This window comes from Streptoverticillium olivoreticuli subsp. olivoreticuli, from assembly GCF_003391135.1.
Classification (GTDB): Bacteria; Actinomycetota; Actinomycetes; order Streptomycetales; family Streptomycetaceae; genus Streptomyces; species Streptomyces blastmyceticus.
This window is the reverse complement of the sequence record NZ_CP031455.1, coordinates 7,877,706-7,993,048: the sequence shown is the minus strand read 5'-3', so window position 1 is coordinate 7,993,048 and position 115,343 is coordinate 7,877,706. Positions and strand designations below refer to the sequence as shown.

General features: G+C 70.3%; 100 protein-coding genes, 2 pseudogenes and 1 riboswitch (2 of these 103 cut by a window edge). Of the genes and pseudogenes, 59 read left to right on the top strand and 43 right to left on the bottom strand.

Features of this window, described 5'->3' with window-relative positions; translation table 11 throughout:
- Positions 1–104, bottom strand: the 5' portion of a protein-coding gene (cobN, locus tag DXZ73_RS34695) for a cobaltochelatase subunit CobN (protein WP_116214898.1). 3,502 nt of this gene lie to the left of the window's left edge; the window shows 104 of its 3,606 coding nt (coding positions 1–104); its start codon is at positions 102–104; the stop codon falls past the left edge of the window.
- A gap of 112 nt (positions 105–216) precedes the next feature.
- Positions 217–290: riboswitch (cobalamin riboswitch) on the bottom strand.
- Between the two features lie 129 nt (positions 291–419).
- Here cobN and cobG point away from each other — a divergent pair.
- The 5 genes from cobG (at position 420) to DXZ73_RS39785 (ending at position 7,107) form a co-directional block, all read left to right on the top strand.
- Positions 420–1,751: a precorrin-3B synthase gene (gene cobG, locus DXZ73_RS34690; RefSeq protein ID WP_240351624.1), complete on the top strand. Its 1,332-nt coding sequence runs from the start codon at positions 420–422 to the stop codon at positions 1,749–1,751.
- Between the two features lie 86 nt (positions 1,752–1,837).
- Positions 1,838–2,464: a precorrin-8X methylmutase gene (locus DXZ73_RS34685; protein ID WP_205519400.1), complete on the top strand. Its 627-nt coding sequence runs from the start codon at positions 1,838–1,840 to the stop codon at positions 2,462–2,464.
- Positions 2,461–3,966 (top strand): precorrin-2 C(20)-methyltransferase, encoded by a 1,506-nt coding sequence (locus DXZ73_RS34680; RefSeq protein ID WP_116214895.1) that lies wholly within the window; start codon positions 2,461–2,463, stop codon positions 3,964–3,966. The genes DXZ73_RS34685 and DXZ73_RS34680 overlap by 4 nt, the downstream gene beginning before the upstream one ends.
- Positions 3,967–4,127: 161 nt before the next feature.
- Entirely contained in the window at positions 4,128–5,852 is a 1,725-nt protein-coding gene (locus tag DXZ73_RS34675; protein WP_162890532.1) for a recombinase family protein, read from the top strand.
- Between the two features lie 1,027 nt (positions 5,853–6,879).
- Complete coding sequence (locus tag DXZ73_RS39785) at positions 6,880–7,107, top strand: HNH endonuclease (RefSeq protein ID WP_240351385.1); 228 nt, start codon at positions 6,880–6,882, stop codon at positions 7,105–7,107.
- A 99-nt stretch (positions 7,108–7,206) separates the two neighbouring features.
- On the opposite strand, the gene DXZ73_RS34665 is transcribed toward DXZ73_RS39785, so the two are convergent.
- Complete coding sequence (locus DXZ73_RS34665; RefSeq protein ID WP_116211893.1) at positions 7,207–7,599, bottom strand: hypothetical protein; 393 nt, start codon at positions 7,597–7,599, stop codon at positions 7,207–7,209.
- A 625-nt stretch (positions 7,600–8,224) separates the two neighbouring features.
- Between DXZ73_RS34665 and DXZ73_RS40705 the strand changes: the two genes are divergently transcribed.
- From DXZ73_RS40705 to DXZ73_RS34495, 31 genes are all read left to right on the top strand, one after another.
- Positions 8,225–8,671 carry an HNH endonuclease signature motif containing protein gene (locus DXZ73_RS40705; protein ID WP_116214893.1) on the top strand — a complete coding sequence of 149 codons (447 nt, stop codon included), beginning with the start codon at positions 8,225–8,227 and terminating at the stop codon, positions 8,669–8,671.
- A 16-nt stretch (positions 8,672–8,687) separates the two neighbouring features.
- Complete coding sequence (locus DXZ73_RS34650; RefSeq protein ID WP_116214892.1) at positions 8,688–9,167, top strand: P27 family phage terminase small subunit; 480 nt, start codon at positions 8,688–8,690, stop codon at positions 9,165–9,167.
- Positions 9,160–10,845 (top strand): terminase large subunit, encoded by a 1,686-nt coding sequence (locus DXZ73_RS34645; protein WP_240351623.1) that lies wholly within the window; start codon positions 9,160–9,162, stop codon positions 10,843–10,845. Before DXZ73_RS34650 ends, DXZ73_RS34645 begins: the two co-directional genes overlap by 8 nt.
- A gap of 17 nt (positions 10,846–10,862) precedes the next feature.
- Positions 10,863–12,293: a phage portal protein gene (locus tag DXZ73_RS34640; protein ID WP_116214891.1), complete on the top strand. Its 1,431-nt coding sequence runs from the start codon at positions 10,863–10,865 to the stop codon at positions 12,291–12,293.
- Positions 12,294–13,274, top strand: coding sequence for a hypothetical protein (locus tag DXZ73_RS34635; protein ID WP_116214890.1), 981 nt, complete (start codon positions 12,294–12,296; stop codon positions 13,272–13,274).
- 9 nt (positions 13,275–13,283) lie between these two features.
- Positions 13,284–13,793, top strand: coding sequence for a hypothetical protein (locus DXZ73_RS34630; RefSeq protein WP_116214889.1), 510 nt, complete (start codon positions 13,284–13,286; stop codon positions 13,791–13,793).
- An 86-nt stretch (positions 13,794–13,879) separates the two neighbouring features.
- Positions 13,880–14,836 (top strand): major capsid protein, encoded by a 957-nt coding sequence (locus DXZ73_RS34625; protein WP_116214888.1) that lies wholly within the window; start codon positions 13,880–13,882, stop codon positions 14,834–14,836.
- Positions 14,837–15,023: 187 nt separating this feature from the next.
- Entirely contained in the window at positions 15,024–15,563 is a 540-nt protein-coding gene (locus DXZ73_RS34620) for a hypothetical protein (RefSeq protein WP_162890449.1), read from the top strand.
- Positions 15,560–15,904: a hypothetical protein gene (locus DXZ73_RS34615; RefSeq protein WP_116214886.1), complete on the top strand. Its 345-nt coding sequence runs from the start codon at positions 15,560–15,562 to the stop codon at positions 15,902–15,904. Before DXZ73_RS34620 ends, DXZ73_RS34615 begins: the two co-directional genes overlap by 4 nt.
- 44 nt (positions 15,905–15,948) lie before the next feature.
- The gene (locus DXZ73_RS34610) at positions 15,949–16,161 is read left to right on the top strand and encodes a hypothetical protein (RefSeq protein ID WP_162890448.1); all 213 of its coding nucleotides are present in this window, start codon (positions 15,949–15,951) and stop codon (positions 16,159–16,161) included.
- A gap of 1,019 nt (positions 16,162–17,180) precedes the next feature.
- The gene (locus DXZ73_RS38530) at positions 17,181–17,744 is read left to right on the top strand and encodes a hypothetical protein (protein ID WP_162890447.1); all 564 of its coding nucleotides are present in this window, start codon (positions 17,181–17,183) and stop codon (positions 17,742–17,744) included.
- A 43-nt stretch (positions 17,745–17,787) separates the two neighbouring features.
- Positions 17,788–18,099, top strand: a complete 312-nt coding sequence (locus DXZ73_RS34595; RefSeq protein WP_162890446.1) for a hypothetical protein — start codon at positions 17,788–17,790, stop codon at positions 18,097–18,099.
- 415 nt (positions 18,100–18,514) lie between these two features.
- A complete protein-coding gene (locus DXZ73_RS34590) occupies positions 18,515–20,878 on the top strand; it encodes a phage tail tape measure protein (protein ID WP_240351622.1) in 2,364 nt (787 codons plus the stop codon).
- A 178-nt stretch (positions 20,879–21,056) separates the two neighbouring features.
- On the top strand, positions 21,057–22,121 hold the full coding sequence (locus DXZ73_RS34585; protein ID WP_162890445.1) for a hypothetical protein: 1,065 nt from the start codon (positions 21,057–21,059) through the stop codon (positions 22,119–22,121).
- Complete coding sequence (locus DXZ73_RS34580; protein ID WP_162890444.1) at positions 22,108–24,348, top strand: hypothetical protein; 2,241 nt, start codon at positions 22,108–22,110, stop codon at positions 24,346–24,348. The genes DXZ73_RS34585 and DXZ73_RS34580 overlap by 14 nt, the downstream gene beginning before the upstream one ends.
- Before the next feature lie 55 nt (positions 24,349–24,403).
- Positions 24,404–24,625, top strand: coding sequence for a hypothetical protein (locus tag DXZ73_RS34575; protein WP_240351621.1), 222 nt, complete (start codon positions 24,404–24,406; stop codon positions 24,623–24,625).
- An 86-nt stretch (positions 24,626–24,711) separates the two neighbouring features.
- A complete protein-coding gene (locus DXZ73_RS34570) occupies positions 24,712–25,638 on the top strand; it encodes an N-acetylmuramoyl-L-alanine amidase (protein WP_116214878.1) in 927 nt (308 codons plus the stop codon).
- An 8-nt stretch (positions 25,639–25,646) separates the two neighbouring features.
- Positions 25,647–25,844, top strand: coding sequence for a hypothetical protein (locus tag DXZ73_RS34565; protein WP_116214877.1), 198 nt, complete (start codon positions 25,647–25,649; stop codon positions 25,842–25,844).
- Positions 25,841–26,422, top strand: coding sequence for a hypothetical protein (locus DXZ73_RS40315; RefSeq protein WP_338059151.1), 582 nt, complete (start codon positions 25,841–25,843; stop codon positions 26,420–26,422). The genes DXZ73_RS34565 and DXZ73_RS40315 overlap by 4 nt, the downstream gene beginning before the upstream one ends.
- A gap of 221 nt (positions 26,423–26,643) precedes the next feature.
- Entirely contained in the window at positions 26,644–27,399 is a 756-nt protein-coding gene (locus DXZ73_RS34555; protein WP_240351620.1) for a hypothetical protein, read from the top strand.
- Positions 27,400–27,479: 80 nt separating this feature from the next.
- Positions 27,480–28,175, top strand: a complete 696-nt coding sequence (locus DXZ73_RS34550; protein ID WP_116214874.1) for a hypothetical protein — start codon at positions 27,480–27,482, stop codon at positions 28,173–28,175.
- 4 nt (positions 28,176–28,179) lie between these two features.
- Positions 28,180–28,743, top strand: coding sequence for a DNA cytosine methyltransferase (locus DXZ73_RS34545; RefSeq protein WP_338059164.1), 564 nt, complete (start codon positions 28,180–28,182; stop codon positions 28,741–28,743).
- Positions 28,744–28,804: 61 nt separating this feature from the next.
- The gene (locus DXZ73_RS34540; RefSeq protein ID WP_116214872.1) at positions 28,805–29,287 is read left to right on the top strand and encodes a DNA (cytosine-5-)-methyltransferase; all 483 of its coding nucleotides are present in this window, start codon (positions 28,805–28,807) and stop codon (positions 29,285–29,287) included.
- 88 nt (positions 29,288–29,375) lie between these two features.
- The gene (locus DXZ73_RS34535; RefSeq protein ID WP_205519291.1) at positions 29,376–29,564 is read left to right on the top strand and encodes a hypothetical protein; all 189 of its coding nucleotides are present in this window, start codon (positions 29,376–29,378) and stop codon (positions 29,562–29,564) included.
- A 338-nt stretch (positions 29,565–29,902) separates the two neighbouring features.
- Complete coding sequence (locus DXZ73_RS34525; RefSeq protein ID WP_116214869.1) at positions 29,903–30,433, top strand: hypothetical protein; 531 nt, start codon at positions 29,903–29,905, stop codon at positions 30,431–30,433.
- A gap of 157 nt (positions 30,434–30,590) precedes the next feature.
- Entirely contained in the window at positions 30,591–32,855 is a 2,265-nt protein-coding gene (locus DXZ73_RS34520) for a phage/plasmid primase, P4 family (RefSeq protein ID WP_205519290.1), read from the top strand.
- A gap of 70 nt (positions 32,856–32,925) precedes the next feature.
- Positions 32,926–34,773: a DNA polymerase gene (locus tag DXZ73_RS34515; RefSeq protein WP_116214867.1), complete on the top strand. Its 1,848-nt coding sequence runs from the start codon at positions 32,926–32,928 to the stop codon at positions 34,771–34,773.
- Positions 34,774–35,247: 474 nt separating this feature from the next.
- A complete protein-coding gene (locus tag DXZ73_RS34510; RefSeq protein ID WP_116214866.1) occupies positions 35,248–36,060 on the top strand; it encodes a sigma factor in 813 nt (270 codons plus the stop codon).
- On the top strand, positions 36,054–36,587 hold the full coding sequence (locus tag DXZ73_RS40700) for an HNH endonuclease (RefSeq protein ID WP_116214865.1): 534 nt from the start codon (positions 36,054–36,056) through the stop codon (positions 36,585–36,587). The genes DXZ73_RS34510 and DXZ73_RS40700 overlap by 7 nt, the downstream gene beginning before the upstream one ends.
- Positions 36,569–36,754, top strand: a complete 186-nt coding sequence (locus DXZ73_RS34500; protein ID WP_116214864.1) for a hypothetical protein — start codon at positions 36,569–36,571, stop codon at positions 36,752–36,754. Before DXZ73_RS40700 ends, DXZ73_RS34500 begins: the two co-directional genes overlap by 19 nt.
- Before the next feature lie 158 nt (positions 36,755–36,912).
- Entirely contained in the window at positions 36,913–37,323 is a 411-nt protein-coding gene (locus DXZ73_RS34495; RefSeq protein WP_162890443.1) for a hypothetical protein, read from the top strand.
- A 195-nt stretch (positions 37,324–37,518) separates the two neighbouring features.
- On the opposite strand, the gene DXZ73_RS34490 is transcribed toward DXZ73_RS34495, so the two are convergent.
- Both DXZ73_RS34490 and DXZ73_RS34485 read right to left on the bottom strand, forming a co-directional pair.
- Entirely contained in the window at positions 37,519–37,728 is a 210-nt protein-coding gene (locus tag DXZ73_RS34490) for a DUF397 domain-containing protein (RefSeq protein ID WP_116214862.1), read from the bottom strand.
- On the bottom strand, positions 37,725–38,555 hold the full coding sequence (locus DXZ73_RS34485) for a helix-turn-helix domain-containing protein (protein WP_116214861.1): 831 nt from the start codon (positions 38,553–38,555) through the stop codon (positions 37,725–37,727). Before DXZ73_RS34485 ends, DXZ73_RS34490 begins: the two co-directional genes overlap by 4 nt.
- 104 nt (positions 38,556–38,659) lie before the next feature.
- On the opposite strand from DXZ73_RS34485, the gene DXZ73_RS34480 reads away from it, so the two are divergent.
- The 3 genes from DXZ73_RS34480 to DXZ73_RS34470 all read left to right on the top strand — a co-directional run bounded on the left by DXZ73_RS34480 (position 38,660) and on the right by DXZ73_RS34470 (position 39,615).
- Positions 38,660–38,890 (top strand): hypothetical protein, encoded by a 231-nt coding sequence (locus DXZ73_RS34480; protein WP_162890442.1) that lies wholly within the window; start codon positions 38,660–38,662, stop codon positions 38,888–38,890.
- Positions 38,883–39,137, top strand: a complete 255-nt coding sequence (locus tag DXZ73_RS34475; RefSeq protein ID WP_240351619.1) for a hypothetical protein — start codon at positions 38,883–38,885, stop codon at positions 39,135–39,137. Before DXZ73_RS34480 ends, DXZ73_RS34475 begins: the two co-directional genes overlap by 8 nt.
- 172 nt (positions 39,138–39,309) lie before the next feature.
- On the top strand, positions 39,310–39,615 hold the full coding sequence (locus DXZ73_RS34470) for a hypothetical protein (protein WP_116214859.1): 306 nt from the start codon (positions 39,310–39,312) through the stop codon (positions 39,613–39,615).
- A gap of 1,011 nt (positions 39,616–40,626) precedes the next feature.
- Here the strand turns inward: DXZ73_RS34470 and DXZ73_RS34465 are convergent.
- The gene (locus DXZ73_RS34465) at positions 40,627–40,902 is read right to left on the bottom strand and encodes a winged helix-turn-helix domain-containing protein (RefSeq protein WP_116214858.1); all 276 of its coding nucleotides are present in this window, start codon (positions 40,900–40,902) and stop codon (positions 40,627–40,629) included.
- Positions 40,903–41,086: 184 nt separating this feature from the next.
- Here DXZ73_RS34465 and DXZ73_RS34460 point away from each other — a divergent pair, with 184 nt between their 5' ends.
- Together DXZ73_RS34460 and DXZ73_RS34450 are read left to right on the top strand one after the other, a co-directional pair.
- Positions 41,087–41,440 carry a hypothetical protein gene (locus tag DXZ73_RS34460; RefSeq protein ID WP_116214857.1) on the top strand — a complete coding sequence of 118 codons (354 nt, stop codon included), beginning with the start codon at positions 41,087–41,089 and terminating at the stop codon, positions 41,438–41,440.
- A gap of 344 nt (positions 41,441–41,784) precedes the next feature.
- Positions 41,785–42,219, top strand: a complete 435-nt coding sequence (locus tag DXZ73_RS34450) for a DUF732 domain-containing protein (protein WP_116214855.1) — start codon at positions 41,785–41,787, stop codon at positions 42,217–42,219.
- A gap of 9 nt (positions 42,220–42,228) precedes the next feature.
- On the opposite strand, the gene DXZ73_RS40695 is transcribed toward DXZ73_RS34450, so the two are convergent.
- Positions 42,229–42,993: a pentapeptide repeat-containing protein gene (locus DXZ73_RS40695; RefSeq protein WP_425315935.1), complete on the bottom strand. Its 765-nt coding sequence runs from the start codon at positions 42,991–42,993 to the stop codon at positions 42,229–42,231.
- 717 nt (positions 42,994–43,710) lie between these two features.
- Positions 43,711–44,481 carry a cobalt-precorrin-6A reductase gene (locus tag DXZ73_RS34440; protein WP_116214853.1) on the bottom strand — a complete coding sequence of 257 codons (771 nt, stop codon included), beginning with the start codon at positions 44,479–44,481 and terminating at the stop codon, positions 43,711–43,713.
- 80 nt (positions 44,482–44,561) lie between these two features.
- Between DXZ73_RS34440 and DXZ73_RS34435 the strand changes: the two genes are divergently transcribed.
- Positions 44,562–45,707, top strand: a complete 1,146-nt coding sequence (locus tag DXZ73_RS34435) for a cobalt-precorrin-5B (C(1))-methyltransferase (RefSeq protein WP_116214852.1) — start codon at positions 44,562–44,564, stop codon at positions 45,705–45,707.
- 19 nt (positions 45,708–45,726) lie between these two features.
- On the opposite strand, the gene DXZ73_RS34430 is transcribed toward DXZ73_RS34435, so the two are convergent.
- The 3 genes from DXZ73_RS34430 to cbiE all read right to left on the bottom strand — a co-directional run bounded on the left by DXZ73_RS34430 (position 45,727) and on the right by cbiE (position 48,613).
- Complete coding sequence (locus DXZ73_RS34430) at positions 45,727–46,425, bottom strand: ester cyclase (protein WP_116214851.1); 699 nt, start codon at positions 46,423–46,425, stop codon at positions 45,727–45,729.
- A 102-nt stretch (positions 46,426–46,527) separates the two neighbouring features.
- Entirely contained in the window at positions 46,528–47,268 is a 741-nt protein-coding gene (cobM, locus tag DXZ73_RS34425; protein ID WP_116214850.1) for a precorrin-4 C(11)-methyltransferase, read from the bottom strand.
- Between the two features lie 52 nt (positions 47,269–47,320).
- Positions 47,321–48,613 (bottom strand): precorrin-6y C5,15-methyltransferase (decarboxylating) subunit CbiE, encoded by a 1,293-nt coding sequence (gene cbiE, locus DXZ73_RS34420; protein ID WP_116214849.1) that lies wholly within the window; start codon positions 48,611–48,613, stop codon positions 47,321–47,323.
- 104 nt (positions 48,614–48,717) lie between these two features.
- Between cbiE and tsaD the strand changes: the two genes are divergently transcribed.
- Positions 48,718–49,782: a tRNA (adenosine(37)-N6)-threonylcarbamoyltransferase complex transferase subunit TsaD gene (gene tsaD, locus DXZ73_RS34415; protein ID WP_116216072.1), complete on the top strand. Its 1,065-nt coding sequence runs from the start codon at positions 48,718–48,720 to the stop codon at positions 49,780–49,782.
- 114 nt (positions 49,783–49,896) lie between these two features.
- Here the strand turns inward: tsaD and DXZ73_RS34410 are convergent, their stop codons facing one another.
- On the bottom strand, positions 49,897–51,369 hold the full coding sequence (locus DXZ73_RS34410; RefSeq protein WP_116214848.1) for an SDR family oxidoreductase: 1,473 nt from the start codon (positions 51,367–51,369) through the stop codon (positions 49,897–49,899).
- 413 nt (positions 51,370–51,782) lie between these two features.
- On the opposite strand from DXZ73_RS34410, the gene DXZ73_RS34405 reads away from it, so the two are divergent.
- Positions 51,783–52,082 (top strand): chaplin, encoded by a 300-nt coding sequence (locus tag DXZ73_RS34405; RefSeq protein WP_116214847.1) that lies wholly within the window; start codon positions 51,783–51,785, stop codon positions 52,080–52,082.
- Positions 52,083–52,145: 63 nt separating this feature from the next.
- Here DXZ73_RS34405 and DXZ73_RS34400 read toward each other — a convergent pair whose 3' ends face one another.
- A complete protein-coding gene (locus tag DXZ73_RS34400; RefSeq protein ID WP_116214846.1) occupies positions 52,146–52,337 on the bottom strand; it encodes a hypothetical protein in 192 nt (63 codons plus the stop codon).
- Complete coding sequence (locus DXZ73_RS34395; protein ID WP_116216071.1) at positions 52,334–53,152, bottom strand: sigma-70 family RNA polymerase sigma factor; 819 nt, start codon at positions 53,150–53,152, stop codon at positions 52,334–52,336. The genes DXZ73_RS34400 and DXZ73_RS34395 overlap by 4 nt, the downstream gene beginning before the upstream one ends.
- Positions 53,153–53,348: 196 nt before the next feature.
- On the opposite strand from DXZ73_RS34395, the gene DXZ73_RS34390 reads away from it, so the two are divergent.
- The gene (locus tag DXZ73_RS34390) at positions 53,349–55,766 is read left to right on the top strand and encodes a phosphoketolase family protein (protein WP_116214845.1); all 2,418 of its coding nucleotides are present in this window, start codon (positions 53,349–53,351) and stop codon (positions 55,764–55,766) included.
- Between the two features lie 9 nt (positions 55,767–55,775).
- Here the strand turns inward: DXZ73_RS34390 and DXZ73_RS34385 are convergent, their stop codons facing one another.
- From DXZ73_RS34385 to DXZ73_RS34375, 3 genes are read right to left on the bottom strand one after another with little or no spacing between them, the layout of a single operon-like run.
- Complete coding sequence (locus DXZ73_RS34385; RefSeq protein WP_116214844.1) at positions 55,776–56,387, bottom strand: hypothetical protein; 612 nt, start codon at positions 56,385–56,387, stop codon at positions 55,776–55,778.
- On the bottom strand, positions 56,384–56,749 hold the full coding sequence (locus tag DXZ73_RS34380; RefSeq protein WP_116214843.1) for a hypothetical protein: 366 nt from the start codon (positions 56,747–56,749) through the stop codon (positions 56,384–56,386). Before DXZ73_RS34380 ends, DXZ73_RS34385 begins: the two co-directional genes overlap by 4 nt.
- Complete coding sequence (locus DXZ73_RS34375) at positions 56,746–61,689, bottom strand: HD domain-containing protein (protein ID WP_116214842.1); 4,944 nt, start codon at positions 61,687–61,689, stop codon at positions 56,746–56,748. Before DXZ73_RS34375 ends, DXZ73_RS34380 begins: the two co-directional genes overlap by 4 nt.
- 204 nt (positions 61,690–61,893) lie before the next feature.
- Between DXZ73_RS34375 and DXZ73_RS34370 the strand changes: the two genes are divergently transcribed.
- The 6 genes and pseudogenes from DXZ73_RS34370 (at position 61,894) to DXZ73_RS34340 (ending at position 69,303) form a co-directional block, all read left to right on the top strand.
- Positions 61,894–62,931 (top strand): LacI family DNA-binding transcriptional regulator, encoded by a 1,038-nt coding sequence (locus tag DXZ73_RS34370; RefSeq protein WP_116214841.1) that lies wholly within the window; start codon positions 61,894–61,896, stop codon positions 62,929–62,931.
- On the top strand, positions 62,915–64,486 hold the full coding sequence (locus tag DXZ73_RS34365; protein ID WP_116214840.1) for a sugar ABC transporter ATP-binding protein: 1,572 nt from the start codon (positions 62,915–62,917) through the stop codon (positions 64,484–64,486). The genes DXZ73_RS34370 and DXZ73_RS34365 overlap by 17 nt, the downstream gene beginning before the upstream one ends.
- Positions 64,476–66,370, top strand: a pseudogene (locus tag DXZ73_RS39775) (substrate-binding domain-containing protein). The gene DXZ73_RS34365 and the pseudogene DXZ73_RS39775 overlap by 11 nt, the downstream one beginning before the upstream one ends.
- Before the next feature lie 27 nt (positions 66,371–66,397).
- Positions 66,398–67,300 (top strand): ribokinase, encoded by a 903-nt coding sequence (locus DXZ73_RS34350; protein ID WP_116216070.1) that lies wholly within the window; start codon positions 66,398–66,400, stop codon positions 67,298–67,300.
- A gap of 197 nt (positions 67,301–67,497) precedes the next feature.
- A complete protein-coding gene (locus tag DXZ73_RS34345; protein WP_162890441.1) occupies positions 67,498–68,001 on the top strand; it encodes a hypothetical protein in 504 nt (167 codons plus the stop codon).
- Between the two features lie 106 nt (positions 68,002–68,107).
- Positions 68,108–69,303, top strand: a pseudogene (locus tag DXZ73_RS34340) (cytochrome P450 family protein).
- On the opposite strand, the gene DXZ73_RS34335 reads toward DXZ73_RS34340, so the two are convergent.
- From DXZ73_RS34335 to fhuB, 6 genes are all read right to left on the bottom strand, one after another.
- Complete coding sequence (locus DXZ73_RS34335) at positions 69,290–71,374, bottom strand: SpoIIE family protein phosphatase (protein ID WP_116214836.1); 2,085 nt, start codon at positions 71,372–71,374, stop codon at positions 69,290–69,292. The pseudogene DXZ73_RS34340 and the gene DXZ73_RS34335 sit on opposite strands and share 14 nt — an antisense overlap.
- 220 nt (positions 71,375–71,594) lie before the next feature.
- Positions 71,595–72,173 (bottom strand): ATP-binding protein, encoded by a 579-nt coding sequence (locus DXZ73_RS34330; protein ID WP_162890440.1) that lies wholly within the window; start codon positions 72,171–72,173, stop codon positions 71,595–71,597.
- Positions 72,174–72,454: 281 nt separating this feature from the next.
- Positions 72,455–73,102 (bottom strand): DUF4360 domain-containing protein, encoded by a 648-nt coding sequence (locus DXZ73_RS34325; protein ID WP_116214834.1) that lies wholly within the window; start codon positions 73,100–73,102, stop codon positions 72,455–72,457.
- Between the two features lie 548 nt (positions 73,103–73,650).
- Positions 73,651–75,648, bottom strand: coding sequence for an ABC transporter ATP-binding protein (locus DXZ73_RS34320; RefSeq protein WP_116214833.1), 1,998 nt, complete (start codon positions 75,646–75,648; stop codon positions 73,651–73,653).
- Between the two features lie 497 nt (positions 75,649–76,145).
- Entirely contained in the window at positions 76,146–77,078 is a 933-nt protein-coding gene (locus DXZ73_RS34315) for a serine hydrolase (protein WP_116214832.1), read from the bottom strand.
- Positions 77,079–77,321: 243 nt separating this feature from the next.
- Positions 77,322–79,514 (bottom strand): Fe(3+)-hydroxamate ABC transporter permease FhuB, encoded by a 2,193-nt coding sequence (gene fhuB / locus DXZ73_RS34310; RefSeq protein ID WP_116214831.1) that lies wholly within the window; start codon positions 79,512–79,514, stop codon positions 77,322–77,324.
- Positions 79,515–79,660: 146 nt separating this feature from the next.
- On the opposite strand from fhuB, the gene fes reads away from it, so the two are divergent.
- Positions 79,661–80,896 (top strand): enterochelin esterase, encoded by a 1,236-nt coding sequence (gene fes, locus DXZ73_RS34305; protein WP_116216069.1) that lies wholly within the window; start codon positions 79,661–79,663, stop codon positions 80,894–80,896.
- Between the two features lie 28 nt (positions 80,897–80,924).
- Here the strand turns inward: fes and DXZ73_RS34300 are convergent, their stop codons facing one another.
- From DXZ73_RS34300 to DXZ73_RS34290, 3 genes are read right to left on the bottom strand one after another with little or no spacing between them, the layout of a single operon-like run.
- Complete coding sequence (locus DXZ73_RS34300) at positions 80,925–82,295, bottom strand: DHA2 family efflux MFS transporter permease subunit (protein WP_116216068.1); 1,371 nt, start codon at positions 82,293–82,295, stop codon at positions 80,925–80,927.
- A gap of 47 nt (positions 82,296–82,342) precedes the next feature.
- Positions 82,343–82,543, bottom strand: a complete 201-nt coding sequence (locus DXZ73_RS34295; protein WP_116214830.1) for an MbtH family protein — start codon at positions 82,541–82,543, stop codon at positions 82,343–82,345.
- A gap of 4 nt (positions 82,544–82,547) precedes the next feature.
- Positions 82,548–89,723, bottom strand: coding sequence for an amino acid adenylation domain-containing protein (locus DXZ73_RS34290; protein WP_116214829.1), 7,176 nt, complete (start codon positions 89,721–89,723; stop codon positions 82,548–82,550).
- A 140-nt stretch (positions 89,724–89,863) separates the two neighbouring features.
- Here DXZ73_RS34290 and DXZ73_RS34285 point away from each other — a divergent pair, with 140 nt between their 5' ends.
- Entirely contained in the window at positions 89,864–90,988 is a 1,125-nt protein-coding gene (locus tag DXZ73_RS34285; RefSeq protein WP_116214828.1) for a M20 family metallopeptidase, read from the top strand.
- A 61-nt stretch (positions 90,989–91,049) separates the two neighbouring features.
- Here DXZ73_RS34285 and DXZ73_RS34280 read toward each other — a convergent pair whose 3' ends face one another.
- Complete coding sequence (locus DXZ73_RS34280; RefSeq protein ID WP_116214827.1) at positions 91,050–92,057, bottom strand: ABC transporter substrate-binding protein; 1,008 nt, start codon at positions 92,055–92,057, stop codon at positions 91,050–91,052.
- A 156-nt stretch (positions 92,058–92,213) separates the two neighbouring features.
- Between DXZ73_RS34280 and DXZ73_RS34275 the strand changes: the two genes are divergently transcribed.
- On the top strand, positions 92,214–93,014 hold the full coding sequence (locus DXZ73_RS34275; RefSeq protein ID WP_116214826.1) for an ABC transporter ATP-binding protein: 801 nt from the start codon (positions 92,214–92,216) through the stop codon (positions 93,012–93,014).
- Positions 93,015–93,032: 18 nt separating this feature from the next.
- Here the strand turns inward: DXZ73_RS34275 and DXZ73_RS34270 are convergent, their stop codons facing one another.
- The 16 genes from DXZ73_RS34270 to DXZ73_RS34195 form a co-directional block, all read right to left on the bottom strand.
- Positions 93,033–93,596 carry an RNA polymerase sigma factor gene (locus DXZ73_RS34270; protein WP_240351616.1) on the bottom strand — a complete coding sequence of 188 codons (564 nt, stop codon included), beginning with the start codon at positions 93,594–93,596 and terminating at the stop codon, positions 93,033–93,035.
- Between the two features lie 138 nt (positions 93,597–93,734).
- Positions 93,735–94,955, bottom strand: coding sequence for a glycosyltransferase family 39 protein (locus DXZ73_RS40180; RefSeq protein WP_205519288.1), 1,221 nt, complete (start codon positions 94,953–94,955; stop codon positions 93,735–93,737).
- Between the two features lie 192 nt (positions 94,956–95,147).
- Positions 95,148–95,534 (bottom strand): GntR family transcriptional regulator, encoded by a 387-nt coding sequence (locus tag DXZ73_RS34260; protein ID WP_116214825.1) that lies wholly within the window; start codon positions 95,532–95,534, stop codon positions 95,148–95,150.
- 55 nt (positions 95,535–95,589) lie between these two features.
- Positions 95,590–96,576: an ABC transporter permease gene (locus DXZ73_RS34255; RefSeq protein ID WP_116214824.1), complete on the bottom strand. Its 987-nt coding sequence runs from the start codon at positions 96,574–96,576 to the stop codon at positions 95,590–95,592.
- Positions 96,573–97,526, bottom strand: a complete 954-nt coding sequence (locus DXZ73_RS34250) for an ATP-binding cassette domain-containing protein (RefSeq protein WP_425315888.1) — start codon at positions 97,524–97,526, stop codon at positions 96,573–96,575. Before DXZ73_RS34250 ends, DXZ73_RS34255 begins: the two co-directional genes overlap by 4 nt.
- Positions 97,527–97,682: 156 nt before the next feature.
- Positions 97,683–98,924 (bottom strand): serine hydrolase domain-containing protein, encoded by a 1,242-nt coding sequence (locus DXZ73_RS34245; RefSeq protein ID WP_116214822.1) that lies wholly within the window; start codon positions 98,922–98,924, stop codon positions 97,683–97,685.
- 291 nt (positions 98,925–99,215) lie between these two features.
- Complete coding sequence (locus tag DXZ73_RS34240) at positions 99,216–100,622, bottom strand: MFS transporter (protein ID WP_116214821.1); 1,407 nt, start codon at positions 100,620–100,622, stop codon at positions 99,216–99,218.
- 85 nt (positions 100,623–100,707) lie between these two features.
- On the bottom strand, positions 100,708–101,931 hold the full coding sequence (locus DXZ73_RS34235; protein ID WP_116214820.1) for a cytochrome P450: 1,224 nt from the start codon (positions 101,929–101,931) through the stop codon (positions 100,708–100,710).
- A gap of 47 nt (positions 101,932–101,978) precedes the next feature.
- Positions 101,979–102,167, bottom strand: a complete 189-nt coding sequence (locus DXZ73_RS34230) for a rubredoxin (protein ID WP_425315887.1) — start codon at positions 102,165–102,167, stop codon at positions 101,979–101,981.
- Positions 102,164–103,027, bottom strand: a complete 864-nt coding sequence (locus DXZ73_RS34225) for an alpha/beta fold hydrolase (RefSeq protein WP_116214819.1) — start codon at positions 103,025–103,027, stop codon at positions 102,164–102,166. Before DXZ73_RS34225 ends, DXZ73_RS34230 begins: the two co-directional genes overlap by 4 nt.
- Positions 103,024–104,124, bottom strand: coding sequence for a fatty acid desaturase (locus DXZ73_RS34220; protein WP_116214818.1), 1,101 nt, complete (start codon positions 104,122–104,124; stop codon positions 103,024–103,026). The genes DXZ73_RS34225 and DXZ73_RS34220 overlap by 4 nt, the downstream gene beginning before the upstream one ends.
- Before the next feature lie 14 nt (positions 104,125–104,138).
- Positions 104,139–104,438: an acyl carrier protein gene (locus DXZ73_RS34215; RefSeq protein ID WP_116214817.1), complete on the bottom strand. Its 300-nt coding sequence runs from the start codon at positions 104,436–104,438 to the stop codon at positions 104,139–104,141.
- A gap of 58 nt (positions 104,439–104,496) precedes the next feature.
- On the bottom strand, positions 104,497–105,444 hold the full coding sequence (locus tag DXZ73_RS34210; protein ID WP_205519287.1) for an acyl-CoA desaturase: 948 nt from the start codon (positions 105,442–105,444) through the stop codon (positions 104,497–104,499).
- Between the two features lie 89 nt (positions 105,445–105,533).
- A complete protein-coding gene (locus DXZ73_RS34205; protein WP_116214816.1) occupies positions 105,534–106,481 on the bottom strand; it encodes an acyl-CoA desaturase in 948 nt (315 codons plus the stop codon).
- A 14-nt stretch (positions 106,482–106,495) separates the two neighbouring features.
- A complete protein-coding gene (locus DXZ73_RS34200) occupies positions 106,496–108,301 on the bottom strand; it encodes a fatty acyl-AMP ligase (RefSeq protein ID WP_162890439.1) in 1,806 nt (601 codons plus the stop codon).
- Between the two features lie 133 nt (positions 108,302–108,434).
- Entirely contained in the window at positions 108,435–109,232 is a 798-nt protein-coding gene (locus DXZ73_RS34195; RefSeq protein ID WP_240351615.1) for a thioesterase family protein, read from the bottom strand.
- Between the two features lie 560 nt (positions 109,233–109,792).
- On the opposite strand from DXZ73_RS34195, the gene DXZ73_RS34190 reads away from it, so the two are divergent.
- The 5 genes from DXZ73_RS34190 (at position 109,793) to DXZ73_RS34170 (ending at position 114,452) form a co-directional block, all read left to right on the top strand.
- The gene (locus tag DXZ73_RS34190) at positions 109,793–110,791 is read left to right on the top strand and encodes a beta-ketoacyl-ACP synthase III (protein ID WP_425315934.1); all 999 of its coding nucleotides are present in this window, start codon (positions 109,793–109,795) and stop codon (positions 110,789–110,791) included.
- 214 nt (positions 110,792–111,005) lie between these two features.
- On the top strand, positions 111,006–111,797 hold the full coding sequence (locus tag DXZ73_RS34185; protein WP_116214814.1) for a 2OG-Fe dioxygenase family protein: 792 nt from the start codon (positions 111,006–111,008) through the stop codon (positions 111,795–111,797).
- Between the two features lie 78 nt (positions 111,798–111,875).
- Positions 111,876–112,766 carry a MetQ/NlpA family ABC transporter substrate-binding protein gene (locus tag DXZ73_RS34180; RefSeq protein WP_240351614.1) on the top strand — a complete coding sequence of 297 codons (891 nt, stop codon included), beginning with the start codon at positions 111,876–111,878 and terminating at the stop codon, positions 112,764–112,766.
- 4 nt (positions 112,767–112,770) lie between these two features.
- Positions 112,771–113,793: a methionine ABC transporter ATP-binding protein gene (locus DXZ73_RS34175; protein ID WP_116214812.1), complete on the top strand. Its 1,023-nt coding sequence runs from the start codon at positions 112,771–112,773 to the stop codon at positions 113,791–113,793.
- Entirely contained in the window at positions 113,790–114,452 is a 663-nt protein-coding gene (locus DXZ73_RS34170) for a methionine ABC transporter permease (RefSeq protein WP_116214811.1), read from the top strand. Before DXZ73_RS34175 ends, DXZ73_RS34170 begins: the two co-directional genes overlap by 4 nt.
- 77 nt (positions 114,453–114,529) lie before the next feature.
- Here DXZ73_RS34170 and DXZ73_RS34165 read toward each other — a convergent pair whose 3' ends face one another.
- Positions 114,530–115,343 carry the 3' portion of a terpene synthase family protein gene (locus DXZ73_RS34165; RefSeq protein ID WP_116214810.1) on the bottom strand. The gene runs 209 nt beyond the window's last position, so 814 of the gene's 1,023 nt are visible here — the last part of the coding sequence; its start codon lies off the right edge, out of view; the stop codon is at positions 114,530–114,532.

Below are 115,343 nucleotides of genomic sequence, written 5' to 3'. Positions count from 1 at the left end.
TCGAGGGCGAGCCGGGCGGGGTTGGCGAGCCGGTACGGGACCGGGCCTTCGGCCGCGCGGGCGCTGAGCAGGTCGGTGTCGGACGTCGACAGGAGAAGGATCACGCGGCGCTCCCCAGGGCATCGAGGGTCGCCCGGGGCGTGCGGGACCGGAATATGCGCATGCGGCGGCAAGCCTTCCTCGGGGTCCGCGCCCCGGGCGGTTGGAGGACGGCGGGAGTTCCTGACTCGCCCGGCATCGCTGCCGGGCTCACAGTGGCGGGACCGTGCCGGAGTCTCACCGGCTTCCTCCCCTGGCGCCGTCGCTGGCGTTCGGTGCGGGCCGGACCACCTGGGCCGACCCTTCCGTGAGCATAGTAAGCGCTGGCGGGCGCCGTAGGGGCCGGTGCGCGGGGCGCGGTCGTCGGTATGCTCGCCGCCATGTCCGTCACCCCCACATCCGCCTCGGACCGGGATAACTCCGGCGGCGCCGCCGTACCCCCGGGGACGCCCGTCCGCGCGGGCGGTGACTCCTGTCCCGGCGCGCTGCGCCTGCATTCCGCCGACGACGGCGCGCTGGCCCGCGTCCGGCTGCCCGCCGGACTTCTGACGGCCCATCAGGCGCAGGTGCTCGCGCGGCTGTCCGAGGAACTGGGCGACGGGAACCTCGACATCACCTCGCGCGGCAACGTGCAGTTGCGCGGCCTGCCCGACGGCTGCGGCGGCGAGCTCGGCGGGCGGCTGCGCGAGGCCGGAATGCTGCCGTCCGACCGGCATGAACGGGTGCGCAACACCGTGGCGTCACCGCTGTGCGGCCTGGACGGCGCCGGGTACGGCGATGTGCAGGCCTGGGCGCGCGAACTGGACCGGCTGCTGTGCGCGAACCCGGACGTGACGGACCTTTCGGGGCGGTTCCTCTTCGGTCTGGACGACGGCCGGGGCGATATCGCGGCCCTCGCCCCCGATGTGACATTGATCGCAACCGGGGTCGACCAGGCGCTGCTCGGCTACGGAACCTCCGCTTCCGGCCTGCGGATCGCCGCCGGGCACGGGCCGCGGGCGGCGGTCCTCGCGGCGGAGCAGTTCCTGGAGGCGGCGCACGGGAGCGGCACCGCCGCCTGGCGCGTCAAGGATCTCCCCGGGGAACACCGGCCGCGCGTCGGCCCGTTGGCCCACCGGCTCGCCATCGCGGGCATCGTCTCCGCACCCGCCACGCTCGCGCCGCCGCACGGCGCCCCGGTGGAACCGGGCCCGGTCACCGGCCCCTACGGGCGCACCGCCCTCTCGGTCGCGGCCCCCCTCGGCCGGCTGACCGCCGCTCAGTGGCGGCTCGTCGCCCGGACCGCGGCCGAGTACGGGGCCGGTGAGCTGCGTGTGACACCCTGGCGCGGCATCGTCGTGCCCGGCCTGCCGACGGTTACGGCCCCGGCCCGGCTGGCCGCCCTCGCGGACGCCGGACTCGTCACCTCCGCCGCCTCCCCCTGGCACCGGGCGGGCGCGTGCGCGGGTCGCCCCGGCTGCGCGAAGTCCCGCGCGGACGTACGGGCGGACGCGGCGGCCTGCCTCGCGCACCAACGGACCGGCGGCCTGCCGGTGTACTGGTCCGGGTGCGAACGAAGGTGCGGCCACCCCGGAGGGTCCTGGGTGGATGTCCTGGCGACCGGTGACGGGTATGAAGTCGCCGTACGGAACGGCACCTCGGACGGCACGGCGCGGACGGTGACGGCGGCCGAGTCGGCGGCGGCGGTGACGGCCGCGCGGAGGACGACATGAGCCGTACGGACGGACGACACGGCGGCACCGGACGGCCCGTGCCGCACACCACGGATCCACAGAGCCAAACCAGCAAGCGAGGCAGAGTGTTCGAGTACGAAAAGGACGGCGCGTCCATCTACCGCCAGTCCTTTGCCACCATCCGCGCCGAGGCCGACCTCGGCGCGCTGCCGCCGGACGTCAGCCAGGTCGCGGTGCGCATGATCCACGCCTGCGGGATGGTCGATCTCGTACGGGACATCGCCTACAGCCCGCGGGTCGTGGCCCGCGCCCGGGAGGCGCTGCGCGCCGGCGCTCCGATCCTGTGCGACGCGAACATGGTCGCGAGCGGCGTCACCCGCAAGCGGCTGCCCGCCGACAACGAGGTGCTCTGCACCCTCGCCGACCCGGCCGTGCCGGAGCTGGCCCGTGCCATGGGCACCACGCGCAGCGCCGCCGCGCTGGAGCTGTGGCGGGAGAGGCTCGACGGGGCCGTGGTCGCGGTGGGCAACGCGCCGACGGCGCTGTTCCGGCTGCTGGAGATGGTGCGGGACGGCGCTCCGCGCCCGGCCGCCGTCATCGGCATCCCGGTGGGCTTCATCGGCGCCGCCGAGTCCAAGGACGCGCTGGCGGAGAGCCCGTTGGGGCTGGACTACCTGGTGGTGCGGGGCAGGCGGGGCGGCAGCGCCATGGCCGCGGCCGCGATCAACGCGATAGCGAGCGAGGAAGAGTGAACGAGCAGCAGACCACGGGCCGGCTGTACGGGGTCGGGCTCGGCCCCGGCGACCCGTCCCTGATGACCGTGCGCGCCGTCGAGGTCATCGCGGCGGCCGATGTCGTCGCCTACCACAGCGCCCGGCACGGCCGTTCCATCGCGCGTTCCATCGCCGAACGCCATCTGCGCCCCGACCACATCGAGGAGCGGCTGGTCTACCCCGTCACCGTGGAGACCACCGACCACCCCGGGGGTTACCGGGGCGCGATGGAGGAGTTCTACGAGGAGGCCGCGGCCCGGCTCGCGGCGCACCTGGACGCCGGGCGCAGCGTCGCGGTGCTCGCCGAGGGCGACCCGCTCTTCTACAGCTCGTACATGCACATGCACAAGCGGCTGGCCGACCGCTATCCCACCGAGGTGATCCCCGGGGTCACCTCGGTCAGCGCGGCCGCCGCCGCGCTGGGCACCCCGCTGGTGGAGGGCGAGGAGGTGCTGACGATCCTGCCGGGCACGCTGCCCGAGGAGGAGCTGACGGCCCGTCTGGCGTCGACCGACTCGGCCGTGGTGATGAAGCTCGGCCGGACGTTCCCCGCGGTGCGGGGCGCGTTGGAGCGCTCGGGCCGGCTCGCGGACGCGCGCTATGTGGAGCGCGCCACGATGGCCGGGCAGCGCACGGAGCCGCTGGCGGACGTGGACCCGGAGTCGGTGCCGTACTTCTCGGTGGCGGTGCTGCCGAGCCGCGTCGACGCGGCCCCGGCGGCCGGTGGCCGGGGCGAGGTCGTGGTGGTCGGGCTCGGCCCGGCGGGCCCGCTGTGGCTGACGCCGGAGGCGCGCGGCGAGCTGGCGGCCGCGCAGGACCTGGTCGGTTACAGCACCTACATCGACCGGGTGCCCGTGCGGCCCGGTCAGCGCCGCCACCCCTCCGACAACAAGGTGGAGTCCGAGCGCGCCGAGTTCGCCCTCGACCTCGCCCGGCAGGGGCGCCGGGTCGCGGTCGTCTCCTCCGGCGACCCGGGCGTCTTCGCGATGGCGACGGCCGTGCTGGAGGTCGCCTCGGAGGACCCCTACCGCGAGGTGCCGGTGCGGGTGCTGCCCGGCATGACCGCCGCCCACGCCGCGGCCTCCCGGGCGGGCGCGCCGCTCGGCCACGACTACGCGGTGATCTCGCTGTCCGACCGGCTGAAGCCGTGGGAGGTCATCGCGGAGCGGCTGCGCTCGGCGGCGGAGGCGGACCTGGTCCTGGCCCTCTACAACCCCGGCTCCCGCAGCCGCCAGTGGCAGGTCGGCAAGGCACGCGAACTGCTGCTGGAGCACCGGACACCGGACACGCCGGTGGTACTGGGCCGCGATGTGGGCGGGCCGTCGGAGAGCGTGCGCGTCGTGCGGCTGGGCGACCTGGATCCGGCGGAGGTGGACATGCGCACGATCCTGCTCGTGGGGTCGACACAGACGCGAGCGGTCCGCCGCGGCGCGGACGGCACGGAGATCGTCTGGACCCCGAGGCGCTATCCGGAGCGCTGACCACCCACCGGGGCTCCGCCCCGGACCCCGCGCCTGCGGCGGGCTTGTTCCCCACCCCGCCCCTTCCCGATGCTCCAGAGTGATAGTTCTGGAGTGGTCGGCTCATGGTGGCATCCTCGCAGGTCAAGCGGTCCCGGCAAGCTCTGATCCCCACGGAGGGCATGGAACAGAGCTATGCACCCGTGGGGACCACCACGGGGACCGTGTTCGCCGAGACCCTGCGTGGGGTCCGGTGCATCCGATTGTCTGTGCGGACGGATGAGACGACCAGCCCCGAGCGGCAGCGCGAGGCCGACGACATAGCCGCGGCAGCCCTCGGCATCGATTTCGGCGAGGGCGAGGCGCTGCGGGAAGCGGTCGACCTGGACGTGTCCGCGTCCAAGACCGGCCCGTTCGACCGTCCGCAGCTCGGTGGGTGGCTCGCACGCCCGCAGGACTTCGACGTCCTGGTCTGGTGGCGCTTCGACCGCGCCATCCGGTCCATGGCCGACATGCACGAGCTCGCGAAGTGGGCCCGCGAGCACCGCAAGATGTTGGTCTTTGCCGAGGGCATCGGCGGGGGTCGGCTGGAGTTCGATTTCCGCAACCCCATGAACCCCATGAGCGAGCTCATGATGATGATGCTCGCCTTTGCCGCACAGGTCGAAGGCCAGAGCATCAAGGATCGCGTCACCGGGGCGCAGGCAGCCATGCGCAAGATGGCGCTTCGGTGGCGTGGCGGGGGTCAGCCCGCGTATGGCTACCTGCCCGCCCCCATGCCCGCAAAGTACGGCGGGGCCGGCTGGACGCTGGTACCGGACCCCAAGGCCGTGGAGGTCATCGAGCGGATCATTGCCGAACTGGTGGCCGGTCTGACCACACACGCCATTGCGCAGAAACTCAATGCCGATGGTGTCCTGTCCCCGTCCGCGCACTGGAAGGGGTACCAGGCCCGGAAGAAGAACAAGCTCGACACCGAGACCGCCGAGCCGAAGAAGCGCCCGGCACAGTGGCGCGCCCAGACCATCACCCGCATGCTCACCAACCCCGCGCTCCTGGGCTGGAAGATGCACGCCGGGAACCCGGTGCGCGACGACCAGGGCAGCCCTGTCATGGCTACCGAAACACCGATCCTCACCCGCGAGGAGTTCGATCAGGTGAGCGCGCTGCTCGCGCCGAAGCCCACCGCGGAGAAGGCACCGCGCCGCCCGGACTCCAGCGCGCTGCTGCTACGCGTTATCCACTGCGACGGGTGCGGCAGCCGCATGTACCTGAACAAGTCGTCGGGGAACTACGGATGCAGCTCGTACAAGTACGGGACGCACTGCCCCGCTCCGGCGACCGTCCGCGCCGCGTGGGTGGACGACTACGTGACCGCCGAGTTCCTGCGCGCTGCCGGACCCGTCCAGATCACCCGCGTCACCGAGATACCCGGATACGACCCGCAGCCCGAGATCGACGCCACCACGGCGGAGTACGAGGAGCACCAGACGCAGAAGGGACGCCAGAAGTCCAAAGCCGCACAGGCAGCCTGGCAGCGCCACGGGGACGCCCTGGACGCCCGCCTTGCCGAACTGGAGACCCGCGAGAAGCGCGAACCCCGGCGCGAGGCCGTACCCACCGGGCGCACGTACGCCGACGACTGGAACGCAGCCGACACCGAGGGCAAACGCACCATGCTCGTGGACACAGGGGCCCGCCTGGAGGTCAAGCGCGGGACCAAGGGCGGGTGGCGGACGCTCGACCTGCGCCGCGTCGAGTTCACCATCACCGGAGACCTCGACCCCTGCATTGAAGAGGTCGACACCAACGCCGGAGCCGTTGCGAAGGAAGACGTCCCCGAGCACGCCCCCGCACAGGGCGCCAGCGTGCGACTCCACCAAGATGCGCTAGCCCCCGCCGCATAACGCCCGCTGCGGACCCGAGAGCCCTCGGGTGACCGGCTCATTACTCGGGACTCTCCCGTGCCCGCAGACAGGCGTACGGGCCTTCCCGAAGGCCCCGCCGGCTCCGGGCTCGGGCCGAGGCTGCCCTACAGCGGGCCGAGCGGTGTTGGAGTGACGGTTATACCGGTTTTTTAGAACACATAGAAAAAATAAGAAAGAAGGGAGACTGCTACCTCAAACGGCACCGCATCACCGATCGGCCCGTTGGGCAAGGCTTGCTCCCCGCTACACCCGGGAGAGAGCCCCGCCCCTCGCCTGACGCGTGGGCGGGCAAGGGTTGCTCCCCACTAAGCCCGGGAGAACGACCGGCCAGTCCCGCCCTGCGGCGGACCACGGCAAGGGTTGCTCCCCACTACTTCCGAGAGTCGGGATTACCGCGCACCCACCCCGAGGGGGAACCTTGGCGGTCTGAGTGCCCGACTCTCGGAACCAGCGTTGCCCGTGCACCACGCACCCCGCGTTACTCGGGGTGGCCTGCGGGGGTCGTGAGGCAACGCATGCGGGGGCCGTACCGCCCATCAGTAACCCACTCCCTTCGGGGAGTGCGCCGAACGGGGTTGGAAGCCCGTACGGCCCCCACACAGCCCGGACCGGCCCCGCCGGCTCGGGCCCCAACAGACTCACGCGTGTGGTGTGCAGCATGCATACCGGCCCGAGTAGCCGACCCCGGCGGGGGCCCGGCGAAACGGCGGGAGGAGACGGCGCGATTCCGTCCACGCGTGCCCCCTGACCGGCCTACGCAGCCGCGAAGGGGGATCGAGCCCACTGACCCAGCGGAAGAGGTGCGCCGTAACCAACCGGCAGAGTGCCCCGGTTCGAGTCCGGGGGTGGGCACGCAACGACAACGAGCACCAGGCGGTGACAGATGACGAGCTGTATCGAGTGCAGCGAGGCGGCAACTCGCCGTGGACGCTGCGAAGTTCATGATCGGCAGTACCAGAGTCGGCCCACGGTTCGGGCTCGGCGTTCGCGAGGGCGACGGCGGGCCGTGCGGTATGACGCTGCTGCGCGGCTCCGCCGTACGCTCGACAGGCGGGGGCTCGGCTGTTGTGACTGGTGCCTGGACGACTTCCCCGCGGACGGGGTGGACGTGGACCATGTGCGCCCGCTGTCCCTCGGTGGCGAGGACATAGACAGCAACGTTCAGGTCTTGTGCCACGGCTGCCATGGGCTCAAGACCCGTACGGAGTTCGGGGACGCTGATCCGCAGTTCTGAGCTAGGCCGGTTGGTCTTCGGTGTGCCAGTCAATGGTCTGGTTGCACACCAGTTCGCGTGCTGCCCTGGCAATAAGGTGAGGTAGCCGATACATAGCGGTTAGGTGATCTTCCAAGTGATGTCCTCGCGGAATTCGTGGGTGACCGGGTCGAGCGCATTGCCGATGCCCGACTTGCCCCTCCCAGGGAGCTTGCCCGGGGCCCCAATGAAGCCCAGCAAGCTGACGACCAGGCCGCCAGATGCGCCGTCGATAAGGGCAGCGATTTCCTGCCCCGGCCTGCCGTCCCAGGTGAAGGTCCCCCCTTTAGACAGGATGAAGACGGGTGCCCCGCGCCACGTACCATCTAGCTGGGTAGCGCCAGGCGGAACGGTGCCGATGGTCATGTTTACGAACTGAGATGTGCTGGGGTTGTCTTTGACCGCGAGTTTCACATCGACGTTGAAGTCGAAGGCGTCCGTCGCCGTCTCGTTGGCCTTATCTCCGTTACTCATGCCGTCCTCCCTGTTCTCGCAGCCGCCTCCAAGATGCTGCTTGGCCTTTCCCTGAGGCTGCCCCACGCGTTTCCCGGGTACGCGCCATGTCACCCATACGTGACTGACAAATCGATCCCCCGCCCTGTTGTTCGGAGGTGCCCCCGTGCCCCGTAGACCCCGCCCCCCTTGCTCTGTCCCCGGGTGCCCTGAGCTGACCACCGGTGGCCGCTGTGAGGCTCACCGGCGCGAGGCCGAGCGACAGCGTGGGACGACTTCGGAACGGGGCTATGCCACGCGCTGGCAGCGCATCCGTAAGGCGTACCTGTACCGGAACCCGTGGTGCCTGCTGTGCGGGCGCACGGCGACGGTGGCTGACCATTTCCCTTTGTCCCGGCGTGAGTTGGTCGCCCAGGGCGTGGCCGATCCGGACGCGCCGCATCGACTCAGGCCGTTGTGCACTCAGTGTCACAACCGGGAGACCGCGAAGCGTCAGCCGGGCGGTTGGGCTGCCGCGAAGGTCAAGCCCGTTCGGTCGTGATGTCCGATTCGGACCAGGGGGGTACCCCCTGCCCCTCCCCACGCTGATCGGCAGGGAGGTTAAAAACTCGCGTGGTTCATTAGGCCGTTTTGGTGGGGGGTGACCATGCGTAATGCCGCATTGCTCGATCCCCGAGACCTACGACGCATGGAGATTCAGTCCCGTTCGGGCGTCGATGGTGCCCCATGCATTCTCTGGACTGGTGCGCTGGACGGGGGCGGCTACGCCATGACCAAGCGGAACGGTCGTTCTTCAAAGGTGCATCGACTCATGTATGAGTCCATAAGGGGCGAGATACCAAGCGGCCTTGTGCTCGATCACCTCTGCCGAGTTAGGCACTGCGTAAACCCCGCACATCTTGAAGCGGTTAGCAATGCCGAGAACGTCAGGCGAGGATCGAATACCAAACTGACCATGGCCGACGCGATGGCTATACGGGATGAGTTCGCGCAACCCAACTCGCGGACAAAGACCGCGATAGCGGCTGCCTACGGCGTTAGCCGGACTGCTGTGCGCCTGCTGTTGGCGGGCGAAACCTGGGTTGCCGAGTGAACAGAAGGGGGGTCGCATGGCTGTACCTGGGCAGAAACCCAAGCCTCATATGCAGGCAGTACGCGAGGGCACATTCCGCGCTGATCGCAACAGCGAGGGCGCGCGGTTTGCTCCGCTGTCCCCGGTCGAGCCGGACTGGTCCGAGCTGTTGCCGGGCGACTTCGCCGAGGACGTACGTGCTAAGGCAGCGGACGTTTGGGCCCGGACCATTCCGGCTCTGGTCATGTCAGCCGGCCTGACCGATCCACAGCGGGAAACCGCCATTGAGTATTGCGTGACAGTCGCTCGACTATGGCAGGCGGAACGGGAGTTGTCCCGTACTGGCCTGGTGGTCGAGACGGAGCGCGGGAACGTTAAGTCCCCGTGGGTGACAATCGCGGGTCAGTACCGGTCTCACTTCCGGTCGCTGGTCGGCGAACTCGGGCTCTCGCCCGCGTCGGCCACGCGGATTACCCCGCCGGAAAGCGGGGGCAACGATGACGGGATCTTTGACTGACGAACTGCCGGTCCCGTATGACGCGCTGCTAGAACTCGGCATGAGCCCCGAGGAGATATCTGCGGTGCTCACCTCGCGACCCCTGGTGGTCGCTGCGCAAGCCCGAGACACTCCGGGCGCCTACTTCGACGTTCCGTCCGCACGGCGGGCGCTCGACGCCGTTCAGTCGTTCAAGCACACGAAGGGGCGGTGGGGCTCAACCCCTCTGACGCTTTCGCCGTGGCAGGTTGTTTGGGTGATCGCGCCGATCTTCGGTTGGCTCGCCTACGACGACGAGCTAGGCCGAGCCGTGCGTGTCATCCGCTCGGCGTGGATCGAAGTTCCGCGTAAGAACGGCAAGTCAACGCTTTCGTCGGGCATTGGCCTGGTGCTGCTGCTCGCCGACCGCGAGATCGGCGCCGAGGTGTACGCGGCCGCTGGTTCGCTCCCACAGGCCGAGCGCGTCTTTGACGACGCCAAGCGCATGGCGCTGACCAGTCGGGCCGTACGGGGCCGCGTAGAGGTTCTGCGGGGTGTTATCCGCGTGCCTCGCACGGGCGGTGTGTTCCGTGCGCTGTCGAAAATCGCGGAGACCGCCCACGGGCTGAACGTGAGCGGGGCAATTGTTGATGAGGTGCACGTGCACAAGCGCCGTGACTTGGTCGACGCGATCGAGACCGGTACGGGTGCCCGGGACCAACCGTTGGTTGTTTTCATCACGACTGCCGATGAGGGCACCGAGGGCAGTATTTACGACGAGAAGCACACGTACACGCGCCGCTGCGCCGACGGGATCGTTGACGACCCTGGGCATTACGGCGTGATCTGGGCTGCCGAGGAGGGCGACGACCCTTACGCCGAGGAGACGTGGCGCAAGGCGAACCCGGGGCTCGGCGCGTCGCCCTCGCTGGCGTACATGCGTCGTGAGGCGAACAAGGCCCGGTCGACGCCGAGTTACTTCCCAACGTTCTGTCGGCTGTCGCTCAACAGGCGTATGCGCTCGTCCTCGCGATGGTTGCCGTTGCCGCTGTGGGACGACAACGCGGGGGCTGTGGATGAGCAGCGTTTCCGGTACCGGCGAGCGTGGGGCGGGGTCGACCTGTCAGCCGTATCCGACCTTTCTGCGTGGGTGCTCGCTGTTGAGTCCCGCAAACCGGGGGTCGAGCTGGAACTGATCTCTCGCTTTTGGCTCCCCGAGGAGCGCGTAGACGAGCTTGAGGCACAGCTACAAGTCCCGTTGCGGCAGTGGGTAGATGAGGGATTGTTGACGCTGACCGAGGGCGACGCGATCGACTACGGCGCGATCGAACGGCAGATCATCGCGGACTGTCGCCGGCTGGACGTGCAGCGCATCAGCTATGACCGCATGTTCGCGGGTCAGCTCGTCCAGCGCGTGGAAGCCAAGACACGCGGCGTGGACCTGGTGCCGATCGCGCAGACGTATCTAGGCATGAGCCCCGGCAGTAAGGAACTTGAGCGTCTGTTGCGCGAGGGTCGAATACACCACGGCGGTAACCCGATCCTGCGATGGCACGCAAGCGTCGTTGAGGTCTACCGGGATGGTAACGACAACATGCGGCCCGTGAAGCCCGACCGGGGGAAATCCTCGGCCCGAATCGACGGTATCGCCGCAACGGTCATGGCGCTGGACGGGTACGTCCGTCGACCGCTGAAACGAGCCCGCGCCGCGAGCGCATAGAGACCGAGGGGGGATGTATGGCTGAGACGCCTCTACAGATGACAGAGCGGCTGTACCGCAAGCTACAGCGGCGCAAGCGTGAGGCTAAGCGTTGGTCGGCGTACTACGAGGGGGAACACCCGCTTCTGTTCGCGAGTCCTGAGTTCGCGAGCCAGACAGGCGGGCTGTTCGATGACTTCTCCGACAACTGGTGTGCGACCGTTCCCGATGCGACGGTCGAGCGGTTGCGACCGTTGGGGTTCCGGCTGGAGGACGGGACGCTTGACCAGGCAGCCAGCCGGGCATGGCGGCGCTCCGAATGTGACGTTGAGGTTGGTCTAGCGCTGCTGGAATCGCTCATTACGGGACGCTCGTACGCGCTGGTGTGGAAGCCGGACGGCGTGAACACCGAGATCACGTTTGAGCACGCGTCCACTGCTGTAGTCGAGTACGTCCCGGGTCGTCGACGGCTCCGCGCTGCGGGGCTGAAGGTGTGGCGCGATTGGGATACGGAGTTTGCGACCTTGTTCACGCCGACCACGGTCTACCGGTGGCAGCGTCCGGCCCGTGGGGGCGGGCAATGGACGGACCGCACGGCGGGGCTCTCCCGTGGCGAGCCGTCGCACCTGCCGAACCCTCTCGGTGCGGTGCCGCTGGTCGAGTTGCCGAACCGGTCTCGGCTGAGTGCTGCGCCCCGGTCCGAGCTGCGGACGGTCGTGCCTCTACAGAACGCCGTGAACACCTTGTGGGCGCACCTGATGACCGCGAGCGATCAGCGTGCGTTGCCTGCCCGCGTCGTGCTCGGCATGGATCGCCCGGTCCGCGAGATCGTGGACGAGACAGGCGAAGTGGTCGGCGAGGAGGATCTACCGCTAGACCGCTTCCGCTCGGACCGTCTGCTGTGGCTGGAGCGCGAGGGCGCGTCCATTGCGGAGTTCTCCGCGGCTGACCCCGCGGGATATCTCGACGTGATCAATCAGGCGGTCGAGCACATCGCCGCACAGACCCGCACCCCCGGAACCTACCTAAACGGCAAGTTGGTCAATGTGTCGGCTGAGACGCTGGTGGCGTCCGAGGCGGGTCTAGTGGCCAAGGTGGTTGAGCGGCAACGTCACTTCGGGGCGGCGCTGCGCGAGGTTATGCGGCTGGAGGCTCTGGCAGCCGGCGAGGCGAGCCGGGCGGAATCGCTCGCGCTCGGCTCGGTGGTCTGGCGTGACCCGCAGTTCCGCAGCGATGCGCAGTATTCGGACGCGCTCGTCAAGCTGAAGGCTGTCGGCGTTCCCGACGAGGCTCTGTGGGAGCGCATCCCGGGTGTCACGCCGGATGAGATCGAGCGGTGGAAGAAGATGCGCACGGATGCGGCGGGGGCGATCCTCGGCGGGAACGTCGCCGAGCTGTTCGGCCCCAAGCCCGACCCCGACCAGGGCGAGCCTGACGCGACTGCCGATGAGCCGCCGGAAGCGGCGTAGATGGGCCGTACGGAGACACTGGCGGCCGACCGGTACACACAGGTGCAGTCGATTTCGCGGGGCGTTGTCGAGGCTGTGCAGGGGCTTTGGCGGGACGTGCCGGCTGACCGGATCCTGTCCGGCATGCAGGGAGAGGCTGGAAGCCAGATTCTCCGCGCTGTGATGGCGGGGCAGCTCTCGGCGGCCGAGGGCGCGCAGGTATTCGTTTCGGCGTCCATGCTCGCGCAGGGTGCGGCAGCCGGCCCGCTTGGCATGGTGGACGCGTCCGCGTTCGTCGGGCTCGCCTCGGATGCCCGTCCGCTTGCCTCGCTGCTGCAATTGCCCGCGATCACCACGGCGCAGAGTCTCGCGGTCGGCGAGAGCGCGGAGGTGGCGGCGCTGCGGGGGCTGACACAGATGTCCACCATGGTCAGCACACAGATTGCCGACACCGCGCGTGCGGCTACATCGGTCGCCATGGCCGCGGAACCGTCGTGCGTCTCGTACGTGCGGGTGGTGCGGCTGCCCGCGTGCGCCCGGTGCCTCATCCTCGCCGGTCGGCAGTACAGCCGTTCCAAAGGCTTCCAGCGGCACCCGCGCTGTGACTGCGGCATGCAGCCCATGAGCGATACGCAGTGGAAGGCGACCAAGACCCCGGAGGACATGGTTCGCGAGATGACGCCCGAGCAACAGCGGAAAGCACTCGGCGCGGCAGGGGTCAAGGCGTTCGAAGCGGGCGCCGATCTCGGGCAGCTCGTCAACGCCCGCCGTGGGGTGGCTACGGCTGCCACGGGTCGAGGGGCGATGACGGTCACGACCGAGGGCACGACCAGACGTGGTATCGGCGGCAAAGCGCTGGACTCGGGGTTCCAGAAGAACCCGGGGCAGCGATTCGAGCGGGCGAAGGAAAGCCGTCTAATGCCCGAGACCATTTTCAAACTCGCGGGAGATGACCGCGAGCATCAGATAGCCATGCTCAAAAAGCACGGCTACATCACGTAGGGGGAACTGATGGCAGACGACCCGCAGAACAGTCCGGGCACCGTCGAGGAGGAGCACCAGGACGAGCCCGGTACGGGTACCGGCGACGAGCACCAGGACGAGCCGAAGCGCGCCGACCAGGCCGAGCCGGAGCGCGAGCCCCGCGCTGCCGAGACGCCCGCCGAGCCTGCTGTAGTCGACGGCGCAGACCTTGACGCGCTCCGGACCGAGATCCGGCAGGAGTTCACGGCGCAGCTCGTCCGTGCAGAGGTACGAGCGGCTGCCGCTGGGCGGCTCCGGGACCCCGCCGACGCGCTTGCCCTGCTGGACGTGACCGCTCTGGCCGGCGACGGGGGCGACGTCGACACCGCAGCGGTTGCGGCGGCCGTGGACCAGCTCGTCAAGGACAAGCCCTATCTGGCGGCCGAGACCGCAGGGTCCGCCCCGTGGGGCGACGTGGGCGCGGGTCCACGTGAATCCGCCGAGCCCGAGCCCGCTACCCCGCTTGACCGTCTGCGGCGCGCGTTCGGCACCAGCTAGCAGAATCGTTCCACCACCCTTTTCCGGGGACGCACTCGACTGAGTGTCGTCCCTTTTCCATGCCCAAAATCAAGGGGACACACTAAATGGCGCTTACTCTGCCCGAGGCTGCGAAGCTCAGCACGACCGACCTACAGCGCGGGGTCATTGAGACGTTCGTTCAGGAGTCGAGCATTCTGGATCGTATCCCGCTGCTCAGCATTTCAGGCAACGCATACGCCTACAACGAGGAAGCAACCCTTCCGGGTGTCGAGTTTCGTGGCATCAATGAGGCATACAGCGAGTCCACGGGCACAGTGAATCAGAAGTCCGAATCCCTGGTAATTCTCGGTGGCGACGCGGACGTGGACCGTTTCATCGTCCAGACGCGCGGAAATCTCAATGATCAGCGCGCAGTCCAGACGCGTATGAAGGTCAAAGCCGCGAGTTTCAAGTTTGCGGACACCTTCTTTAATGGCGACGTTTCCGCGAACCCGAAGAGTTTCGACGGGCTCCGTAAGCGACTCACCGGGGCACAGGTAATTTCGGCCGGTGAAAACGGTGCTCCGATTGTCGGTGAGAGCGACAAGGATCGGCACGACTTCTTTGACCTTCTGGACGCTCTCATTGGCCGCGTACCGGGCCTGAACAGCACCAACGGCGCACTGTACGCCAATGCCGCGGTCATCGCCAAGATTAAGTCCGCTGCACGTCGTCTCGGCGGACACGAAATGGTGCAGGAAACTCTTACCGGCAAGATTGTGGGCACCTATAACGGAATCCCGCTGCTGGACCCGAATGCCACAGGTGGCGGTGCTGAGATTCTTCCGCAGACAGAGACGCACGGCAAGGCAACCGACACGAGTTCCATTTATGCCGTCCGTTTTGGCGAGGCTGAGGGAGACCAGGCCGTCACGGGCCTCACGAATGGAGGTGTCATGGTTGATGACCTCGGGCAGCTTGAGGTTAAGCCTGCTTACCGGACGCGCGTGGAATTCTATTGCGGGCTCGCCGTGTTCGGCGGTAAGGCTGCCGCGCGCCTTAATGGTGTCCTCGCCAAGTAGGCGAAAGGGGTAAGGAATTGCCACCGCGTAAGCGGGCAGCGTCCGCCCCGACGGTGCCGCACACGGATTCCTGTACTGCCCCGTCCCGTATCGAGAGCTTCCCGGTTCTCGACCCGGACGGGGCGGTCCGGAATGTGGTGCGGTGCCTTGAGTGCGGCGCACAGGAAATCGAATAGAGGGGGTGGCCGTGGCGCTTCCGGCATTGGCCACTGTGGACGAGCTTGCCGCGTGGATGCAGCGCGAGCCCGCCGAGCTTCCCCCGTCCGCCACGCTGGTGCTCGACACCGCGTCGGCGATCGTCCGCAGCGAAGCTCGACAACGCTTCACCAGGGGGACGACCACGGCGAGCCTGTTCGTCCGCTCGGGCGTGGTCCGGCTGCCGCAACTCCCCGTGCTCTCCGTCGAGTTGGTACGTGCCGGGGGGCGTGCGCTGCGGGCCGACGAGTGGAGGTTGCAGCGTGACCGGCTCCGGGTGCCGCTCGGCGTGATGGACCCGGTGACCGTGACCTACACCCACGGGTACGCGACGGTTCCGCCGGACGTGCGGGCAATCGTGCTCACGCTCGCCGGCCGGGTGCTGACCAACCCGAGTGATCTTCGGCAAGAGTCGGTCGGCTCGGTCAACGTCACCTACGCCGCGGAGACCATCGGGGCGTCTCTCGCACCGGTCGAGCGGGACCAACTGGCCCGGTACCGGCCGCGCGCTGCGGTGGTGGGGCTCGGGTGACGTTCCAGTACACACAGACGGTCGTGATCCTGCGGGCCCCGTACGTCACCGACCGATACGGCAACACCACGTCGGACCGTGATTGGTCGAGCGCGACCAGGACGACGGCCCGCCGGGTGTCCGTCCAGCCGGACGGGTCCACCGAGGACAGCGGAGACCGCCCTGCGGTGACGACAGGGCTCCGCCTGATCACCCGCCGCGGAGTCGACATCGACCTGATGCCCGGGGACCGGGTGGACGTCGCCGGGCGGGTGCTGGAGGTCGACGGCGAGCCCGCGCGGTACGTCGTCGGGGGCCGACACCACCACACCGAGGCCCGGTTAAAGGAGGTGAACGGGTAGTGCAGGTACGGAAGTTCAAACCCAACAAGGCGGGCATTAATTCCATGATGAAGACCCCGGAGACGGGGCGGGAGGTCGAGCGCATCGCGGGCCGTATCGCTGCGTCTGCGGCGGGGGCCGAGGGGAAGTTCCGGACCGACTCGGCGTTGGGCCGTAGGCGGTGGCGAGCCGCCGTGATCGGCAACCTCAACTTCCCGAAATCCGGTGGGCTCGCAGGGTCCCGGCGTGACCTGCTGCGCGGCATGGACGGTGGCTAATGGCCCGTCCCGTGGTCGTCATGCCGGACGCGGTGGCGGTGGTGGCGGGCTATCTCCGGGGCGCACTCAAGAGCGCTGGCAGGTCCGTCCCTGTGGTCTCCCGCGTCCCCAACCCGCGCCCTCCGGCGTTTGTCCGGGTGCAGCGCATCGGGGGCACACAGCAGACCCCCGTATCGGACCGCCCACGGCTCGACATTCATTGCTGGGCAGAGAGCGAAGCCGCAGCGCACGACCTCGCCGCGCTCACCCGTGCACTGCTCGGCGCACTTCCCGGTGTCCGGGACGGGGTGACCGTCTACCAGGTGAAGGAAGTCGGGGGCCCGATGTGGCTGCCTGATCCGGACACGAGTTCCCCGCGATACGCGTTTGCCGTGGAAGCGCACATTCGCGGGGTATTTAACTAGGGCTATTTTGACCTACTTCCATCATTCTCAATTGCAGCCTGTGCTACTTTACTGAAATCTTCGACACTAACCGCAAGTTCCACACCTTGTTGTTCTGCCTCTTCGAGTCTGCGGATATATCGGCCATAGTCGCTATTCGGATCTTCGTTTTCCTGGTCGATTCCCGGCCGGAGCCCGGCTGTGGCACATGAGGAAATTGAGCTCCACGTTTTGTGTGCCTGGTGGCGGACAGTGAAGCCCGCTCGAAGAACAGAGGCAGGGCCAAGTAAGCCGACCTCAAGCCAAGCATTCTCAACCTGATCCATCAATTCGCGAGCACGGGGCATCAGGCTAGTGTCAATAAGTTTGTGCGAGAGGTCTGCTAGGTCTGTGGCGTTCCGAATTAGAGCTTTGTATGCGTCGTGGCGTGGTTGACGTTGCTCTTTCTGGTAAGCCGCCCTGGCTGCAATCCGTGCCCCTTCCCGCTGGGACCACCCCGCCGCCAGTGCCGCACCGATCGTCGCAGCGGCTCCAGCAAGTGCACCGCACACAGCGGCCAATCCTGCATCCATGGCCACAGATCTTAGAGCTCCGGAGATGGACCGGAGTCACGAACTACCAATCTCAGGAGGAAAGTTGCCTCTGAACGCCAACGCCGTACGTGTCGCCCTCTCCGGTGCTGCGTACGTTGCTCCGAAGGGTGCTACGGCCCCGACCGATGCAACCACCGCTTGGCCGACTGCTGCTACCGATATCGGCTGGATCTCTGATGACGGAATCACCGAGAGCAATTCGGCTGACACCAGCGAAATCAAGGGCTGGCAGGGTGGGCAGACCGTCCGCAAGGTCATCAGCTCGTCGGAAATGACCTTTCAGTTCACGGCCATTGAGACCAGCAAGACCGTTCTTGAGCTGTACCACAAGGGCTCAAAGGTGGTCACGTCCAATGGCAAGAGCGTGCTTGCGATCAAGGCCCCTGGGCCGGACCGCCGGATGTTCGGTTTCGATGTGATCGACGGCAACAGTCATATCCGCATCGTGGTTCCGGACGGTGAGGTCACCGAGACCGGCGATATCACGTACAAGGGCGACGAAGCCGTTTCCTTCGAGCTGACGGTGACCGCCTATCCGAGTGCTGACGGCACGGTTGCGATCAAGTATTCCGATGACCCCGCGTGGTCCGACAAGCCTGCCGTATAAGCCATCGCTGAAACGTTCCGCCTACAACGTAAGAGGTACCACGTTGAGCACCACCTTTGATCTTGATTCCTGGGTGAAGGAAGCCCGTAGGGAACCGTTTTCTTTCACTCTGGCCGGTACGGACTTCAGGATGCCTGCCGCTGGCGAGCTGGATAAGTCCATTCTGTCCGCGGTGAACCTCGCGAACCCGAGTCCAACGGACATTGAGACCTTGCTGAGGGCGGGTCTCGGTGGTCAGTGGGCGAAGTTCGACGCCATACCGGCGCCCCTCGCCGCGCTCGGTGAGCTTTTCCGGCAGTGGCAGAAGCACGAGGGGGTTTCCCTGGGGGAATCCTCGGCCTCTGCCGACTCCTGAATGAGCACGGCGAGGCCATAGAAGCAGATCTACAGCGCTATTACGGTACGGACCTGCGCGACGTGTTCCGCCCCGGGTCGGGGCTGACGTGGCGTCGTCTGCGGGCGCTGATAACGGGCCTTCCGGCGGACTCGGCGCTAGCGCGGTCAATGGCCGGGGCGGATCACGCGTGGACGCTGGAAACGCAGCTGCTCGCGGCAGTGCACGACCGGCTCGCTGAGGCCAATTGGCAGCGGGGCAACCAGGGTTCGAAAACGCCGACCAGGCGCCCGCAGCCCATTCCCCGCCCCGGTGTCCGCTCGGGCCGGATCGGCGGGACGAAACGCGACGTGCGCGAAGTGGCGCGGTATCTCGCGCAGTTCCAGCCGGAGAACGGGGGTGATCCGGTATAGCTGTTGAAGTCGGTGTGGGCTATGTGTCCATCGTTCCTGAGGTTCAGGGGTTCGCCAATCAGCTACAGCAGCACGTAACAGGCCCCTCGCAGCGCGCGGGAGAGCAGGGCGGGCAGGAAGCCGGCGAGAGCTTCACCGGGAAAATGGGCGGGGTCCTCAAGGGCGGGCTTGTCGCCGTTGGTCTCGCTGCTGCGGCGGTGCTGACCAAGGGGTTCATGGATGCGCTCGACCAGGGCGCTATCAACGGCACGATCCAGGCGCAGTTGGGCTCTACGCCCGAGGATGCCAAGCGCTACGGCAAGGCTGCGGGTCAGCTTTACGCGGGTGGTGTCACCGACAGCGTGGAGGAGGCCGCGCAGTCCATATCGGGGGTCATGCGCTCGGGCATCCTCCCGCCGGACGCCACGAACGAGCAGATCCAGAGCATTTCCAGCAAGGTCACAGACCTTTCGAAAACCTTCGAATTGGACCTGGGTCAGACCAGTAACGCTGTCGGCCAGATACTCAAAAACGGGCTCGCGAAAGACGGTACGGAAGCGCTCGACATTCTGACCGTCGGAATGCAGAAGATGGGTCCGCGGGCCGATGACATGGCGGATACCTTCAATGAGTATTCGACCAAGTTCCGCGATCTTGGATTGTCTGCCGCAGACGCCATGGGGCTTATGTCTCAGGGTATGCAGGCGGGTGCGCGAGATACAGATACTGTCGCCGATGCTCTGAAGGAATTTCAGATCAGGGCGACAGACGGAAGCAAGTCCAGTACCGAGGCGTACGAGGCTATCGGCCTCAGTGCCGAGGACATGACCAAAAAGATAGCGGCGGGTGGCGCTGGTGCCCGCGAGGGGCTGCAACAGGTCCTGGATGGAATCAAGGGGATTAAGGACCCTGCCGAACGGTCGCAGGCGGCTGTAGGGCTTTTTGGAACTAAGGCCGAGGATCTTGGTAAAGCGCTGTTCGCGCTCGACCCCAAGACGGCCGTGAAGGCACTCGGAGACACAGGTGGCGCAGCCGAGAAGATGGGCGATGCGCTGCACAACAATGCGGGTGCTCGGATCGAGCAGTTCAAGCGCAGTCTTGAAGTCGGGTTGACCAACTTCATGGGGGACAAGATAATCCCCGCGCTGACCTCTTTCGGCAGTTTCCTGGGGACCACATTTGGCCCCGCTCTGAGTACCGGCAAGGATCTGGTATCGGGTTTTTTCTCGGCCTTCACCAGCTCAGCCGGCGGATCCTCTATCGCGTCCTTCGGGCAGTCCCTCGCTACGGCGGGTGGAGTCCTGCGGGATGCGTTCATGCCCGGGTTGCAGGGGCTCGTCTCGCTCGCGCAAACGAAACTGCTTCCAGCACTGCAAGGGCTCGGAAACGTCCTGTTCAATCAGCTCGTACCGGCGTTCATGACGCTCTATACGAATGTGGTCGGTGCGGTTGTTCCCATCCTGTCGTCTCTCGGCCGCATCCTGTTGGAGGTCATTTGGCCTGCCGTGATGCGGGTGTACTCGTCCATTGTCGAGAACTTGCAGCCGATCTTTGCCGCCCTGTCGGATTTCATATCGCAGCGGGTGGCGCCTGCCGTTCAGATGATGGGCGAAAAGCTACAGGGCGTGGTCGAGAAAGCCCGTCCGCTGATCGAGGTTGTCACGGGGGTTGTGTCGTGGCTCGCTCGTCTTGCGGCGGACATTCTCGGTGTGGTGATTCCTGTGATTATTCGGCTTGCGGGGCCGACGTTCTCGGCCCTGTTCTCGGCGATAGGCACCGTGATCGGTTTGATCGGGAATTTGATCGGGTGGCTGTCCTCGGTCGCAACGAGTCTGCGTGATGCTGCGCGGTCGGTCGCAGATTTCACGTCCAGTGCCGTTCGGAAATTTGGTGAATTCATCGACTGGGTGCGAGGTCTCCCGGGTTGGATCAGGAATTCGCTCGGCGATTTTGGCCGTCTGCTGGTCGACAAGGGGGCCGATCTGGCACGCGGAATCTGGGAGGGCATCCGGGGGATGGGAAGGTGGCTTAGGGACAGGCTCTTTGGCTGGGCCCGTTCTGCCATTCCCGGGCCGATTGCCAAGGCGCTCGGAATTCATTCGCCCTCGCGTCTCATGCGCGACCAGATCGGCCGGTGGATTCCAGCGGGTGTGGTGGACGGTATCGACGCCGAGCAGTCCACGTTGGATGCCCGAATTCAGTCCATGGTCACGGTGCCCCGGATCGATCCCGTACGCCTCGCCGGACCCGTGCGGGCCCCCTCGGTCAGTACGGCCCGGGACAACGTTCTAGACGCTGCCATACGGGCGCTGGAGAGCGAGCGGGCCCGGGAAATCGTGGTGCGCGTCGGAGAGACCGAGATAGCCCGTGCCGTGGCGGCCGGGCAACGACAACTCGCCAGGAGGTGACGACGAAATGGGCATGTGGATTGGCCGACCCGGGGCGCTCCGGGAGTTCACGGACGCAGCGACCACGTTCGACCGGTCGCCGACGCTCGGTGTTACCGAGTTCCGGAGTCTGGGCGGGGGTGTCACCACGTGGGCGCCCCAGGTGCAGCCGAGGCGGCTCAAACTCGCGTGGCGCGCGATGCTTCCGGACGACCTCGCGCACGTGGACCGTCTCGCCCGCCGGGTGGACGGTCCCGGGCCCGTGGTGGTCATCGATCCGGCAGCCGGCAACCTGCTGACTGCCAACCATGCCGCGGGGCTCGCCCCGGCGCCCGGTCAGGCGTCCTGGTGGTCCACGCCGAACGTGACCACCACCAGCACGCCATACGCGCCGGTCCTGGCCTCGCTCCAAGCCCCGGACGACTTGACCACCCTCGTGTGGTACGCCCCGACTCCGACGCAGGCGTACCCCGTGGTCCCGGGTCGACAGGTGACGTGGTGGGCTCCCTCGCTCGCGGGGGTGGCACAGGAACTGCGGATGTGGTGCTACGGCGCAGACGGCGCCTACGTGACGTGGTTCTTCAGCGCGTACACCGACCGCCCGTTGGTCGTCACCGTGCCGGACAACGTGGCCTATGTGCGGGTCGGGGTCAAGCTCCACCGTAGCTTCACCGCCCTGCCCGTCGGGCCGTCCCTTCTCGCGCTGACGACCCCGGAGCATGCCGCGCTCCGCGTCGGGAATCGACAGGCATTTTCCGCGGCACAGCAGGCGGGAAAGGTCCCGCTCACTCAATACGCCGTGACGGGGACGGGTGGGGCGCTCTCGGATGTGGGCGGGCTCGCCCACGTCACGATGCCGAATGGCGGGTTGATCTACTGGGTTCCGACTGCCGGAGCACACGGGTTCCCGATCACGCCTGGCCAACTGGCCGTGTTTGCAGCGCAGTTCAGCAAATCGACATCACTGGGCGTCGACTTCCGGAACAGCACCGGTGAAGTGGTCGCCAGTGTCGGGCGGCAAGCCGCCGCCGCTCCGCCGGGCGCTGCGTATGCCCGCCCGTGGGTGAGTGTGTCCTCGACCACCGCGGCAACGCCGATCGGCTCGGCCTCGCTGATGGTGTGGGACCAGGCCCCGCCCCTGCCCGCCGGCGAGGGGGCACCGCTGCTCAGCATCACCGGATACGGACAGTCCATCCAGCCCGGACAACTCGCCGCGCGTGACGTGACCCTGGAACTGGTGGAGGTGATCAGTGCGACAGGCTGACGCTGCCCTGAACGCAGCACTCAAGAGCGGCGAGCGCGCCGCCGCGCACAGTGTCCGGCTCGGCGGTCGTGAGCTGGGCGCACAGGTGGCGTCCTGGTCGCTCGACCGCTCGTATGCAACCGATCTGCCCGACGCTATGCGGGCATTTTCCGGCAGCTCATCCGCACAGCTTGAAGTGGACGTGACCGGTGCTGGAGGCGCGAGTGCTCCAGCGCTCTACGGGCCGTGGGCGCCTCGCTCGACAGGGGACGTGACCCGCCCCGGGCAGTCGGCCACCCACCGGTGGGGGCTGAACGGGTCGACGCTTGGCACCTTCCGCGGAGCGGTGCGCAGCCGCAGCGCCGCGAGCGGCACGGATGTGGTGCGCCTGTCCGCGCTGGACGGGGCCGAGCGGCTGCGCATGCCTGCGCGGGTGCCGAGACCCGACGGAACTCTGAGGTTCACCGGGTGGTCGACCCCGTGGGTTGCAAGCCCCGTGTGGGTGGTCGACCACTTGCTACGGGCCGCAGGAATCCACACGTGCCCTCCCCCGCGTCCGGGCTGCGTGCTCTACGCCTCGCTGCATGGCGGAGTAGCTGCCGACATTGGCTATCTCGAATCGGTGTGGGGCAGTTGGCGCGAGTGGTACAAGGAAGGCGCACCGTTCGAGTGCGCGGCCGAGGGAGGGTTCACCGACCCTTACCGGGCAACGTACGTCCCGGAGGGACTGCCGTCCTTCGACTATGGCGGAACCTGGTACGAGTTCTATGCGGTCAACCAGAAACCATACAGCCTGGACTCGGCCGTAGAGATTCACACCACGTGGTCTATCTCTCAGGGTTGGAATCAGAATCTGACGCTCAGCGTTAATTTCACCCAGGGCACCATGTCGGCTTACTGCGGACGCAACGACGACCCGACGAAAAATGCTTACATCAACTGGAAGTGGCCGCTGCTGAAGACCGAGGGCAAGCGGCTGCATGTCGGCTGGTGGGTGCGGTACCGCGCGCCCAACCAAATCGCTATCACGCCCGTCGTCACGGTCGACAACGGCGCTCCGGCATTCCTCCCTGACGGATGGTTCGATGCCACCGTGATGCGCTTCGCATCAGCTCTCGACCGAGTGAGATTCAGCCTCACGAACCTCCGCGCCGAGTGCTTCCAAATGTCCTCACTCACCGCACAGCCCACCACCCTTGCCGAAGTGACACAGGAAGGGACGTGGAAGCGCAGCGCCTCGCTCAGCCGGCCCCGCTTTCCGCTGCGCATGCTGCCTGCCATACGCGGCACGGCATGGGATGTGATCACCGAGATAGCCCGCGCCACCCTCGCCACCGCAGAGTTCACAGCGGACGGGCATTTCCTCTGGAAGGATCACACGCGCTGGAGTGACCCGCCGACTTCCGCCGATGTGGAAGTCACCTCATCGCGTGAACTCGCAGGACTCACCATCACGGAAGAAATTGACGCATGCCGTAATTACTGCACGGTCCGGGTATCTGACTGGGACGCTGTCCGTGCGGGAAAGGCGGAGATCCTCAGGGACAGCGTATCGCCCATGCCCATTGGGCCGGGGGAAACCCTGGTCCGGTCCATCCCCATTCAGGAGACCAAGACCGACCCGCGCACGCCGAAGTGCCTACAGACAGGCGGCAGCACGGACGTACCAGACACGGTGGTCATCCGTGACGGTGCGGACCCTGACTCGGCGCTCTTGCAATGGAGCATCGACGTGACCATGCGCAGAGACCTGGGGGGTATCACCCTCTCACTGCGCAACAGGGACGACAACCGCACCATCTACTACCACGGCGCGCAGCTCACCACCCTTGCCCCGGACGGCGAGCCCGGACACTGGATGTGGTCGGCGTGGAATGAGTACAGCCAGCGCGCATACGGCACACAGGCATACGAGCACGACGTAAAAGGGTGGGTGCAAGACCTCGCCTCGGCAAAGGCGTTGGCGGAGACACTGCGCGACGCTGGAGCGTGGCCCGTCCCGCTGATGCAATCGGTGGAGATCCTGCCCGACCCCCGGATTGAACTCGGGGATGTGGTTCGCGTACGGGACAGCACGGGGGCTCGACTGGACACCCTGGCATGGGTGATCGGGATCAAAACGTCCGGGACTGGTGGACAGGTGACGCAGACACTCACCCTCCGCGGGACCGCCAATCAAGGCGAACCGCAAGACGCGGGACTGACACCCGACCCGCCCACGGACCCGAACACGCCCCCGCCACCGTAGGAACAGCAAAAGGGGGAATGTGAGTGAGGACAGACGCGACCAAGAGCCGCTAGGCGTGGTCAGCATCGGAGCCCGCGAAATCTACGACGAAGTGGTCGGGCTCCGCGAGGACATGCGCTCGGTAGCCGAGAAAGGCGAGGAACTACATACTCACGTGGCCGACCACGAAACCCGCATACGGGATTTGGAGCGCTGGAAATATGCCCTGCCGATCGCTGCGGTATCCGGTGTGGTGGCTGCTGGTGCAGCCGTCGCAAAGGCGACCGGCAAGGCGTAGCTGGCGAGCAGCGCAGTAGAACTCAGATACCCCGCCCCGGAGCGACCGGGCGGGGTTTCTTCATGCCCACAGAAAGGTGACTCACCATGGCTTGGTACCCCAACGCCAGCAAAATGGAGCTACAGCCCGAATCGGATGACCAACCCGCCATCCGACCAACACAGCTTATTTTTCACAGCATTGCCGCGGCGTGGACCCCGCGGCGGACCTATGAGTTCTGGCGGGACTCCACGAATCTAGAGAGCCATTTCGGCGTTGGCTATGACGGTTCGACTGCCCAGTACATCGGCACCGAGACGCGAGCGGACGCAAATTACCTCGCCAACCGACGCGGAGACGGCAGCGGGGCCGTCAGCGTCGAGACCGCGAGCAACGACGACGCAAGCGACCCGTGGACTCCGGCGCAGGTGCGCACGCTTATCGAGATCGGCGTGTGGATGCACCAGCATCACGGGATCCCGCTACGTATCTGCCGCTCGCACGATGACCCCGGATTTGGTTTCCACCGGCTGTACAGCCCGTGGGCCGATGGGGGCACCGACTGTCCCGGAGATGCGCGCGTTGCGCAGTTCTACGGCGAGGTTTTCCCCGGGATCGTCGCCGCGGCGAACGGCCAGACACCGACCACGACTGACCCTAAGGGAGACGACATGCCTTACACCCGCGCCGAGTACAGCGGCGACACTCTGACGCTGGAGCGCAACACCTGGACGCCCGTAGAGATCAACGGCGCAGACCTTTACCCGGGTGCTCAGTCCTACTCCGGCACGGTCTATCTGACGCTCACTACTCCCTCTGGAATCGTGATCCAGGGCCGTTTCTATCACCAGGCCGAGGACGGCCGTCGGTGGGACGGTCCGATCATCGAGCGCATCGCGACCAGTGGCAGTAGCTTCGTGGACTTTACGCACGCGGGGTTCGTCTCCTCCGGCGAGAGCGTGCGCTTCGAGATGACCAGTAGCGAGGACGCCACCGTCACGGCCCGCCGCGTCGCCGGCCTGTACTGGAAGTGAGTGGGCGCATGGACTTCATACGCACCCACCCCGCCCGTATCTACGCCGTGCTCGTCACGGTCGTCGCCCTGGTCGTGCACTACGTGCCCGATCTGCCGGACGCGCTGATCCTGGCCGTGGCGGCCGCCGTGCTCGGTGTCGGCGAGGGCGTCCAGCGCACCGAGAACCACAAGACCCGCGCAGCCGACTACGAGCTGATCGCATGACCTGCCGGCACGTGGCACTGATCGGGCGGGCCCGGGCCGGTAAGGACACGATCGGCGCCCGCCTGGTCGCGCGGCATAACTTCGCACGCGTGGCGTTCGCTGACCCTCTCCGGTACGCAGCGCTCGGCCTTGACCCCATTGTCAGTGCCGAGTCGACAGCCCTCGGGGCCCTCCCGATACGGCTGTCTGACACGGTGCGCCAGCACGGATGGGAGCGCGCCAAAGAGCGCCCCGAAGTGCGGCGAACCCTGCAACGGCTCGGGGAAGCTATGCGGCTGCACGATCCTGCGATCTGGCTCCGGCTCGCCCTGACCAAGGTGGACACCGCCGACCGATGGGCGGTGCCCGTCGTCATCACCGACGTGCGGCACACCAACGAAGCCGAGGCACTGCGCGAGCGTGGGTTCCTCCTCGTCCGCGTAGTGCGCCCCGGTGATCACGGACCGGTGAGCCGGGACGAGCGGCAGCACGTCAGTGAGACCGCACTGGACGGCTTCCCCGCGGACGCAGTGCTGACCAACGGCGGGTCTCTCGCCGAGCTGCACCAGGCAGCGGACGGGCTCGCGGTCCCGCGCTGACATCAGCGTGACGGGGTGGCAGAAGTGACCCCCAACCCTCTTCTTTCTTATTTTTTCTTGTGTTTCTAAAAAATAGGACTGAACCGTCACTCTGCCACCCCTCTTACCCCAACCCATCAAATCCCGAGGGGGACTTACGCATGCCCGGACCCATTCGGACTATCAAGCGCGGTGGCTCGCGCTTCTACATCAGCCCTGAGACCGCCGAGAAGGTGCCTGGTGTGACCAGCATCGTCGGCATGCTTCCAAAGCCATACCTGACGTTCTGGGCGGCCCGCATGACCGCAGAAACGGCAGTCTCCAACCTGCCCGCGGTGGCATCGATCGCCGAGCGCGACGAGACCGGGGCCGTTGACTACCTCCGCAACGCACACACCCGGTACACCAAGCTACGGGCCCGAGTTGGCTCCGATGCTCACGACCTTTTCGAACGCATGATTCGCCTGGAAGAGATCGGCCGTGTTCATCCGGACCTAGAGCCCTACCGGCTCGGATTCGCGGAGTTCCTTACCGCTGTGCGCCCGCAGTTGATCCGCGCCGAAGATGTGGCCTGGTCCGACGAGCACGGATATGCGGGCTCGTTTGATGCCATTGTGCGGGTACGGCTCGGTGAGGATGGCAAGCCCGATCACGAACACGGCGAGTGGCACACGCTCATGGTCGATTGGAAGACGTCCAAGGGCGCCTACCCGGACGTGGCGCTACAGCTCGCTGCGTACGCGCATGCTGACCGGGTGATTTCCCCGGATGGTGTGTCCGAGCCCATGCCGAAGGTGGACGGTGCAGCGGTACTCCACATCACCCCGGAGGGCTGGGTGTTCAAGCCCGTTCGCATTGATGAGGAGATTTTCAACGTCTTCCTGACACTGCGTCATGTCTTCCAGTGGGACCGCGAGATCAGCAAGACCGTTTTCGGTGTACCGATCGCCGAGAGCGTCCGCCGGCTCATCACCGGGACGCAGCGCCGCGCAGCCTGACAACAGCACACGCAGACCCGAGCGGGCCGACCAACGTGGCTCGCTTTTTTCATGCCCAAAACCAGGGAGGACTAGCCACCATGGCTATTCGTATCTTTGAGACCGACCCGTCCGCCAAGCCGAAGGCGGCGTTCGCAGATGACACCGTTGGGCGCTTCCACGGCGGTAAGCAGGAGAACGGGGTTCCCGTTGCTCTCAACGATTGGCGTGTGACCACGGGGGATCCGGAGGTTGCCGCGGCTGTTGCTCAGCTCATGGGCGGCACTCCGGTTGAGACCGACTCGACTTCCGAGAACTACATCGAGGTTTTGACGACCAAGGATAAGGTCAAGATTGTTCTCTCCGGCCCTGACGCGATTGCGTCGGACCTCAAGCTGTGGAACGGTTCGAGCCTGATTCATCACTGCGACGGTGTTGAATTCCTGTCGCCGGATGAGGACAAGGGTAAGCCGTGCCACTGCCCGGCCCTGATGGAGGACCGTAAGGCGGCTGCCAAGTCAAAGCGGGGTCCGGCTCCGTCCATTGCAGTAACGTTCCGCCTTGCCGAGGATTACGACCTTGGCCTTTTCCGTCTTCAGACGGGCTCGTGGAAGCTGGCCGAGGTTCTGCACGAGGTAGAGAACGCGCTGGACAAGGTGGGTGGCGAGGCGCTGGCCGAACTTTCGCTTGAGCTCGTGGAGTTCACCACCAAGGCGGGGCGCGACGTCTCTTACCGCAAGCCGGTAATCCGCGTCCTCAAGTCCTGGAACGACGCGGTAGCCGACCCGCAGTTCTAGCCGGCTGGGGGCTCCGGAGACTGCTGCGGGGCCCCTCTTTTCGCGGGGGAAACACATACCAATTCTTGAGCTGTGCGCCGGTTACGGCGGCATCGGGCGGGCTGTTGAAGCTCTGACCGGGGACAGGATCAAGATCGTTGCGGAAATTGATCCGTACGCGTCTTTGATCCTGGCGACTCGCTATCCGCACGCACGCAACATCGGAGACATTACCCAATTTGATTGGGCCACCATCACGGGAGAGGTGGACATCATCACGGCGGGGTTCCCCTGCCAAGACATCAGTAACGCGGGGAAGAGGGCGGGGATTCATGGCGAACGGTCGGGTATCTGGGAAAGCGTTCTCGAAAGCGTTCGCGTTCTTCGACCACGGTTCGTTTTCTTGGAGAACGTATCCGCCATCCGAAACAGGGGCCTCGCGCACGTACTCGCGGGGCTGGCCGAGAGCGGGTATGACGCACGATGGACTTGCTTTCGAGCGTCCGCAGTTGGAGCCGCCCACCACCGAGATAGGTGGTTCCTCGTCGCCACCCCTGCTACCGACTCCGCTGGCATCCGACGCGTCTAAGGGACCGGATTTCGCGCGGGAGGCGAGACAGGGAAGCGGTGGACAGGATCTCGTTACCGCCGTGGCGCGGCTCTTCGACAAGGAACGCGCACACAAGCTGTTCAAGACCCCAACCGCAAATCTGGGATCGAATGGTGCCCCGCAGCATCCTGACAAGCGCAAGGCCGGTGGGCACGGACCGAATCTCGATGATGAGGTTTCATTTCTGCTGCCGGTCGACCCGGACACCGCCGAGGAAACCCCTGGTGCCTTCCACTCTCCGCCGGAATGGTGGGCCGAGTTCGCCCCTGCTGTGCACCGCTGGGAAACACTCATGGGCTCGCCGGCCCCGGTGCCGGTCGAGTTCGGACCCCGCGGTGGTCGACGGCTCGCGTCCGTTTTCGCCGAGTGGTTGATGGGGCTACCGCGAGGCTGGATCACACATATCCCGGGGCTCAACCGAGCACGTCAGCTGAAGGCTGCCGGAAACGGCGTCGTGTCACAACAGGCATTCACTGCCTATCTGCATCTTTTGAACTACAAGGAGGAACCCGGAAATGGGTAAGCGGGGGGTTGTTGCCGACTACGGCGGCGAGGAACTGTATCGGGGTGATCTAGTCGCGTACGCGGCAAGGCAAGGAAACCGAGTTCGAATGGCTGACGCCATCGTGGACAAGGTGACAACTCGACTGGTGGACGGGCGCCTTAGGCCCATGCTGCGGGTCCGTCCGACCGGAACCGAGTCCGGCTTCGCCAAGCGCCGCTCGCTCCGACGGGAGTGGATTACCGCGGAACATGTGCGGCTGATCATCCCCGACGCGACGGGTGAACGAGACCAGTAGGACGCAAGACAGGAAGGGCCGGAGAGCACCCGCGAGGTGCTGTCCGGCCCTTTCGCATAGGGGGACGGATGGAACTCAGAATTTCGGCGGTAAACGCCCCGCCACTCGGGGATGTTCGGGCGCTCGAAGCGGGTGACGTGCTGTGGCTCATGCCCGGATACCAGCGCCGTACCGATTGGGTGCGGTACCTCGCTGCGGCTGCCCATGCCATGGCACGGGGCGCACAGATACGGCACGGGGAGGGCGAGTGACTGCCGCTCTCATCATCGCTGCCGTGTTCGCCGCTCTGCTGCTCGCGGTCACGGCGACTGTTGCTGTGCTCGCCTGGTGGTGGGGCCGTGGCTAACCCCAACAAGCAGAAGGGGACCGCTTGGGAGTCGGCAATTCGCGACTACTTGAACCGGTTCCTCGGTCTGGTGGACGAGCATGGCCGCCTCCACGCCCCGATGAACGGCGAGAACGTCCGCAGAGCCGCGCAGGAAGGCGCCCGCGATGTGGGCGATATCCACGCCGCGCCGTTCGTTCTGGAAGCTAAAAACACCGCAAGTCCCGCCGTGCCGACGTGGATTCGACAGGCAGAGACCGAGGCGCGTCACGCCGGGTTTCCGTACGGGGTAGCCGTGCGCAAGGTTCGCGGCGCTGCGGTCACTACAGGCCGTGTGCACTTCGGTGTTCGGACGTGGACGCGGGTGCGGCTCGCCCTCGGGCACACCGCCCGGGACATGTACGAGCTGTACGGGTTCAGCATCAGCACACGCGGGCTCGACTCGGGCCGCTGGTACCTGACGACAACGCTCCGCGATTTTGCGCAGCTGCTCGCTGACTACCGCAGCACCCGGGCGGAGGTGAGCGCTCGTGATGCTCGCTGATCTGCTCTCCCGGTTCGAGTCCGTCACGGACCAGGCAGACGGGGGTTACGTCGCCGCGTGCCCCGCTCACCAGGACTCTCGCCCGAGTCTCCGTATATGGAGGGGCGAGGACCTGAAAGTCAGGCTCACGTGCCGCGCCGGCTGTGACACGGCGGACGTGATCTCAGCGGCTCGGCTCACCTGGTCCGACCTGTTCAACGTGTCGGGCCCGGGTGCCACGGTTCCGGCTGAGCGTCCCGAGCTGGTGCCCGTCGCGCAGACGGCAGCGCTCGCCGCGTACGCCGACCGCACGGGGCTCGCTCTCGGCGACTACTCGGCCGAGTGGTCCGCCCGTGCCCGGGACTACCTCGCCGATCGGTTCGGGCTCGACATGGACACCGCCGCGGAACTCGGGCTCGGTGTCGACGACGGGCACCAGGGCGACGGGTTCCCCTATCTCTCCCGCCTGTACCGCGAGCATCCCCGGGTGACCGTGCCCCTGTACGGGTTCGATGGCGTTGCCCGAGGGCTACAGGGTCGGGACATCGGCGGGCAGTGCCCCGCACGCTGGCTGTCCCTGATCAACCCGCGGGGGCTGCGCTGGTCGCCGTACGGCTGGTTCCAGGGCGGCGGCGGATACGGCACGGTCCTGATCACTGAGGGGCCCGGGGACGCGCTCACGGCCGTGGGAGTCGGGTACGACGCCGTTGCCATCCGGGGCGCGAGCCTCGCCGGCTCGCCCGAACTGGTCGCCGAACTCGCCGAGGGGCTACGCGGACAGCTCGTCATCATCTGCGGAGACAACGACCGTGCGGGCAACGGCTTTTCGGCCCGGCTCGCTGATGGGCTGACCGCGCACGGGGTCACGGCCCTGGTGCTCGACATTCCGCACCCGGGCGACGACCTGACCGACTGGCGCGAGCGCGACCCGCGGGCGTTCCCCGCCGAGCTGCACCGTGCAGTCAAGGGGGCCCGACCGGTCCGGCAGTCCGCCGAGCGGGAAGCGGCGGCCCGTACCGCCGAGCTGACCAACCGAACCGGCGCCGACACCGTGTCCCGCGACCAGGGCGCCGAGGCTGCCGAGATCCTGTCCAAGCTCGTCAGCACGTACGGCGAGAGCGACGCCATGAACGCTCACGCGCTGGTCGCGTGGTCGGGGGGCCGCATCCGGTACGCGGCGGGACTCGGGTTCTACACGTGGAATGGCTCGGTCTGGGTCCGCAGTGACATGCGGGTGCGGCAGGAAATCCACCGTATGGGCGCCGCGTTGGTGCTCGCCGGTCAGAACCAGCTAGCGCGCGGGTTCACGATGACCAGCCGGATTGACGCGCTACTGACCGAGCTTTGTTCCGTGCCCAACGTGTCCATTGCGGTGGCCGATTTTGATAACCGGCCCGATCTGCTGAACTTCAAGAATGGCACGGTTGATCTCCGCACGGGCCGACTCCGCCCGCACGACCAGGCGGACCTACTGACGTACGCGCTCGATATCGACTACAACCCGCACGCGACATGTCCGCGGTGGGAATCATTCCTCGCCGAGATCTTCCCGGGCATGCCGGAGATGCCCGCATACATTCAACGGCTGGTCGGCTACGGCATCACCGGACACACCACGGAACAGTCATTCGGTGTGCTGTGGGGCAAGGGCGCCAACGGAAAAAGCGTACTGGTGGACACCATGACTTCGGTGTTCCGCGCCATCACACGCACGACTCCGTTCGCCACGTTTGAGGAGCGCAAGAGCGGCGGTATCCCGAATGACATTGCAGCATTGCGTGGGGCTCGCCTGGTCATGGCGTCCGAGGGCGAGTCCGGCAAGCCCATGTCCGAATCCATCCTCAAGGGGGTGACCGGTAAGGACATGATCTCGGCACGGTTCTTGCGTCAAGAGTTCTTCGAGTTCAAGCCGTCCTTTTTGCTGCTATTGGCAACCAACCATAAGCCGAAGTTCAGAAGCCAGGATGATGGGCTTTGGCGGCGCGTCAAGTTGCTGCCTTTCAAGCGTTGGTTTGCGCCAGAGGAGAGGGACCCGGACCTAGACCGGAAGCTACTCGCCGAGGCTGAGGGGATCGCAGCATGGGCTGTGCGCGGGGCCATGGCGTGGTATCGGGGTGGACTGCAAGACCCACAGGTCATCATGGGTGCAAGTCAGGAGTACCGCGAGACCTCGGACCCGCTCGCGGGCTTCCTACCGGGCGTGCTGGAGTCCGCCGACGAGGCCGTTGTGATCAATGGAAACGACGCGTTCAACGCATATCTCGAATGGTGCGAGGCCGAGAATCTGCCCGCTAAGGAACAGTGGACCAGGCGGTCTTTTTACGACGCCATGGAGGAACGCGGGGCCGTGCGCAAGAAGACCAACAAAGGCATTGCACTGGGCGGGCTCCGCCTAGCCGACGAAAGCCCCGATGCGGTCGGTCCGGGAATCTTCGGCAACTAACACCAACACACGCAGGGCTGCTCACCTACACCAGGTGGGCAGCCCCCTTTTTTGCTTTGAGGGGGAAGTTATGAAGGTTTTCCGGTATGAGATAGCCAGCGAGCCGGTCACGGTACACGTGCCCGAGACCACCAACGATCTAGACGAGTTCTGGGAATGGTTCTACCAGGCACGCGGGCGCGGGCCAATCGCCGTGGACACCGAGACCACGGGCCTGGACGTTTTCAGTTCGACTTTCCGGCTCCGCACAGTGCAGTTTGGCGACGCTCACGACGCGTGGGTTTTGCCATACGAGCGAGGCGGGTACTTCGCCTCTTCCGCCCGTGACGCGCTGGCGCGGGCACGCCACATCCTCATCCACAACGCGCCCTATGACTGGCTGGTGTTGGACCGGCACGCGGGCATTCCCCTGGAAGACCTCGCACCGTGGACGACAGACACGCGCGTGTTGGCGGCGCTCATTGACCCGAGGCAGCCCCAAGAGGGCGGCATAGGTACGGGCTTGAAGCCCCTTTCCGCGTATTGGGTAGACCCCGCCTCGCCCGACACTCAGGCGGGGCTTACCGCGGTATTCAGGTCCCTCGGGCTGACCAAAGAAACCGGGTGGGCAGGCATCCCGCTGGAAGACCCAACTTTCCTTCTCTACGCGGGGCTTGACGTACTGCTGACTGCTCGGCTCGAACCGAAGCTACGGCGCGAACTCGCGCGGCTCGGTGTGCGCCCCGAGCTGGTCACGTACGAGCATGAGATAGCGAGGCTGTGCGCCCACATGCAGCGCACGGGCCTGGTGCTCGATCTCGACTACACGCACCAGCTCGACCGCCGGCTACGCGACGACGCACAGCAGTACGCCGACCAGGCCGCGCGGTACGGGGTGACCAACGTCAACTCGACGGCGCAGTTGGCCGAGGCGTTCGTGGGCATGGGCGAGACGCTGACCGAGCGGACCGACTCGGGGGCCGTCAAGGTGGACAAGGCAGTCCTGTCCCGCCTCGCGGACCTGTCCCTACAGGGCGAACCGCTCGACACCCGCACGCCAAATCCCTTGGCTGTGGCGGTACTTCGGAGCAAGCGGGCCGGGAAGTGGGGGAAGGCGTACGCGCGGACGTTCCTGGACACTGTGGACGCCGCGGGTCGCGTGCACCCGTTCATATCCCCGCTCGCCGCTCGCACGGGTCGGATGTCCATCACGCGTCCGGCGCTCCAAACCCTTCCGTCCTCGGACGCCATGATCCGGCGCTGTCTGCTCGCCGATGACGGGCACGTCGTGATCTCAACTGACTTCAGCGCCGTAGAAATGCGCGTCCTCGCTGCCCTCGCCGACGTGAGGCGTATGAAAGAGGCGATATCCGGGGGCGAGGATCTGCACGACTTCACGGCCCGACTCGTATTCGGTCGGAACTTCACCAAAGCCCATCGAAAGCTAGCTAAGGCAATCGGGTTCGGGAAGGTGTACGGCGGCGGTGCGCAAACGATCTCGCGTCAGTCTGGCGCCCCTATCGAGGATGTACAGCGCGCCCTAAGGGCGTACGACAAGCTGTATCCGGAGATTCGTCGAGCCGCTTCACGCTGGCAGCGCGAGGCATTTCAAACAGGCATGGTCTCGATTTCTGCGACCGGTCGCCGGCTGCCATTGGACCGGGACCGCACATACGCCGTAACGAACTACATGTGTCAAAGCGCTGCCCGTGACGTGCTCGGACAGTCCATGTTGAATACCGAATCCGCTGGACTGCTCGAATACTGCCGCTTGCCTATTCATGACGAGCTGTTGGCTTCAGTCCCAAAGAAGGAGGCCGAGGAGATAGCCCGCGAGTTCGAAAAGTGCATGACGTGGCCCCTCTACGGGGTGCCCATCGAGGCCGAGGCAGAGATAGGCGGCCGGTCGTGGGGCAGCCTGTACGGCGCCGATTACTGATCACCGCCTTCGCCGAGCGCCGTGGTATTTGCTCGCGGACATTTAACACCCGCCCTCGGTTGTGCTGCCAATGGTCACGAAGTGATCAAGAGGGCGAGCCCTTGATCCTCCTCAAGTAGGAGAGCAGACGGCGCAAACCATTCTCGCGAGTGAAGACCCTTCACAACTTTCACTCGGCGTGACATGAAGATCTCAACTAGGGGTGTGATTTAGAGCTTTTAAAGCAATGTGTCCCGCTTTCAACTGTATTAACAGCTTTGCCGCTTTCATTTCCGACCCCTAAGTTCGGAAAGCAAGCAGTGATTAGGCAATGCGCAAGCCCCGTCCTGCGACACCGGGACGGGGCTTTTTCATGCCCTTTTTAAAGCGCATTGAGTAAGGGTCACGGCCCCTTTCTGGCCTTCGCACGCCCCGTTCCGGGCAAGCCCTGCTCCCCACGAGGAGCAAAGCCACCCGAACACGGAGCGATGCTCAATGACGCACCTGACTGCGGACATGATTGCGGCAGCCAAGCGGAACGAAATCGATGCAGTAAGTGCCGTAATAGCGGAGACGGAAACCCTTATCCTGCAACGAGCCTCTAACTACGCCACAAATTTCGGTCTAACTGACCATGATTTGGCGGAAGATCTTGCTCAGGCTGGCCGCATCACTGTATGGGAGTACCTCGGGAAATTTGACGGCGAAAGCGGTGCCCAGTTCATGGCGTTCATTGACAGGGAGTTGCGCTCTGTGATGCGTAATCTTCGACGGCAGATCAGCCGACCCGGTGTCACTGAGCAGGCGGTGAAGGATTTCGACCTAGCCCTGACCTTGGCGGCCGGCGACCCCTATGACGCGGCTCGGATCGCGAGCACCGATGCGATGGGTTCGCGCAAGATGAGCCCTGGGCACGCGCATGCCGCGCTGCTGTCCTGGCTCGGCACGGATTCGCTCGACCGCCCGCTGAATGAAGACCTGTACGGCGACACAATCACCCTCGGGGACGTGGTCGCTGCCGAGAGTGGTGTCCCTGCCGATCTGCTCGATCACACCGACTACGAGAGCACCAGGCGCAAGACCATCCGCAAGCAAGTCCACCACAGCTTGGGCCTGTTGAGCGAACGGCAGCGTCACGTACTCAAAGCCGATCACGGCATATCCCCGGTGCGTGACTACGGGCAGCACGGTTCGGACGCGGAGTTGGCTGCGGACATGAACACCACCCCAAAGGCAGTGCACGAAGCTCGCTGCAAAGCGCAGAAACGTTTCGCCGAGCTGTACCGGGCGGGAGCTCGGGCATGGTGAAGACCTGCGCAAAGTGTCGAGTGACTAAAGCAGTTGGGGAGTTCTACGCGGCACCCGACAACCGTGACGGGCTGACGGGCGCTTGCAAGGTCTGTAAGCGTGCCGCGGCAAAGGCGCACGCAGATGCCAACCGAGAGGTAGTCCGCGAGCGGGCGCGGGACTGCCGAGAACGCAACCGAGACAAGGTTCGAGCCTCCAGAAAACGTTGGCGTGACGCCCATCGGGACCAAGAGCAGGCCCGAGCCAGACAGTGGAAGCGTGAGAACCCGGACGCGCACGCTCGGCACAAGTCCAAGGATCGGGCTCGCCGGTACGGCGCCGACCACGAGCCGTACAGCCGCGCGGCGATATTCGAGCGTTGGGGCTCGCGCTGCTGCTACTGCGACAGCGAGGCTACGACCCTTGACCACGTGGCCCCGCTTGGGTTCGGCGGGCACGACGTAGAGCGCAACGTGGCGCCCGCATGCCAACCCTGCAACTCCAGCAAAGGGCGGAAGACGCTCGCGGAATGGGCGCTCACGTGGTGACCATCCCGACTCGTGACGGCGGAACCGTGACCGTCACCCGCTGCGGCGCCCTGGTGGACATTCACGTCCGGGACGTCGAGGGGCGCACAGTCGCTACGGTCACCCGCCGAGCCGGCGAGGTCCCACTACTGCTGTCCGGTCCGCCGGACCGCCGCGACGTCCGATAGCCCAAATCCCCCGCTTCGGCGGGGGATTTTTGCGTACAGCGGCAGGGTTCGCCCGTCAAGAGCCGCCGAACCTAGGCCGCACTGGGCAAGATCACCCACGCTACCCATATCCGTAAATTCCCCTTCCCAAGATCGAACACCTGATCTAGCGTGGTCGCATGGCTACACACTGCAAGGAGTCCCGAGTTCAGACAACGGTGCATGTACAGACCCAAGCGGGCTGGACGGAGTGCCCCACCCTGCCCACCGTGCTGGGCGAGGACCAGATCGGATCGTGTGAGGATCTGGCCCTGATTCTGGAATCACAAGGCGGAGTCGTGGCACGCCTGCTGCGAACCGCCAAGTACTCGGGCTTCCGCCTGTTGGCCAGGCACACCCCCACGCGCGTGCTCGCCGGCTCGGTCGAGTGGGTCCGCAGCCCCGAATCCGGAATCTGGGTGCAGTGGGACGAGCCATGGACCGCATGCCAGTACGGGCAGCACAAGCCCACCAAACTGGACGCCATACGCCGAGTCCGCGGCAGAGGGCTGCGCCCTGCGGGCATCTGCGACACGCCCCGCCACTTGTAAAGAGTGACGGGGTCGAGGGGCGGCGCGCGCGTGGGGCGTGTACCTCGCTGACCTCACGCCCGAGCCAGGACCGCCCGACCAGCGGGCCCGAGCCGTGTTCGTGTCCTTCGGCCTTGCTGCCTAATACCAAGACCCGCCGCTCCGAAGAGGATGGAGCGGCGGGGCCTGTAACGCGCTTCGGGTAGTCAGGAGTGGTCAGACGCTGCCGAACTGTCCAGCCTTGACGCCTGCCACGAAGGATGAGAATGCATCGGCGGGGAAGTCCATGACCGGGCCGTTCGGGTCCTTGGAGTCACGGACGGGGACCACGCCGCGCGTGGTGACAAAGTCGGCGGCAATCTCGACGCAGGCGCCGCCGTTACCACTGTAGGAGGACTTGAACCAACGGGGGGAATCGGTCTTCACGAGATGCCCTTTCGTACCTGCTCGATCACGGCCACAGATGCAGCCTGAGAAAGCGCTTCGGCCTGCAACTGATGGTAGGCGGTCAGTACGGGCAGTACGAACGTACTTTCACGTTCGAGATGGCCCCGGTGGGCCGATTCGGCGTAGGACATCAGCGAGCGGTCCGGCAGCGTCAGGATGTAGAGCGGCAAGTTGAACGGCCTGCGCGCCCCCATGGAGAACGGCGCAACTTGCAACACGGTGTTCGGCAGCTCGGCGAACTCAAGCAGGCGCGCGAACTGAGCATCCATGACAGCAGGGTCCCCCATCGGTCGGCGGATGCACCCTTCGTCAAGTACCGCGAAGATCAGGGGCGACGGCGACCGTACAAGGGTGGCTTGCCGTTTCGCCACCAGCTGCACTCGCTCGTCAGCTTGTTCGGGAGTGATCGCCTCCCGCCGTACCGCATCCGCTTCTAGCGTCGCTGCATACTCCGGTGTCTGGAGCAGACCAGGGATGACGCCCACCTCATACAGCCTGACCTCTGTGGCTCGTGCTTCGTGCGTCACGTACTCCGGGAATCCTTCAATGAGCGCCGTGTGACGCACGGCACTGCTCTGACGTTCGAGTCTGTCCCCCGTGCCGAACACCCTGTCGGCACTCTTCGCAAAGCGGGTAGTTGGCGGACGTCGACCAGTTTCGACGGCGGAAATGTGCGTTCCGGAGCACCCCATGCGCTCGCCTAGATCGTCTTGCGTCCAGCCGCGCTCGTCCCGCAGCGCACGTAACCGCTGCCCGAAGCGCGCACCAGGCGACTCTTCGGGGTCCAGTTCCTTACGGTTCACCATCCAGGCTCCCAACTCTCCGAGCAATCCTCGCAAGTTGAAGACACTCTGACTGTAGGTCACGCTGAACCTCCCCGGCAGTGGAAGCACTACGGAGGGGAGCGGCCATGTCCAGCAAGAACGTTCGCACCAAGCGGAGGGCGGAACCGTTGCCCTCATTGCCTCACTCGCCCGGCGTCGGCGGCATCGTCGTCGGCATGCTCGTCGATCAGTGCAAGCGCTGTACGAGCCTGAACAACATGCGCCGGTCGGCGTGGGTGGCCTGTGACTGGGACCTGGACGCGTGGGCCCGCGAAGAGTCCCGCCGGCACTGGGAGGAGGCGCACCGCAATGGATGATCAGCACCGGACGGCCTTCGCCGTCAACCAGCACGGAACCGCCCAATGGGCCCCCGGACTAGGGGAGCTGGTCACCGACCCCGCGCGCGATCAAGTCGGCAAGGTGATCGGTTGGGACGGCCGGAAGGTGACTCTTCGCCCGCTGGACGGCGGAGACCCCTGGCACACCACCACGTACCGCCGAGCCACCGACAACGAGCGCCTTCGCGCCCGCGTCACCCTGCTCAACCGGGCGCGTAGATGGTGATCCATTGCCGAGTCTGTGACCGGTTCCGAGACGCCGTCAACGGGGCTACAGGAAGGCTTCAGTGGGCCAAGGTGCAGCGCGACAAAGCCGCGATCCGCAGGGCTGAGAAAGAGTTGGCCGAGTTCAGCGCGGGATGGGGCACCCACAACGCGCGTGCCCACGGGGAGGTGTGATGCCCGAGCCTCACTGGCCGATAGTTGAGCAGCATCCCGCCGACGCGGAGCGCACTCGCCCGCCCTTCGTGGTCGCATCGGCCGAACCCCCTGCGCCCCCGGCAGGTGACGTGACGGCGGACGCGCTGACCCCCGCCTACAGCCCGACCGTCTACGACACCCAGGAATTCCGCGATCAACTCGCCCAGGTCGTCATTGCCCGGTTGCGCGAGTGGCAGGAAGGCATGGACGAGTTGCGCACGCTGGTCGACGCCGCGCAGCGGCTCGAAGCGTTCTGCCTGCCGCACCAGCACGGCACCCCCTAGACCGCCTGCCCCTCTGCGGCGCCCGCATCCCCCGAGGCGCCATGCCGATGACAGAGGGGCGGGCACCAACGCCCGGTCGACCGTCGGTTGAGGTCCAGCGGTCGACCGGGTACCCACCCCCTTCCGGCTGTACGGGGGACAGCCGGAAGGCTTCAACAGACTCCGCCCCGCTGGGTCATGGATGATGCGCCTCTTACACATCACCTATCCCGGCAGGGGCGGGAACCACGCCCGCCCGGTCGCCCCCTTAGGACGGTCGGCGGCCGGGCGGGTGTACGTAACTCCTGCACACGTGGATGCCGAGTGCGGGACCATGTGACACCAGCCACAGGCATATAAGCGGACGGCAGGAGAAGTCATGCACAAGCCCGAGATCACCAACAAGACCAATGCACGGGCCAGGGCGCACCTGGGGGCACAAGGCAGGCTCAGGTGCAAGCGGTGCAACTCCGCGCGGGTCTCAGTCCATGACCAGGGCTCTCTAGGGGTGCTCATCATGTGCGAGGAACCTGGTTGCCTGTCCGCGCATTCGGTCTTTCAGTGACCAAGCGTTAGGAGTGTCATGAACTGCACCAATTGCGGGTCCAGCAATGTCACCGTCTACCCGCAGGAAGATGGGTCGGCGTACTGCGAATGCGGAGACTGCAACTGCTCCTTCACGATCAACCCGTGACGGAGTCCCCTCCGATGTAACCCCGATCTGGTGGCACCCCCGACCGGACAAGCCTTGAGCGTGGGCAGACGTGCCCGGACCAAGCAGACGCGCTTGAGCTCTCGCCCCGGTCCGCCCCTTCACTGGGGTGCCGCTTCGCAGGTGAGGGTGCCACCTCTGGGCCCCGCCCGTGCGCTTCCCTCCGAGGCGTGCGGGCGGGGCTCTGCGCTGATTGGGCCCCGGTCTTTCCCATTGCCGACTCCACCGGCACCAGACCGGGGCCCGCCGATGATCGTATGCCGCTTCGGCAGACGCCACCGCGCGCCCGTCACGGCTCCGGTAACACTCGCGGCCGGAGGCTACGACGCGCCCTCGCCGGCGGGCTCGCTGCCCTGGACGTATGTACCTCGCTGCGGGACGACGAACAGCACGTCATCGGCCACCAGGACAGCGATCGCACGGCGGACGGTCGGCCGCGAAAGTTCGTACTCCTCGCCCAACCGGGACTCGGCAGGGATCGGACGACGGGGCTTCCAGTCCCCGCGGGCGATGCGCGCCCGCAGGATGCCCGCGAGCTGTTCAAACGGGGGCTCGGGCGCATCGCGAATGATCTTCGCGTCGGGGCTGTAGTCCATGCCGACGACGCTAGCGCGAGGACAACGACAGCACACTTACGGCCACGTTCGTTGACGTTCCTTTACGAGCCTTTACGTGTCTTGACGTAAAGGGCTATCGTCGAACACGAAAACGCCCCGGAAGACCGCTTAGGACCGGTCCGCCGGGGCTCGCCGAGACAGCTTCGAAGGAGCTGAACGACTTATGCGCGATGTTATCGCCCTCGCCCTGGTGGCGGTGCTGGCACCCGTTGCGGTGCTGCTGTTCCGCCTGCTCAAGCCCGCCCACGGACGCCACGCAGCGGACCCCGCCCATGTGCCCGTGCCGACCCCCGAGCCCGCCCCCGTCAGCCCGTGGTTGTCCCCGTGGCGGAGCCCGAGCAAGGAAGAAGCGGCCGAGCTGTTCCGGCGCCAAGCCGAGGACACCCTAGAACTCCGCGTGATCCAAGAACGGCGACGAGCTCTCTTCCTCGCCACGCTCGGCGAGGACTACCCGTACAGCTACCCCGGAGCCCCGTTCCCGGCGTCCTCGTTCACCACCGCGGGGGTGTCCGCATGACTCTGGACGAGCGGTTCCCTGTCGTGCCGACTGCCCACGTGGAACCTTGCACCGAGTGCAAGACGGTCACCCGCGCCCCCGTCGCCATCCGATGGATACAGGGCACCAGCAGCTCTGGAAGAACCCTGTACGCCTGCCCCGTGTGCGCCCCGAAGCTGGGCGCCGGACCGACCCCGGACGACGTGATCCGGTAGAGCCCTCAAGACGGAACCAGCCCCGTTCGGCCATCGTGCCGGGCGGGGCTTTCCGCTGCCCCGTGGCGGATATCGATCTATCCCACGTCTACGGTGCCGATGCGTGATAAGCACGAGTGATCTTGCAGTTGCCGGTAAGGAGGGGCCACAGTGCAGAAGAAGACCCGTACATGGATCACGGTCGGTGCGGGCGTGCTCGTACTCGGGGGAATCCTGTCGCTGTTCGAGGACGACAAGGACAATGCCGAGGCCGAAGCCAAACCGTCCGCCACAGCGCCCGCCAAGCCCGCAAAGCAGCCGACCACAGCCGCGCCGAGACCGAGTTCCGGCGTCCCCTCGCCCGACACTGCGCAGACGGCCAAACTCATAGCCGCACTGCGGGACGTCGACCCAGGCTTGGTCGTCAAGGAGAGCCGCGCCGTGAGCCGTGCCCGGGACGTGTGCGCAGACCTCAAGCAGCACAAGGACCCGGACACAGTGCGCAGCAACGCAAAGCAGCGCTACCAGGGCGGAACGGTGCCGAGCTTGAGCGACGACCAAGCGGCCCGCATCGTCAGTGCCGTTGAAGAGTCGTTCTGCGGCTGATCCAGGCTGCTACCCGGCCCTGTCCGGCCACGTGCCGGGCGGGGCTTTCTGCTGAGCAGCAAGACCAAGCTGGGGCCTGTCGAGCTCTTCGGATTCCTTGATCCTTGCGATGACACGCGGATCGGCTGCTATGGCAGGGGGCAGTTGGGTGGTCGTTGTTAGATCTGCACGCATTACTTGCGTAACCGTCAGCCCCTGCGCTGATCGCAAGTTGGCCGAGTGAAGCACGGCGCCGGTGAGGTTCACCCTGTCGAGATGAGCGCCGGTGAGATCCGCCCGAAGGAGCAGAGCGCCAGCGAGGTTCGCTTCGTCGAGTCGGGCGCCGGTGAGGTTCGCCCGAAGGAGCAGAGCGCCAGTGAGGTTCGCCCCGCCGAGCCAGGCGCCAGCGAGGTTCGCTTCGTCGAGTCGGGCGCCGGTGAGGTCAGCCCTGACGAGTTGGGCGCCGATGAGATTCGCTCCAGCAAGTTGGGCACCAGTGAGGTGAAAATCGACGAGGTCGATGAATTCGTTTGCATCAACGTGGCAGCGAAAGGAAGGGCGAGTGAGCAGGGTGAGAGCCCGTTGCACATCGGCGTCAAGCTCTCGGGGAAGCGCCGGTTTGATTTCCACTCGGGAAGCGGGGCGATGGCGTGCCGCGCGGCGTGCTTCGGTGACACGCTGACGAGTGATGGGCTCCGACTCGGGTCTACGAGGGGCGCAGTCACGGATGAAGTCGTTGAGGACCCGGGCAGCGTGGGAGGCATGCCCCGGGGCATCCTCAACGATCTGTTCCATGGCCAGGACTCCGCCGATGCGTACGTACCGCTGGCCGGAACCGAGTCGTTCGAGAGCTTTGACGAACCGGTCTGTCTCCTGTCCTCGACGGTTCAAGCGGTAGTTGAGGGCCGCGTAGATCAAGAGTAAGCCTGCGCCCAAACCTCCTATGGCTTGAATGAAAGTCGACATAGCCTGCATGACGGCCGACCGGGACTGTGCCTCAGTCGAAGCCTTGACATCCGGTTTAAGGCCGGACCACCCGGGCCGCGCCATCGGTACGAGTACCCGCCATACCGGTCCACCCCACCAGACAGCCGAGGCAGCCAGCAGCAAGCCACCGCCGACTATCAACGTCACCACCAGCGCGCGACGGCGCCGTGTACGGATGCTCATGGTTCATGACAGCGCACATCTCGCCGCGACCGATCCTATTTGAGTGAAACATGAGCATTCGGACCATCGGGCTACTCCACGGCTGGTGAGGGCTTCCGCATGCCCTGACCAGGCACTAGGCTCCAGAACACCTACTTACGAGCATCGGGGCTTCCCGTAACTGGGGCTCCGCCCCAGACCCCGAAGCACGCTCCGCGCGCTGTCCTCAAACGCCGGACGGGCTGAATTCGCGGCTAGGTCCACACAATTCAGCCCGTCCGGCGTTTGAGGACGCGGCCGCAGGCCGCTCCCGCCGCAGGCGGCAACGGACCCACGGCCGGGGGTCCGGGGCACCCGCCCCGGTTACGGGAAGGGGCGGGGCTGGGGAAGAATCTCCCTCAGCCACGACGCGGCCGCACCCGGATCAGCGACCTCACGCACATCGCGAGGCACACAAGGCCGCCGCACCACCACCACCGGAACCCCCGCCTCCCGCGCGGCGACAAGCTTCGCCGAAGTCGCCGCCCCGCCGGAGTCCTTCGTCACGACGACGTCAATGCGGTGCCGACGCAGCAGCAAGCGCTCGCCGTCGAGCGTGAAGGGGCCACGGTCCAGCAGCGTCTCCATCCGCGCGGGCACCGGCGGCTCGGGGGCGTCCACGGAGCGTACGAGGAACCACATATCCTCAAGATGCGCGAAGGCGGCCAGCCCCATCCGGCCCGTGGTCAGGAACACCCGTTCCCCCAGCGCGGGCAGCGCCCGCGCCGCCTCGTCCAGCGACGCCACGGAAGTCCAGCGGTCCCCCGGGCCCGCGACCCACCCCGGGCGGCGCAGGGCGAGCAGCGGGACACGGGCGGAGGCGGCCGCCTCCGCCGCGTTGAAACTGATCGTGCCGGCGAAAGGATGGGTGGCGTCGATGAGCGCGTCCACCTGCTGCTCGCGCAGCCAGCGGGCCAGGCCGCCGGGCCCTCCGAACCCCCCGATGCGCACCTCCCCCGCGGGCAGCCGGGGCTCGGCGACGCGCCCCGCGAGGGAGCTGGTGACGCGCAGGGCCGGGTCCGCCGCCAGCTCGGCGGCCAGGCGGCGCGCCTCGGTCGTGCCGCCCAGGATCAGGACGTGGCGCTCGGCGCTCACCGCGGGCCCTTCCGTTCGCTGTGCCCGTGCTGCTGCCGGGCGTTCATGGGTCGGGGCCCACTCTACGGCCGGAGGCCACCGTGACTGAGACCGAGGCCGCGCAGCCCAAGGGCGGGCGTACCGCGCAACTCGCCCACACCGGGCTGCGGCACGGCTGGACGACGGGTGCCTGCGCGACGGCCGCGACGACCGCCGCCTACACCGCGCTGCTCACCGGCGACTTCCCCGACCCGGTGACGATCACGCTGCCCAAGGGGCAGACGCCCGCCTTCGCGCTCGCCGCCGAGGAACTGGGCGGGGGCCGGGCCATGGCCGCGGTCGTCAAGGACGCCGGGGACGACCCGGACGTGACGCACGGCGCGCTGATCCGCTCGACCGTACGCGTACTGCCGCCCGGTTCCGGGGTGGTCTTCCGCGCCGGTCCCGGCGTGGGGACCGTGACCCGCCCCGGGCTGCCGCTGCCCGTCGGCGAACCCGCCGTGAACCCCGTGCCCCGGCAGCTGATGCGCGACCACGTCGCCGAGGTCGCGGCGCGGCACGGCGGCACGGGCGACGTCGAGGTGGAGATCTCCGTGGACCACGGCGAGGAGATCGCCCGCTCCACCTGGAACCCCAGGCTCGGCATCCTGGGCGGGCTGTCCATCCTGGGCACCACGGGCATCGTCGTGCCGTATTCCTGTTCCGCCTGGATCGACAGCATCCGGCGCGGTGTGGACGTGGCGCGCGCGGCGGGCCGTACGCACGTGGCGGGCTGTACGGGTTCCACGTCGGAGAAGGTCGCGGTGGCCGTGCACGGCCTGCCGGAGGACGCCCTGCTGGACATGGGCGACTTCGCGGGCGCGGTGCTGAAGTACATCCGCCGGCACCCGGTGGACCGGCTGACGGTGGCGGGCGGTTTCGCGAAGCTGTCCAAGCTGGCGGCGGGGCATCTGGATCTGCATTCGGCGCGCTCGCAGGTCGACAAGGGGTTCCTGGCGGAGCTGGCCCGGCGGGGCGGGGCCGATGCCGGCCTCGCGGCGGCGGTCGCCGCCGCGAACACGGGCCTGGACGCGCTCCAGCGGTGCGCCGCGCGCGGCGTTCCGCTGGGTGATCTGGTCGCGGTCGCCGCGCGCGACGAGGCTCTCGCGGTGCTGCGGGGTGCGCCGGTCGCGGTCGACGTCATCTGCATCGACCGCGCGGGAACGATAGTGGGGCGGGCGGAACCTCTCGGCCCCGGGGCCGGTTGACGAACGCCCCTCCCCGGAACTACATCCGCACCGCGCCCAACTGCCGGGCCAGGCGCAGCAGGTCGTACGTCCACCAGCCTTCCTGGATCCGGCCGGCGCGGAAGCGGAAGACCGTGACGCCCGTCATCTCCACGTCCCGGTCGGTCGGTGCGACGCCCATGAACTCCCCCGTGTGCGTGCCCCGCCACGTCCATCGCGTCACCACCTCGTCGCCTTCGGCGAGTTGGCCGTGGAGAGCGAAGTGGAAGTCGAACGCGTCGCGCCAGCGGGTGACGTCGTCCTTGACGACGCCGGACCCGATGGCGGTGTCCGTCTCCTTGCCGATGTCGTGGTCGTGGTAGTCGGCGGCGAACAGCTCGTCGACGAGGCCGAGGTCGCCCCCGACGGCGATGTCCTCGAAGAAGCGGCGGGCCGTCGTCTTGTTGAGCTGTTCGTCGCGGACCACGTCGAGGTCGGTGAAGGCGGGCTCACCCTCGCAGAGGGCCACCATCTCCTCGAAGATGCGGTTGGTCTCCGGGAGATCCGAGTTCCTCATCGCCTCCTCGTACGAGGGGAACTCTATGATCTCCACATAGTGATCGCTGTCGGAGCGGTCCCGGCCGACGACGGCGTGGGTGGCGGTGCGCTTGCCCTCGGTCGCCTCGACCCACTCGTCCATGAGCCGATTCATGTCGTCGTAACTGCGGGTCTTGCAGTCGACTATCTGCATAAATGCCATGACGGCCTCACCTCCCGGGTGATATCTCCAGGTTAGACCTGGTGCGTCCGCCCGAGCCGTGCGCCGATGCCACGCGGGGTTCCACGCGGGGGTGGCCACGCCTCAGCGCTCACGCGCCGTGGAGTACAGGTGGCTGTCCGGGAACTGCTCCGCCGCCAGCGTGCGGCCGACGATGATGACCGCCGTCCGCACCACGCCCGCCTCCTTCACCTGTCCGGCGATGTCGGCGAGCGTGCCGCGCAGGACGAGTTCGTCGGGGCGGCTGGCCATGGCGACGACGGCGGCGGGGCAGTCGGCGCCGTAGTGCGGGAGGAGTTCGGAGACGACGCGGTCGGTGTAGCGGGTCGCGAGGTGCAGGACGAGCAGGGCGCCGCTGCGGCCGAGCGTGGCCAGGTCCTCACCCGGGGGCATGGGGGTGGCCTGCTGGGCGATGCGGGTGAGGATCACGGTCTGGCCCACGGTGGGGACGGTCAGCTCGCGGCCGAGCGCGGCGGCGGCCGCCGCGAAGGAGGGCACGCCGGGCACGATCTCGTACGGGATGCCCACGGCGTCCAGGCGCCGCATCTGCTCGGCGACCGCGCTGAAGACGGCGGGGTCGCCGGAGTGCAGCCGGGCCACGTCGTGACCGGCCTCGTGGGCGCGGACGAACTCGTCCGTGATCTGGTCCAGGTCCAGCCGCGCCGTGTCGACGAGGCGGGCGTCGGGCGGGCACTCGGCGAGGAGTTCACGCGGCACGAGGCTGCCCGCGTAGAGGCAGACGCCGCAGCGGGCGAGCGTCCGCGCACCGCGCACCGTGATCAGGTCGGCGGCGCCGGGGCCGGCACCGATGAAGTACACGGTCATGGCTGGAGGTCTCCTAGCGGGATGGTGGGCTGTTCTTCCGTACCTGGGCAGGTCAGGGGCGCGCCGGTGCTGCGCCGTCGGCTCCGGCCGCCGGCTTGACCACCGCCCACTGCGTCACGGGCATCGCCTGCCGCCAGCCCGTGAAGCCGCCGACGGGGACGGCGCGGGCGACGGCGAGGCGCGTCAGCTCGCCGCCGTGGCGCCGGTACCAGTCGGTGAGCTGCGCCTCGGACTCCAGGGTGACGGTGTTGGCGACGAGCCGCCCGCCCTCGGGGAGGGCGTCCCAGCAGACGGCGAGCAGGCCGGGCGCGGTGAGCCCGCCGCCGATGAACACCGCGTCGGGCACGGGCAGTCCGGCGAGCGCCGCGGGGGCCGCGCCGGTGACGACGCGCAGCGCGGGCACGCCCAGCGCCTCGGCGTTGCGGGCGATGCGCCCGGCCCGTACGGCGTCGCGTTCGACGGTGACGGCCCGGCACGAGCGGTGGGCGCGCATCCACTCGATGCCGATGGAGCCGGAACCGCCGCCCACGTCCCACAGCAGCTCGCCGGGGGCCGGGGCGAGGGCGGCCAGCGTCACGGCCCGTACATGGCGCTTCGTCAACTGCCCGTCGTGCTCGAAGGCTTCGTCCGGCAGGCCGGGCGTGAGCGGCAGGCGGGGCGCGCCGGGCGCGCGCAGGCACTCGACGGCGATCACGTTGAGGGCGTCACCGGGCGGCCGCTCCCAGCCGGCGGCCGTTCCCTCGACGTGGCGCTCGCGCTCGCCGCCGAGCTGTTCGAGCACGGTCATCCTGCTCGGCCCGAAGCCGCGCGCGTCCAGCAGTCCGGCGACCTCGGCGGGGGTGTTCGCGCCGGAGCTGAGGAGCAGCAGCCGTCGCCCGTGGTGCAGGGCGGCGGAGAGGGCCGCGAGGGGGCGGCCGACGAGGCTGAGCACCTCGGTGTCGTCCAGCGGCCAGCCGAGCCGGGCGCAGGCGTACGACACGGAGGAGGGGTGCGGCAGCACCCGCAGGCGGGCGGCGTCGCCGAGGACGTCCACGAGCGTGCGGCCGATGCCGAAGAACATGGGGTCGCCGCTGGCCAGCACGCAGACCCGCCGCCCGGCGTGCTCCGCCAGCAGTCCCGGCACGGCGGGGCGCAGCGGCGAGGGCCAGGGGACGCGCTCCCCCGCGCACTGCGCGGGCAGCAGTTCCAGCTGGCGGGGGCCACCGATCAGCACGTCGGCGCCGCACAGCGCCTCCCGGGAGGCCGGGGGGAGACCGGGCCAGCCGTCGGCGCCGATGCCTACGACGGTCACGGGGGCGTGGCTCACGGGGGCGCACCTTAGGGATCTGCGGTGGTCAGGGGGCATCGGAACTCTACTGACCTGGGGCGACGGCGGAACAGCCGGGATCCGCACCCCGCCTTGCTGCATAGGATGTGCATTTACTTATCAATGGCAGGAGGCGTGGCGTGGTGCGTTCACCGGTGGTGCTGGGGATCGAGTCGTCCTGCGACGAGACCGGTGCCGGTCTGGTCCGGGACGGAGAGCTGCTGGGGCACGCGGTCGCCTCCAGCATGGACGAGCACGCGCGCTTCGGCGGCGTCGTCCCGGAGATCGCGGCCCGCGCGCACGTGCACGCGGCGGCGCCCGTGGTGCGGGCGGCGCTCGCCGACGCGGGGCTGTCGATGGGCGACATCGGCGCGGTCGCGGTGACGACGGGCCCCGGGCTGTCCGGGGCGCTCCAGGTGGGCGTCGCGGCCGCGAAGGGCTTCGCGTACGCGCTGGGCGTGCCCCTGTACGGGGTGCACCACCTCGCCGGGCACGTGGCCGTGGACACCCTGGAGCACGGGCCGCTGCCCGACCCCTGCATGGTGCTGATCGTCTCCGGCGGCCATACGTCCCTGCTGCTCGTGCGGGATCTGGCGCGGGATCCGATCGTCCACCTCGGCGACACGCTCGACGACGCCGCGGGCGAGTGCTTCGACAAGGTCGCCCGGGTCTTCGGCCTCCCCTACCCCGGCGGGCCCGCCGTGGACCGGGCGGCACGCGAGGGCGACCCGCGGGCCGTGCCGTTCCCGCGGCCGCTGACGGGGCCGCGCGACGACCGCTACGCGTTCTCCTTCTCCGGCCTGAAGACGGCCGCCGCCCGCTGGGCGGAGCAGCACCGGGCGGCGGGGCGGCCCCTGCCCGTCGCGGACGGCGCGGCCTCCCTCCAGGAGGCGGTGGCGGACGTCCTGACGCGCAAGGCGGTCGCCGCGTGCGTCGAGCACGGGGTGGGCACGCTGGTCGTGGTCGGCGGCGTCGCGGCGAACTCACGCGTACGGACGCTGGCCCAGTCTCGCTGCGCGGCCGCGGGCATCGAGCTGCGCGTACCTCCCATGCGGCTGTGCACGGACAACGGCGCGATGGTCGCCGCGGTCGGCGACCTGCTGGTCCGCGCGGGCGCGGAGCCGGCGCCGCTGGATGTCTCGATCGACCCCTCGGCGCCGCTCGAATACGCGGCGCTGCATCCCCGGGCGCGCGTGCGGGCCGCGTAGCGGCCGCGTCCGGCGCGGCTTCGCCGCATATGCGAAATGCCGGGCGGGCTGGATTCTCCAGCGCGCCCGGCATTTCGCATATGCGGTTCGGATAGGGGAAGGCCCTCGGCCCGGCTACCAGTTCGCCCGGGAGTAGTCCTTGAGGAAGCAGCCGTAGAGATCCTCGCCCGCCTCGCCCCGGACGATCGGGTCGTAGACGCGCGCCGCACCGTCGACCAGGTCGAGCGGGGCGTGGAAGCCCTCTTCCGCGAGCCGCACCTTGTCGGGGTGCGGGCGCTCGTCGGTGATCCAGCCGGTGTCGACGGCGGTCATGAGGATGCCGTCGGCCTCCAGCATCTCCTGCGCGCTGGTGCGGGTGAGCATGTTGAGCGCGGCCTTGGCCATGTTGGTGTGCGGGTGGCCCGCGCCCTTGTAGCCGCGGCTGAAGACGCCCTCCATGGCGGAGACGTTCACCACGTACTTCCGGCGGGCCGTGGAGGCGGCCATCGCCGGACGCAGTCGGCTGACCAGCACGAACGGCGCGGTGACATTGCACAGCTGCACTTCGAGCAGCTCGACCGGGTCGACCTCCTCGACCGTCTGGATCCAGGTGTTCGTGGCGTCCAGGTCGGGCACGAGCCCGCCCGCGTCGATCGCGGTGCCGGCCTCGACCCGCGCGAGCGAGGCGGAGCCGGTGGTCAGCGCGAGCTCGGTGAGGGCCTGCGGGGTGAGCTCGTCGTGCTTGGCTCCCGCCGGGGCGGGCAGCGCGGCCTGGGCACCGCTGCCGAAGGCACCGAAGACCACCGAGGCGGGCAGCTCACCGGCGGGCAGCGGGGCGGCCTCGGCGGTGACGAGCTCGCGGTAGGCGGCCGGGGAGCGGCGGACGGTCTGGGCCGCGTTGTTGATCAGGATGTCGAGCGGGCCCTCGGCGCTGACCGAGTCGGCCAGGGCGACGACCTGGGCGGGGTCGCGCAGGTCGATGCCGACGACCTTCAGCCGGTGCAGCCAGTCCGCGCTGTCCGGCATGGCCTTGAAGCGGCGGATCGCGTCGTTGGGGAACCGCGTGGTGATGGTGGTGTGCGCACCGTCCCGCAGCAGCCGCAGGGCGATGTACATACCGATCTTCGCCCGGCCGCCGGTGAGCAGCGCGCGCTTGCCGGTGAGGTCCGTGCGGGCGTCCCGGCGGGCCCGGTTCTCGGCGGCGCAGTCCTGGCAGAGCTGGTGGTAGAACGCGTCGACCTCGACGTACCGCGTCTTGCAGATGTAGCAGGAGCGGGGGCGCTCCAGGATGCCGACGATCTGGGCGGTGGTCGTGGCCGCGAGGGGGATGCCGCGCGTCTCGTCGTCGATCCGGTCCGCGGCGCCGGTGGCGGTGGCCTCGGTGACGGCCTTGTCGTTGGCGGTCTTGGCGGCCCGGCGCTCCTGGCGGCGGCGCTGCTTGACCGTGCGGTAGATCCCGGCGGTGGCGCGGCGGATCTCGATCGCGTGCGGGTGGTCGACCGGCAGCCGGTCGAGCTCTTCGAGCACGCTCAGGCAGACCGCCATGCGCTCCGGATCGATGCCCGACTGGTGGACCGCACCGTCGCGGCTTTCTTCTGTGACCGTCATCGGCGCTGTCGTTTCCCAGTTCGTCTGATCTATTGGAGCTTCGAAGAACTGTACGTAGCCGGAGGCTGTCAGGACAAACCCGAGCGCGGAACATCACACGATCCGGTCGCGCTCACGCGGGTCACCGACTCCTCACTGTCGGTCACGACCGGCACGGCACTGCGAGCGGGCGACAGCGCGGACTCGAGGATCGCCGCTCACCGAGTACGGACACACCGCACGCCACCGGCGGCCGGAAGGTGTCCGCCCGGCAGGGGAGTTGAACACCCCTGGGGTGAACTCCCCCCAAATGCAGCCCATATGACTTATTGGGCTTTCCGGGTTAATTATGGTGTTCGGCGCCGATATTGGGCGAATCCCTCTGGATTCTCCGGCAACAATTGCCGCTCAACACCCATGAGAAAGGTTTAGCCATGTCGCGTATCGCCAAGGCCGCCGCCCTGACCCTCGCCGCCGGCGCCGCCGTTTCCGGCGCCGCGGGAATCGCTTCCGCAAATGCTGGAGCAGAGGGCGCGGCCGTAGGCTCCCCCGGCATCATCTCGGGCAATGCCATCCAGGTGCCGATTCAGATCCCGCTCAACCTCTGCGGCAACACGATCGACATCGTCGGTCTGCTGAACCCCACCTTCGGCAACACCTGCGCCAACGTCGACGAGGAAGAGCACTTCCACAGCCACGGTCACGGTGGCCACGGCGAGCACGGCCGGTGGTGACCCACCTGCCCGGAGCGCGCTTCTAGCCGCATCCGCGCAACCCGCGCCGGAGAGGGGTCACAGTCAGCCGCCGGAGTCCTCGCCTGCGCGTTCGTGGCGCCCATCATGGTCATCATGGTGGGCGCCACCGCCATGTGCGGACTCCTCACCACCGCCGTCGGCGGACTTCCCCCGGGGGCGCTGGGCGCCGGGCAGGTCGGGGATCTCGACGATCGGCGGCAGATCGGGGGTGAGGTGGGTGTGGCCGGACGTCATGGTGATACGCCTCCTGCCGTGCGGCCCGACGGGCCGGCCTTGTCGAGCAGTTCCCGGCGGAGCCGGGCGCAGGTGCGGCTGAGGATGCGGGAGATCTGCATCTGGGAGACGCCCAGCCGGGCACCTATCTGCTTCTGGGTGAGATTGCCGAAGAAGCGCCAGTACAGGACGTACTTCTCCCGCTCCGGCAGCGCGCTCAGCAGCGGCCTGAGGGCCTGCCGGTCGACCACCAGGTCCAGCGCGCGGTCCGCCCAGCCGAGGGTCTCGGCGAGCGGGAGGTCGTCGGCGCCGAGGACCGGGTGGTCCAGCGACAGTGTGTTGTGCACGCCCTCGGCGGCGAGCCCGCGGCGCACCTCCTCCTCGGTCAGACCGGTCTCCGCTGCCAGCTCCGCCGGGGTCGACCGGGCCCGGGCGTCCCGGTGGCCGAGGACCGTCTGCGCGGTGCGGACGGCCGTGCGCAGCTCCTGGTCCCGGCGCGGGATGTGCACGGACCAGGCGTGGTCGCGGATGTGGCGCTTGAGCTCGCCGTTGATGGTGGGGACGGCGAAGGTCTCGAAGGCGTGGCCGAGCCCGGGGTCGTACCGGTCGACGGCGTTGACCAGACCGAGGGCCGCCACCTGACGCAGGTCCGCGGGGCTCTCGCCGCTGCTGCGGAAGCGCAGGCTGATGCGCTCGGCCATGGGCAGCCAGGCGGCGATCACGTCCTGCCGGAGCCGGTCGCGCTCCGGGCCGGGGGGAAGGGTCGCCAGGAGCGCGAAGGCGTCGGCCGTGTCGGGGGCGTCGCGGGTGCGCCGCCGGTGTGTCGTCTCGACCATGATCACGCTTCTCCCCTCGCTCACGCGTCCAAGGAGTGCCTGCACCAGCATCTCCCGCACCACCGGACGGCGCGACTCGGAGCACACGACGGTGCACGGAGGGTGACATCGGGCGGGGTGCCGTTTCCCGGTGGAGGCGAGGGGTACCCCGTCGGGGTCCCGGACGCCGACCCGCCGCGCTCACCAGGAGCAGCACATGCCACAGGCCCCCGCAGACCCCCAGCGCCCCGCCCACGGCACCGACCCGGACCGGGGCGGGCTCACCGACGCCGAGGTGGCGGCCCTGGACGCCCACTGGCGCGCGGCCAACTACCTCTCCGCCGGGCAGATCTACCTGCTGAGCAACCCCCTGCTGACCGTCCCGCTGGAGCCCGAGCACATCAAGCCGCGGCTGCTGGGGCACTGGGGCACCACCCCCGGGCTCAATCTGATCCACACCCACCTCAACCGGGTGATCACGGCACGGGATCTGGACGCGATCTGCGTCTGGGGTCCCGGGCACGGCGGGCCGGCCGTGCTCGCCAACTCCTGGCTGGAGGGCAGCTATTGCGAGGTGTATCCGGACGTGAGCCGGGACGCGGAGGGCATGGGGCGCCTGTTCCGGCAGTTCTCCTTCCCCGGCGGAGTGCCCAGCCACGTCGCCCCGGAGACGCCGGGCTCGGTCCACGAGGGCGGCGAGCTCGGTTACTCCCTCGCCCACGCGTACGGCGCCGCCCTCGACAATCCGGGGCTGCTCGTCGCCTGCGTCATCGGTGACGGCGAGGCGGAGACGGGGCCGCTCGCGGCCTCCTGGCACGCGAACAAGTTCCTCGACCCCGTGCACGACGGGGCCGTGCTGCCGATCCTGCACCTCAACGGCTACAAGATCGCCAACCCTTCGGTCCTCGCCCGCCTCCCCGAGGAGGAGCTGGACCGGCTGCTGCGCGGATACGGCCACGAGCCGCTGTACGTGAGCGGCGACGACCCCGGCCGCGTGCACCGGGCGCTGGCCGCCGCCCTCGACCGCGCCCTGGACCACATCGCCACCGCGCAGCGCGTGGCCCGCGCGGAGGGCGTCCTCGACCGCCCGCACTGGCCGCTGATCGTGCTCCGCACGCCCAAGGGCTGGACCGGTCCCGCCGAGGTCGACGGGCTGCCCGTCGAGGGCACCTGGCGCGCCCACCAGGTCCCCCTGTCCGGGGTCCGGGACAACCCCGAACACCTGCGCCGACTGGAGGGCTGGCTGCGCTCGTACCGGCCCGAGGAGCTCTTCGACGCGCAGGGGCGGCCGCTGCCGCGGGTCCTGGAGTACGTGCCGCGCGGCGCCCGGCGGCTCGGCGCCAACCCGCACACCAACGGCGGCCTGCTCACCCGCTCGCTGCCCCTCCCGCCACTGGAGCACTACGCCGTGCCCGTGGAGCGGCCCGGCGCGGCCCTGCACGAGCCCACCCGGGTCCTCGGCCGTCTCCTCGCGCAGATCATGGCCGGCACCGCGGAGCGCCGGAACTTCCGGCTGGTCGGCCCCGACGAGACCGCCTCCAACCGGCTGGACGCCGTCTACGAGGCGACCGGCAAGGCGTGGCAGGAGCGGACCCTGCCCACCGACGAACACCTCGCCCACGACGGCCGGGTGATGGAGGTCCTCTCCGAACACCTCTGCCAGGGCTGGCTGGAGGGCTACACCCTCACCGGCCGGCATGGGCTCTTCTCCTGCTACGAGGCCTTCGCGCACATCGTGGACTCCATGGTCAACCAGCACATCAAGTGGCTCAGGACCTCCCGCGCCCTGACCTGGCGCCGCCCCGTTCCCTCCCTCAACTACCTGCTCACCTCGCACGTCTGGCGCCAGGACCACAACGGCTTCTCCCACCAGGACCCCGGCTTCGTCGACCACGTACTCAACAAGTCGCCCGAGGTCGTCCGGGTCTATCTCCCGCCGGACGCCAACACGCTGCTGTGCGTGGCCGACCACGTGCTGCGCAGCCGCGACCAGGTCAATGTGATCGTCGCGGGCAAGCAGCCGTGCTTCGACTGGCTGGGTCTTGAGGAGGCCCGCGCCCACTGCGCGCGGGGCGCCGGGGTGTGGACCTGGGCGGGCACGGAGACCGGCGAACGGCCGCCGGACGTGGTGCTCGGCTGCGCGGGCGACGTCCCCGCCCAGGAGGTGCTCGCCGCCGCGGACCTGCTCCGCCGCCACCTCCCCGAGCTGGCCGTACGGGTCGTCAACGTCGTCGACATGACGCGCCTGCTGCCGAAGGAGGAGCATCCGCACGGGATGTCCGACGCGGAGTACGACGCGCTGTTCACCGCCGACAGACCGGTCGTCTTCGCCTACCACGGCTACCCGTGGCTGATCCACCGCCTGACCTACCGCCGCACCGGCCACGCCCAACTGCACGTGCGCGGCTACAAAGAGAGGGGCACGACGACCACGCCCTTCGACATGGTCGTCAGCAACGACCTGGACCGCTACCGCCTGGTCATGGACGTCATCGACCGGGTGCCGGGGCTGGGTGCCCGCGCGGTCCCGGTCCGGCAGGCGATGGCGGACGCCCGTACCCGCCACCGCGCGTGGATCCGCGAGCACGGCACGGACCTGCCGGAGGTGACGGACTGGACGTGGTCGGGCGAGTGAGCCCCCTGCTCACCGTCCCGGGCAGCTCCCGACCGGTTCCACCGAGGTCACCGACGCCGCCGGGACCACCCGGAGCAGGCGCTCACCGCCCTCGCCCGTCCAGACCGCAGTGCCCCGCGCGCCCGCGTCCGCGAGCTCGCCGCACACCGTGGCCTGCGGGGTGGTGACGCGGACGAGGTGCTCCGGAGCGGCGCCCGTCGTCGACCAGGCCACGGCGACCGCGGCGGCGACCAGTACGAGACCCGTCACACAGCAGACCGCCGCGGTCACGATGCGCCTGCTCACGCGGACGACCTCGCGCTCGGTCCACGCGCGGAGCGCCTGACCGCCGAGCGTGATCTCGTCGCCGGGGCGCCCGTGGGAGGCGCGTACGGCGAGGAGGGAACCCGCGGCCAGGAGGAGGAACGCGGCGGCCAGCAGACCGGTCGCCGCCACGCGGGCGGCGACCGGGAGGCCGGCGAGGTCGTCGCGGCCCTTGAGGACGACGAGGACGGCGAACAGGGCGGTGAGACCGGTCAGTCCGGTGCGCCAGCCCTCCGCCTGGCGGCGCAGTTCGGGAAGCTGCCGGAACTCCAGCTCGCGCGCCAGCTCCGCCCACCGCCGGTCCGTCGACGCGCTCACGGTCCGCCGCCGGACGCGGTGTCGCGCACGCGCCAGCTCGCGCCGCAGCCGACGAAGACGGCGTCGGCGGGCTGCCGGGGGTGGGGGTAGCCGCACTCGCAGAAGAGGACTTCGGTCGCGAGCGGGTCGGTGTCGGCCGCCGGGGCCCGGTGAAGGAGGCGGGAGAGGGCCCCCTTCGTGCCGGTGCCCGGCACGCCGCGCCGGAACTCCGTGACCGTCCGCCCCCGGCAGCAGGGGCAGTGGCCTTCGACGACGACGGCGCGGCCGTCGGGGGCGGTGCGGCGGCTGAAGTCCGCGGGGACCTCGCCGAGGTCGCGTTCGGCGTAGACGGTGGCGAAGTCGTGGGCAGGGGCGGCGGTCATGCGTCCTCCGGGGCGGGGAGTGCGGTGAGGTCGAGCGTGAACATCCTTGCGTAGAGCCGGAGTCGGGCCGTGACCCAGGCTTCCGTCTCCTCGGTCTCGCGGGCCACGAGGGTCACATGACGCGGGGGCACGCGGCCGGCGAGGGCGGGGAGCCGCCCGTCCAGGTGGACCGAGAGGATGGCCAGGTCCTGCCAGAGGGGGACGAGGTCCGGGGCGTGGGGGATGTCCGGCGCGGGGCCGAGGGGCGCGTAGGGGGCGATGCGCGCCCATGTGCGGCCGATGTTCTCGCCGAGGCGGCCGGCGATGCTGACGAGGTCGAGGGGCTCGAGGGGGCCGGACGGCGGGGAGACCCGGTACGTACTGCCCAGAGCGAGCAGATCCCGGCTGTCCGGAACGCCGGTGCGCAGGGAATCCAGCGCTTCCGGGGCGAGTTCGGGGATGAGGGCGCCGAGGGCGCGCAGCGGTGCGAGACGGCCGTACGCGGAGGCGGCGTCGGTGGTGGTGTGGTGGGCGTATGTGGCGAGCCTGATGGGCGAGAGCGCTTCCCAGTGGGGCGTTTCGTCCTCATTGGTGTTCCAGTTGTCGAGGAGAATCCCCTCGTGCTGGGACGGGCGATGACCGGAGAGGGCTTCCGGGAGGTCCGGCACGCTCAGTCCGAACGGTCCGGCCTCCTGCCGGGCCAGCCGCCACAGCTCCCCCAGCGGCTCCTGGAGCTGCACGCCCGCGGCGAAGAGCACGCTGGAGGTGAGGTGCGGCGCGGGGGAAGTGTCGCCGTTCCACGGGCTCTTGCCGGACAGCACCACTTGGGTGAGAGGTGGCAGGTCCTTCCACCGGTGAATCAGTTCGACGGTGTCCGGGACCGTCAGCCCGATCGCCCTCATTTCGCGGACGGCCCCATCGAATTCCTCGCGGCTCGCCCCGCGGGGCCGGCCTGCGTAGAGCATCTCCATGTCCATGCTGTCGTCCAGGGTGAATCGCCACTCGTCCGCGATGATCTCCATGATGCGAGCGCATTCCCGGGACACCGGTGCACCACCGACAGACACACCCCGGGACCTCTGCCGATAGGTCACGCCGAGGTGGTCGGTCGCGGTGATCAGTTCATCGTGAGCGGCGCAGAAGGTAACTCCACGTTTCGCGGACAACGTGAATGCCGCGTCCCAGCCCACGGCGAGCGTACCGTCGCTGCGGAGCCTCCCGTGCTGCATCAGCACAGCGACGAGATCTTCCTCCAGGCTCATCCATCTGTCGACCTCGTCGGCGGACGGCACAGGCCAGCCGAGCCAGGCGAACGCGGCCAAGTGCTCCAGCACCGCACCCGGTGGGACGTCCAGCCGGGTGGCGACCTCGCGCACGTCCCACGGCCCGGCGATCCGGGTCCTGCCCCCGATACCCCCGGGTCGCTCGGTGTACAGCAGGCGCTCGTCCGTGCCACCACACACGTGGTGCTCGTGGTGCTCGGGTGCGCGGGGAACCGGACCCGTCAGGATCGGCGCATAGCGCAGGCATGTGCGGGTGAGCTGCCCGAGCGTCAAGCCGTGCTGCCAGGACAGCTTCACCAGTCCCACGAGCTTTCCGTCGCGGCCGGCGGAGTCCGTGCCCGGCCGGCCACGCAGGATGCCCTTCAGCGCGGCGCTGATCTCTTTGTCCATCGGCTCCGGCACCCATTCCATGGCTTCCTCGACGACTTGAGGGGGCGCCAGCCTCGGATGCAGGATCCGCATGCGGCGCAGAGCCCGCACGACGTCGATCACCGGCGTCGACGCGTCGGCCGCCGCGGCGATCACTTCGACCCACCCTGGGGTGACGAATCGTTGGTTGATCCGTACGACGTCCGCGTCCCCCGGCGCGGGCAACGGGTGCCCGACGAGCGACAAGGGGCTGAGCGATGTCCCACCGTGGGATCCCGACCCGCGCCACACCGCCCGCCGCCACGGTTCGGCGAGATCGCTTCCGGTGGACGAGGTGTACGTGCCCTCCGGCCCGATCGCCGCCGCGTCCTGTGCGAACCACCCGACCTGGTCGAGGGAAACGCTCCTCCGGCCCTTCCGGTCGAGGTCCACGTGCACGCCCTTGCCCCGCAGCTCCTCCCACAGCACGCGGGCCACCGGCAGACTGGAACGCTCCAGCTCCCACAGCCATTTCATGGTCAGCCCCGCCCATTGCGGCAGTGCCGCGGCCCCCAGTCGCCAGTTCTCCCGCTCCCACTCCTCGTCGTGGTCGAGCAGTTGGTTGCGGTTGACGCTCAGGGTGCCCGCGTGAGTGCCGGTGAGGTTGAGGACGTAGCCGAACGGCTTCTTGTCCGTCGCGACGCCGTCGCAGAGGACGGCCCCTTCCCCGTCGACCCACCACAGCACATCCGGCACGGCCACACAGGACAGGCTCCGTCCGTGCAGTTCGTTCGGCTCCCACGTGTCCCGCGCACCGCTGTCGTCCCGCACCTCCATATGGAACTCGCTCACCGCGACCAGCTTGCGCATCTTCGCCACGCACGACAGCTCCGCCTGTTCGTCGTCGTCGCGCAGATACAGCCGGACGCGCGTGCCGCCCTCCGCTCGGCCGTCCTCCGCGTCGTCGTGCCGCTGGACGCGGAACAGGCTGCCGCTGCTGGGGATGTCGACGCGCAGGGCGTCCCCCGCCACCGCGCCCGAGGGGCTGACGTGGCGGGTGACGATCGTCATCTCGTCCGCCAGCATGAAGTAGCTGAGGACGCCGATGCCGAAGCGGCTGTTCGGGTGGAGCCGCAGGGAGGCGTCGCGGCGCAGCCAGCCGGCCTGCTCGCGGCGGAAGGCGCGGGACTGCTCGAACCGGCTGCCCGCCCGGGTGAAGGTGTTCTTGAGCTGCTCCAGGTTCATGCCGATGCCGTTGTCCCGGCATTCGACGTACCGTCCGCGCTCGTCCACGCCCTGGACGATGGTGATGCGGCCGGACCAGTCGGCGGGGCGGCGGTCCCGGTGGCGCAGGTAGCTCCAGCGCATGGCGCGGTAGCGGCAGGCGTCCAGGGAGTTCTGGTAGAGCTCGCGGAGGGCTAGGGCGGGGTCGCCATAGAGTTGACGCCCCATCAGGAGATCGCGGACCTCGGTCTGGGCCAGGTGGAAGCGGAGCAGGGGCACTTCGTACGCCTTGCGGCCCTGGCAGCTGCGCGGGCGCAGGCCGCGGGCCGTCACCCGGGCGGGCACGCCGGCCAGCAGGTCCGCCTCGCCCGGCGGGAGGCCGGCCGCCAGTTCCCGGGTGAGCGCGGCCAGCCGGTCCGCGCGCTCGACGATCTCGGTGAGGGCGGCGTGCACGGCCTGGTGGGGGCAGAGGACGTCGAGGTGGAGGCCGTCGCCGTCGGCCGTCCAGTCCAGGGAGTGGCGGGCCAGTTCGAGGATGCCCTCGGGCCGCACCGGGTCCGTGACGGCGAGGTGGTCGGCGATGATGTCGGGGAAGGTGCGGACATCGGCGGCGAGGGCGGCCGCCAGGCGCAGCAGCGCGCTCAGCGGGCGGACGCGGAGGGGCTGGCGCCGTTCGGGGAGGCGCACGGTGCGGGCCGGGCAGTCCTGTCCGTCGTCGAGGGGGGTGTCGAGGCCGATGCCCGCGGCGAGGGAGGCGAGGGTGGCGGAGAGTTCGCCGACCCGGTCCAGGTCACCGTCCCCGGCGCCGAGCAGACAGGCGGCGAGCCGGTCGCACAGGTCGGCGGGGACGGGTTCCTCGTCGGCCTCGAAGCGCTCGGCGATCCAGCGGTGCACCAGCCACAGGGCGACGGCGTGTTCGTCCTCGGTCCGGCCGCGGCCGGCGCAGGCCGCCTGCTTGCGCGCGACGTGGGCGTAGTGGTCGCGCAGTTGCTCCAGGTGTCTGCGCTGCTGGCCGGCGCCGGGGAGCCGCCCGGGGGCGAGCGGTTCGGCTTCCCCGGCCTCGGCCAGGCGCCGGGCCCACACGGCCTCGCGCAGGAAGGGGGCCGCGGCCAGGGCCGCCACTTCCAGGGCCGACAGCCGGGGCGCGTGCGACAGTAAGGGCAGCAGCCCGCGGCGCAACAGCCGTACGGGGAAGTCCTCGTCGGCCCAGGGGTCGGGCAGCGACTCCTGGGCGAGGTGGACCTCGCGGGCGCAGGATTCGACGAGGGCTGCCAGGGCGTCCCGGAGCCGGGGCGCGCTCGGCGCGGTGGCGGGGTCGACGAGTCTCCACAGGTCGTCGTCCTCCACGGCGGCCCGCCACTCCTCCAGCAGCAGGCGGCCGTCGCAGATGCGCGCGGCCCGGATCTCCTCCTCCCGGTCCGTGCCGTAGCGGATCCACACCCTCTGGGTCATGCCGTGGCGGTGGGCGGTGCGGGCGGTGCGGGTGCGGGCCTCCTCGAACACCTCCTGGACGGTCTGCGGTGCCGACAGCGAGCCCAGCGCCCGGACCAGCCCCCGGGTGAAGAAGCTGCCCTCGGACGTACAGCCGCACCGTTCGCCGGGCGAGCAGCCGACCATGAGGGCGAACCGGCCGCCCGGCGGCCCCTTGACGATGCCGCTGCCGAACGCCCCCTCCACTCCGGGCAGTTCCTTGCGGCAGGCGTCGATGAGCCACAGGACGGTTCCGGCGCGGCAGCCCTTGAGGTATCTGCTGATGTCGGCGGGGAGGAGCGTGTCGAGGTAGGGCTCCTGCCAGACGCCGTCAGGGGGCGCCTGCGCGTCGGCCGGGACGAGGTAGTCGGTGTCGCCGTGGCGCACCCCGTGGCCGGTGAAGTAGAGCAGCAGCGTGCCGTCCCCGGGGACGGCGCCGGCCGTTTCGAAGATGCGGGTGCCGATGGCCGGGCCCCCGGCCGCGGCCAGGGTCTCGACGTCGTAGCCGGACTCCTCCAGGGCCGCCCGCATGGCGCGCAGGTCGGCGTCGACCGCCTCGTCCAGGGCGTCGAACTCGCCGAGCGCGGCGGGCGAGCGGGCGACGCCGATCAGCAGCGCCTTGCGGACCTGTGCCATGGGTCTCTCCTTGCCGTGAAGGGACCATGATGGCAGGGGAGTTGGCCGGTCAGGAGTGGTTCCGCGGATGGGCCGGCCGCACCGCCGCCCCACGGATGCCGTGACGCGCGTCACGTTTGCGACATCTTGACGGGTCGCCCGTGTAATCGATTACCTGAGCCGCACGAAATCGATTACATCCCCGGCCCTCACCTGTGGAGCACCATGGCGAACATCAAGGACGTGGCCGAGCGGGCCGGCGTGTCCGTCGCCACCGTCTCCCGGGTGCTCAACGGCCGCTCCCCCGTCGCCGAGACCCGCGACCGCGTCCTCGCGGCCGTGGCGGAGCTCGGCTACCGGCCCAATGTGGTCGCCCGCGCGCTGCGCACCGCCCGCACCCGCACGCTGGGCCTGGTCATCAGCGACCTGCGCAACCCCTTCTTCACCGAACTCGCCGACGCCGTCGAGCAGGAGGCCCGCCGGCTCGGTTACAGCCTGATCATCGGCAACGCCGGGGAGAGCCCGGAGCAGCAGGACGACTACATCCGCACGCTCCTGGACCGGCGCATCGACGGCCTGATGGTCAGCTCCGCGGGCACCGGGTCGGCGATGCTCCGCGAGGTCGTCTCCCGCGACACCCCGCTCGTCCTCCTCGACCGCGCCGTCCCCGGCATCGCCGCGCCTTGCGTCCGCGCGGAGGGCCGCCAGGCGCTCACCGACCTCGCCGCGCACCTGGCGGCACTGGGGCGGCGCAGGCCCGCCGTCATCGTCGCGCCCGCCGGGACGCCCATCGGCGAGGAGCGTCTTGAGCTGTTCCGTACGGCCCTGGCCGGGCAGCGGATCGCCCTGCCCGAGGAACGGATCGTCTCCTCGCCCGACCTCTCCCCCACCGGCGGGCAGCGGATGATGCGGGCCCTGCTGGACCTGCCGGAACCCCCGGACGCCGTGCTGGCCACGGACAACCTGATGGCGCTCGGCGCGCTGGACGAGGTGCGGGCGCGGGGTCTGCGCATCCCCGGCGACGTGGCGCTGGTGGCCTTCGACGACGTGGCGTGGTTCGCGCACACCGATCCGCCGCTCACTGCCGTCGCCCAGCCGACGCGGGAGCTGGGCCGGGCCGCCGTGCACACGCTCCTCGAGCGGATCGAGGGGCGCGCGGCCCCCTCCGTCCTGCTGCCCGCGCAGCTCGTACCCCGCCGCTCGTGCGGCGAACAGCCGGAGCCAAGTCACTGGAGAGGGGCAGCGCATGACCGGCGTCAATGACGACGTACCGGCCGACGGCCGCGAACTGCTACGGGTGGAAGGGGTCACGAAGTCCTTCCCGGGCGTCCGGGCGCTGGACGGCGTGGACCTGAGCCTGCGGGCCGGCGAGGTGCACGTCCTGCTGGGGGAGAACGGCGCGGGCAAGAGCACCCTCATCAAGATGCTCTCCGGCGCCCACCGCCCCGACGAGGGCCGCATCCTCGTCGACGGCCGGGAGACCGTCATCCGCTCCGCGCAGGACGCCGAGCGCCTGGGCATCGCCACCATCCACCAGGAGTTCAACCTCGTCCCCGGCCTCACCGTCGCGGAGAACATCTTCCTGGGGCGGCAGCCGCGCACCGCGTTCGGCCTCGTCGACCGGCGCACCATGCGGGCCCGCGCCGCGGAGCTGCTGCGCCGGGTGCGCCTCGACGTCTCCCCCGCCACGCCCGTGTCCGAACTCGGCATCGCCCGGCTCCAGATGGTGGAGATCGCCAAGGCGCTCAGCCTGGACGCCCGCGTCCTGATCATGGACGAGCCGACCGCGGTCCTCACCACCGAGGAGGTCGCCACGCTCTTCGGCATCGTCCGTGAGCTGCGGGAGAGCGGAGTCGGCGTCATCTTCATCACCCACCACCTGGACGAGATCGCCGCGCTCGGGGACCGGGTCACGGTGCTGCGCGACGGGCGCTCGGTGACCGAGGTGCCCGCCTCGACCGACGAGGACGAGCTCATCCGGCTCATGGTCGGCCGCGACATCGCCGAGCAGTATCCGCGGCAGCGCCCCGACGGGCCGGGCGCGCCCCTGCTGAGGGTGCGCGGGCTGACCCGCGCGGGGGCGTTCGCCGACATCGGCTTCGAGGTGCGGGCCGGGGAAGTGGTGGGCCTGGCAGGGCTGGTGGGCGCGGGCCGCACCGAGGTCGCGCGGGCGCTGTTCGGCGTGGACCGCTACGACGCGGGCACCGTCGAGGTCGACGGCCTGGCGCCGGCCCGCGGTGACGTACGGGCCGCGATGCGGGCCGGGCTCGGGCTCGTCCCCGAGGACCGCAAGGGCCAGGGCCTGCTGCTGGACGCCTCGTTGCGCGACAACCTCACCCTGGCCCGGCTCGACCGCGACACCCGCGGCGGGTTCGTGGACCGGCGGGCGCAGCGCCGCGAGGCGGCGGCGGTGGCCGAGCGGCTGAAGGTGCGGATGAGCGGTCTCGAGCAGTCGGCGCGCACGCTGTCGGGCGGCAACCAGCAGAAGATCGTCATCGGCAAGTGGCTGCTGGCGGGCGCCCGGCTGCTGATCCTCGACGAGCCGACGCGCGGCATCGACGTCGGCGCGAAGGTCGAGATCTATCAGCTCGTCAACGAGCTGACGGCGGCGGGCTGCGCGGTCCTGATGATCTCCAGCGACCTGCCGGAGGTCCTCGGGATGAGCGACCGGGTGCTGGTGATGGCCCAGGGCCGGATCGTCGGCGAGCTGGCGGGCGAGGAGGCCACGCAGGACGCGGTGATGGAACTGGCGGTCCGGTCGCCCGGTGGCGTGGGAAACAGGAACGAGAGCGCGATGGAGGGCTCCGATGTCGGCTGAGGTGCTTGCGGCGCCCGGGAGCACTCCCGGGCAGTGGTTCACCAGGGCGGTGCTCCGCAACGGCCCGCTGGGCGGGCTGATCGCCCTGACCGTGGTGATGGCGGTGCTGTCCCGGGACTTCCTGAACGGGCAGAACCTCCTCAACGTCGGTGTCCAGGCGTCGGTGACGGCGATCCTCGCGTTCGGCGTGACGTTCGTGATCGTGTCGGCGGGCATCGACCTGTCCGTCGGCTCGGTGGCCGCGCTGTCGGCGACGGTGGTCGCCTGGGCCGCCACGTCACAGGGCCTGCCGGTGGTGGTGGCGGTGCTGCTCGGCCTCGCGGTGGGCGCGGTGGCCGGGCTGGTCTCCGGCGCGCTCGTCTCGTACGGCCGGCTCCCCGCCTTCATCGCCACACTGGCGATGCTGTCCGTCGGCCGCGGCCTCGCGCTCGTGATCTCCGGCGGCTCCCCGATCGCCTTCCCCGGCTCGCTCGGCCGGCTCGGTGACACCCTCGGCGGCTGGCTGCCGGTGCCCGTGCTCGTGATGGTCGCCATGGGTGCAGTCGCGGCGCTGGTCCTGGCGCGGACGTACACGGGGCGTGCGATGTTCGCGATCGGCGGCAACGAGGAGGCGGCCCGGCTCTCGGGCATCGACGTGCGGCGCCGCAAGCTCGTCGTCTACGCACTCTCCGGGCTGTTCGCCGCGGTGGCGGGCATCGTGCTGGCCTCCCGGCTGACCTCGGCGCAGCCGCAGGCCGCCGTGGGCTACGAACTGGACGCCATCGCCGCCGTCGTCATCGGCGGGGCGAGCCTGTCCGGCGGCTCGGGCAAGGCGTCGGGCACGCTGATCGGCGCGCTGATCCTCGCGGTGCTCCGCAACGGGCTCAACCTGCTGTCGGTGTCGGCCTTCTGGCAGCAGGTCGCGACGGGGCTGGTCATCGCGCTGGCCGTGCTGCTGGACACGCTGCGCCGCCGGAGCGCGCGGTGAAGGGGCGCACGGGTGCGGTGGCCGCGGCGGCGGTGCTGGCCGGTTCCCTCGCGCTGAGCGGCTGCGACCGTGGCGGCCACACGGATCTGGGGCTCGCCCTGTCCACGATGAACAACCCGTTCTTCGTCGGCATCAAGGAGGGCGCGCAGGCGGAGGCGAAGTCCCGCGGCCTGAAGATCAATATCACCGACGCGCAGAACGACCCGACCCAGCAGATCAACCAGATGGAGACGTTCACCAGCCAGAACGTCAAGGCGGCGGTCATCAACCCCGTCGACTCCGACGCCGCGGTGCCCGCGGTGGGCGTCGCCAACCGCGCGGACGTCCCCGTGATCTCCATCGACCGCGGGGTCAACGGCGGCAAGGTCGGCTCGACGATCGCCTCCGACAACGTCGCGGGCGGCCGGCTGGCGGCGAAGACGCTCGCCGAAGCGGTGGGCGGCAAGGGGAAGGTGGCGTTCCTGGAGGGCCTGCCGGGCACGTCGGCCGCCCGTGAGCGCGGCAAGGGCTTCGAAGAGGGCATCCGGGCCTGGCCGGGCATCGAGGTCGTCGCCCGGCAGCCCGCGGACTTCGACCGCACCAAGGGCATGGACGTGATGGCGAACATGCTCCAGGCGCACGGTGACATCGCCGGGGTCTTCGCCGCCAACGACGAGATGGCGCTCGGCGCGTCCAAGGCACTGGGCTCCGCGTCCGGCAAGGGCGTGAAGGTCGTCGCCTTCGACGGCACGCCGGACGGCATCGCGGCCGTACGGGACGGGGCCCTGACCGCGACCGTCGCCCAGCAGCCCAGGCTGCTCGGCAAGCAGGCCGTGGACTGGGCGGTCCGGGCCGCGGAGGGCAAGCCGCTGCCGCGCGAGGTGAAGGTTCCCGTGGTGCTGGTGACCCGGGAGAACGCCACGGCCTTCACGGGCTGAGAGGGTGGGGACGTGAACGAGAAGAAGATGTACGACGTGCTGGTCGTGGGTTCGGCCAACGCGGACCTGACGGTCCGGGTGGACCGGCGGCCGGGCGCGGGCGAGACGGCGCTGGGCACCGACCTGGTCGAGTCGGCCGGCGGCAAGGGCGCCAATCAGGCCGCCGCGGCCGCCCGGCTCGGGGTCCGCACGGCCCTGCTGGCGAAGGTCGGTGACGACGCCCACGGCGAGCTGCTGCTGGCCGCCCAGCGCGCGGCCGGCACCGAACTGCGGTACGTCCTGGTGGAGAAGGGCGCGCGGACCGGCACCGCGATGATCGTCGTCGACCCGGACGGCGACAACAGCATCGTGGTCTCGCCCGGTGCCAACGCGCTCCTCTCCCCGGCGGAGGTGGCCGCGTCCCGCGAGGTGATCGCCGCGTCGGCGGTGGTCTCCCTGCAGCTGGAGATCCCGTACGGGACCGTACGGGAGGTGGTCCGCGTCGCGCGGGAGACCGGCACCCGGGTCGTGCTCAACCCTTCCCCGGCGCCGGAGGAGCTGGACCCCGAACTCCTCGCCGCGGCAGATCCGTTGATCGTCAACAAGCACGAGGGCAGGCGGCTCACCCAGCTGCACTGCGGGGGACCCGCCGAATGGGCCCGCGCGCTGCGGACGGCGGGGGCCCGTTCGGTCGTGATCACCCTCGGCGAGCGCGGTGCGCTCGTCCTGGAGGCGGGCGCGGCGGAGCCGGTGCGACTGCCGGGGATCGAGGTCGAGGCCGTGGACACCACCGGCGCGGGCGACGCGTTCACGGGAGCGCTGGCGGGCCGGCTGGCGGCGGGGGCCTCGCTGGTGGAGGCGGCGCGGTTCGCGGTGCGGGTGGGGGCGGCGGCGGTGACCAAGCCCGGTGCGCAGCCGTCGTATCCGACGCTGTCGGAGCTCCCCGAGTAGGCGGGGAGCGGCCCGGAGGTTCGAATATCGTCAACTCCGTTCAACTATCGAACATTTGGCTATATCTCGCGGGTGACAATGTGTCGACAGACGGTCGCTCCGCGATACCGTCGGCGTCGAGGTGAACGCAGCGCCGGGCGGGACGGATGGGGGAACTCCGGGGCCCGGGCTGCTCCGACTCGATCTGGAGGATCGACATGTTCCGTGACCGTCCCCGCCGCACGATGAGCATCGCCGCCGCCGCGGTGGCAGCCGCCGGCGCCGTGACGATCAGCGTGCTGTCCCTGCAACCCGCCGCCGCGGACGGGGAGAAGGATCTCCGCCTCACGACGGTGCAGAAGGTCGGCACCGAGCCGGAGCACCCCCGGACCGGGGACCGCTGGGTGACCTACTTCGACCTGCACTCCACGACGACGGACAAGGACGGCAAGGAGCGCGCGGGCAAGCGCGTCGGCGACGCGAGCGACCGCTGCGACGTGGTCCTCGCCCGCTACGAGGGCACGGTCGTCCAGTGCGAACGCGTCCTGCGCACGGACCAGGGCACCCTCGTCCTGACCTCCCTGACCGACCGCTTCGGCCGCCCGCCCTACCCGACGACGGCCGCGGTGACAGGCGGCACGGGAACGTACGCGGGTGCGACGGGCGAGGCGCGCCTGACGCTGAACGGGGACGGGGCGTCGTACCGCATCCAACTGCGCTGACCTCCGGCCGAACGCCCCAGGCGGAGCCCCCGGTTGCGGGAAGGGGCGGGCGGGGGCAGGATCCACCGGGCACCGCACCCCGCACCCCAAGGACCGGCGACACGACATGCCCGCCCCGCTCCTCCGCCCCTTCGGCGAAGCCACCTACCCCGACCCGCACCCCACGTACGCGAAGCTCCGCGCCGCCGCCCCCGTCCACCGCGTCGAACTCCCCGACAACAGCCATGCCTGGCTGGTGACCAGGGAAGCCGACGTCCGGGCGGGGCTGGGCGACCCCCGGCTGTCGCTGAACAAGGCGCATTCGGGATCGGGTTACCGGGGCTTCTCCCTCCCGCCCGCGCTGGACGCCAATCTGCTCAACATCGACGCCGCCGACCACCTGCGCCTGCGCCGCCTCGTCTCCCAGGGGTTCACGCCCCGCCGCGTGGAGAGCTGCGCGAGCAGGTGCGGGCCGCGGCCGGCCGTCTCGCCGGGCGGCTGGCCACGGTGCTGGACCGGGACGGGCGGGCCGACCTCGTCGCCGAATTCGCCAACCCGCTGCCGCTGTTGGTCATCGGTGACCTGCTCGGCATACCGGAGGCCGACCGGGGTCCGTTCTCCTCGGCCGTGTCGACCATGTTCGCGCCCGAACACCCCGGCCAGGTGGCGGAGGCCGTGGACCGGATCCACCGGTTCCTGCTGGGGCTCGTCGCCGCGCGGCGGGCCGAGCCCGGTGACGATCTGCTGTCCGCGCTGATCGCAGCCCGCGACGAGGGCGACCGGCTCGGCAAGGACGAACTCGTCTCGCTGGCCTTCCTGATCCTCATGGCAGGCAGCGAGAACACCCAACACCTCATCAGCAGCGGCCTGCTGACCCTCCTCGGCCATCCCGCGCAGCTCGCCGAGGTACGGGCGGACCCCTCCCTCCTGCCGGACGCGGTCGAGGAGCTGCTGCGGTACGCGCACCCCAATCAGATGGCCATCCGCCGCTTCCCGACCGAGGCCGTCGACATCGGCGGCGTGCGGATACCGCCCGGTGACACCGTGCTGCTCTGCCTCGCCTCCGCCCACCGCGACCCCGCCCGCTATCCCGACCCGGACCGCTTCGACATCCACCGCGTGGACAAGAGCCACCTCGCCCTCGGCCAGGGTTTCCACTACTGCCTCGGCGCGGCCCTGGCCCGGACGGAGATCCGGATCGCCCTGGAGACACTGCTGCGCCGCTTCCCGCGCCTGGCCCTGGCGGTTCCGGAGGACGATCTGAGGTGGCGCGCCTCGTTCCGCTCCCACGCGCTGCGGGAGCTGCCCGTCACCGACCGGTAGCCGCGGGTCCCGGCTCGACCCGGGCGATGAGGAGGGCCACGTCGTCCTGGTCGTTGCCGTCGCGCAGGGAGCTCAGCAGCAGGTCGCAGGTCTCCTCCAGGTCGTGGGGGGCGCCGGCGAGGACGGAGAGGAGGACGTCGAGGCGGATATCGATGTCCTCGTCCCGGGTCTCGACCAGGCCGTCGGTGTACATCACGAGCTGATCGCCGGGGGCCAGTCGCAGGCGGACGCTCTCGAAGGGGACGCCGCCGACGCCCAGCGGGGCTCCGGCGGGCAGTTCGATCAGCTCGGGGCGGTGGCCGGGGCGTACGAGGGCGGGCGGCAGATGGCCCGCGGTGGCGACACGGCACTGTGCGCGGTGGGGGTCGTAGACGGCGTAGACACAGGTGGCGATCATCTGGTCCAGACCGGTGGCGGTGTGGTCGAGGTGGTGCAGCACCCGCGCGGGTTCGAGCCCCAGCTGGGAGAGCGTGCGCGCGGCGGTGCGCAACTGGCCCATCGCCGCGGCCGCGTTGATGCCGCTGCCCATCACGTCGCCGACGACCAGGGCGCTCTTCTCCCCCGCCTGCGGGATGACGTCGAACCAGTCGCCGCCGACATTGCCGGCGGTGCCGGCGGGCTGGTAGCGGTAGGCGATCTCCAGACCGACCGAGTGCACGGGCCGCTGCGGGAGCAGATTGCGCTGGAGGGTGAGGACGGTGCTGCGCTCGCGCTGGTACCAGCGCGCGTTGTCGATGCTGACGGCGGCCCGCGCGGCCAGCTCCCCGGCGAGCGCGATGTCGTCCTCGCCGAAGGGCCGGGGGTTGCCGATGCGCTTGAGGTCCAGCGCGCCGAGCACCTCGCCCCGGGCGATCAGGGGGACCGCGAGATAGGAGCGCAGTCCGGCGCGGGCAAGCAGTTCGGCCGCGTCCCGGTCACGGGCGATGCGCGGCAGGTCGCGGTCGTGCACGCGGGCGACGCACACCGGCCGCCCGGTGGTCACGCACCGGGTGACCAGCCGGTCCGCCGCGTACCGCGCGATCTGCCCCGGCGGGTCGGCGGCGCGGACGGCGTCGGCGGAGTCGGTGGAGGCCACGGCGAGCGCCCGGAAGACGGCGGCGCCCCCGTCCGGCGGGACGGCGCGCCCGCCGGCCAGCGCCGTGTCGAGGACGTCGACGGCCGCGACGTCGGCCAGGCCGGGCACCACGGCCTGGGCGAGCTCCTGGGCGGTGCGGTCGAGGTCGAGGGTGGTGCCGATCAGCACGGAGGCGTCGGCGATCAGGGCCGTGCGCCGCCGGGCCTCGTTGTTGGCCCGGTGCCGGTCGGTGACGTCGACGACGGAGGTGGCCAGGCCCAGGGTGCGCCCGGCGGGGTCCTCCAGCCGGTAGTACGAGACCAGCTGGGCCTGGTCCTCGGCGACGCCGCCGCCCGCGCGGCCCACGGCGAACCGGTCCAGCAGCGGGGTGCCGGTCGCCAGCACCTCGCGCATCGCGGACTCGATCTCGGCCACGTCCGCGAGCGGCAGGGCCTCGCCGACGCGGCGGCCGAGGTGCTCCTCGGCGGACAGGCCGTGGATGCGTTCCAGCGCGGGGTTGACCATCACGAAGCGCAGGTCGGTGTCGAGGACGGCGAGGCCGATCGGCGACTGGGCGACCAGCCGGAGCGAGAGGGCGAGGTCCCGTTCGACGTGGCGGAGCACTTCCTGGTCGGTGGCCATCCCGAGCGCGTAGAAGTCGCCGCTCCGGTCCTCCAGCCGCATGTTGCGGAACTCCACCAGGCGGGCGGTGCCGTCCTTGTGCCGGGCGGGGAAGACACCGGCCCAGGACTCGCCGCCGCCCATCACCTTGGCGAACAGCTCCAGCACCGAGTCCAGGTGCTCGTCGATGACCAGCAGCTGGGCGGCGTAGCGGCCGAGGGCCTCCGCGGCGGTCCAGCCGAAGAGCGCCTCCGCCTGCGGGCTCCACAGGACGATCCGCCCCTCCTGGTCCAGGACGACGGCGGCCACGTTCAGCACGTCCAGCAGGCCGCCCGGCTCGTACGGGGCGCCCGTGGCAGGGCCGGGTTCCGACCGGTACGCGTCGGTCGTCCCCATCGAGGTCCTCCTTCCGCCCGCGGAGGGTGGTGCGGCGGCCTCGCGCCGGCCGGACCGGACCGGCAGTCCGTGCTCCCCGGGTCTCCCCCGGCTTCTCCGCCATGTCACCGCAGCGACTTCCATGGTCTCTCCGAACCCGCTCGGAGCGCAGCCCGCGGCACAGGGCGCGTTCGCCCGCAAGCCGTGGAGGACGTGGGGAGGAGGTGCTGCCGGGAGCGGTCTACCGGGCGGGTGCGGGGAGGGCCAGCGTGAACCAGACCGTCTTGCCACGGGCGGAGGGCCGGTGGCCCCAGCGCGTGGCGATCTGCTCGACGAGCCACATCCCGCGCCCGTTCTCGCTGTCCGGGCCCGCCTCGCCGCAGCGCGGGAGGTGCCCGCCGGTGTCGGTGACCTGCGCGATCAGGTGACCCTGCGCCCGGGTCAGCGCGAGCTCGATGTCACCGGCGGCGTCGGGCACGTGGACCACGGCGTTGGTGACCAGCTCGGAGAGGAGGAGCGCGGTGTCCCCGGCGAGCTCGTGCAGCCCCCATTCGGCCAGCAGCCCTTCCGAGAACCGGCGGGCGGCCGCCACGGACCGCACGGTCGCGGGCAGCGAGATCGCGCGGGAGGGGTGGGGCGGCGGATAGTGCGGCTGCCGCCGCGCGGGCGGGCTGTGCATGCACAGGGGGATCCCGGTGGCCCAGGGGGACCGGAGGCCGTGCGGCGGGGAGGCCGCCCAAGCGGTGACCGGGTCGGGGACGCCGGCAGCGGCGTCGGCCATGTGCGGGGAACTCACGGTGTCGCGGCTGGTTGCAGGCATCTGACTCAATGGCAATCGAGGTAGCGCGAAGGGCGCTGGACGGAGGTGTCTCCGACGCCGGGACGGTCCTGCGGGGGCGGGTTCGGGCCGCTGGTCTTCGCGGTGGTTCCCCCCACATTCGCGCGCTTTTCTCCAGAGGTCTATACCCATAATGTGACCAAGGCCATGCGGAGTGCTATTTCCGCAGGTGGCATCGGTTGTGTGCGGCGTAAAGTCCCGGCCCGCGCCCGGGGCGGCGGGCCCGCGCCCGGCAGGCCCGCCGCCCCTCACAGAAGCCGTGCCTACTTCGGGCACTCCTTCCAGGCCAGGTGGTAGACGGTGTTGAGGTCGCCGTCCGTCGAGTCCATGGTCATATAGCTGGTGGTCTTGGTCGGATCCGAGGTCCCGGCGTTGACGCGCAGCTCCGTGTTGATGTTGAAGTTGCGCTGCTCGCCGCACGGCGACCAGACCAGCGCGGCGACGTCGACCTTGTCGGTCGCCTGCCAGTTGTCGGCGTAGGAACCCTTGAAGTTATGGATGCTGGGGACGGTCTGGGACTGCCCCTGGAAGTAGTACGACGCCTTCTCGGAGGAGGTCGCTCCGTTCTCCAGCTGGGCGTAGCCGCGGTAGTCCGCGCTGGCGATGGCGTAGGTGAAGCCCTGCGGTACGTGGACGATCAGGTTGAGCTGGCAGTTCTTCCGCGCGTCGGTGGGCTTGGACCCGACGCCCACCTGGGCGAGGTAGTCGCTGTAGGTGACCGTGAAGGCGGTGTTGTCGGGCGATACGGCCACGGCGGCGGTCCCTTGCGGACAGCCCGAGCCGTTGACGGTCGCTATCTCGATCACGATCTTGTCCGGCGGCGGGTTGACGATCACCGAGGGGCCGTACGTGGAGAACGGCGCGCTGAACAGCGCCGCGATCGTTGCCCCTGCGAAAAGACCGGCGGGCATGGCTCTCCAATCGTTGTCCTGGACCGAGCGGCTGCATTCCGGCCGGACACCGGCGACGGATTCCGGAAACGGAATGAATGAGAACTGAACATTTCAGGGCATGATCATGACAAGACACGCCCTGAGGTGACCCGTGGGGACGGGAGCGTTCGAATGGTAGGAGGCGGCACACGGCTCCGCCAGAGTCGGCGTCGGCCATGCGGCCTCTTGGCCGGTATTGACCGACGCCGGACTCCGTTCACTTGGCCGAGAGTTCGGGAAACGCGTGGCTCAAGTGAACGCAGAGGAAGGAGATGAGAACCGCGGCCGTGATCACACCGAGGCACCCGAAGACATCGCGCAAGGTGCTCGCCAGCGGCCCCAAGGGCGGCCGGTCCGGCCGGGGCGGCGAAGGCGGGGACGGCGGAGCCTGGGACGCGGGCGCGGACCGGGCCGCGGGCAAGGGCGGTTGGGCGGAGGGGGACGGTGGGTCGGACGGGGACCTGGGGTGCGGCAGGGACGGAGCGGGGTGCGAAGACCGGGGCGGGGACGGGGCGTCGGTGCGGCCGTCAGGCCTGGGCGGGCTGTGCATGCGGGGAACCATTGCGCCTGGCGGGGTCGGGGACGGATCGCGGAGCGGGCTCGATGCCGTACTGGGCGGCCTGGAGCTCGTACATCGAGCGGTACAGCCCGCCTTCGACGGCCATCAGCTCCTCGTGGGTGCCTTCGCCCACGAGGTGCCCGCGGTCCAGGACGTAGATGAGGTCGGCGGTCGCGGTCGCGGCCAGCCGATGGGTGATCAGCAGGACGGTCGTGCCCTCGTCGGTCAGCGTCCGCAGCGACTGGAACGCCTCCGCCTCGGCCTTCGGGTCCAGCGCGGAGGTGGGTTCGTCCACGATGAGCAGGGGGGCGCGGCGGTAGCGGGCCCGTGCGCTGCCCAGCCGCTGCCACTGGCCGCCGGAGATCTGGGTGCCGCGCTCGAAGCCCTTGATCACCAGGCTGTCCCACTGGTGCGGCAGGGACTTGACGACGTCGGCCGCGTCGGCGTCGGCGGCCGCGCGGTCGATGAGGTCCTGGTCGAGCGGCTGCCCGGAGCGGCCGATGTGGACATTGGCCCGCGCGGTCATGGGCCAGCGGGGGAAGTCCTGGGACAGGACGGCGACCTGGTCGAAGAGCTGGTCGCGGTCGGCTTCCCGGATGTCGACGCCGTTCCAGGACAGACACCCCGACGTCGGCAGGTAGAGCCCGGCGACCAGCTTGGAGAGCGTGGTCTTGCCGGAGCCGTTCGCGCCGACCAGGGCGACGACCTTGCCGGGCGGGATGGCCAGGCTGACCTCGTAGAGCGCCGGGGCGGTGGTGTCGGGGTAGACGAAGGAGACCTTGTCGAGCCTGATCTCCTTCACCCCGGCCGCCAGCGGCGTCCCGCCGGAGGGGATGGCGTGGCGCTCGGCGGTCCGGCAGGCGTCCTCCAGGTCGCTCAGGTACATGGCTTCCTCGTAGAGGCGGTTGACCTGCATCACCAGGGAGGTGAGGCCGGCACCGGAGGAGCGTACGGCGATCACGGCGGTGCCGGCGACGGCCAGCGGCACTCCGCCGGAGGCCAGCAGCAGCCACAGCACGCCGTACGCGGCGACGGCCGCCAGCCCGGACAGCGCCGAGGACGCGCTCTGGGTGGCCGCCTGGGCGCGGGCCAGCCGCTGCTGCTCCCTCTCCATGGTGGCCGCCATGTCGTCATAGGCGTCGACGAGCATCCGGCCCGCGCCGTGGACGCGGATCTCGGCGGCGGAGTCCTGGCTGGTCAGCGTGGAGGTGATGACGGAGATGGCGCGCCGGTGCTCGATCCAGGCGTGCCGCGAGGCGTACTGACGGCGGGCCGAGACCACCGCGCCCCAGCCCTTGGGCGCCGCGATCAGCAGCAGCATGAACACCAGGGACGGGTGCAGCAGGGCCAGCACGCCGGCGGCGGAGACCAGCCCGATCAGGGCGTTGACGACGAGCACCGAGGAACCGAGCATCATCCGCACCGAGTCGGTGCCGAAGCGGCCGGCGTCGAGCTTGCGGTGGAAGTCCTTGTTCTCCAGCGTCGCGAGCTCCACCCGGACGGCGGTGCGGTAGAAGCGGGCGGTGCACACCCGCTCCACCTTGGGCTCCAGCTGCCCGGCGGCGGCCACGGAGACCGAGGCGAGCAGCGCGGAGGCCGCGGTGACCGCGGTGACGGCCAGGAGGGCGGGCAGCGCGCGGTGGATCCGCTCGGGGGTGGGCCCGGCGGCGAAGAGGACGACGAGCACCTGGTTGGTGGCCACCAGTCCGAAGGCGCGGGCGGCGCCCTGCCCCAGCTCGGCGCCCAGCAGGGTGAGCAGCGCCGCGGGGTCCTCGCGCCAGGCGGCCTTGGCGACGGTGCCGACCATGGCCGGGAACTGCCGCGCCATCGACCGGAAGGTGAGCCTCAGCAGGGGCCGTTCATGGTTCGTGAACGGCGCGTCGCACCGCAAGGCGCCGCCGAACAGCAGCAGTTCGCTCGCCGAGACGGGGATCGCGCGTGGTGTCCGCCGTTTGATGACCGTCATCGTGCCTCCGGCGCGCCACTCGCCGCGATTTCCTGGGGCTTCGGTGCGACGGCCCGTGGCCGGTGGGCTCGCGGGCTGTTCCGGGGCTCGGTTCGGGCGGACATGGCGCCTCCAGGGTTCGGCGGACGAAGTGGTGGGGGTGCGCTCCCGTTCTTGGGCAGGGCCCATGGGCATGCGAAGGCCGCAGGGGTGGGCGGCGACGTGCCGAGGAGTCGGGGTGGGGGTGGCGGGCCCCGGCGCGCGGCGGTGCGGTCCGGTACAACCGTCGGCGAACGCGGGGGTCCGATGTCCGTTTCCGGACAGGAAGGACTCTATCTCCCCCTGCGTGCCGGGGAGTTCGGCATCCGGCACTTCCCGTCCGACGGTTCACTCGTTCAGGTACAAAACAGTGCCGGTTCCTGGGATGTGACGGACACTCACACAAGGCCCCACATGCGGAGAGCCCGGACCTCCTGTCGGGGGTCCGGGCTCTTCGGGTCGCCGTGGCGCGGGTGGCCTCAGTCCTCGCGGGCCATCGGGGGGAGCTTGCGGAGGTTCAGCTCGGTGTGCTTGCCGAAGGCATAGTCCAGCATCCTGGCGGCGTCGGGGTAGCGGCCGGGGCCGTCGTTGAGGATCACCCCGACCACGGTGCGGCCGCGCCGCTGCGCGGCGAAGACCAGACAGGGGCCGGCGGCCGAGGTGGTGCCGGTCTTGATGCCGATGACGTCCTTGTAGGAGCCGAGCAGCTTGTTGGTGTTGTACCAGGTGTAGAGGCGGTTGACGTTGGTCGCCTTCTGCTGGGTGTTCAGGGCGCCCATGACCTCGCGGAAGGTGCGGTTGCCCAGCGCGTGCCGGGAGAGCTTCGCCAGATCGCGGGGGGTGGTGAGGTTGCCGCCCCGGGAGGAGATCCCGTCGAAGGAGTCGTAGGTGGTGCGGCTCAGCCCGAGCTCGGACGCCTTCTCGTTCATCATGGAGATGAACGAACGGGTGCGCGCCGCCTCGTCGTCACCGCTGCCGAAGGAATCGGCCAGCGCGTAGGCGGCGTCACAGCCGGACGGCAGCATCAGCGCGTAGAGCAGCTGCCTGACCGTCAGCTTGTCGCCGGTGCGGAGGTCGGCCGTGCTCGCTCCGGTGCGTACGACGTAGTCGCGGTAGGACTGCTTGACGGCGATCTGCCGGTCGAGGTCCAGCCCGTGCGCGTCGAGCACCACGACCGCCGTCATGATCTTGGTGGTGCTGGCCATCTGCCGCCTGGTGTCCGCCTCCTTGGCCCACAACTGCTTGTTGGCGCCGCTGTCGAGCAGGTACGCGCCCTTCGCGGCGACCTTCGGCGGGCCGCTCGCGCCGGCGGCCTCCGCCATGGGCGCCGGGAGCGCGAGGACGACGGCCGTGGCCGACGCGATCATCGCCGCTCCCCAGCGGCCGGCCGATGCTCCCCCACATCGCTGCATTCAGGCTCCAGTTACTCTGATAGTCGGTTCGGGCGAGCGCATCGTTGCACCCGTCGCCTCACGTGGCGAAATCCGCACCACTAACGGGTGATGGGGCCTTGAAGTGCTGACGGCGAGAGGGCGCGGCCATCTGATATCGCGTTTCCCCGGGAGCAACCCCCGGCCGGAACCACAGGCTTCGGCGGGTGCCCACCGCGGTGGAGCCGGGGCCTGCGCCCGCCCGGACCGGCCACCGAGCCGGCGCTAGACGCGCGTCGCCGCCGACCGGCCCAGCAGCACCCAGAGCAGGAAAGGCCCGCCCAGCACGGTCGTCACGATCCCCACCGGAATCTCCACACCGTCCAGCACCACACGCCCCACCGTGTCCGCCAGGACGACCAGGGCGGAGCCGACCAGCATGGAAGAGAGCAGAGGCACCCGCAGCGGCCCCGTGAGCCGCCCCGCGATCACCGGTGACGCCAGCGCCACGAAGCCCACCGGCCCGCAGATGCCCACCGCGAGCCCCGCGAGACCCACCGCGAGCAGCATGCAGACCAGCCGCACCCGTCCCGGCGCGACGCCCAGCGACGCCGCCGTGGAGTCGTCGAAGCGCAGCACGTTGAGCTGCCGGGCGACGACGAGGGCGAGCGGGACGAGCACGGCCAGCCCGATGAGCACCGGCACGGCCACGGAGTAGCTGCGGCCGTTGAGGCTGCCCGAGGTCCACACGTAGAGCGAGCTCGCGGAGTTCAGGGAGCGTCGGGAGAGCACGACCTGGGTGACGGCGGAGGCGAGCGCCGACATGGCCAGGCCCACGACGAGGACGCGGTAGCCGCGCTGCCCGAGGCCGCCGGAGACGGTGGTGACGACGAGGACGGCGGCGAGCGCGCCGACCGGGCCGGCCCACCAGGCGCCGAACGTGCCGCTGAGCGTCGCGGACAGCAGGACGGCGGCGGTGGCCCCGTCGTTGACGCCGAGGAGTTCGGGGGTGGCGAGCCGGTTCCGGGCGAGCGTCTGGGTCAGGCAGCCCGCGAGGCCGAGGGCCGCGCCCGCGGCCAGCCCGGCGACGATCCGGCCGAGGCGGAACTTCTGCACCAGCAGCACGTCGAAGCGGTCCCCCGAACCGAAGACCGCGCTGAACGTACGGCCGAGCCCCATCTCGCTCTGCCCCGCGTACGCGGACAGGACCACGGCCCCCACCAGCAGCGCGGCCAGGGCCAGTCCGGCGGCCGCCGCCCGGCGCGGCACGAGGAACGACAGGACGCCGCGGCGTACGACCAGGCTCTCGGCCCGCTTCCCGGACGGGCGCGGGCGCGGCAGCGCGGGGACGAGGCGGCGCCCGGGCGGGGCGCTCTCGGCGGTGGCGGGGTCCGTCATGCCCATCGCGCCCAGCCGCTCGGAGCGGACGATGCCGATCAGGACGGGCGCGCCGAAGAGGGCGATGATGACGGAGACGGGCGCCTCGAACGGCCGGGAGACCACCCGGGCGAGGATGTCGGACCCGGTCAGCACGCCCGCCCCGATGAGCCCGGCGAGCCCGATCTGCGGGAGCAGCCGGGGGCCGGTGATCGCACGGGCGAGGAAGCCGGCGAGCAGCCCGAGGAAGGAGATCGGCCCGACGAGCGCCACGGACGAGGCGGTGAGCAGCGTGACCGCCACGGCCACCACCACGCGGACGGCGCCCGGCCGGTGGCCGAGGCCACGGGCGAGGTCGTCACCGAGCGCCAGCGCCGACAGCGGGCGGGCGATCAGCAGCGCCACGACGAAGCCCACGGCGAGCACGGGCACGAGTGCCTCGAGCTTCCCGAAGCCCTCGACGCCCGCGAGCGACCCCAGCACCCAGAAGCGGAACCGGTCGTACGCCTCTGCGGAGTTCACGATCAGCACACTGGTGACGCCGCCGAACGTGGCGCCCAGCGCGGACCCGGCGAGCACGAGCCGCATCGGCGAACCCCCGCCCCGGCGGCCCGCGATGAGCAGCACGAGCGCACTGGCCAGCACCGCGCCGCCGAAGGCCCACAGCAGATAGCCGTAGCTGCTCTGGACGCCGAGGAGGATGATGCCCGCGACGACGCCGAGCGAGGCGCCCGCGTTGACGCCGAGCAGGCCCGTCTCCGCGAGCGGGTTGCGGGTGACCGCCTGGAGCAGGCAGCCGGCGGTGCCGAGTCCCGCGCCGACGAGCAGGGCGGTGAGCGTACGCGGGATCCGCAGGTCGCCGACCACCAGGGAGAGACGGGAGCTGTCGCGCGCGCCGTTGCGCCCCAGGACGTAGTCCAGGACGTCGCCGGGGCCGACCTCGCCCGCGCCCACGGACAACGAGAGGGCCGTCAGCACGAGGACGGCCAGCGCGAGGGCGGCGGTGGCGGCCAGGAGGGCCCGGTTCCCGTGCGAGCGCCCCGTCCGGGGCGGTTGGCGGACGGACCGCACCTCCGGGGGGCCCACTTGCGACAGAGTCATAAGGTAAGGCTAGCCTAATTGATATGTACTGTTGGCGGCTTGGGGGGCACCTCCGGGGGAGGTGGCCGGGGGAAAGAGGCGGCGAGGACGGGAATGCGGCGGACTCCTCCCCAACGACGTTCAACAGGAACAGAGGAGCCATGGAGATGCAGAGCCCGATACTCCGCGAGCTCGCGGAAGCCGTTCGACAGGGCAGGCCGCACGCCCTCGAAGACTTCTGGCAGCGCGCCGCGGCGACCGGCACACCCCTCGTCGAGCCCGACGCCACCGACCCCTCCTACCGCCTCGTCACCTTTCTCCGGCGGGACGATCCCCGGCGGCCCGCCACCGACGTCCTGGCCCTGCTGCACACGGTCACCGACAAGGACCGGCACGCCCATGACCTGAGCCCGCATCTGATGGCCAGGGTGCCCGGCACCGACGTGTGGGCGATCGGCCACCGGCTGCGGGCCGACCACCGGGCCGCGTACCAGTTCTTCGTGGCGCACGGGCCCCGCGAGGAGACGCTGCGGACGGACCGTCCGGCGTGGCTGCGCGTGCTGGACTCGGCCGTGCCCGACCCGCTGAGCACCCGCCCCCCGCTGCCGTCGCGCGACGGCCGTCACCCGTCGTCCGTGCTGGAGCTCCCCGACGCGCCCGCGCAGCCCTGGGCGCTGCCGCGCACGGACGTGGCGCGGGGCGAGCGGGTGGCGGCGGAGGTCGACGGGAGGCGGGTGACGGTGTGTCTGCCCGCCGGTCACGGGGGCGCGGAGAGCGGCCCGTACGCCGTGGCCGTGGTGCTGGACGGCGAGATGTGGGGGCCCGTGCTGGGCTTCGGCGACACGCTGGACAACCTGCACGCGGAGCGGGCCGTCGAGCCGACGGTCGCGCTGCTGGTGGACACCATGGGCCGGGACCGGCGGATGGCGGACCTCAGTTGCAGCGAGAAGTTCGTGGACTGGCTGGCGGACGTGCTGCTGCCGTGGGCCGCGGAGCGGTACGGCGTGACGGCGGATCCGGGGCGCACGGTCGTCGCGGGGCAGAGCGCGGGAGGGCTGACGGCGGCGTTCGCGGCGTTCCGCAGGCCGGAGCGGTTCGGGAACGCGCTGTCGCAGTCGGGGTCCTTCTGGTGGCCCGACGGGACCGAGTTCGACAGCGGCAGCGAGTGGCTGACCCGGCAGTACGCGCTGCGCGAGAGGCTGCCGGTCCGCTTCCGGCTGGAGGTGGGGCTGCAGGAGTGGATGCTGCTCCCCCAGAACCGGCACCTGCGCGATGTGCTCAGGGCGCGCGGCTACGAGGTGGCGTACGAGGAGTTCAACGGCGGCCACGACTACGCCTGCTGGCGTGGCGGGCTCGCCGCGGGGCTCGCCGGGCTGCTGGGTCCGCGGCCGGCGCGCGGCTGAGCGCGCCGGCCGCGGAAAGTCCCGCGGATCAGGCCGCGGCCCGGGCCTCCAGATCCTCCGGCTCGTCGTCGAAGGACGGCGGGGCGGGGGCTTCCCTGGGCAGCCGGAGTGCGCACAGCGTCCCCAGCGCGACCAGTCCCGCCGTCGTGAGGATCGCCGCCCGGTACGGCCCGGGGGTCGCGTCGTGCGCGTCGGAGCCGCCCGCGGCGGAGATCACGGCCGCGGTGACGGCGATGCCCAGCGCGCCGCCGAGCGTGCGGACGATGGTGAACAGCCCCATCGCCTGGCCCATGGCCGGGGGCGGCACGTCCGCGAACCCGGCGATCTGGACGGTGAGCACGGCCGTGCCGAGCACGAGTCCGACGCAGAACATCAGGGCCCGTACGGCCCAGGCGTGCTCGGCGACCCCCGGCACCGCGAGGGCGGCGAAGACGGCCGTGGCCAGCATCAGGGCGGGCGCGGCGAGCAGCCGGGGGCCGAGGCGCGGCAGCAGCCGGTCGACGGCCTGCGAGGCCAGCATCAGGCCGAGTGCCTCGGGGAAGACGCTGAGCCCCGCGTCCAGGGCGGAGGCGCCGAGCGCCGCCTGGTAGAGCAGCGGGAAGGCGAAGAGGACGCCCATCAGCCCGGCGGAGGTGACGAGGGCGAGGACGGTGGCCGAGGCGAACACCTTGTCGGCGAGGAGCCGCAGTTCGAGCAGCGGGTCGGCCGTCCGGAGCTGGTGGACGCAGGCCGCAGCGAGGAGGACGAGTCCGAGGGCCGCGCTCACGGCGATGCCCGGGGAGGTCCAGCCGTGCGCCGGGCCGAAGCCCAGCGCGTAGGTGAGGAGCCCGAGCGCGGGGGTGGCGAGCAGGAAGCCCGTGCGGTCGAAGCCGCCCGCCGTGCCCTCCACCTGTTCGCGCAGCCCGAGCACGCCGAGCAGGACGGCGGCCGCGCCGATCGGCACGTTGACGAAGAACAGCCAGTGCCAGGAGAGGTGTTCGGTGAGGAAGCCGCCCAGGGGCGGGCCGAGCGCCGGCATCAGGGCGGTCGGCACGATGAGCACCTTCGACAGCTTCATCCGCTCGTGCGGCGGGAAGGCGCGGAAGAGCAGGGTCATGCCGACGGGGGTGAGCAGGCCGCCCGCGATGCCCTGGACGACCCGGGCGAGCACGAGCGCGGTCAGGCCCTGGGCGAGGCCGCAGGCGGCGGAGGCCGCGGTGAAGACGGTGAGCGCGCCGAGGAAGACCCTCTTGGTGCCGAAGCGGTCGCCGAGCCAGCCCGCGACGGGCAGGGCGACGGCGAGCGCCACCAGGAAGGCGACCTCGACGGTGTTGGCGGCCGACACCGGTTCGCCGAAGTCCCGGGCGATGGTGAGCAGCGCGGGGTTGACGATGGTGGAGTCGAGCCCGTTCATGCACATCGCCGCCGTGTAGACGATCACGACGGCGATGCGCGGCGGTATGCCCCTCACCGGGCTGCCGGGGTCAGGTCGGTCCAGTGCTCGGTGATCCAGTCGAGGGCGGTCTGCCGCTCGCAGGGGCCGTGGGCGATGGTCCAGCCGCCGGGCACGGCGGCGAACCCCGGCCACAGGCTGTGCCGGCCCTCGTCGTTGACGAGGGCGTAGAACTCTCCGTCGCCGTCGAAGGGGTTGGTGGGTGCGTCGCTCATGGGGTCAGTTCTCCAGGTTCCGAAGGTGGTCGCCGATGACGCGGGCGATGTGTGCGATCGGGGCGGGCAGGGTCATGTCCTTGTGCGAGCAGGCGACGTCGGTGTTGTCGATCCGCCCGGTCACGTACGGAGCCCAGGTGTCGGGGGTGAGCTCGTCGTCGATGGTGTCGACGGTGGCGCGGAAGAAGAGCACGTCGCCGTGGAAGACGCGGTGGTCGAAGGCGCGCACCAGGTGGTTGGTGTTGAGGTAGGTGGCGTTGAGCGCCTCGATGCGCGTGTCGTCGAGGCTGGCCAGCGGGGAGCCCTCGCGGCGCAGCACCTCGGTGACGTGGGCGAGTTCGAAGGGCCTGCCCTCCAGGCTGTCCGGTCCGTAGCCGCCCATGGCGAGCAGGGCTTCGAGGGCCTCTGCCTGGTCGGGCACGGGCAGCTCGCGGAAGCCCTCGGCAGGGTAGGCGTCGAGGATGGCGAGGGTCTCGACCTCGTGGCCGAGGTCCTGCAGGCGGGTGGCCATGGCGTGGGCGATGATGCCGCCGGTGGACCAGCCGAGCAGCCGGTACGGGCCTTCGGCCTGGACCTCGCGGAGCCGGTCGACGTAGTGGGCGGCGAGCTCCTCCAGGGTCCGCGGCAGGGGCTCGCCCGCGGTGGCCGGGCCGACGCCCTGTGCCTGGAGGCCGTAGATCGGCACGTCGGCGGGCAGGTGGCGGATCAGCCCGGCGTAGCACCAGCTGAGGCCGCCGGCGGGGTGGACGCAGTAGAGGGGGGCCCGGTCGCCTTCGGCGGCGGGGCGCAGCGGGAGCAGCACGTCCAGTTCGTCGGTGCGGTCGGTGGCTTCGAGTGCGGTGTCCAGGGCGGCGGCCGTGGGTGCCTGGAAGATGGTGCCGATGCCGACGTCGGCGCCGAGCGCCGCCTTGATCCGGCCGGCGAGGCGCACGGCGAGCAGCGAGTGTCCGCCGAGGTCGAAGAAGTTGTCGTCGACGCCGACCCGGGGCAGGCCCAGGACGTCGGCGAAGAGGGCGCAGAGCTGTTCCTCGCGGGGTCCGCGCGGGGCGCGGCCCTCGGTGACGGCGGCGGTGAGGTCGGGGGCGGGGAGGGCCTTGCGGTCGAGTTTGCCGTTGGCGGTGAGCGGCAGCCGCTCCAGGAGGACGACGGCGGACGGCACCATGTGGGCGGGGAGTCCGGCGGCGGCGTGCTCGCGCAGGGCGGCCGGGGTGGTGTCGGCGGCGGGGACGACATAGGCGACGAGGCGCTTGTCGCCGGGGGCGTCCTCGCGGACGACGACGGCGGTGTCGGCGACGTCCGGGTGGTCGGCGAGGACGCCCTCGATCTCGCCGAGTTCGATGCGGAAGCCGCGGATCTTCACCTGGTGGTCGGCGCGGCCGAAGTAGTCGAGGTTGCCGTCGTGGCGGCGGCGGGCGAGGTCGCCGGAGCGGTACATCCGGGTGCCGCTCTCGCCGAAGAGGTGGGCGAAGGGGTCGGCGACGAAGCGTTCTGCGGTGAGGGCGTGCCGGCCGAGGTAGCCGCGTGCCAGGCCCTCGCCCGCGACGTACATCTCGCCGGTGACGCCGGGCGGCACGGGCTGGAGGTAGCGGTCGAGGACGTAGACGCGCAGGTCGGGGATGTTGACGCCGATGGTGCTCGACGCGCCCGCTGCGGCCTTGGCCCGGTCGAGGGCGATGTGGGAGACGTGCACGGTGGTCTCGGTGATGCCGTACATGTTCACGAGGGTGGGGGCGTCGTCGGCGTGGCGGTCGTACCAGTCGGCGAGGCGGGCGAGTTCGAGGGCCTCGCCGCCGAAGACGACGTAGCGCAGGGCAAGTTCGGTGCCGGGGTTCTCCTTGTCGGCGGCCATGAGCTGGTAGAAGGCGGAGGGCGTCTGGTTGAGGACGGTGACGCGCTCGTCGGCGAGCAGCCGTAGGAAGGCGGCCGGGTCGCGGCTGACGAGGTGGGGGACGACGACGAGCCGGCCGCCGTGCAGCAGGGCGCCCCACAGCTCCCAGACGGAGAAGTCGAAGGCGTAGGAGTGGAAGAGCGTCCACACGTCGTGCTCGTCGAAGCCGAACCACTGGTCGGTGGCGGAGAACAGCCGGGCGACGTTGTGGTGGGTGACGGGGACGCCCTTGGGGCGGCCGGTGGAGCCGGAGGTGTAGATGATGTAGGCGGTGTCGGTGGGGCGCACCGGGCGGGTGCGTTCCTCCGCCGCGAGGTCGGTGGTGGCGTACGCGTCGGCGTCGGTGCCGTCGACGAGGACGGTCGGCAGGTCGTGGGAGGGGATGCGGCCCGCGGTCGCGGTGTCGGTGAGGACGGCGGCGGGGGACGCGTCCTGGAGCATGTAGGCCAGCCGGTCGGCGGGGTAGTCCGGGTCCAGGGGGAGGTAGGCGGCACCGCACTTGGCGACGGCGAGCAGGCCGACGACGAGTTCGAGGGAGCGGGGCAGGGCGAGCGCGACGACGGAGTCCGGGCCGATGCCGCGCGAGGCCAGCAGGCGGGCGAGGCGGTTGGCGCGGGCGGACAGCGCGGCGTGGTCGAGTGTGCCGCCCGCGCAGGTGACGGCGGTGCGGCCGGGGTGGCGGCGGGCGGCGTCCTCGTAGAGCTCCACGAGCGTCTGCTTGGACGGCTCGGGTGCGGGGGTGCCGGTGTTCCACTCGACCAGGCAGCGGTGCTGTTCCTCGGGGCCGAGCAGCGGGAGCCGGCCGATGGGGGTGTCGGGGTCGGCGGCGGCCGCGGTGAGCAGCCGGGCGAGGTGGGTGGCGAGGGCCTCGGCGGTGGCGCGGTCGAAGAGGTCGGTGCGGAATTCGAGGAAGCCGGTGATGCCGCCGCCGGGCCGCTCCCCCGCGTTGAGGGTGAGGTCGAACTTGGCGGTGCCGGAGGGGATCGCCCCGGTGCGGGCGGTGAGGCCGGGCGCCATGGTGAACTCGCCGTCGGGCAGCGACTGCCAGGCCAGCATCACCTGGAAGAGGGGGTGCCGGGCGAGGGAGCGGGGCGGGTTGAGCTCCTCCACGAGCCGGTCGAAGGGCAGGTCGGCGTGGGCGAAGGCGGCCAGGGTGCCGGTGCGGACGCGGTCGAGGAGCGTGCGGAAGGTGGGGGCGCCGGAGGTGTCGGTGCGCAGGACGAGGGTGTTGACGAAGAAGCCGACGAGGTCGGCGGTCGCGTCGTCGTCGCGCCCGGCGACGGGGGTGCCGAGGGGGATGTCGGTGCCGCAGCCGTAGCGGGTGAGGAGGGCTGCGAGGGCGGCCTGGACGGTCATGAAGACGCTGGTGCCACTCTCGCGGGCCAGGGCCTCGACGGCGGCGTGCGCGGTGGCGTCGAGGTGGAAGGGGACGGTGTCGCCCGCGGAGGAGGCGACGGCGGGGCGGGGCCGGTCGGTGGGGAGTTCGAGCTGGTCGGGGAGGCCGGCGAGGGCCTGCTTCCAGTGGTCGAGCTGCCGGGTGGCCAGCGGGGTGGGGGCGTCGGCGGTGCCCAGGAGGCGCTGCTGCCAGGCGGTGTGGTCGGTGTACTGCACGGGCAGGGGCGGCAGTTCGGGGGCGCGGCCCCGGGATCGCGCCGCGTAGGCGGTGGCGAGGTCGCGGGCGAGGGGGGTGGTGGAGGCGCCGTCACCGGCGATGTGGTGGAGGAGGAGCAGCAGGGTGTGGCGGTCGCCGCCGCCGCTGAACAGCGTGACCCGCAGCGGGGGTTCGGCGGCGAGGTCGAAGCAGTGGCGCACGGCCTCGGTGAGGTCGGCGGTGAGGGGCTCGACGTGCAGCTCGGGGTGTGCCTGGCCGGGGGTCAGGATCCGCTGGTGGGGCTCGTTGTCGAGGGCGGGGTAGACCGTCCGCAGGGTCTCGTGGCGGTCGGTGAGGTCGCGGAGGGCGAGGCGCAGGGCGTCCTGGTCCAGGGGGCCGGAGAGGGTGAGGAGGAGGGGGATGTTGTAGGTGGGGCTGGGGCCTTCGAGGCGGTGCATGAACCACAGCCGCTTCTGTGCCGGGGAGAGCGGCATCCGGTCGGTGCGGGGCACCGGCAGGAGCGCGGGCCGCTCCTCGGCGGCGGCTGTGTCGTCCAGGTGGGCGGCGAGGCCGGCGGGGGTGGGGTTGGCGAAGACGTCGGCGAGGCGGAAGTTCTCGTCGACGGCGTCGCGGACGCGGGAGGCCAGGCGCCCGGCGAGCAGCGAGTGGCCGCCCAGTTCGAAGAAGTCGGCGTCGGCGGAGGGCGGGGTGTCCAGGGCCAGGACGTCCTGGAAGAGGGCGCACACGAGCTCTTCCCGCGGGGTGCGCGGCGCCCGGTGGCCGGTGCCCGTGGTGGGCTCGGGGTCGGGCAGGGCCCGGTGGTCGAGCTTGTCGTTGGCGGTGCGCGGCAGGGCGTCGAGGGTGACGATCGCGGCGGGCACCATGTGGGCGGGCAGCCGGTCGGCGAGGTGGGCGCGCAGGGTGTCGGGGTCGGCCGGGCCGGTGCCGTCGGCGGGCACGACGTAGCCGAGCAGGCGCTTGCCGTGCGCGGTGTCGCGGGCGATCACGGCGGCCCGGCCGACGGCGGGGTGCGCGGCCAGCGCGGCCTGGATCTCGCCGAGTTCGACGCGGAAGCCGCGGATCTTCACCTGGTCGTCGGCGCGGCCGAGGAATTCGAGGGTGTTGTCGGGGCGGCGGCGCACGAGGTCGCCCGTGCGGTACATGGCGGCTCCGGGCTCGCCGTGGAGGGCGCCGAAGGGGTCGGCGGTGAAGCGTTCCGCGGTGAGGTCGGGGCGGCCGAGGTAGCCGCGGGCCAGGCAGGCCCCGGCGATGTAGAGCTCGCCGGTGACGCCGGGCGGGGTGGGGCGCAGGGAGGTGTCGAGGACGTACGCCCGGGAGGCGCGGACGGGGCTGCCGACTGCGGTGCCGTCCGCGCCGGGCACCCAGGAGTAGGCGTCGACGGTGGTCTCCGTCGGCCCGTAGAGGTTCAGGGGGTTGAGGCCCTCGGTCGTGGCGAGGCGCCGCCACAGCGGTTCCGGCACGGTCTCGCCGCCGACGACGACGGTGGCGGGGCGGTGCCGGCCGGCGTCCAGCAGGCCTTCCGCGAGGAGGGCCTCGACGTAGGAGGGGGTGGCGTCCAGGTAGTCGATGCGGTGGTCGTGGACGTACGCGGCGAGGGCGGCGGTGTCGCGGTAGCCGGCGTCGTCGAGGAGGTGCAGCTCGTGGCCGTGGACCATCCAGATGACGGGGTCCCAGGAGGCGTCGAAGGCGAAGGAGGCGCTGTGGGCGACGCGCAGCCGGTCCCGGCCGGCGCGTGCGACGGCGGGCGCGATGTGGTCGGTGCCGTGTCCGGCGTGGAGGTTGGCGAGCGAGGCGTGGGTGACGACGACGCCCTTGGGGCGGCCGGTGGAGCCGGAGGTGTGGATGATGTACGCGGCCTGGCCGAGCGCGGGCGCGTCGGGCGCCGTGGCGGGCCGGGCGTCGATCCGGGCGCGGGTGGCCGGGTCGTCGAGGAGCAGGGTGGGTATGGAGTGCGGGGGCAGTCCGGCCACCGCGTCGGCGGTGCCGACGACACAGGCGGGCCGGGTGTCCTCCAGGACGGCGGCGAGGCGCTGTTCGGGGTGGCCGAGGTCGAGGGGCTGGCAGACGCCGCCCGCCTTGAGGACGGCGAGCAGGGCCACGACGGTGTCGGCGCCGCGGGGCAGGGCGAGGGCGACGGGGGTCTCGGCCCGTACGCCGGCCGCCCGCAGTTCGTGGGCGAGGCGGTTGGCGCGCTCGTCGAGGCGGCCGAAGGTGAGGGCTTCGCCGCGGCTCCGTACGGCGACGGCGTCGGGGGTTCGGGCGGCCTGTGCGGCGAAGAGTTCGGGCAGGGTGCGGGTGACGGCGGGCTCGGCGCGTCCGGCGGTGGCGCGGTGGACCTCCTCGGCGTCGAGGAGGTCGATGGTGCCGACGGGCCGGGCGGGGTCTTCGATGAGGAGGCCGGTGAGCGCGTCGAGGTAGCGGAGGAGGGCGTGTTCGTGCCCGGCGAGCGAGGCGTCGTCGTAGCGGGCGGGGTTGGCGTCCAGGCCGAGCCGCAGGGAGCCGTCGGGGGCCGGGGTGGCGGCCACGGCGAGGTCGTCGACGGGCCCGGCGGCGAGGTTGCGGACGGCACCGGGCAGCCCGCCGAAGTCGAGGTCGCCCTCGAACGCCTTGATGTTGACCATCGGCCCGAAGAGCGGCTGCGCGGTGCCGGGGAGCTGGAGGTCGCGGCGGAGGTCCTCCAGCCGGTAGCGCTGGTGGCGACGGACGGCGCGCACTTCGAGGACGACGCGGCGCAGGAGCGCGGCGCCGGTGTCGTGGGGGTGCACGGCGATGCGCAGCGGCATGACGTTGACGGTCATGGCGGGGGTGCGCAGGGCGGCGGGCCCGCGACGGTTCATCAGCGGCAGGCCGAGGACGATGTCGTGGGCGCCGGAAACGCGGTGGAGGTATCCGGCGGTGGCGGTGATCAGGAGCTCGGCCCAGGTGGCCTTGGCGGCGTCGGCGGCCCTGTCCAGGCGGTCCATGGTGCCCGCGGGGAGGGTGCCGGTGCGGCGCAGCACGGTGCCCGCGGGGGCGGCGGGGCCGGTGGAGAGCGAGACGGGGTCGGGCCGGCCGGCGAGGCGCTCGCGCCAGAAGTCACGGTCGGCGGCGAGGTGTTCGCCGGTCCGGTAGGCGGCCTCGTCGTCGACGAGCTCGCGGAGGGTGCCGAAGGGGTTGGCGGAGGGCTCCCGGCCCGCGGCGAGGGCGGTGTAGACCTCGGCGACGCGGCGGCCTATGAGGGTCAGGGCGTAGGCGTCGACGGCGAAGTGATGGACGCGCTGGTACCACCGGTAGCGGTCGTCGGCGACGCGCAGGAGGGCCTGGGTGACCAGGGGGCCCTCGGTGAGGTCGACGGGGCGGTCGAGGTCGGCGCGCATCCAGGCGTCGGCCTCGGCGCGGGGGTCCGCCGCGGTGCGCAGGTCGATCCGGTGGAGGGCGGGTTCCGCGGGCGCGATGCGCTGGGTGGGGTCCGTTCCGGCGTCCCCGGCGACGGCCAGGAGGGAGAGGGTCTCCGCCTCGGCCGTGGTGTGGCGCAGGGCGCGCTCGAAGAGGTCCTCGTCCAGGCGGCCGTCGATCTCCACGCAGTCACCGGTGTTGTAGACCGGGTTGCCGGGGTCGAGCTCCTGCGCGTACAGGATTCCCGCCTGGGCGGCGAGCAGCGGCAGCGCGGCGGGAACAAGCTCGACCTGGTGGTGACGCATGGTGTGGGAACTCCCGTTGGACGACGGCGATCTGGGCACACCGGTACCCCCCGGTATGTCAGCTTAGGTAAGCCTAAGCTATTTTTTGACTGCCCGTGAGAGTGCTTTCGAAAGCGGGTACGACGAACAGGAGCCAGACCATGACCGCGGCCGACGGCCTCAAACCCGCCCTGCGCGCACGCGTGCTCGCCCACCGCGAGGACCTGCTCGCGCTGAGCCGCCGCATCCACGCCCACCCGGAGACGGCGTTCGCCGAGCACCGCGCCGCCACCTGGTGCGCCGACTTCCTGCGCGGGCACGGCTTTTCGGTCACCGCCCCCGCGTACGGCCTGGACACCGCGTTCTGCGCGACGGCCGGTTCGGGCCCGGTGACCGTGGCCATCGCCTGCGAGTACGACGCGCTGCCGGACCTCGGGCACGCCTGCGGCCACAACCTGATCGCCGCCGCCGGGCTCGGCGCGGCGCTCGCCCTGGCCCCGCACGCCGACGAACTGGGCCTGACCGTACGGGTCCTGGGCACCCCGGCCGAGGAGCGCGGCGCGGGCAAGGCGCTGCTGCTGGAGGCCGGCGCGTTCGACGGCGTGGACGCGGCGATGATGGTGCACCCGTGCCCGTTCGAGGTAGCGGAGTTCCGCTCGTTCGCGCTGGGCACCCTGTCCGTGACGTACACCGGCAGGGCCGCCCACCCGAGCCTCGATCCGCACGAGGGCCGCAACGCCGCCGACGCCCTGACGGTCGCTCAGGTCGCGCTGGGGCTGCTGCGCCAGCAGCTGCCGCCGCAGTGGAAGGTGCACGGGGTGACGACGGGCGCGGGCACGGCGCCGAACGTGATCCCCGACCGGGCGACCGCGGAGTACGAGATCCGCGCCTCGGCCGCGGAGGATCTGCGGGAGCTGCGCGAGCGCGTCGAGGCGTGCTTCCGCGCGGGCGCGCTGGCCACCGGCTGCGAGGTGGAGCTCACCCGCCCCGAGCCGGACTACCTCGACTTCCGCACGGACGCGCGGCTCATCGCCCTCTGGCAGGAGAACGCACGGGCGCTGGGGCGGCCCGAGCCCGAGCGCCGGGAGGCGTTCGCCTGCACGGACATGGGCAATGTCTCGCACGTCGTGCCGTCGATCCATCCGGTGCTGGACATCACGGGCGGCGCCTGCGGTCCGCACGAGGCGGAGTTCGCGGATGCGGCGGTCTCGCCCCGGGGCGAACAGGCCCTGCTGGACGGGGCGATAGGCATGGCCTGGACGGCCGCGGACTTCGCCGGGGCGTAGCACCGGGCGGGAAGGGAACCGCTTCCGGTCCCTTCCCGCCCGTCCGGCGCCGCCGTCCGGGTCAGGACTTCGACAGCGCCTTGGTGATGTCGTCCACGACGACCTCGCTCGCGATCGGGCCGCCGCGCGTCGACCAGACCGAACCGTTCACGGTCACGGCGTGGTTCTTCTTGACGGCGTTCAGGTCCTTGTACGCGGGCTTTTCCTGCACGTCCTTCAGCGCCTTCTCACCGTCCGAGGTGAGCGTGGAGAGGAACAGCCAGTCGCCGTCGATCTCGTTGATCTTCTCCAGGCTCAGCGCGGGCGCGTGCGCGTTGCCGTCCTTGTCCTGCGCCTTGGGCCGCTTCAGGCCCATGTCGAGGGCGACCCCGCTCGCGAACTGCTTCTTCTCCATCCAGCTGGGGCCGTCCGGGTTCCAGCGCACGATGCTGACCTCGGCGCCCTTGTTGGCGCCCAGGCCCTCGCCGGCCTTCTTGGCCTTGGCCTCGTAGTCGCCGATGACCTTGTTGGCCCGGTCCATCTTGTTGAGCGCGTTGCCGACACCTCGGAAGGAGAGCTTCCAGTCGTCGGTGGGGGCCATGGTGACCAGCGTGGCGGGGGTGATCTCGCGCAGCTGCTTGAGCATCTGCTCGTCCTGCATGTCACCGGCCAGGATGAGGTCGGGCTTGGCGGCGACGACCTTGTCCATCACCGGCTGGAGCAGGTTGCCGACGACGTTGATGTCCTTGACCTTGTCGGCGAGGTAGGCCGGCGGCTTGTTCAGGCCCTGCCCGTTGGTGATGCCGACCGGCTTGACGCCGAGCGCCAGCACCGCGTCCAGGTCCTCCTGAGTGAGCGTCACGATCCGCTGGGGGTTCGCCGGGACCTCGATCGCCTTGCCGGTCGCGTCCTTGACCGTACGCTTCCCGCCCGCCTCCGATGCCGCCCCGGCCTTGTCGTCCGAGCCCTTGTCCGAACCGGAGTCCGAGCCGCAGCCGGTCACCAGCAGCGTGGCCGCCCCCACGGCGGCGAGAACCTGAACCGCGCGGCGCGGGGCGGCGGACAGCAGGAAGCGGTGGGGTGAGGTCATGGAAGGCTCCGGACGTGAAGGGAAAGGGCAAGGCAAAGGCGGTCCGTACGAGAACCCTCGCACTGACCTGCGATAGACATTAGGTTAGCCTTACCTTAAAGCCCTGCCGTACGAGGGTCCACACCGATCGGCGATCTTCTGGAAAGGCCCCTGCCCGTGGAGCTCCGCGTCGAACAGCTCATCGCCGGATACCCCGGCCACCGCGCCGTGGCAGGCGTCGACCTCACCATCCCCTCCGGCCAGGTCGCCGCGATCGTCGGCCCCAACGGCTGCGGCAAGTCGACGCTGCTGCGCACCGTCGCCCGCCTCCACCAGCCCGAGTCCGGGCGGGTGCGCGCGGGCGACGCCGACATCTGGCAACTGAAGCAGCGTCAGGCGGCGCACCGCATCGCGCTCCTCCCCCAGTCCCCGCTGGCCCCCGAGGCCGTCACCGTCGCCGGGCTCGTGCGCTACGGACGCCACCCGCACCAGGGCCTCTTCCGCCAGTGGTCGCGCGACGACGAGCGCGCCGTGACCGAGGCCCTGCGGGCCACCGGGGTCGAGGAGCTCGCCGACCGCCGCCTGGACCGGCTCTCCGGCGGCCAGCGCCAGCGCTGCTGGCTGGCGATGGTGCTCGCCCAGGAGACCCCCATCGTCCTCCTCGACGAGCCGACGAGCGCGCTCGACATCGGCCACGCGGTCGAAGTCCTCGACCTCGTACGGGAGGTGGCCACCGCCGGGCGCACGGTCGTGATGGTCCTCCACGACCTCGCGGGCGCGGCCCGCTACGCCGACTCCGTGATCGCCATGAAGGACGGCCGGGTCGTCGCCCACGGGGCGCCCCACGACGTCGTCGACGCGGCCCTGGTGCGCGAGCTGTACGGCATCGAGGCCGACATCCTCCAGGCCCCCGCGGACGGCTCCCCCGTGGTCGTCCCCGCCGCGCGCCGCACCCCGGCCGTCACCGCCGCCCCGTGAAGACGCGGCCGGGCGGCGTCAGTTCCCGCTGACGGGGTGCAGGACCGGCAGGACCGACGTCAGCTTGCGCTTCGCGTGGCCGATGTGGGACCGCACCATCGACTCCTCGGCCCCGAGGAGGCCCGCGACCTGACCCACGCTGTAGCCGATCACATGGTGGAGGACCAGGGCGTCGCACTGCCGCTCGGGCAGGCGGGCGATGGCCGCGTACAGCGCCATCCGGTTCTCCAGCAGCTCGAACCGCCGCCGGCACTCGTCCGGCAGCCGGTCGACACAGTCGAACGCCGCCGTCACCAGCGCGGAGTCACGGCCGCGCACCGCGAGCCAGGCCGCCAGGTGTTCCTTGAGCAACGACCAGGCGTAGGAGGCGGCGGACGGCCGGCGCAGCACGTGCGGCCACTGCCGGCACAGCTGCCCGAAGACCGCTTCCGCGATCTCCTCGGCCGCCGCCCCGTCCCCGGTGTGGACACGGGCGTACGCACTCCAGCGGTGCGCGTGCATCTCACGGAAGGCGGCGAAGGTGATCGCCAGGCGGCGATTGCCGTTGCGGACCGGCGGGGGCCGGTCCGGTTGTCCAGTCACAGATCCCTCGATCCGTCGTGCGGTGCGTCCAATGAACCGGAAGGCGGAGCTGGTTGTGCGGCAACACGTCAAAAATTTTAACTCTCCGCATCGATGCGATTACTCACGTGCGACCCTGGGGCGACCGGGCCCCGGCGCTCAGATCGCGTAGCGCCAGATCGTGAGCATGTGCGCGCCGTACCAGCAGCCGAAGGCCGTCGCCGCCGCCAGGGCGAGCACCGCCGTGCCCGTCCGCGCCCGTGCCAGCGCCCTGGCCGCCGGCACCAGGAAGAGCAGGCCCGGCACCAGCAGGCGCAGCTTCGAGTGGGAGTAGTTGCTCTGACAGAGCGTGAGCACCAGGATGCCCGTGCCGTGGACGAGCAGCGGCGGCCACGCGTCGCGCCGCCAGGCGATCACCGTCGCGCAGACCAGCCCGAGCAGCAGCACGGCCGTGCTCACCGGCACCCACCCCTCGCCGCGGCCGAGCGAAGCGCCGAGGAAGTGGAGGAAGGCGGCCCCGTTGTCCCAGTGGGTGCCCCAGCCGGCCTCCTGGATGGTGAACCACGCGTCCATGTCACCGACGCGCGCGCCCACCCACCACAGATACAGCGGCGTGCCCGCGCAGGCCAGGGCGAGCGCCGCCAAGGGGCGGGCCCGCCACCGGCGTTCCCGGAGCAGCTCCAGGGCCACGGCCACGGCCAGGGCGGCCACCACCGCCGCGGCGGCGGGCCGGGTCAGCCCGGTGAGCAGCGCGAGCGTGCCCGCGGTGAGCCAGGCACGGCGGTGCGCGGCCAGCAGCGTCCCGGCGGCCAGGGCCAGGAACAGCGACTCGCTGTAGGACATGAGGAAGGAGACGGCCATCGGCTGCGCCCCGGCCAGCAGGACGACCGCGACGAGGGCGGTCCGCCGCCCGTACAGCCGGGTGAAGAGGCACTGCGCGACGACCAGCGCGGCGATCAGCGCGAGGTGGGCGGTGACGATGCCCGCCAGTTCGTGGTCGAGGCCGGTGAGCGTGTGGACGATGCGGATCAGCAGCGGATACAGCGGGAAGAAGGCGAGGTTGTTGCCGGTGAGGCTGCCGTCGGCGGCGTAGGAGTAGCCGTCGGGGTAGCCGTTGGCGGCGATGTCGACGTAGAGCTTGCCGTCCCAGGAGAGCAGCCGCTCGCGCAGCCCGGGGTCGCCTGGGCCCGCCATCGCGGACAGCAGCGCGAGGTGCAGCGCCGCGGTGACGGCGTAGATCGCGAGGGGCGGCCACACCAGCGGGAAGATACGTTTCGCCAGGCGCGTGGACGGCGGTTCGGGCAGCGCCGGTCCGGCGCCGGGGTCCACCGCCGGGGCGAGGTCCTTCGTACGGGAGCCGGGTATCGGGACCGGTTTCATGGTGTCGTCATGCCGTTTCGTCAGTCAGGTGTCGGTGGGTTCGCTTTGCCGGGGGCGTCGGCGCCTGCGGCCGCGGTTGCGGAGGCAGGCGCGTCAGCCGCCTCCGGCCCGTCCGGCGAGCGGGCACCGCCGGCAGCGGTGGTGCGGACGGGACGGCCCGCGGCCGAGCGCACACCCCGGCCACGACCCCCGTCACCCCGCGGGGAAGTGCTCCGCGCGTGCCGCCGTGATGAGCGCCGAGACGTCTCCCCAGTCGAGTCCCGCCACGCGCGCCCGGCGCATCCACTCCGCCAGCTCGCCGCGGAGCGGGGAGTCGGCCAGCGGGCTGCGCTGCGCCGGGACGGCGCTGACGAAGGTGCCCACGCCGGGGCGGGGTTCGACGAGCCCCAGGTGTTCGAGCTCCCGGTAGGCCTTCAGCGTCGTGTTGGGGTTGAGCTTGGTCTCCCGCGCGACCCGCGCGGCGGTGGGCAGTTGGTCGCCCTCGGCGAGGATGCCCATCCGCAGCGCTTCCTGGACCTGCTGGACGATCTGGAGGTAGGCGGCCATGCCGCTGTGCCGGTCGATCCTGAACTCGACCATGTCGCTCCGCCCCCTCATGCCGTCCGTGTGCGCGTGGACCGGGCGGCCGCGCGGCTCACAGCGGGCGCCGGCGGACCCACCACAGGGTGAGGCCCGCGACCGCGAGGGCCGCCGCCAGCAGGATCGCGGCCCACGTCCACTGCATGGCGCCCATCTGGTCGTGGCCGAAGTATTCCAGGCGCTCGGCGACGATGCCCTTGTCGGCCCGGCACGCGGCGGGCGTGCGCTCGTTGGAGCAGGCGCCGAAGCCGTGGAGCCCGCCGTGGGCGTCGACGGTCCAGTTGTCGAACCGCGCGCCGCCCTCGGGCACGGGCGGCTGGCCCTGCTCCACCGGGTTGGTGATCACCCGGGGTGTGAAGGGCAGCAGCCGGATCCTGTCCCACACGATCCCCATCGCGAAGAAGAGGCCGAACGTCAGCACCATGGCGGGCAGCACCCGGCGGACGAACACCCCGAAGGCGATGCCGACGGCGAGGTAGAGCAGTGACCAGGCCACCGGCATGGGGCCCGTGGTGTCGAAGTCGCTGCTGCCGGTCCAGTCGCTGAACGTGACGGCGTGCACCCCGTGCCACCACCAGGTGAAGACGGCGGAGAGCGCGACCGAGCACACCAGGGTGACGAGTACCGCCATGCCTGCCTTGGTGCCCAGCCAGCGGCGGCGGGTCATCGACTGGGTCGTCACCAGCTTCAGGGTGCCGCGCTCCAGGTCTCCCGCGATCAGCGGGGCGCCGAGGAAGACGCCCACGACCACGGGGAGCATCGACATCACCCAGGCGCCGTCCTGGAAGGCCGAGGCGTACGACGTCCCCTGGAAGGCCATCCTGAAGTCGCCGTCCGGCATGCCCGCCCGGCCGCCGGCCAGGTAGTCCATCGTCGAGGCGCGCTCCCACAGCATGTTGACGCAGGCCGCCGCCGCGAGGGCCAGGCAGGCCAGGAAGGCCGTGCGGTGCTGGCGCCAGACCAGCCACACCATGCCGCGCAGGACGCGCGGCGGCTGCTTGCCGGTCCCGCTCTCCGACGGTGCCTGAACGGTCGCGCTCATGCGGCCGCCTCCTCTTCCCCGCGGGCCCCGCGGTCCTCGTCGTCCACTTGGGCGTCCGCGGTCAGCAGGGCGGGTGTGCCGGGCGATCGCAGATAGCCCAGCAGCACCTCCTCCAGGCTGGGTGCGGTGACCTTCCAGTCCCCCTCGACCGGGCCGCGCGTTTGGATCAGCGCGGTGAACTGCCGTCCGACGGCGCGTGATTCGACGACGGCGTGCCGGGCGATCTGCGGCGGTACGCCCTCCACGAGGTGCGCTCCGGTGACGAGCCGGTGGGCTCCCAGCAGTTCGTCGACCTCGCCCGCGAGGCGGACGCGGCCCTCGGAGACGGCCAGCAGGTGGTCGCACATGGTGGCCACGTCGGAGAGCTGGTGGGAGGACATCACGACGGTCGTGCCCTGCTCGGCCGCCTCGGCCATCAGCAGGCCCGCGATCTCGTGCTGGGACAGCGGGTCGAGCTCGGCCAGGGGTTCGTCGAGCAGCAGCAGTTCGGGGCGCTTGCCGAAGGCCAGGGCGAGCGCCACCCGGGAGCGCTGGCCGCCGGAGAGCGTTCCCACGCGGGCGCCGAGCGGCACCTTGCCGGACCGTACGATCCGTTCGGCGACCGCCCGGTCCCAGCGGGGGTTGAGCTCCGCGCCCAGCCGCAGGGTCTCCTCCACGGTGAACCGCGGGAACAGCGGCTTGTCCTGCGCCAGGAAGGCGTAGCCGGTCAGCACCCCGGGGTCCGTCACGGGCAGGCCGAAGATCCGCAGACTGCCGGTCGTCGGCCGGGCGAGCCGCGCCGCCATGTTCAGCAGGGTGCTCTTGCCCGCGCCGTTGGAGCCCACGAGCCCGCAGATCGCGCCGGCCGGGAGCCGGAAGGAACAGTCGCGCAGCGCCCAGTTCCGGCCGTAGCGCTTGCCCAGCCCCCGCGCTTCCATCGCCCAGCGGCCCGCGCCGTCGGCTGATCTCATCCCACCCATCGCCCACCTTGCTAATTAACTAGTCAGCTAGTGGAATGAGCATTATGGATCGCGGGACCGCGTGTCAATATGGGGCACAAAAGCTGACAAAAAGGTGCAAGCTCGTCGAGCAGCGACGAACTCGCACCCCCTTTAGGACGTTTTCGCCTATTTCTTCGCGGCCCCTGCGGTCGGCACCGCGCACAGGGCGTTGTCGACGAGCTTCCGGGCGGCGGGGTTGAGGCGCGCCAGGTCGGGGCGGTCCCCCGCGCTGGTGACCGACACCGCGACGGACCGCTTGCCGTCCGGGGTCACGCCGGTGCGGGTGTACGAGCCGAAGCCGTCGCCCTCGTGGTGCCAGTAGCCGCTGCCGCAGGACAGCGGGACCCAGCGCAGCCCGAGCCCGTACCCTCCCTGCGGCCACTCGGCCAGGTCGTCGCTGTCACCGGTCCGGGCCACGGTCCGCTGCATCTCGGCCAGTTGGGCCTTGGGCAGGAGCTTGCCGGTGACGAGGGCGCGGAAGAAGGTGTCGAGGTCGCCCGTGGTGCTGACGACCCCCGAGTCCGCGGTGTGCTGCAGGCTCTGCTCGGTGACGTCCAGCCGCGCGCCGCCGGGCAGGTCGAAGTACACCCGGGCGTGCGGTCCGGCGAGGAAGGGGTTGGCGCCCGCGACAGTGGTGTGCCGCAGGCCGAGCGGGGCGATGACGCGGTGTTCGACCTGCTCGCGCCAGGGCAGGCCGCCCGCCTTCTCGACGATCATGCCGGCGAGGAGGTAGTTGGTGTTGGAGTACGCCCAGCGGGGGTGCTCGCGGTCGGGCGTGAACAGCGGCCGGTGGCGCATCGCCACGGCCACCCACTGCTCGGCGGGCGTCGTGTCGTAGCGGTACTTCTCGAAGTCCTGGGCGAGCGCGCGGGAGAGCTCCGGGTCGTCCACGTAGTCGAAGAGGCCGCTGGTCTGCTGGAGCAGGTCCCGGACCGTGATCCTCGATCCGTCGTTGCCGTTGCCCGACACGACTCCGGGCAGCCACTTCCCGACCGTGTCGTCCAGGGACAGCTTCCCTTCGGCTGCCAGTTGGAGCGCGACGGTGGCGGTGAACGTCTTCGTGGTGCTCGCCACGCGGAACTGCGCGTCCCACGGCACCCGCTCCCCCGTCGCCGACCTGGCGCGGACGGAGCCGCTGCCGGTGGCGACCTCGGCGAGGACGCTCACCTTTCCTCCGGCGGCCTGCACCGCGCGCACGTCCGCCTCCAGGGTGCCGCGGCCGTAGTGACCCCGGTCGCCCGCGGGCGAACCGGTGGCGCTCACCTGCGGCGCCACCGCGATCCCGGCCGCGACGGCGGCGGCCACGGTCACCGCGGCACCCATCCGCCCGGCCTTCGACCGGCGGCTCTTTCGCCCGTACGTCCGCATCGCCTTGTCCCCCTGCTCGTGTCGGCGGCGAGGGCCCTTCCCTCCCCGCGCTCCACCAGCCAATCAGGGGCGGTACGGGCGGGCCAGGGACATGGACCCCCGGTCGGGGTGGGGATAACCCCCCTCTTCGCGGGGGACGGAAAAAGAGCCGGGCGGCCCGTGCGCACGGGCCGCCCGGCCGGGCGTACGTCGTGCCGACGGCCGGTCAGGCCGCGGCCGCGCCACGGGGGCGCGTGAGCTCGGAGGGTTCGGGGGCTTTCGCGCCTCCGGGCTCCACCGGTACGTACACCGTCACGCCGCCTGCTTCTGCCGCGCGCGGGGGATGAAGAGGCACACCACCGCCGCGGCCGCGGCCGACACGAGGACGAACTCCCAGCCGTGGTCGAAGGCGGTGACGGGGTCACCGCCGTGCGGCGCGGCGAGGAAGGCGACCAGCAGGGCGACGCCCAGCACCGAGCCGACCTGACGGGCCATCGTCACCACGGCCGAGCCGGTCGAGAAGCTCTGCGGGGGCAGGGCGGTGACGGCCGCGCCGACCAGCGTCGGCACGACCAGGCCGACCCCGACCCCGGTGAGCAGCATGCCGGGGAGCAGGCCCGCGGCGTAGTCGTGGCCGGTGTCGAGGCGGTAGATCCACCAGGCGATGCCCACGGCGAAGAGCACACAGCCGATCGCGGAGACCGCGGCCGAGCCGATCCGCCGGATCACCGGGCCGATCCCCATGGCGAAGCCGGGGACCATGAGCGGCCCGGGGGCGATGGCGAGGCCGGTCCGCAGCGGGGACCAGTGCCAGACCTGCTGGCACCAGAGCACGGCGGACAGGAGCATCGCGCCGAAGGCCACCGCGAAGAGGAGGTTGGCGAGCGTGGAGGGCCCGACGGCGGGCACCTTCAGCAGGTGCAGGGGCAGGATCGGCGAGGGGTGACGGGCCGAGCCGTAGAGGAAGAGGGCCAGCAGGACGGCGCCCGCCGCCAGCGAGCCGATCGTACGGCCGGAGGTCCAGCCCCAGTCCTCGCTCTTGACCAGGCCGAGGGCGAGGACGGCGATGCCGAGGGTGAGGAGGGCCGCGCCCACGAGGTCGAGCCGGTCGGTGGTGGCGCGGGCGGGGGTACGGGGCAGCACCCGCACGCCGACGACCAGCGCGAAGACGCCGATGGGCAGGTTGACCAGGAAGACCCAGCGCCAGTCGAGCTGGGTGAGCAGGCCGCCGGCGACGGGGCCGAGCGCCGCGGCCACCCCGCTGATGGCGGTCCAGCCGCGGACCGCGGCGACGCGCTTCTCGGGCGGGGCCGCGGCGAGCAGGATGCCCAGGGAGGCGGGGATCAGCATGGCCGCGCCGACGGCCTGGACGACCCGGGCGGCGACGAGGACCCACACCCCCGGCGCCACCGCGCAGGCCGCGGAGGCGACGGTGAAGACGACGATGCCGAGCAGATACGCCTGGCGGGGGCTGGTGCGGTCCGCGAGGCTGCCTGCCGGGACGAGCAGCGCGGCGAAGACCACGGCGTAGGCGTTGAGGATCCACGACAGGGACGCCAGCGAGGACCCGGAGAACTGGTCGCCGATGTCGGGCAGGGCGACGTTCACGATGAACATGTCGAGGTTGGACATCGCAACCCCGGCTACTACGACGGCGAACACTGGACCGAAGCGGGGCTTCGTCGCACTGCCCGCCCGGTCGGCGGCAGTCTGAGTCATCGCTCTCCTCGCTAGTGAGTTTGCTTTTCCAACTCACTGGAGCATACAGCGTCACCCAGCGCTGCCGTAGTGTGACGTGGGCCGCTCACCCGCACTTCACGGGGAGTTGACCGAATCCCCGCTGAACGAGCTGGTCGCGGAAGGTGGGTTCGCCCGCGAGAGCGAGGCCGGGGAAGCGGCGGAGCACGGCGGGCAGCGCGATCTCCGCCTGCATGCGGGCCAGGCCCGCGCCGAGGCAGTAGTGCGCGCCGCCGCTGAGCGTCAGCGCGTGGTTGCCCTGCCGGGCCGGGTCGAAGACGCCGGGGTCCGCGTACTGGCGCGGGTCGCGGTTGCCCGCGGCGATCAGCAGCGTCACCTTCGTACCGGCGGTCACGGGCACCCCGAAGAAGTCGAAGTCCCTGACGGCCATGCGGTTCAGGGCCTGCGCGGCGGGGTCGAAGCGCAGGGTCTCCTCGACGAACCCCGGGGAGAGCGAGGGGTCCTCGCGCAGCCGGTCGGCGTGCTCGGGGTGCTCGACGGCGAGGCGCAGCGCGTTGCCGATGAGGTCCATGGGCGCCTCGGTGCCGGCGACCAGGAGCAGCATGAAGTTGGCGACGAGCTCCTCCTCGCCGAGTTCGCCGCTCGCGTCCCGCAGCCGGACCAGTTCGCTCACCAGGTCGGTGCCCGGCCGGGCGCGCCGCTCGGCGGCCAGGTCGGTGAAGTAGACGGCCAGTTCGTCCATCGCGGCGTCGCCCGGGGCGAGCTGCCTCAGGTCCTGGATGGGTTCGAGGGCGGTGGTGATCGCGCCGATGGCGCCGCGGAAGCCCGGCTGCTCCTCCTCGGGTATGCCGAGCAGCTCGCCCATCACGGCCATGGGCACCCGGAAGGCGAACTCCGCCATGAAGTCGACCGGGGCCCCGTCCGCGCCCAGTGCCGCGAGGCGGTCGACCAGCGCGGTGATGCGTTCCGTGACGACGGGCCGCAGGTCGGCGATGCGGCGGGGGGTGAAGGCCACGCCGAAGAAACGGCGGTAGCGGTCGTGGTCGGGGTTGTTGCTGAAGAGCATGTTCTTGGTGAGCCAGCGCCAGGAGGAGTGGTCCCGCCAGCCGGGCATCATCGCGTCCTGCACGGCGGCGTCGGTGGAGAGCAGGGCGGGCTCGCGCAGGGCCCGGGCGCATTCGGCGTGGCCGGTGACGAGGAGCTGGCCGGGGCCGAGGGGGATGAGCGGGCCGTACGCGCGGAGGGCTTCGTAGAGGGGGTAGGGGTCGCGCTTTCCCTGGGGGGAGAGCAGGGTCATCATGGCGGTGCGGGGGTCTGTGGCGGTGGTCATGGTTCTCCGTAGGTTGTCGGGCGGCCCGGGCGCCGGAAGCAGCGGCGTTACAGCGGGGTCATCACGAAGTCGTCCTTCGTCGTGCCGCAGTCGGGGCACTTCCAGTCCGCCGGGATGTCCTCCCAGCGTGTCCCGGGGGCGATGCCCTCCTCGGGCAGGCCGAGGGATTCGTAGTAGACCCAGCCGCAGACGAGGCACATCCACGCCCTGCCGCCGGATTCCGTTTCCTCGCTCACCGGATGGTCCCTCCCGTCCTCGTTCCGTGTTCGGCGACGAACGCGGAGACGGCGCTCTTCGCCTCCGCGGACATCAGGATGCCCATGTGGCCGCGTCCGGGCGCCTTTTCGAGGCGTACGCCGGGCAGTCCGGCGGCGATCGCCTCGGCCTCGCAGAAGGGGACGACCGGGTCGTCGGGGTCGTGGAGGGCGAGGACGGGGCAGTCCAGGCCCCGGCCGAGGCCCACGACGTCCCAGTGGCCGACGGGCACCCCGTTGCGGCGGTGCAGTTCGGCGTACACACGGTCGACGACGGGGCGCGACAGCCGCAGTTCGTCCCTCGCCCACCCTTCCAGCACCGCCGTGAGCGTGCAGGTGGGGGCGACGAGGGCGAGGCAGTCGACGCTCCGCGCCGGCCGCGCGGCCACGGCGCCGACCGCGGCGATCGACCCCAGCGAGTGCGCGATCACCACGCGCGCGCCGCCGAGCGAGTCCAGGACTGCGCCCACGGCGGTCGTGTACTGCGTCATCGTCGCCCGCGCGCCCTCGTGCACCCCGTGGGCGGGCGCGTCGAACGCGGCGACGCGGTAGCCGAGTTGCCGCAGCGGTGCGATCAGGGAGTACATGCTGCTGCTGTCGGCTCCCCAGCCGTGGACGAGCAGCGCGGTCGGCCCGTCGTCGTCGCCCCACAGATAGCCGCCGCGCACATCGGGGTTCCCCTCGACGGCGAACCTCCGCGCGCCCAGCGGCAGGACGTTGTCGGGCCGGCCGCCCAGCGGGCGGGTCCGGCTGAACACATCGGTCGCCCAGCGCCCGCCGACGCCCGGCAGCACGGCGCCGACCGCGGCGTGGGCGGCCCTCCTCAGCGCGAGCGGTGTCACGACGGCGTCCCCACCGCCGGCGGGGCGTCCACCGGCGCGACCTTCGTACGGGAGAAGTCGGTGTAGAAGCCGGACTCCGTGTCGTAGAAGTGCAGCCGCCGGATGATCCGCGCCAGTTGGCCCACCCGCACCCGCTCCTCGCGGACCATGCCGGGGTAGGCGTCCTTCAGCGCCGCCTGGGCCTTGCGGAGGTTGTAGTACGGGACGACGGGGGCCACGTGGTGGGCGGTGTGGATGGAGATGTTGTGGGTGAGGAAGAGCAGCCACTTCGGATACACGTAGTCGGTCGTCACCAGCAGCCGGCTGGCATTGCGCGTCCAGTGCTCGTTGGTCAGGTAGGGCACGTCGTCGGCGCTGTGGTGCATCAGCGTCGTCGCGCTGAACCACGCGTGGGTGGCGAGCCACGGTGCGACGAAGTAGAGGAAGAAGCCCTCCACTCCCGTGAAGTAGACCAGCGGGGTGAAGTACAGGGCGCACACGGCCAGGACGAAGACGATCGACCGGCGGACGTCGCGGCGCGCCTCCCGCTTGGGGAAGAAGGAGGGCCGGAAGCCCGACTCGCGCCAGTAGTTGATGGTGCCGCCCCAGAACGCCCAGGTCCGCGTCCCGTGGTAGATCACCTTCTCGCGGAACGGCATCCGGTCGTACAGCGCCGCCGGGACCGGCCGCCAGTCCGTGTCCAGCTCAAGGTTGTTGGTGTGGCTGTGGTGCAGGTTGTGTACGTGACGCCAGGCGTGGAAGGGGTAGATCAGGGGCAGCAGGGACACATGGCCGACGGCGAAGTTGAACTTGCGCGACCGGGAGAAGGAGCCGTGCCCGCAGTCGTGGGCGATGCAGTGCAGCCCCCAGCCGCCGAGGCCCGCCACCACCCACAGCGGGATGTACAGCAGCCAGTGCGGCGCGCAGGCGACGCCCACGATCGCCCCGATGTACAGCACCCAGCTGACGGCGAAGCCGAGCAGACCGCGGGCGACCCGGGGTTCGAAGCAGTCCCTCGGGATCGCCGACGCGAGCCGCTCGCCCTCGAGTCGCTCCGACTTGCGGAGGAAGTCCCGGAAGTGTTCGCCGGGGTCCGAGGGGAAGTTGTATGCGGCCATCGTCCCGTGTCCCTTCAGCCGGTCCGGTCGGACAGCCTGAGCTCCCGCGCCAGATGGCCGCTCAGGTCGTCGATGGTCTGGTGCTCGTAGAGCAGCCCCGGGGAGAGCCGTCGCTCGACGACCTTCTCCAGCGCGCCCGACACCTGGACGGCGACCCGGGAGTCGAGCCCGTACGCCTCGAACGACTTGCCCGTGTCGATGTCCGCGGGCGGCACCTCGATCCGCTTGGCCAGGTGGTCGATCAGCCACTGCCGGAGGGATTCCTCCGTCAGCGGGCCGGATATCTGCTGTGCGTCCTTCTTGCGTCCGAACATGTGCCGAGGCTCCTGCCGGTGTGCGGATGGGATGTCGCAGATGGGGGTGGAACGGTGGTCAGGCGGCGGCCTTCACGGCCCGCTTCCTGGCGATGGCCGCCCGGTCCGGTTCCCGCAGGTCCCAGACGACGCCGGCCTTGCCCAGGCCGAAGAGCAGCCAGCCGCTGAGGTCGGGCTCCCACCAGGTGACACCGTGGCGGTAGGAGCCGGGGAACGCGTGGTGGTTGTTCTGGAGGCCCTCGCCGAAGGTGAACGCGGCGACGGGCCAGTTGTTGGCGCTGCGGTCGGCGTTCTCGAAGGGGCGGCTGCCGATGGCGTGGCAGACCGAACCGACGCACCAGGCGGCCTGGTTGGCGACGAAGATCCGCGCCAGCCCGCCGAACACCAGGCCCGTCACGGCCGCCATCGGCGTCCGCTCGACGGCGAGGCCGATCGCCGCCGGGATCAGCACTCCGGCGATCACCCAGGTGGGATAGGTGCGGTGGTACCACATCAGCCGGCGGTCGCGCAGGACGTCCGGGGCGAACACGGTCCACTTGGAGGTCTCGTCGCTCAGCATCCACGGCATGTGCGCGTACCACAGGCCGCGCAGCCTGGCCCGCAGGCTGCGGCCGTGCAGGTTGGGCGAGTGCGGGTCGCCCTCGCGGTCGCTGAACCGGTGGTGCCTGCGGTGCGTGGTGACCCAGAACATCAGCGGGCCCTGGGCGCCCATGGAGCCGGTGACCATCATGACGCCCTCGAAGAAGGGCGACGTCCTGAACGCCTTGTGGGAGAGGTAGCGGTGGAATCCGATGGTGATTCCGCCCATGTGGACGAAATACATCACGCCGAACAGGACCAGGTCCGTGGCCGTGAAGTTCCCGGTCCACAGGAACCAGGCCGCGGCGACGGTGCCGAGGAGGGGCAGGGTCATCGTGGTCAGGGCGGAGAAGCGTTTGATCCGGCGGCTGGCGGGGTCCAGCTTGACGATCGCCGCCGCGAGGGGATCGGCTGTGGTTGCGGACACGAGGGCCGCTCCTTTCGGCTGGGGTTGCGGTGCGGTCTGCAAGGCCGTGTCCAGCGGGGGCTCTGCCCTGCCCGGGAGGGCGCGCCGGCCTAATCCGGCCGCGCGCGCTTCGGGTAGCGGACGTTGGAGACCAGGCCCAGGAGGTCCAGCAGCCGGATGAAGCCCCCCGCGATGTCGATCTGCCAGAACGTGTGCCGGTTGTGCGCCAGTGCCGGCTGCGCGTGGTGGTTGTTGTGCCAGGAACCCCCCACCGACAGCGGTGCGAGGGAGGCGACGTTGCGGCTGTTGTCCCGCGTGCGGTGCGGTCTGCTCCCCAGCGTGTGACCGATCGAGTTGACGCTCCACGTCACATGGTCGAGGAGGAAGATCCGGGCCAGTCCGCCCCAGAGCAGGCCGCCGGCCGCTCCCCGGCCGCTGCCCCCGGTGAGCGCCCAGCCCAGCAGGGCGGGCAGCGCGAGGCCGAGCAGGACCCAGCCGAAGTAGTACGCGTCGATCCTCATCACCAGCCGGTTCCGCAGCAGATCCGGGACGTGCTTGCTCCAGTTCTGCCGGCGGATGGTGAACAGCCAGCCGACGTGGCCGTGCCAGAGCCCGCGCGCCCGGCCGAAGCGGCGGCCGTCCTCGATCGGCCGGGGCGAGTGCGGGTCGCCGTCGCGGTCGGTGAAGGCGTGGTGCTGCCGGTGCGTCGCGACCCAGAACACGATCGGGCCCTGGGCCGCCATGGACCCGGCGATGCCCCAGAACGCGGTGACACCGGGCCTGGCAGCGAAGGACAGGTGCGAGAAGAAGCGGTGGAATCCGCCCTCCACGCCCAGTGAGGTCAGCAGATACATTCCGACGAGCAGCCCGAGGTCAACGGCGGTGAATCCATGAGTCACGGAGAACAGCACCGCCCCGATGAACCCGAGGGTGGGCAGTCCCACGGTGACGTAGGCCAGCCGGCGGGCGAAGGCATCGGTGTCGGGAGCGGCGGCGGGTGTGCCGGCCGGTGCCGTACGGGGCGAGGCGTCGGCGGAGGTCTCGGGCACAGAGGTCATGGGGGGGACTCCCGTCACCGTACGGACAGCGGCATGTCGTCCGCGGCCGGGGTCAGCTTTTTCAGCGTTCCTTGGACGTATGCCGTGCGGGTGGCGTCCCGGCGGACCTTCCCGCTGGTCGTCATCGGGATCGCGCCGACGGGGCCGAAGTGCACATCGGCCGGTCCCACTCCGTGGTCGGTGGTCACCGCGGTGACCACCGCGTCCCGCACCTCGTCGAATTCGGCGGCCAATTGCCGTGCGGTGCCGCGGAATTCCGTGACCACCACCAGCTCCTCGCCGGACTTTCCCGGTACGGAGAAGACGGCCGCGCCGCGGAGCCTGTCATGGGCGCGCCGCACGGAATGCTCGATGTCCTGCGGATAGAGATTGCGGCCCGCGATGACGACGAGGTCTTTCAGGCGCCCGGTGATGCAGAGCTCCCCCTCGTGCAGGAAGCCGAGGTCGCCGGTGCGCAGATGGCTCCGTTCACTTCCCGAACCCACGAGCCGCGCGGCGAAGGTCTCGGCGGTGAGCTCCGGCCTGCCCAGATAGCCGGTGGCGACGTTCGGGCCGCGCACCCAGACCTCGCCGATCCTGCCCGGCTCCACCGGGCGCCGTTCGCCGGGGTCGACGATGACGACCTCGTGCTGCTCGGCGACCTCGCCGCAGCTGACGATCCGGGTGGCCCGGCCGTCGCCGGCCGCCGCGGCGTCCTCGGCGGGCAGGTGGCGGACGCGGCCGCGCTCCAGCTCCGCCTTGTCCAGCCATACGGTCCTGACGGCGCTGCCGGTGGGCTTGCCCGACACGTAGAGCGTGGCCTCGGCCAGTCCGTAGCACGGGATGAGTGACGCCTCGTCGTATCCGCGCGGGCCGAACCGTTCGCGGAAGGCGTCCAGAGTGGCCCGTGAGACGGGCTCCGATCCGCAGAAGACCTGGCGCAGGGTGCCGAGGTCGAGCGTCGCCAGTTCCTCGTCGGTGATGCTCGACGTGCAGATGTCGAAGGCGAAGTTCGGGCCGACCGAAATGGTCACCTTGTGGTCGGTGACCGCCTTGAGCCAGCGGTAGGGCTGCTGCACGAAATACGCCGGGGGCATCAGCACCAGGGGCCAGCCGCCGTGCACCGCGAGCATGATCGTGCCCATCAGGCCCATGTCGTGGTAGGGCGGCAGCCAGGTGCAGCCGACGCGGTCGGGCTCGTACCCCATGTTCGCCTCCAGAGCGAGGCAGTTGCTCACGAGGTTGTCGTGGGTGAGCACGATCCCCTTGGGGTCGCCGGTCGAGCCGGAGGTGTACTGGAGCAGCGCCGGTTCGGCGATCCGTACGGGCGTCGCGCGAGGGTCCTCGGCCGCGGCGTCCGCCGCCTCGCGGAAGTAGTCGTCGTCGACGAACACCCACTGCGGCCGGGGTATAGACGCCGGGAGCTCCGCCTCGAACCGGTCCACCCGGTCCGCCAGCCGGGTGTCCGCGATGATCACGTCCGGGGTGCAGTCCTCGACGATGGAGACGAAGCGCGCCAGGGCGCGCCTCCCGGTCGGCGGGAAGGACGGCACGGCGGTGGCGCCGGCCCGGAGGATCCCGAAGAGGGCGGCGATGTAGTGCAGGCCCGGGTCGAGGGCCAGGACGGCGCGGCGCCCGGTGAGCTCGCGCCGCAGCAGGTCGGCGGCGACGCGGGCGGCGTGGTCGGCGAGTTCGTGGTACGTCCACTCCACGGCCTGGTCGCCGGTGCCGTCGGGCAGGAAGCGGAAGGCGAGCTGCCGGGGCAGGCCCGCGCGGTGTTCGAGTATCTCGGGCAAGGTCGTGGGCCATGACGTGCGCGCCCAGCCGGATATGTGATCCACAGCGCCCCCGTTGCTTGAGTCTCGTGACCGGGACCGTCATTGCGCCGATGCCGGGCCCTGAATTCCTGTGCTGTTGCCGCCGTGCACGGTGGATCTCCCGGTCGGCGCCCCGGTCTGTGCGTCAGTCGGTGCGTCAGTCGGTGCGGATGATGCGGAGCTGGTGTGCCGAGCCCAGGTGGGCGCCGTCCCGGCCCCAGGCGTCGATCTCCTCGTCCACCCATCCGTCGGCGGTGGCCGCGCGGGTCCTGGCCCGCAGGAGGATCCACGGCGAGGCGGCCCGGTCGAGGTTCGCACCGGCCCGCACGGTGAGTTCGACGGTCGGCACCAGGGCCAGGGTGGACAGCACGGCGGCATAGGACGGCGCCAGGGAGTCCATCAGCAGGACGAATCGCAGGACGTCCGGCGGCTCCTCGTCCTCGAGGAGTCTGATCCAGGCGGTGAGTTCGGGTTCGGTGCCGCCCGCGTAGGGCCGGTTTGGGCCGACCGGGCGGATTTCCAGGTAGGAGGAAATGGGCACGAACTCCGGTGGAATGGCGAAGATCCCGCATTCTTCGGGAGGCGGGGCGTCCGGTGCCGCGGGGGCGAACGTCGGCCATTCCGCGGTCCCCGGCGACCCGAGGACAGCGGAGGCGTCGACGTGTATTCCCTTGGCCGTCACCGCCCGGGCGCCGAGCGCGGTGACGCTGCGCCCGGTCCGTACCGTCGAGGTCTCCAGCCGGAACTCGTCGCTGATGGGCCGGTGGAAGCGCGCGGTGACGCTCCGCAGGGGAATGTCCGGCGCTTCGTCGCGCATCGCCGCGGCCATGAGCGCGACCGTGAGTCCGCCGTGGAATCCGCCGAAGCCGTTCAGGTGTGTTCCGGCGTCGATCCACTCGCCCGCGGGCCGGCGGAGCAATGCCAGGGGTGACAGAGGTGAAGCGGTGTTCGTCATGAGTCCACCGTTCCCGTGGTCGGTTCGGGCACGACGGACGCTGTGCGATGGCGGAACTCGATCGTCGACAACAGGCCGGTCATGGCGATGAGTTGGATCACACGAGTGACCGTAGAAGGGGCCGATGTCGCCAAGCAAGCAATAATTTTTGTGACCCGCGTCACGGGTGCGCGAATCATGGAACCGGCGTGACGTTCGACACTCGACGGCCCTCGTCCGGTGGGTTGCGGAATCCAACCCGCCCGGAGATAGTCTCCCCGGCGAGTGAGCTCACGATCGGCTCGGGGGGCCTGTACGGGCGGCACGGCGACCGCCGACGCGGTTCGCCCATCGGCCTGCGGAAGCCGCGTGCCGCAATGTCACCCCAGGCGGGAACGGTTGTCCCGCCTTTTCCGGAGCGGGAACGGAACTCCGGCCACGGGTACCGGCAATGGCCGGCGCACCCGGACCGGGACCGTTCTTCCGCCGATGTGCCGGTGCCCGGAACTCCACCGCGGGGCGCGACAGCGGGCCGGCGGCGGCCGGACGCGGGCCGGCAAGAGGACCGACCGAAGGTGGGTATTGCCATGCTGATACGGCGAACTGCCGCACAGGACGTAGGAATTCTGGGGATCGGCGCCTATCGGCCGCACCGCGTCGTGGGCAATGACGAGGTCGCGGCGCGTACCGGACGTACGGCCGAGTGGATAGAAAGGCGTACCGGCATCGTCGAGCGTCGATACGCCGCCGCGGACGAGACCGTGGTCGACATGGCGGTGGAGGCGGCGCGGAAGGCGGCCGCCGACGCGGGGGTCGCGCCCGACGGGCTGGACGCGGTGGTCCTGGCCTCCATGTCGGGCCTGCGGCAGACCCCCGGTGGCGCGGCGGAGATCGCCGACCGGCTGGGCACCCGGGCCGCGGCGTTCGACCTCAACGCGGCCTGCGCGGGGTTCTGTTACGCGCTGGCGCTGGCGGCCTCGTCGGTGCGCGACGGCTCGGCCCGGCATGTGCTGGTGATCGGCTCCGACAAGATGACGGACATCGTCGGCCCCGAGGACCCCTCGACGGCCATCCTGTTCGCCGACGGTGCCGGGGCGATGGTGGTCGGGCCGCGGGAGGAGGACGGGATGGGCCCGGTCGTCTGGGGGTCGGACGGAAGCCGCGGCGATCTCATCGCGCACTCCGCCGACTGGCTCCGGTACCGCGACTCCCCGAAAACCGAGTGGCCCACGATGCGCATGGCCGGGCCCGAGGTGTTCCGCTGGGCCATGGAGGAGATGCCGGAGGTCGCCCGGCGGGCGCTGGACGCGGCGGGCGTGCGCCCGGCCGATCTCGGCGCCTTCGTCCCGCACCAGGCGAATCTGCGGATGATCGAGGCCGTGGCCGGGCGGCTGGAGCTGCCCGCGCACGTCACCGTGGCCCGCGACGTGGTGAACGCGGGCAATACCTCCGCCGCCTCCATTCCCCTCGCCGTCGCCGGGCTGCGGGAATCGGGGACGGTGGGCAGGGGCGATCTGGCGCTGTTCCTCGGATTCGGGGCCGGACTGACGTGGGGGGCCCAGGTCGTACGGCTGCCGTGACCGGCCCACGCGGTGAATTGCCGGGCGAACCGGTCGCGCGCACCGGGCGGTTTCTGTGTGCGTCCTTTTCTCCGCCGCCTGTTTGTCCCCCTCCGTCCCGCTGATGCGCGCATTCCGGCCGACGACCTCGCCGTGTCGCCTTACCGTCGAGAAGAGGCCCCGCGCGGCGGTCCGCCTCGCCGACGAACCACACCGCACCAAAGGCAAGGACACCATGACGTCAGCCCCATCGCGCGTGCCGGGCCCGGCCGCCGCCCCGTCCGGACAGCCCCCCGTGCCGGAGCGGCCGCCCTTCGCGCACTTCGGCCCGGAGGTGCTCGGCGCCGCGCTGGACGGGGGTCCCGCGGACTCCTTCGCGAAGTTCACCGCCTCCTGGGACGGCCTGCCCGCCGATGCCCATCTCGGCACCGACCGGCCCTACCGCTTCCGGCGGTACGGTTCCTTCCGCATCCATGGCGACCGGCTGGAACGGCTGCCGCACGCCGCCTTCTTCCAGGACCGCTCGGTGAACCGGGTGCACGGCGGGGTGGACCGGCTGTTCGCCCCGCTGGAGGACGCCGTGGCGGCGGGGGCGGCGCTGCACACGATCGTCCGCGCCCTCCATGAGCGCCTCCCGGGCCCCCGGGCCGGCATCGACACCTGTGGTGTCCACCAGATCCGCGTCACCGCGACCGTCCGGGCCGAGGGTCACCCCGCGCCCGAGGGCGTGCACCGGGACGGTCACGCCTACGTCGCCCAGGTGCTGATCCGCCGCCGGGACGTACGGGGCGCGGAGTCCTGTCTCTACGACCTCCAGGAGCGGCCCGTGCACCGGGCGCTGCTCACCGCGCCCTTGGAGACGATCGTGCTCGACGACCGCCGGGTGCTGCACGGCGTCTCCCCGGTGCGGCCCGCGCCCGGTGCCGGATCCGGTGTCCGCGACATGCTGCTCGTCGACTTCTTCCCGGGGGCTCAGGGTACTCAGGGGACTCAGGGGGATTCCTTCACTCCCATTACAGGAACGTGAAGGCTTCCTTTCTTTCCCAGGCAAACGCTCATTCCGCCCATACGATCCACAGCACTTGTTGGTCTTGCACTTCCTGGAATGAGCCTGTCGATGAAACTCACCCTGTCCCGCCGTCACTTCGCGGCGGCGTCCGCGGCCGCCGCCCTCTCGCTCCTGCTGTCGGCCTGTGACCTGTCCGACGCGGCCGACGGCAACCGGGTGCGGATCGGGGTCAGCGGCGCCGACCCCGAGTGGGACGTCGTGGCCGAGGAGGCCAAGAAGGAGGGCATCGACGTCAAGATCGTCACCTTCGACGACTACCAGCTGCCCAACCGGGCGCTCGCCGACGGCGATATCGAGCTCAACGCCTTCCAGCACCTGGCGTTCCTGAGCCAGTTCAACGCGCGCAACGGCACCGACATCGTGCCCGTCACCTCCACCTCCGTGGCGCCGATGGGCCTCTACTCCCTCAAGCACAAGAAGGTCGACGAGCTCCCCGACGGGGCTCGCGTCGCCATCCCCAACGACCCGTCGAACCAGGGCCGGGCACTGCTCGTGCTGGAGCAGGCGAAGCTGATCGAGGTCAAGGACAAGGCCGGGATCTACGCCACTCCCGAGGACATCGAGGCCAACCCCCGGCATCTGAAGATCACTCCGATCGACGCCCAGCAGACCCCGCGCACCCTCAAGGACACCGACGCCTCGATCATCAACGACGGCGTCGCGGTGCTCGCCGGTCACAAGCCGTCGGAGGCGATCTTCCGCGACGACCCGAAGAGCGCCACGGCCCGCCCGTACGTCAACGTCATCGCCGCCCGGGCGAAGGACAAGGACAGCGAGACCGTGCGGAAGATCGTCAAGATCTACCGGTCCCCGAAGGTGCAGGAAGCCGTCGCGAAGTCGGCGGACGGCGCGAAGTACGTGCTGGACATCCCGGCGGCAGAGCTCCAGCGGGAACTCGACCGGCTCCAGAAGCAGGGCCGGGGCTGACACGGTGATCGAACTCCGCGGTGTCAGCAAGGTCTACCCCGCCCGCGACGGCAAGCGGGGGTCGCAGTTCCGGGCCGTCGACGAGGTGTCCCTGACCATCCGTGAGGGCAGCGTCTTCGGCGTCGTCGGCCACAGCGGCGCGGGCAAGAGCACCCTGCTGCGCCTGGTCAACTATCTGGAGGTGCCCACCTCCGGCGCCGTGCTGGTCGACGGCCAGGATCTGGGCGCGCTCGGGGAGCGGCGCCGACGGGCCGTCCGGCAGTCCATCGGGATGGTCTTCCAGCAGTTCAACCTGTTCCGCTCGCGCACGGTCCTCGGCAATGTCGCCTATCCGCTGAAGCTGTCGGGGCTGCCGCGCGCCGAGGTCCGCGCCCGCGCCGAGGAGGCCCTGCGGTTCGTGGGACTCGCGGAGCACGCGCGCCGCTATCCCGAGCAGCTCTCCGGCGGCCAGCGGCAGCGGGTCGGCATCGCCCGCGCCCTCGCCACCTCCCCGAAGGTGCTGCTCTGCGACGAGGCGACGTCCGCGCTCGACCCGCAGACCACGGGCGAGGTCCTGGCCCTGCTCCAGCGGGTCAACAGCGAGCTGGGGATCACCATCGTGCTGATCACCCATGAGATGGACGTGGTGCGCGGCATCTGCGACGAGGTGGCGGTGATGGAGGACGGCAAGGTCGTGGAGAGCGGCAGCGTCTACGACGTCTTCTCCCGGCCGGAGCACCCGACCACCGTCTCCTTCGTCCGGTCGGCGCTGCACGACGTCCCGGACGGGGCGGCCCTGGAGCGGCTGCGCGCCCGGCACGGCGGCCGGCTCGTCACCCTGCCGGTCTCCGGTGACTCCGCGGGCACGCACGAGTGGTCACGGCTGCTGCGCAGACACGAACTGGACTTCTCCATCGCCCACGCCGGGGTCGGCGAGGTGCAAAGCCGCCCGCTGGGCAGCGTGACGCTCGAACTGCGCGGTCCGGACGACGCGATCGACGCCTTCCTCACCGAACTGGCCGCGGCCGGAAAGGCGGCCGCCGCGTGAGCGTCGACTGGAGCAGGTTCTGGGTCAAGGTCGTCGACGCCACCGGCGAGACGGTCTACATGGTGCTGGTCACCCTGGCCCTGTCCGCGCTGCTCGGCCTGGCCGTCGGCCTCGTCCTCTACGCCACCCGCAAGGGCGGCATCCTGCAGAACCGGCCGGTCTTCGCGGTGCTCAACGCGCTGATCAACGTGATCCGGCCGGTGCCCTTCATCATCGCCATCGTGGCGCTGTCGCCGGTGACCCGCAGCGTGGTGGGCACGATGATCGGCACCGAGGCCGCGATCTTCCCGATGGTGCTCGTGGCCACGTTCGGGGTGGCCCGGATCGTGGAGAGCAATCTGCTGTCCGTCGAGCCCGGGGTGATCGAGGCCGCGCGGTCGATGGGCGCGAGCCCCTGGCGGATCATCCTCACCGTGCTGATCCCGGAGGCCCTCGGTCCGCTGATCCTCGGCTTCACCTTCATGCTGGTCGCGCTGATCGACTTCTCGGCGGTGGCCGGGACCGTGGGCGGCGGCGGGGTGGGCAACCTCGCCATGACGTACGGCTATCTGCGCTTCGACACCTCGGTGATGGTGGTGACGGTGGCGGTCCTGATCGTGCTGGTGCAGATCGCCCAGTTGCTGGGCAATCTGCTGGCCCGCAAGGTGCTCCGCCGCTGACGGGCGGGCCCACGTCCCCGGGCCGGTGGCTCTCCACCGGCCCGGGGACGTGCCGCCCGCGCGGCACGGTGCGCCGTTCAGTCGACGGTCTGGGCTATCACGTCCTCGATCCGGGGAGAACGGATGACGTGCAGGACCCCGACGTCGCTGTAGCGCGCGCTGATGTTGCTCCAGTGGTAGTTCCCCCGCATGCAGGCGCGGTTGGCGTCCAGGAAGCGGTGGGTGTTCTCGCGCTGTTCGGTGGAGAGGCCGAAGGCGTCGCACAGCCGGTCGATCTCACCGACCAGCTGCTGGAAGCGACGGGTCCGCCGGCGCACCATCTGCTGGAGCCGGGCGACGGCCTCGTCCTGCGAGCAGGAGTGCTCCCTGCCCAGCAGCAGGACGGCGTTGTTCGGGTCGCCGTTCGCCTGGTCCTTCTCCAAGGAGTGCAGGTCGTTGGTGAGGGTGACGACCTCGGCGGTGATGTCGCGGGCCTCCAGCATGCACATGCTCTGGTGGATCTCCGGCGGTGCCTCGAAGTGCCCGCAGCGCTCGGAGATGTCCAGGACCACCTGGCTGCCGATCCCGTCCCGGCGCAGCTTCATGTACGAGTCCATGCCGAGCGCGGTGCCGCTCTTGCGGTTGACGGCCTCGGAGACGTACGTCAGGAAGTACTCCTCCCAGTGCCGGACGGTGCGTCCCCGCCAGGCGGCCGACATCCCCTGCTGGGCCCGGGCCCACAGGTTCGACCACAGGCGGGCCAGCGGGAAGGACGGCGTGACGACGGGCTGCGCCGAACCCTGCCGCGCGAGGGCCGCCATCTCGTGGCAGATCTCGTACGTGGCCGCGGGGTTGTGGCCCAGGGCGCCGTCGAAGAGATCGTCGAAAAAGAAGAAGAAGCTCTGCACGGCG

Coding starts and splice junctions, on each gene's coding strand:
- DXZ73_RS34510 (WP_116214866.1), top strand. CDS start 35,248: ATGACGCACCTGACTGCGGACATGATTGCGGCAGCCAAGCGGAACGAA.
- DXZ73_RS40315 (WP_338059151.1), top strand. CDS start 25,841: ATGACCTGCCGGCACGTGGCACTGATCGGGCGGGCCCGGGCCGGTAAG.
- DXZ73_RS40180 (WP_205519288.1), bottom strand. CDS start 94,955: ATGAAACCGGTCCCGATACCCGGCTCCCGTACGAAGGACCTCGCCCCG.
- DXZ73_RS34350 (WP_116216070.1), top strand. CDS start 66,398: ATGTACGACGTGCTGGTCGTGGGTTCGGCCAACGCGGACCTGACGGTC.
- DXZ73_RS34240 (WP_116214821.1), bottom strand. CDS start 100,622: ATGACTCAGACTGCCGCCGACCGGGCGGGCAGTGCGACGAAGCCCCGC.
- DXZ73_RS34625 (WP_116214888.1), top strand. CDS start 13,880: ATGGCGCTTACTCTGCCCGAGGCTGCGAAGCTCAGCACGACCGACCTA.
- fes (WP_116216069.1), top strand. CDS start 79,661: ATGCAGAGCCCGATACTCCGCGAGCTCGCGGAAGCCGTTCGACAGGGC.
- DXZ73_RS34500 (WP_116214864.1), top strand. CDS start 36,569: ATGGGCGCTCACGTGGTGACCATCCCGACTCGTGACGGCGGAACCGTG.
- DXZ73_RS34260 (WP_116214825.1), bottom strand. CDS start 95,534: ATGGTCGAGTTCAGGATCGACCGGCACAGCGGCATGGCCGCCTACCTC.
- DXZ73_RS34480 (WP_162890442.1), top strand. CDS start 38,660: ATGTCCAGCAAGAACGTTCGCACCAAGCGGAGGGCGGAACCGTTGCCC.
- DXZ73_RS34550 (WP_116214874.1), top strand. CDS start 27,480: ATGGCTATTCGTATCTTTGAGACCGACCCGTCCGCCAAGCCGAAGGCG.
- DXZ73_RS34235 (WP_116214820.1), bottom strand. CDS start 101,931: ATGACCACCGCCACAGACCCCCGCACCGCCATGATGACCCTGCTCTCC.
- DXZ73_RS34300 (WP_116216068.1), bottom strand. CDS start 82,295: ATGTGCATGAACGGGCTCGACTCCACCATCGTCAACCCCGCGCTGCTC.
- DXZ73_RS34250 (WP_425315888.1), bottom strand. CDS start 97,526: ATGAGATCAGCCGACGGCGCGGGCCGCTGGGCGATGGAAGCGCGGGGG.
- DXZ73_RS34195 (WP_240351615.1), bottom strand. CDS start 109,232: ATGACGAACACCGCTTCACCTCTGTCACCCCTGGCATTGCTCCGCCGG.
- DXZ73_RS40700 (WP_116214865.1), top strand. CDS start 36,054: ATGGTGAAGACCTGCGCAAAGTGTCGAGTGACTAAAGCAGTTGGGGAG.
- DXZ73_RS34470 (WP_116214859.1), top strand. CDS start 39,310: ATGCCCGAGCCTCACTGGCCGATAGTTGAGCAGCATCCCGCCGACGCG.
- DXZ73_RS34585 (WP_162890445.1), top strand. CDS start 21,057: ATGCTTCCGGACGACCTCGCGCACGTGGACCGTCTCGCCCGCCGGGTG.
- DXZ73_RS34630 (WP_116214889.1), top strand. CDS start 13,284: ATGGCAGACGACCCGCAGAACAGTCCGGGCACCGTCGAGGAGGAGCAC.
- DXZ73_RS34215 (WP_116214817.1), bottom strand. CDS start 104,438: ATGTTCGGACGCAAGAAGGACGCACAGCAGATATCCGGCCCGCTGACG.
- DXZ73_RS40705 (WP_116214893.1), top strand. CDS start 8,225: ATGCGTAATGCCGCATTGCTCGATCCCCGAGACCTACGACGCATGGAG.
- DXZ73_RS34570 (WP_116214878.1), top strand. CDS start 24,712: ATGGCTTGGTACCCCAACGCCAGCAAAATGGAGCTACAGCCCGAATCG.
- DXZ73_RS34465 (WP_116214858.1), bottom strand. CDS start 40,902: ATGGACTACAGCCCCGACGCGAAGATCATTCGCGATGCGCCCGAGCCC.
- DXZ73_RS34280 (WP_116214827.1), bottom strand. CDS start 92,057: ATGACCTCACCCCACCGCTTCCTGCTGTCCGCCGCCCCGCGCCGCGCG.
- DXZ73_RS34430 (WP_116214851.1), bottom strand. CDS start 46,425: ATGGCATTTATGCAGATAGTCGACTGCAAGACCCGCAGTTACGACGAC.
- DXZ73_RS34460 (WP_116214857.1), top strand. CDS start 41,087: ATGCGCGATGTTATCGCCCTCGCCCTGGTGGCGGTGCTGGCACCCGTT.
- DXZ73_RS34325 (WP_116214834.1), bottom strand. CDS start 73,102: ATGCCCGCCGGTCTTTTCGCAGGGGCAACGATCGCGGCGCTGTTCAGC.
- DXZ73_RS34285 (WP_116214828.1), top strand. CDS start 89,864: ATGACCGCGGCCGACGGCCTCAAACCCGCCCTGCGCGCACGCGTGCTC.
- DXZ73_RS34640 (WP_116214891.1), top strand. CDS start 10,863: ATGGCTGAGACGCCTCTACAGATGACAGAGCGGCTGTACCGCAAGCTA.
- DXZ73_RS34410 (WP_116214848.1), bottom strand. CDS start 51,369: ATGACGGTCACAGAAGAAAGCCGCGACGGTGCGGTCCACCAGTCGGGC.
- cobM (WP_116214850.1), bottom strand. CDS start 47,268: ATGACCGTGTACTTCATCGGTGCCGGCCCCGGCGCCGCCGACCTGATC.
- DXZ73_RS34475 (WP_240351619.1), top strand. CDS start 38,883: ATGGATGATCAGCACCGGACGGCCTTCGCCGTCAACCAGCACGGAACC.
- cbiE (WP_116214849.1), bottom strand. CDS start 48,613: ATGCCCCCTGACCACCGCAGATCCCTAAGGTGCGCCCCCGTGAGCCAC.
- DXZ73_RS34380 (WP_116214843.1), bottom strand. CDS start 56,749: ATGACCGCCGCCCCTGCCCACGACTTCGCCACCGTCTACGCCGAACGC.
- DXZ73_RS34665 (WP_116211893.1), bottom strand. CDS start 7,599: ATGAGTAACGGAGATAAGGCCAACGAGACGGCGACGGACGCCTTCGAC.
- DXZ73_RS34370 (WP_116214841.1), top strand. CDS start 61,894: ATGGCGAACATCAAGGACGTGGCCGAGCGGGCCGGCGTGTCCGTCGCC.
- DXZ73_RS34365 (WP_116214840.1), top strand. CDS start 62,915: ATGACCGGCGTCAATGACGACGTACCGGCCGACGGCCGCGAACTGCTA.
- DXZ73_RS40695 (WP_425315935.1), bottom strand. CDS start 42,993: ATGGAACAGATCGTTGAGGATGCCCCGGGGCATGCCTCCCACGCTGCC.
- DXZ73_RS34390 (WP_116214845.1), top strand. CDS start 53,349: ATGCCACAGGCCCCCGCAGACCCCCAGCGCCCCGCCCACGGCACCGAC.
- DXZ73_RS34330 (WP_162890440.1), bottom strand. CDS start 72,173: ATGCCTGCAACCAGCCGCGACACCGTGAGTTCCCCGCACATGGCCGAC.
- DXZ73_RS34255 (WP_116214824.1), bottom strand. CDS start 96,576: ATGAGCGCGACCGTTCAGGCACCGTCGGAGAGCGGGACCGGCAAGCAG.
- cobG (WP_240351624.1), top strand. CDS start 420: ATGTCCGTCACCCCCACATCCGCCTCGGACCGGGATAACTCCGGCGGC.
- DXZ73_RS34320 (WP_116214833.1), bottom strand. CDS start 75,648: ATGACGGTCATCAAACGGCGGACACCACGCGCGATCCCCGTCTCGGCG.
- DXZ73_RS34180 (WP_240351614.1), top strand. CDS start 111,876: ATGAGCCTGTCGATGAAACTCACCCTGTCCCGCCGTCACTTCGCGGCG.
- fhuB (WP_116214831.1), bottom strand. CDS start 79,514: ATGACTCTGTCGCAAGTGGGCCCCCCGGAGGTGCGGTCCGTCCGCCAA.
- DXZ73_RS34315 (WP_116214832.1), bottom strand. CDS start 77,078: ATGCAGCGATGTGGGGGAGCATCGGCCGGCCGCTGGGGAGCGGCGATG.
- DXZ73_RS34335 (WP_116214836.1), bottom strand. CDS start 71,374: ATGGGGACGACCGACGCGTACCGGTCGGAACCCGGCCCTGCCACGGGC.
- DXZ73_RS34220 (WP_116214818.1), bottom strand. CDS start 104,124: ATGGCCGCATACAACTTCCCCTCGGACCCCGGCGAACACTTCCGGGAC.
- DXZ73_RS34515 (WP_116214867.1), top strand. CDS start 32,926: ATGAAGGTTTTCCGGTATGAGATAGCCAGCGAGCCGGTCACGGTACAC.
- DXZ73_RS34650 (WP_116214892.1), top strand. CDS start 8,688: ATGGCTGTACCTGGGCAGAAACCCAAGCCTCATATGCAGGCAGTACGC.
- DXZ73_RS34375 (WP_116214842.1), bottom strand. CDS start 61,689: ATGGCACAGGTCCGCAAGGCGCTGCTGATCGGCGTCGCCCGCTCGCCC.
- DXZ73_RS34295 (WP_116214830.1), bottom strand. CDS start 82,543: ATGAGCGACGCACCCACCAACCCCTTCGACGGCGACGGAGAGTTCTAC.
- DXZ73_RS34345 (WP_162890441.1), top strand. CDS start 67,498: ATGTTCCGTGACCGTCCCCGCCGCACGATGAGCATCGCCGCCGCCGCG.
- DXZ73_RS34205 (WP_116214816.1), bottom strand. CDS start 106,481: ATGACCTCTGTGCCCGAGACCTCCGCCGACGCCTCGCCCCGTACGGCA.
- DXZ73_RS34495 (WP_162890443.1), top strand. CDS start 36,913: ATGGCTACACACTGCAAGGAGTCCCGAGTTCAGACAACGGTGCATGTA.
- DXZ73_RS34395 (WP_116216071.1), bottom strand. CDS start 53,152: ATGGTCGAGACGACACACCGGCGGCGCACCCGCGACGCCCCCGACACG.
- DXZ73_RS34675 (WP_162890532.1), top strand. CDS start 4,128: ATGGAACAGAGCTATGCACCCGTGGGGACCACCACGGGGACCGTGTTC.
- DXZ73_RS34290 (WP_116214829.1), bottom strand. CDS start 89,723: ATGCGTCACCACCAGGTCGAGCTTGTTCCCGCCGCGCTGCCGCTGCTC.
- DXZ73_RS34635 (WP_116214890.1), top strand. CDS start 12,294: ATGGGCCGTACGGAGACACTGGCGGCCGACCGGTACACACAGGTGCAG.
- DXZ73_RS34245 (WP_116214822.1), bottom strand. CDS start 98,924: ATGCGGACGTACGGGCGAAAGAGCCGCCGGTCGAAGGCCGGGCGGATG.
- DXZ73_RS34565 (WP_116214877.1), top strand. CDS start 25,647: ATGGACTTCATACGCACCCACCCCGCCCGTATCTACGCCGTGCTCGTC.
- DXZ73_RS34405 (WP_116214847.1), top strand. CDS start 51,783: ATGTCGCGTATCGCCAAGGCCGCCGCCCTGACCCTCGCCGCCGGCGCC.
- DXZ73_RS34185 (WP_116214814.1), top strand. CDS start 111,006: ATGACGTCAGCCCCATCGCGCGTGCCGGGCCCGGCCGCCGCCCCGTCC.
- DXZ73_RS34485 (WP_116214861.1), bottom strand. CDS start 38,555: ATGGTGAACCGTAAGGAACTGGACCCCGAAGAGTCGCCTGGTGCGCGC.
- DXZ73_RS34535 (WP_205519291.1), top strand. CDS start 29,376: ATGGCTGACGCCATCGTGGACAAGGTGACAACTCGACTGGTGGACGGG.
- DXZ73_RS34610 (WP_162890448.1), top strand. CDS start 15,949: ATGATGAAGACCCCGGAGACGGGGCGGGAGGTCGAGCGCATCGCGGGC.
- DXZ73_RS34400 (WP_116214846.1), bottom strand. CDS start 52,337: ATGACGTCCGGCCACACCCACCTCACCCCCGATCTGCCGCCGATCGTC.